Raw genomic sequence first — 115,343 nt, forward strand, 5'->3', positions numbered from 1 at the left:
ACCCCTATCCGATTGATTAAGCCGGTCACAATGATGACCAGCAATGCAAAACACATGGATTTGATCAGTCCGATTACGCCGGTTCTTAAAAACATGGGCAAACTAATTCCTAACATGGTAATGATGGCATACCAGACGTAAGGCACCAGGTAACAGGTCAATGTAGAAGTCCCCGCAGGTTTGATCACCTCCGCCCACCATTTTATTTTTTTCAAATCGACCAGCCAAAAAAGAAACGCAAAAGCAATGAAGCTGATCCCGCTGCAAATGCCTACCCAAGCTGGCGTAGCGCGGATTTTGGAGATACCCCAGTAAGGCCGCGTCCCGAAACCGTACAACAATGACAGCACGCCGAGTACCAATAAAATCAGGAGATACACATTCCCCGCGCCGGTTCGCCGGATATATTGCCGGTAAATAACCGACGCCGTGACGCCGCCCATCGCAAAAGCGGGCATCGATCCGCTGCCTACAATCCACACATATTTCCTGATCGGATCCACAATGCCGAGCATATGCGAAAATTCCGCCAGATTGAAAATAACCAGAAACAACCAGCCCCCGACGACTCCAAACAGGTTATCACCTGCAAAGAAATAGATCATGGCGCTAATGAGGTACGACCAGCCGATCAGCCCCAGGATACCATACCAATGTGTACCCATGCTCACCGGATGCGCCGGATCGCCGCCTTTGTAAGCCACCGCCAGCCCCGCAAGGATGACATAACCGATCAATTTGTAGCTGGCGTATTTCAGCTCGCCTTTTGACGGGTAAGAATTCCAGATTAGAAAAAAGGCTAGTACCATGAGCAGCGACCATACGGACTTGCTGATCACCATACCACTGACGGCAGTTTCGAGATTAACAAGGTAGATACCCATCACCAGCAGCGCAAATGTGCGTTCCAGAATATGGTAAATGACTATAATCGGCGTGTCCCCTTTTGCCTTGCGGTTGGAAATCGCAAACGGGATCGAGAGCCCGACGATAAAGAGAAACCCGGGAAAAACAACATCGGAAACACCCATCGCATCATCTGCACCTTTGCTGTGTTCCAGCCACCACGGCACGCCTTCCAGCGTCCAAAGGTCATTTACAAAAATCATCAGGAACATCGTCAACGCTCTGAAAACGTCAATCGAATCCAGGCGCAGGGAGGGTACTTTCAAGTCCATGTTAAAGAGAGAGCGGTTTAGGATTCCTAATATAATACCAAAACACCTAATCTTACTCCAATACCAGCCACGTATAGCCTTTACCAGGGATTTTTACAGTAAGATTCACCTCGTAATTCCTGTCAACTTTTACAATTTTTGCAGCGCCCTCTTTCTCCCGGATTTTGATGGCTTCATGCTCGCCGGTATAGTAGGTAGGCAGTGTAACAGCTCTTTCAATTTCCTCAGCAAGAGGATTGTAGAGCATGACCAGTGCTTTTTCTTTCAACGTGGGATTGATGTGCATGATGCCGTCCCAGTCGCGCCCGTCGGCCCGGCGCAGGTGGATAATGTCAGAATTAAGAATGTTGCGGTATTTTTTGTACCAGGTGATTACCTCGGCGACTTTTTTGCGGGTTGTTTCGGTGTCGTACAATCTTGGGCCGCGATAGCAAGCCTGGATTCCCGCGCCGAAATATTGCATCATCAGCTGCTCATAAGCATCAAGATGTTCGGATAATGGTTCAAGGATTGCGTCATCGGAGCCGCCCTGGTATTTGGTGAGCGGCACAAATCCCCAGACCATCGAGGGCGTTTCATTCCAGGTTGCGTCGAAAATGTTCTGCCGGTTTAGGATCTTTTGCTGGTCGCGGGAAAGGGAAAAATTTACTTCGCGGTAGCCCAGCCCAACTTTATGCGTGCCATCCAGGAAATACCAGTCCGGCGCATTCACATATATGCCATTTTCATTGCACCAATGATACAACCTTTTTTGCAGCTCCATCTGCCGCCACTGCGAATCTTCCAGTCCTGTGTGACCAGGGTGCGTCTTCGAAGCGCAAACATCGCCCGGATACGGGCCGTCGTTTTCGAAAATGTTAAAACCGGTGTAACCCATAAACTTTTTGAGCTTTTCGAGGTAAGTCAGTCCCCACTTACTGCCCAGGCACGGTGCATTGCCAAAGAACGCACCGCCCGGTTTGCCGGTTTTTGGGTCGATCACATCGGTTTCGTCGTCGATTTTTCTGGAACTGAAAAGGGAATAGCTTCCGATGAATATGTGCTTACTATGCGCGTAATCGGCCAATTCTTTCCATTTATTTAAATTATTGGCCGAAGTATCTTCCATATCACAATGACTTCCAAAACTTAAAATCAATGCCTCATAACCCGTGGCGGCACATTGATCGATCGCCGTACGCACTTCCTGATCATTCTTGCTGACCAAATGCATGAAAATTGGGTTACTGGTTGTCCAGGGAACAATCGTGCGATACATTCTCCTGATTGCCAGGCCTTTTCTTTCCCGGTCATAACTGTCCTGCAAAAGCTCGTAAGTCCGTACCGATTCCAATGTTTCACCTTTTTTCAAAGTCATCCCCATATTCCGGGCAGGATGCACTTCCAGTAGGCAAGGTGTTTTGAAATCATAATTGACCTGCGAAGTATAGCTTGGATCAGTGACCCAGTTCGTCGCCTGATCGCTCAGGTTATAGCGCATCGAATTGTTGAACGCGAAGTTATTCTCCACATAAATACCGTTGGGCTTGGCCATCTTTTCAAGAGAACCCACTACCGCACTTTCCTCTTCTACCAACGCAAGTATCTCATTCACAACTTGGTCAACCGTCACAGCACCTGACGAATTGTTTTGCACAGTCACCCATTTGCTGATCAGCGGAATGCCGTCGAACAAAGAATAATGTACCGAAACGTTCACGCCTGCCAGCGCCGGGAATGTTGATTTGTAGCGAAATGTGATGGTTTTTCCCTTTGCCTGATTTTTATTGCCGGTCCACATTTCGGTTTTCCAGTTTAGATAAGGCTTAATTTCCGAAACAGTAAAACCGACATAGTGAAAAGAACTGTCCGCAGATTTCAGGTTTTCGACCCACTCTGGCAGCAGGTAGCCATTTTCTTTTTGACCAAATAAGCCACCCAAGTTGTAAGAGATACCATTGATGGTAACCCGCGCCTCCGGTTTTACGGCTCGCAGTAATTGTTGCCCGGTTGTCAGATTGGTAAAATCGGTGCAAGCCAAATCCGGCGTCAATCGAAATGTCCTTTTAATTAGACCGTTATCGAGAATAATGTTTTTGCCATCGGCCGATTTGAAGATGCCGGCCTTTTGAGTTTCAGGTTTAAGCAGCCAGTCGGTCGCTGGTTTTGGGGAGGGTTTCCAGACGGGAAGGTTTTGCGCCAGCGACGCAGAAAATGCGATTAGCAGCGTAAAAAGTAAGGTTGAGAGTCGTTTCATCAGGTTAGGAATAAAGCCGGAAGTTAACGTAATGCGGCTTCGCTAACCAATTTCGGACGAAACAATCCTTTATAAAGCGGCGCAAAATTCGAGCGTCCTGATCAGGTCCGGCTCTTTGTCTAGATTAATGCTGTTGTCCTTCATAAAATCAGCGATCGCGCGTTTCTTTGAAGGAAAATATTTCAGGATATTATTGCGGTTTGCCGGGGCTACCCTTCTGTTTTTATCAACTAAAAAATAAGATGATACTCTTTTCAGCAGCACCCTCACCTGACCTTCCAGATATTGCTGCCGCCCGTCCTGATTGGTAAAAGACGAAAAGCTGGAAATCGCGGAAGTCTCTGAATATTGACCGTAGGCAGCAGGTTTCTCATTACCCATCGAAGCGAAATTTTGCTTGCGTCCAAGCTGCACATTTCCGTAATCGCCGGTAATTTCAATGTGTCCATGACCGCGCTGGTAGTAATAAACACTGTTCCCAATGACAATCCGGTCTACCAGATCCGGTTCTGTCAAAAGTAAGGTATCCCGCTGCGGCCCGATGAACATTACCTGGCTCTGGACCAGATTATAATTGAACTTGCCTTTGGAAATCCGCCCGCCGCGCAAATACGCCTGCCCGTCCAGGAATTGGTCAAATTGAAACTGCTCGCGATATGGAATGATGTGATTAATGTTGGAGCCGCTTTTGATACGGTACAAATTCGGTTTGTCCTGCGCGTACGCCGCATGCAGTCCTACGCAAACAATAATTATAGTACTGATCAGCTTCATAGGGCTCTGGCTAGGATTGAAACATTTAAATATTCCTTTTTAAATTTAAACAAATCCAGCAAAAAATATCTTTTTCTGTCTTTTTAAATTCTTCTTACTCTTTAACTTTTATAGAGATTATTCTTCCCAACTTCCGGAATGTGATCCTTCTTCGGTCTTTGTTGAATTTTCTACGGCGCAGTTGATTGCCTCCATTTCGCGCTCGGTCAGGTTTCGCCACATTCCTACCGGCAAATCTTTTAGCGATACATTCATGATCCGTACCCTTTTTAATTTCGTCACATTATAACCCAGATACTCGCACATTCGGCGGATCTGGCGGTTCAGGCCCTGTGTCAGGATGATTGTAAAAACGTAGCTGCTTTCTTTTTTTACAAAACATTTACGGGTAACCGTGTCCAAAATCGGCACGCCGGATGACATTCTATTCACAAACTCAGGCGTGATCGGCTTATCGACCGTCACGACATACTCTTTTTCATGATTATTTCCGGCGCGAAGGATTTTATTAACGATATCCCCGTCGCTGGTCAGAAAAATGAGGCCTTCGGAAGGTTTATCGAGCCGACCGATCGGAAAAATGCGCTGCGGGTGGCGGATGAAGTCAATAATGTTGCCCTTGATGTTCCGCTCAGTCGTGCAGGTTATCCCCACCGGTTTGTTGAATGCAATGTATACGGCCGCTTTTTTCTCACGCAGCGGTTTTCCGTCGACGCGCACATCGTCGGCGTCCGAAGCTTTATCACCCAAAACCGCCTTCTTGCCATTCAAGGTGACGCGGCCCTGCTCCACCAGCTTGTCGGCTTCCCTGCGCGAGCAAAAACCGGTTTCGCTGATGAATTTATTAATGCGTATCATAAAAATTATCTTGTCAAAATCAAAGATTCCGGCCTTTCACCTCTTTAACTGTCGGTAACAAATTTTAAATAAAAATAAGATAGAACCACTGCATCTATATGAAAAATCGTATTCTGCTAAGTCAGTTCCTGCTTTGGATTGCTGTGATATCACTTCAAGCACAGCCTCCAAGGCGTCCTGTGGAAGTTATTGTCAGCGCCGACCATGAAGACTGGACTTACAAGCCCGGTGAAAAAGTACAATTTACCGTCCAGGTGCTGCGCAACGGCTACCCGGTGAAAAATGCCCAGGTCCGCTACGAAATCGGACTTGAAAAACTGGACCCTACTATTAAAGAAACAAAAACCGCCGCCGATGGTAAGCTGACGATCGACGGGGGAACATTAAAAACACCTGGCTTTTTGCGCTGCATTGCATGGGCCAATGTGGATGGCGGCGAATTCCGCGGGCTGGCTACGGCCGGTTTCGATCCGTTGAAAATTCAGCCAACCGTCTCAAATCCCGACGATTTTGATAAATTCTGGGAAGATGCAAAAAAGGAACTCGCTAGTGTGCCGATGGATGCTAAAATGACTTTGCTGCCTGAGCGCTGCACGGAAAGAACCAATGTCTATCACTTGAGTTTGCAAAACCACAAACAAAACCTGCGGGTTTACGGTATTCTCAGTATTCCTAAAAAAGAAGGAAAATATCCGGCATTATTAAAAGTGCCAGGCGCAGGTGTGCGGGCTTACTATGGCGATCCTGCCACGGCTGACAAAGGAATTATCACTTTGGAAATTGGTATCCACGGGATTCCGGTGACGATGGATCCGAGTGTTTATCTGGATCTGGGAAATGGCGCTTTGAATGGCTATCCTGCTTATAATCTGGACGATAGGGATAAGTTTTATTACAAAAAAGTATATCTCGGCTGTGTCAGGGCAAACGATTTTCTGGTAAGCCTGCCGCAGTTTGATGGTACCAATCTGGCGGTAACCGGCGGAAGCCAGGGCGGCGCATTATCGATCGTCACAGCCGGTCTAGACCCGCGTGTAAAATGGCTGGGCGCATTCTACCCCGCATTAAGCGACGTGACCGGCTACCTCAACGGACGCGCAGGCGGCTGGCCACATTACTTTGATAAAAACGGCATTAAACAAAACAACACCAAGGAAAAGCTGGCCACGATCGGCTATTATGATGTCGTGAATTTTGCAAGAAGGGTAAAAGTGCCTGGCTTTTACATTTGGGGTTTCAATGACGAAACCTGCCCGCCTACTTCCATGTACTCGGCCTATAATGTTACCACCGCGCCGAAAGAACTGAAATTATTCCAGGATACCGGTCACTGGACTTACCAGGAAGAGCGTGATGTGATGAATAACTGGCTGGTAGAGAAGCTGAAAGCGAAATAATCGATACAATCCTTAAACCACTTTTATGGACCGTAGATCATTCATTGAAAAATCGGCATTGGCCGGTGCGGCATTTTCATCATTACCTTTATTAACTTCTTTAAAACGCGCTGCACCTTACAAAACCGCGCTCGTCGGCGCCGGCTGGTGGGGTACCAACATTCTGCGCTGCGCACTGCAAGCCGGTGAATCCAAGCTGGTTGCACTTTGTGACGTAGACGAAAACCAGCTGAAAATCTGCTCGGACGTTGTCTCGAAACTGACGCCCGACAAGCCAAAACTTTACCGCGATTACCGCGAAATGCTGGCCAAAGAAAAGCCGGAAATCGTGATCGTAGCCACACCGGACCACTGGCATCCGCTTTGCTGCATTGCCGCCATCGAGGCAGGGGCGCATGTTTACGTCGAGAAACCGATTTCGCATACCATAAAAGAAGGCCGGGCGATGGTGAATGCCACGCGTAAGCATGGTAAAATCGTGCAGGTGGGGACGCACAGACGGGTTTCGCCGCATAACATTTCCGGGCAGGAATTTCTGAAATCGGGTAAGGTTGGAAAAATCGGGATGGCGCGGGCATTTGTGCATTACGGTGGCGGAGCGGGACAGAAAACGCCTGATAGCGAGGTACCAAAAGGTTTGGACTGGGATTTCTATTGCGGTCCGGCGCAGCTGGTACCTTACAATAAAACCATTCACCCGAAAGGTTTCCGCAACTACCTCAACTTCGCAAACGGAACATTAGGCGACTGGGGTATCCACTGGCTCGACCAGGTTTTATGGTGGTCGGAGCAAAAATATCCAAAGAAAATTTACTCCACCGGCGGCCGCGCCATCAAACAAGACAACACGGATGCGCCTGACCATCAGGTAGCTGTCTATGATTTCGACGGATTTACATTGGAATGGGAGCACCGGACATTCGCTGCCAACAATGCGGAGAAAACGCATCCTCAACAGGCAGTAGGCGTATATTTTTATGGTACCGAAGGCACATTTCACATGGGCTGGCTTGACGGCTGGACATTTTACCCGAGCGACCCGAAAAAGCCCGTCGTCCATCAGGACCCGCAGCTCAACAAGCCTGACGATCAGAACATTCAGCAGCTTTGGGCCAATTTCCTGGAATCAATTAAAACGAACAAACCGCCAATCTGCGAAATCGAAGTTGGGCAAAAATCAACCAATGTGGCTTTGCTGGGAATGCTATCCTACAAACTCGGAAGAAGCATCGTGTGGGACGGAGAAAAAGAAGTAATCGTGGGAGATCCCGAGGCGAATAAATTATTGAGCCGGGAGTATCGAGGGGAGTGGAAGTATCCGGAAGTCTAAAAAAAAGAGGCGTTGGAAATTTCCAACGCCTCTTTTTTTTAATCAATTTTCACCACCTCAGCAGGAATATTATACTGATCCACGACTTCACGGATGAAGCGGACGTGGCCTCTTGGTGCCATGAGGTATAGTTTTGCGCCTTTCATGCCGGCAAGTTCGCTGAGCAGTTTCCATTTGGAAATGCTGCCGCGCAACTGATCGGTTTTCATGGAAACTTCCAGATAATGTCTGTTGAACATATTTACGCCCGTCACATCCGGGGTAAATTTCAGGTTATCAGCCGCCCTTTCATAGGACTTAGGCACTTCGTAACCTTCCATATTCGCCTGTATATCTTTAAAGCCATGAGCTTTTGCCCACTTTACTACAAGCGGGATAAATGATTCCCTTTCCATATATAATTGAAATAATTTTTTCTACCTCCGTCAAAAGGAACTTACACCAAAAATCAAGCTAAACTGAGCAGAGGATTAAAGTTTTGCCTGAAACAGGCCGGCAAGTCAAACAAATATGTCCGAAAGGTAGGCTTTTTTGGACAAAACAGCAAATTTGAGGCATAAATCCCTAATCGTCCAGTTCGTCGAGGAAAGCATTATACGCTCGGGTCAGCTCCTGCTGCGCCTTCACGTTTTTCTGGCTGCGCGCCAGGTCTACACCTTTCTGATAAATCTCTTCCGCTTTTTGAATATTTTCTTCTCCTGCAAAAAATGCCCCGGCGTGATAGTAAGTGGGCAGATAGTCAGGATGTTCTGTCAATAAGATATTAAAAAAGTGTTTTGCCTTGCCCGGATCAAACTTCGCGTATTCAATAGCCAGGGCGTAAATGTTGAAAGGATCGCCGGGATCTTCCTCGTAAAAACCAATCAGAGAGGACAGAATGTTGCTGCTCATAGGTAAGTTATTATGCTTGCATACTATTTGGATTTGCCTTAATTTGCCCGTACAAAGTTATTCCCATAATCGACAAAACAGACAACCAAGAAATCATGAAAATACTGGTTTGTATAACGAATGTCCCCGATACTACCGCCAAGATAACCTTCACCGATAACGATACAAAACTCAATAAAAACGGCGTACAATACATTATTGGGCCTTACGACGACTACGCGCTCGCCCGCGGCGTAGAATTGAAAGAGCAGCTCGGTGCGACACTGACCGTACTTCACATAGGCGAGGCGGATACCGATCCGCAGATCAGAAAAGCGCTGGCAATCGGTGCGGATGATGCGATCCGGGTGAACATTGAGCCGCAGGATTCCTATTACGCCGCTGCGCAGATCGCCCACATTGCCAGCCAGAATAATTACGATCTGATCCTGATGGGCCGCGAATCCATCGACTATAACAGTGGCGTGGTGCACGGTTTGGTCGGCGAAATGTTGGGTATTCCCTCCTACTCGCCCGTCATGAGACTGGACATTGCCGACGGTACTGCCACAATCACCCGCGAAATCGACGGCGGAAAAGAAATTCTGAAAGCCTCTCTTCCGCTCGTACTGGGCTGCCAGGAACCGATTGCCGAGTGGAAAATCCCGAATATGCGGGGAATTATGACTGCCCGGACAAAACCTTTAAATGTGGTGGAGCCGGTGGACATTGATAAAATGACTTCGCCGGAAAAATACACTTTGCCCGCTCCAAAAGGTGCCTGCAAAATGATCCCGGCCAGCGAAGCCGAAACATTGATCCGGCTTTTGCAGACCGAAGCGAAAGTGCTTTAACATTCATTCCAAACCTAGAACTTAGCAAAATGTCAGTCCTGATATATATTGAACTGGATAACGGTTCCATCAAAAAAACTTCACTGGAAACGATTGCTTACGGCGCAAAAGTCGCTGAGCAAACAGGCGGCGCTGCTACGGTGATCGCGATCGGAAAAGCGGAAGAGGGCGAGCTCCAAAAGGCCGGACAATATGGCGCAGCGAAAGTGCTGCACGCTTCTGATGAAAAACTGTCGCATGAAAACAGTCTGGCGTATGCCGATGTGTTGGCGCAGGCTACGCAGCAAGAAGGCAGTAAGGTGATCATTCTTTCCAAATCCGGGTTGGGCGATGCGATAGCGGCGCGGTTGGCTGCAAAATTGAAAGCCGGGATTGTTTCGGGCGTGACTTCTCTTCCTGAGATTGGTGTTACATTTAAAGTAACCCGCAGCATTTTCACTGGAAAAGCATTTGCCGTCACTGAAATCAGCTCGGATATTAAAATCCTTGTTGTCAAAAAAAATGTAATTGAAATCGACGAGTCGGCACTGCCTACCCTGCAAGCGACGATTGAAGTATTTAATCCGACATTAGACGACGCAGATTTTAAAGCCGAAGTGGTGGAAGTGGAAAAAGCCAGCTCCGAGCTATCATTGACCGAAGCCCAGATCATCGTTTCCGGAGGTCGTGGTATGAAGGGACCGGAACATTGGCAGCCGCTGCTGGATCTGGCCAAAGCTTTGGGCGCCGCGACCGGTTGTTCCAAACCCGTTTCCGATCTCGACTGGCGGCCGCATCATGAGCACATCGGACAAACCGGGATCAAAGTCGCACCAAACTTATACATTGCCTGCGGCATCTCGGGGGCGATCCAGCATTTGGCGGGCGTGAATGGTTCCAAATGCATTGTGGTAATCAATAAAGATCCGGAAGCGCCGTTTTTCAAAGCAGCGGACTATGGTATTGTGGGCGATGTTTTTGAAATTCTTCCAAAACTCACCGAGGCAGCAAAAAGCCTGAAATAATATTATTAAAGCTGATTTTAAGCGGCGCAGATTATTTAATAAACTGTATCACCGCAAAAATCGCCTTAAAATCAATTGTTTAACCCGAATTATCGGGAGTGCGCCAAATCTGGCGTGATTCTTAACCCGTACAGCATTTTTTTATGCAGTACGGGTTATTTATTTTTGCAACTTCAATTGGGAAGCCGGGTTACAGAAACCCGGAACGGTTTGATAAACTAGCTTGTTAATGCCTTGAAAATCAACCAGAATTAACAAAAAATATTCCTTCCGAAAATCAGTTTCTTTAAGAAAGAATTTCACCACAGCTGTTCATCGTACTTGCGCATTTAGTATAACGTGAAAAAAATAAAGTTAGAAATCCTGGGACTTTCACCCAGCCAATCACAGGCCGGTTCTTTTGCATTGGTATTGGGAGAAGAGTTGGGCAATCGCCGCTTGCCGATCATTATCGGTGTGTTTGAAGCGCAGGCGATCGCCGTCCAGATCGAGAACATTGTCCCCAACAGGCCCATGACCCACGACTTGTTCAAGTCTTTTGCCGACGGGATGAATTATACATTAAAGGAAATCGTCATTTCTGACTTGAAAGAAGGCATTTTCTACGCCAAGATCGTTTGCACCGACGGTTTGAGAGAAGTAGAAATTGACGCCCGGCCTTCCGACGCCATCGCCATCGGCCTGCGTTTTGCCATCCCTATCTATACTTACGAAGCCATTTTATCAGAAGCAGGTATTATTTCAAGTTCTTTGTCGGAAGATGAAGACGAGGATGATGAGACTGTGCGTGAGACGGTTAAGCCATCCGGCTCGAAAGACCAGCTCCGCGACCTGCCTTTTGACGAATTGCAAAAAATGCTGGATGACGCGCTTTCAAAAGAGGATTACGAAAAAGCCGCCAAGATCCGCGACGAAATGGGCAGAAGAAACTAATCTGACATTGCATTAAGTTAAAAATAGTTAAGGATTAGCCCGAAAAGGCCTTTTTGAAATATTAATCCTTATTTTTGCCTCACTTCATTCCCCGAAACATCAGCGAAATTTTAAGCTCTTATGGCTAAAAAAAAGAAGATTGGAAGTTATCCCAACGCAATGATCGTGATGAGCCTGACGGCCGCCCTGTTCTTGATCGGTTTTTGCGGATTGCTTGTAATCCAATCCAAAAAGCTGGTTTCCATTATTCGCCAGAACATTGAGGTAAGAGTATTTTTAGATAAAGAAGGCACGCGCGCCGGCCAGGATTCCATCCTCAATATCATTAAAGCAAAGCCTTTCGTGCTGAGCTCCACGGAAGTGAAACCCATCACTTTTGTCTCCAAAGAAGAAGCTGCCAAAGAATTTATTGAAGGTACGAAGGAAGATTTCGTCAATTTCCTGGGTGAAAATCCACTCCGCGATAGCTATCGTGTGAAAATTGGGGAAGATTATTTTGAAGAAGCCAAACTAGCGCAGATCAAGAAAGACATTGAGCAGATCAAAGGCGTTTACGAGGTGGTTTATCAGGAAGACCTGGCGGATAACATTAACAGAAACGTGACCAAGATTTACATTGTGCTCGCCAGTTTTGCGCTGGTCATGCTGATTATCATAGTGTTACTGGTTAACAATACCATCAAGCTCGCCATTTATTCCCAGCGTTTCCTCATCAGAAGTATGCAGCTTGTGGGCGCTACCAATGGTTTTATCCAGCGTCCGTATGTAATGCGCGGCGCAATCCAGGGATTGGTTGGCGGCGTGCTGGCGGGTTTGTTACTCATTGGCTTGCAGCAACTTGCCGTCCGGAATGTGGAAGGACTGGCGCTTTTGCAGGAGTACGATAAAATTGTCATTCTGATCGCCTCGGTACTTACGCTGGGTTTACTGATCGGAATTTCAAGCACTTACCAATCGCTTGCCCGCTATTTGAGAATGTCCCTCGACGACCTTTATTAATCTTTCAGTATATCAGATTTACAAAGCTATGAGCAGCAAAAAAGAAGAACTTCCCTTCGCATCTTCCAACTATACCATGATGCTGATCGGGATTGCCGTGATCCTCGGCGGATTTTTGATCATGACCTTCGACAGCACCGAATTCGGTTTTGGATTCCTGGGGCTGACATTAGGTCCTTTAATCACAGTCCTGGGTTTTATCATCGAGTTTTGGGCGATCCTACGTAAACCCGCTAAATCATGAGTATCTGGCAGGCGATTATTTTAGCGATTGTTGAAGGGATTACCGAATTTTTGCCCATTTCTTCTACCGGCCACATGATTATCGCATCCTCGTTCATGGGGATCAGTCATCTGGAATTTACCAAAATGTTTACCGTCAACATTCAGTTTGGGGCGATACTTTCCGTGCTGGTGCTATACTGGAAGCGTTTTTTCCAATCTACCGACTTTTATTTCAAGCTTTTCGTCGCATTTCTTCCTGCGGCAGTCATTGGTTTTTTACTCAATGATTTTATAGATGCTTTACTGGAAAACGTGGTTGTTGTAGCGGTTTCACTGCTTGTCGGCGGTATCATTCTTGTTTTTATTGATAAGATAACAAACGATCCTACCGAGCGCGAGATTACTTACTGGACGGCTTTAAAAATCGGCTTTTTTCAATGTATCGCCATGATTCCGGGTGTTTCAAGATCCGCTTCCACCATTATCGGGGGAATGTTACAGGGATTGTCCAGAAAACAAGCTGCCGAATTTTCTTTCTTTTTGGCGGTACCAACCATGGCCGCTGCGGGTGGTTACAAGCTGCTGAAAACGTACGACACCATTAAACCGGAAGACATTCAAACATTGCTGATCGGAAACCTGATCGCTTTTGTGGTGGCGATGGCGGCTATCAAATTCTTTATCAGCTTTTTGACCAAATACGGTTTCAAAGTTTTTGGTTACTACCGCATTATCCTCGGGCTGATCCTGCTCGGTTTGCTTGCATCAGGCTACAAGCTGGACATTGTTTAATGTTCCAACAGCCTTTTTACTACATTCAAATTTGAACCACGACACCAACATACCAGACGAAGGCGAGGTCATTTTAATTGACAAGCCTTTGACCTGGACTTCTTTTGACGTTGCCAACAAGCTGAAAAGAGCCTGCAAGTTTAAGAAAATCGGGCATGCCGGTACTCTTGACCCACTGGCTACCGGCTTGCTGATCCTTTGCACCGGCAAGAAAACGAAGCAGATCGACACTTACCAGGCGCAGGAAAAAGAGTACACCGGCACTTTTGTTTTGGGAAAAACCACACCTTCGGTGGACCTGGAAACCGAATTCGATGCCGGTTACCCTACCGAACACATTACCCAGGAAGTGCTTGAAAATGCGCGCCTAAAACTGACCGGGCCGATCGAGCAGGTACCGCCGATTTATTCTGCGGTACGTGTTGACGGTGAGCGCCTTTACAAAAAAGCGCGGCGTGGCGAAGTGGCTGAAATTAAAAAAAGGAATGTGGAAGTTTCGCTTTTTGAAATTGACACAACGCACTTTCCCTCCATCGATTTTAGGATCATTTGCTCAAAAGGTACTTATATTCGCAGTATGGTTCGGGATTTCGGCGAGCTTGTGGGCAGCGGCGCTTATCTGAGCGTACTTTGCAGGACCCGCATCGGCGCTTTCGAACTCAAAAATGCGTGGAATCTCACCGATTTCATTCATCAGAAACGCGTAGCATTGCAGTTAGAAGTCGACGAATGAATATATACCATAGCCTGGATTCCTTTCAAAAATTGGAAAACGGCGTCGTAACCAGTGGCACTTTTGACGGTGTGCATCTGGGACATCAAAAAATACTTTCCCGGCTGACGGAGATCAGCCAGCAATCGGGCGGCGAGTCGGTGGTGCTCACCTTTTGGCCGCATCCACGCACGGTGGTTTCGGAAGACAGCCAGGCTTTGCAGCTGCTTTCCACAGTTGAAGAGAAGATCGCGCTTTTTGCCAAACTCGGCATTCAACATTTGGCGATCGTACCATTTACCCGCGCATTTTCCGAATTAACTTCGGAAGAATTTATCCAGCAGATCCTGATCGACAAGATCGGCACCAAAAAACTGGTGATCGGTTATGATCACCGGTTTGGGCGAAACCGGGAAGGCAGCTTTGAATTTTTGCAAAAAAACTGCTCGGAGTACGGTTTTGAAGTAGAGGAAATTCCCCGCGCCGACATTGAAGACATGGCGATCAGCTCGTCCAGGATCCGTAAGTCACTGGTAACCGGGCACATTCAGGAGGCAAATGATTTGCTGGGCCGGCCTTATAACTTGTCCGGAACGGTTGTGAAAGGCAAGCAGCTGGGGCGCACGATCGGCTTCCCGACTGCGAATGTGCATTTGCATGAATCTTACAAACTCGTCCCGATGAATGGTGTTTACATCATTTACGCGCTGCATAATGGTAACCGCTACCAAGGAATGCTGAACATTGGCGTCCGCCCAACCGTGGACGGAACGATGCGGACCATCGAAGCACATTTGTTTGATTTCGACCAGGAAATTTACGGTGAAGACATTGAGCTAGAGTTGCTTCACTACCTGCGACCAGAGCAAAAATTTGATGGACTGGATAATTTGGTCAAACAAATTCAGGTAGATAAGCAGCACAGCCTGTCTTATTTCTCTTAGGAAAATTCCGCTAAAAAGCTTCAAAGCGTGTCTTAACCGGCACGCTTTTATTGTTTTCAGTCCAAACTCAAATTCATGAAACACTACGACGCAATTGTAATAGGAGCCGGTCAGGCGGGGACGCCGCTGGCAAAAAAATTAGCGGGCGCAGGCCTGAAAACAGCATTAATCGAAAAAAGATGGCTTGGCGGCACATGCGTCAACGACGGCTGCTCCCCTACCAAAACCATGATCGCCTCCGCAAAAGCAGCGTGGTCAGTCGAGCATAATAAAAGCCTGGGCGTGGATTCCGGCAGTGCTAAAATTGATTTTGAGAAAATCATCGCGCGAAAAAATAAGATTGTCCAAACCATGCGCTCCAACCTGGAAAAAGGCGTTTCCGAAACCGAAAACCTGGAATGGATTGAAGGTGAAGCAACATTTTCCGGCGAAAAAGAAATCACCGTAACATTAAAAGATGGCGGCAGTTCAACATTGACCGCCGACCAAATCTTTATCAATACCGGCGAAAAACCGATGATTCCTAAGATTAATGGAATCGACAGCATCGATTATCTGACTAGCACAACCATCATGGAGCTGGCCGAGATTCCGGAACATTTACTGGTACTCGGCAGCGGCTACATTGGTTTGGAATTCGGGCAAATGTTCAGCCGGTTTGGCAGCAAGGTGACGATTATAGAACCTTCGGAGCGCATTTTAAAACATGAAGACGAAGATATTGCGGCCGAGATTACGAAGGTTCTGGAATTGGAAAATATGGAAATCAGGACGCAGGCCAAAGTTGTTGCTTTTGAAAAACAGGGAAATAACATTGTAGCCACCATAGAAAATGAGGGTGCAAAAAGTACGGTTGAATGCTCGCATGTACTGGTGGCCGCGGGAAGAAAACCGCAATCGGAAGCGCTGAATCCAAAAATTGCAGGAATTGAAGTGGACGAAAAAGGTTATATTAAAGTAAATGATAAGCTGGAAACCACCGCGAGCGGCATTTTTGCACTGGGCGATGTGAAAGGCGGTCCGGCTTTTACGCACATTTCCTACGACGATTACCGGATCATTACCACCAATGTAATTGACAAAAAAGAGGCGTCGATTAAGGACCGGATGGTGCCTTACTGCATGTTTATCGACCCGCAACTTGGAAGGATCGGCATTACAGAGCAGGAAGCGAAGAAAAAAGGGCTGGACTATAAAGTGGCTTCCATGAAAAATGAAAGTGTAGCGCGGGCCATCGAAACCGGGGATGAGCGGGGTATGATGAAAGCGATCGTCGATGCAAAAACCGGCAAAATCCTGGGTGCGGCGGTGCTGGCGGAGCAGGGCGGCGAGGTCGTGACGATTTTGCAGGTGGCCATGATGGGCGGCCTTTCTTATGAAGAATTGCTGAACGGAACATTTGCCCACCCGACTTATGCCGAATCGCTGAACAACCTTTTTATGAAGCTGGAAAAATAAGATGATCGTAGCCGAGCAAATCAGCAAACATTTTAATGGTATCAGGGCGGTCGACGACATTTCTTTTGAGGTAAAAGAAGGTGAAACGCTGGTTTTGCTGGGCACGAGCGGCTGCGGGAAAACCACGACATTAAAAATGGTGAACCGGCTGATCGAGGCTTCGGCAGGCAGCATTTCTATCAACGGACAAAATATTTTTGAGCAGCAACCCGAAAAGCTCAGACGTACAATCGGATACGTTTCTCAGAACAATGGTCTCTTCCCACATTTCACAGTCGCCGAGAACATTGCGGTGGTACCAAAGCTGCTGGGCTGGGATAAAAATAAAATACTGGAACGTACGAAAGTGTTGCTTCAACAGCTAAAACTGCCTGTCGAAACTTTTGGCGATAAGTACCCGGACGAGCTGAGCGGCGGACAGAAACAGCGTGTCACAGTGGCCAGGGCACTGATTTCGGACCCGCCCGTTCTGCTGATGGACGAACCTTTCGGCGCGCTGGACCCGGTTACCCGGGCAGGTATACGTAAGGAATTTGCGAACCTGCCGGAGCTGCAACAAAAAACGATTATGCTGGTGACCCACGACGTGCAGGAAGCATTTGAAATGGGTGATCAGATTTGTTTGATGGATAAAGGAAAAATCGTACAGTCGGGCAGTGCGAAGGATTTGCTTTTTCGACCGGCCAATGATTTTGTCAGCTCATTTTTCGAAAATCAGCGGTTATATCTGGAATTGACTGCATTGAAATTCAGCGATGTCTGGCAGTGGTTGCCGCAACATCAGGAGGTATCTGATCAAAAACTGGATAGCAAAACAAGTCTTTGGGAAGGCATGGAGCAGCTTTCTGGCTTCGCTGACAAAGCATTATCAATCATTGATTCTCCAACCGGCGAGCGCAGGAGCATTTCTCAGCAGGACATTCAAAATGCCTTCAACCAATTTAAAGCCAACATTTGATGGAACCGAGCCAGAGCTTGTGGGATTTCATGGCGCAGCAGTCGGATAAGCTGTGGAGCCAGACGGTCGCGCACATTGGGCTGACCTGCATTTCGCTGCTGATTGCGGTGGTGATCGGACTTCCGCTGGGGATCTGGATCGCCCAACGAAAAAAAGCGGCCTGGTTTGTGCTGGGTTTTGCGGGGATTTTGCAGACGATTCCCAGCATTGCATTGCTCGGTTTTATGATACCGCTGCTGGGAATCGGGCCGCTGCCTGCGATTACAGCGCTTTTTATGTATGCGCTGCTGCCGATTATACGCAATACTTACACCGGCATTTCGGGTGTTGACGCGGCGATTACCGAGTCGGCTCGGGCTATGGGAATGAATCCCTGGCAGGTTTTATTTCGCGTGGAGTTGCCGCTGGCGATGCCGGTGATCCTGGCGGGCATCCGTACGGCTACGGTGATCAATGTCGGCGTAGCTACCCTGGCGGCATACATTGCGGCCGGCGGTTTGGGTGAATTTATCTTTGGCGGCATCGCGCTGAACAACACCAATATGATACTGGCAGGCGCAATTCCGGCGGCGCTGCTGGCGATCTTTTTTGATTTTTTACTTTTCCGAATTCAGAAAATCAATTTGAAACGCATGCGGAAAGTTTCGATAGCATTGCCCGTGCTTCTTCTGCTTTTGTCTTCATTTTACATTATTCCAAAAACACAAAACCAAATGCTGGCCGGCTTCACGCCCGAATTTATGGGACGTGAAGACGGGTATCTTGGCCTAAAATCGGAATATAAGCTGGACATGCCGACGGTGGTGATCAGCGATGCGGTGATGTACAAAGCCGCATTTGAAAAAAAGCTGGACGTGATCAGCGGGTATAGTACCGACGGCCGGCTGAAAGCATTCAAACTCCTAACATTGGAAGATGACAAACACATTTTCCCGCCCTACTACGCCTCGCCGCTGGTCCGCAAGGATGTTTTGGTAAAATATCCCGAGCTGCAACCTGCATTGGAACTTCTGACGGGCAAGATTAATGACTCGATCATGACGGATTTGAATTATCGGGTCGATTATTTAAAACAAAATCCCGAGAAAGTAGCGCACGATTTCCTGGTGTCCGCGGGGCTCTATAAAAAACCTTCGAATGGAAATAAGGGCACGATCCGGCTGGGTTCCAAGATTTTTGCGGAACAATACATACTTATTCAAATGTACAAGGAACTGATCGAGGGGAATACACAGTTGAAGACTCTGAGCCGGACTGGTTTGGGCGGGACGAAAATTTGTTTCGACGCACTGACGAATAACGAAATCGACCTGTACCCGGAATATACCGGAACCGGCCTGCTGGTGATTTTGAAACCATCGAAAAAGGACTTGAAAAACCTGGGCGGCGATCGTGAAAAGGTTTTTGAATTTGTTAAAAAAGAATTTTTAAACCAGTACCAGTTGCAGTGGCTGAAACCGATCGGCTTTAATAATGCTTACGCGCTGATGATGCGTCAGGAGCAGGCACAATCCTTGAACATTAAAACCATATCCGACCTAAAAATTCATTCATCTAATGAGAACCACCAGCATTAGGGAAGCTTATAACAATGTTAGAAAATATACCGAACATATTTGCGAGCCTCTTGAAACCGAAGATTACGTTCCGCAGCCAATCGATTTTGTAAGTCCCCCAAAGTGGCACCTGGCACATTCAACCTGGTTTTTTGAAACATTTATCCTCAAAAATTTCCTCCCCGGCTACCAGGTTTACGATCCTGATTTTAACTATTTGTTCAACAGTTACTACAACAATGTGGGCGAGCGAACCCTGCGTACCGACAGGGGAAATGTTACACGGCCGACGACCAAAGCTGTGTACGCTTACCGGCAACATGTGGATCGCTGCATGGATGAGTTGCTGGAAACACTATCGGACGAAAATGCCCTGAAACTGGTGGAACTGGGCTTACACCACGAGCAGCAGCACCAGGAATTGATGGTGACCGACATTAAGTATATTCTCGGCCATAACCCACTTTTTCCGGTCTACAAAGCCGGTCATAACCTCATCGATTCTGCGAATACCGAAACGGGTTTTGTAAAAATCCAGGAAGGTGTTTATGACATCGGGCACTTAGGGGATGGGTTTTGTTTTGATAATGAGCTGGGACGACATAAGGTGTATCTCCACGAATTTGAGATCACTAAATCGTTAGTTACCAATGGCGAATTCCTGGAATTTATGGAAAGCGGCGGCTATGAAGATTTCAATCTCTGGCTGGATGAAGGCTGGTCTTGGGTGAATTCAAACCGTGTTAACTCGCCCATGTACTGGCACAAGATCGGTGGAGAATGGCATTATTATACACTCGCCGGTTTGCAGAAGGTGAACCCCAATGCGATTCTGAGCCACATCAGTTTTTTTGAAGCTTCGGCTTTTGCCCAGTGGAAAGGGATGCGGATTCCGACCGAATTTGAGTGGGAAGTGGCGGCCGTGAACCTCGACTGGGGTAAACGCTGGGAGTGGACCAACAGTGCCTACCTGCCCTACCCTGGATTTACGAAAGCGCCAGGTGCCGTGGGCGAATACAATGGCAAATTTATGATCAACCAGATGGTGCTGCGCGGCGCGTCGGTGGGTACCTCGCCGGAACACAGCCGAAAAACGTACCGCAACTTTTTCCATGCGCAGGAGCGCTGGCAGTATACAGGTATCAGGCTGGTTAAGTAATTGATTTTTATTGATTTATGTCAGACACTACATTCGCCGCAGACATTCATAAAGGCCTCACCGCCCCTCTGAAACACATTTCCTCCAAATATTTTTACGACGATATCGGCAGCGGCATTTTTCAGGATATTATGAAAATGCCGGAATATTATCCCACACCCTGCGAATTTGAGATCCTTTCTTTGCAAGGTGAGCAGATCATTCAAAAGCTTGATTTTCAGGGAGCTTTCAACATTGTAGAGTTTGGCGCTGGTGACGGGATCAAAACGCGGCAGCTTCTCAAAAAGCTGACTGAGCAAGGCGCAGATTTCTCGTACGTTCCCATCGACATTTCAAGCAAAGCCCTTGAAGAGCTGGAAATCGGGATGCGTGAACATTTGCCGGGTTTGAAGTTTGAACCGATGGTCGGGAATTATTTTTCCATGATGGAAGAACTGGCCGGTTCGACGGTACCCTGCCTGTTTTTATTCCTGGGCGGGAACATTGGAAACTACGAGATCAATGAGGTAAATGCTTTGCTGAGCGGATTTGGAAAAAACATGAAACCCGGCGATAAGCTGCTGACTGGCTTTGATTTGCAAAAAAATCCGGCTACGATCCGCTGCGCTTACGACGATCCGAAGGGCATTACGAAAGCATTCAACATTAATTTGTTACATCGCATTAACCGCGAGCTGGGCGGAAATTTCAATACAAATCAATTTGATTTTTACTCGCATTATAACCCGATCAATGGTGAAGTGAGAAGCTATCTGATCAGTCTGGCACCTCAGAAAGTCTTTATCAAAGAAAACGACCATACTTATTCTTTTGAAAGAAACGAGGTCATTTGGACAGAGCTTTCGAAGAAATATACCTTGTCAGAAATAGAAAAAACCGCTGAAAACAATGGTTTCAAAGTCGTGGAGCACTTTCTGGATTGCAAGCATTATTTTACGGATAGCCTTTGGGAAAAGTAATAGATTGAATAAAATAAAGAGGGTTAATAAGTTAAAGAACCAGGAGCTAAACGCCCATTTACTTTAACCTATTAACCGTTTTCTAATTACACACTTGCAAATAAATCCGGTCTCTATTTCGAGACAAACTTACTAAACCGGCTTTCCTTTCCGTCGCTGGTTTTTTCCTGATACAGGAATTGCAACCCGCTTTCGTCGAATTTGTCGAAGAACTCTTCCCAGGTAATTTCTTCCAGCGAGTCTTCGCCGCTGTACCCTGGAAAATCGATTCTTAAAATTCCGGTATGGTCACTTTTTTTGCCGGTCCCTTTTACAGTCGCGGGCTTTCCTCCTCTTTTCTCAACCCAGGCACGGATCTCTTCGTGATCGGTTGTGCTACTGGTACTGCTTGTTGATGTAGCCATGATTTTGGTTTTTTGGTTTTGATGATGTTTTGTAAAAAATTGTGCCGTTTAAAAAATTTTACCACCCCAAAAACCTGCTGACATACTGCTGTCACTGCGGAGTATTTAGTTTGTGATGTTATCAAACTCAAACAATATCACGACATGGAAACTAAAAGCATTCAGACCGAAGAAATGGAAACAGTTGCACCGATTATCACGCCCGAAACATTGCTTGCACACTGGCAGGGACATCGCAAACTTACACGCAAAACAATTGAAGCATTTCCTGAGGATCAGTTCTATGCTTTCTCGATTGGTGGTATGCGCACTTTCGCGCAGCTTACGATGGAGATCATCGGCTTGTCGGCGCCGGGTATCCGCGGCGTTGCGTTTGGCGACTGGACTTTCTCTGACCCGGAACTTAACCACAGTACACCAGCCCCCGCAACCAAAGAGGAAGTTTTGAAATTGTGGGACCTGGTAACCGAATACATTGACTTGTTATGGCCGCAAATTCCGGCGAAAAGATTCCACGAGCAGGAAGCCGCATTTGGCCAGTGGGACAATACCATCATCGATACCATCCTGTATTTCATCGACAACGAAATCCACCACCGCGCACAGGGATTTGTGTACCTACGCGCCCTGGGCGTTGAGCCGCCGGCATTCTGGGACAGATATTAATTAGCCTTGAAGAACATTCCCCAACCGGGCAATTTGTACCGATTCGGCACAGATTCCGGCTGGGGAAACTGTTTTCAGAATGCTATTTATTGATGGAATAATTTTAGTGCTACCTTCGTATATGGTATGGTTATACCGCCTGAAACTAAAATTGTCACACCAATATGAAACCTGTTCTGATTGCCGCAGCTGTTTTGATGATTTCCGCATTTGAAGTCGATGCCCAGATCCGGCGTCCTGCACCGACCGGCCAGATTGCCCCGGCAGGACAAGTACCAAGTGCCAGCACCGGGCAAGCAGCCAGGCCATATTCACAATATCAGCCCAAACCGACCGGCCAGATTGCCCCGGCAACAGGCACACAACCTGCCGCCGGGACAGCCGCAGCAGGTACGACAAGCCCTGTAAATGTTACGCAGTCTGCCATTATGAACCAGGCTGGCCAGGTGCCTAAAGTGAATACCAACCAGGACCAGGCGACATTCCCTGAGCGTTATGCGCCTAACCAAACCACACAAACTGAGCGTGTTATTACCATTGAAGATTTGCAGCAGCAAAGCCAGCCGGTACAGCAAACTCAGCCTGTTAACACGTATCCAGCGACCCAGCCTGATGCAAACGGCAATGTTACCACGCAGCCTGCAACTACTTCGGGGCAAACGCAAATTATTACCACGCAGCCAACAACGACAACACAAACACAGACCAGTGGCCAGCCACGTACCGCTACTCAGCCAAGATCTACCACAGCGCCGCAGGTTAACCCTGCCGCTGCCTCTTCGCCACGCACGCAGCCGTAATTCCGGCCGGGCGCGAGCCTCCTGGCACATATACACCCTTGAATTGTCGCATACTACCACCTTAAACGTGTGGGGTATGCGATATTTTTGTATTGGCTAAAAAAGAAAACATGAAAACGTTTTACGCCGTACTGATCAACTCCCTCGCAGCGTCGCTGACCAACACTTTTGTATGGTTCGCTGTCACTTTCTGGGTTTATCTTGAAACAAAATCGGTCATCGCTACTTCAATGATGGCCGGGATCTACTTTGCTACCGTGGCGGTTTCGGGCTTTTTCCTGGGTTCTATCGTAGACAGGTACAAGAAAAAAACCTCCATGATGCTTTCGGGCATTTTTACCCTGATATTCTACGGACTGTCGCTGCTGATTTACCTGACTACACCTGCCGAAAATTTCAAGCACGATGACAGTCTTAGTTTATGGGTTTTCATTGTCCTCACGCTGTTTGGCGCGATCACCGGAAACATCCGCAGCATTGCACTATCCACAGTCGTGACAATTTTGGTTGAAGAAGAGGGCCGTGATAAAGCAAATGGTCTTGTAGGAACCGCAAATGGCGTTTCTTTCTTGGTTGCGTCAATTTTCAGCGGTTTGGTGATCGGCTTTATGGGTATGCTGTGGATGATCATCCTGGCATTGATCTGCACGGTGCTCGTAATCCTTCATTTAACTACCATTCACATTCACGAGAAAGGGATTGTCCATACAGATTCACACCTGGAAAGCATCGACATTCCGGGCACGATCAAGGTAGTGAGGCTGGTACCAGGGCTTTTCGGGCTTATTTTCTTCAATACTTTTAACAACTTTCTCGGCGGTGTATTTATGTCGCTCATGGATGCTTACGGACTTTCGATGGTGTCGGTGCAAACGTGGGGTATACTCTGGGGCGTGCTGAGCCTGGGTTTTATCATGGGCGGGCTGGCGGTGGCCAAAGTAGGTTTAGGAAAGCAGCCAATGAAGACGCTTTTCGTTTCCAATATCGTGATGTGGGTGATCACAATCATCTTTCCGGTGCAGTCGTCGATCGTGCTGCTGGCCGTCGGAATGTTTGTCTATCTCTGCCTGATACCCGTCGTAGAAGCGACTGAGCAGACTATCTTGCAAAAAGTAATTCCACACGAAAGGCAGGGACGTGTTTTTGGTTTTGCCCAAAGCATTGAGCAGGCCGCCTCTCCCATCACCGCATTCATGATCGGTCCCATCGCGAAGTTCGTTTTTATTCCTTTTATGACAACCGGCGCCGGAGTGAAACTGATCGGCTCCTGGTTTGGCATTGGCTCTGACCGCGGACTGGCATTTTTATTTATCGTAACCGGGTTACTGGGCCTGATTGTCACATTGATCGCCATGCAATCTCCTGCCTACAAAGCACTATCCAGGATTTATCAAAAACCGGAGACGTCCGAAATGGCGCCAACCGTTTAAGAATTGATCATCAAGCATTTTTTTCAACAACTAAACCAAAATGACCATGTTAACAAACGCAAAAGCATTCAACGGGTTTTCAGTAGGTGACTTGCAGGAAGCCAAACAATTTTACGGAGAAACGCTTGGCCTAAATGTGACCGAAGAAATGGAAGGTATGGTGCTGGGACTTCACCTGGCAGGCGGGCAGGAAGTAATGATTTACGCAAAACCCGATCACGAACCCGCAACCTACACGACATTAAACTTCAAAGTCGATGACATTGAAACGACGGTTAAGGAGTTGAAGGAGAAAGGGGTAACATTTGAAAGCTACGATTCACCGGATCTAAAAACGGACGAAGATAATATTTCAAGAGGCGAAGGACCGGTCATCGCATGGTTTACCGACCCGGCCGGTAACATTCTTTCGGTGATTCAGGAATAAGCGTTTTTAACCAAATGAAAATTTTCCAGCAAAGCATTCAGCTACGCGAAAAAAGGAGGGGATTTCACCTGATCACGGGTGAAATCCTCCACGTGATGCCCGAAATCTCCGAGATCAAAACAGGGATGTGCCAGGTTTTTATCCAGCATACTTCCGCCTCGCTCACCATCAATGAAAATGCCGATCCGACGGTCCGGAAGGATTTTGAAATGTATTTTAACAAAACGGTGAAAGAAGACGATCCTGATTATCAGCACGATTATGAAGGGTCCGACGACATGCCGGCACATTTGAAAGCATCTTTGCTGGGCAGCTCGGTAATGATACCAATTAAAAACGGCCGCCTCGCGCTGGGTACCTGGCAGGGCATTTATCTCTGCGAGCACCGCGACCATGGCGGGCCGAGAAGTTTTGTTGTGACGGCCTGGGGGATCTGAGCGTGCGCTGATCCTAATGTCACAATTCCCCCCTTAGAATGTCGCAAACAACATCCATTTCGCAGCTTATTAAGTAGTTAGTTTGTATTGCAGAAAAAGCAGTATACCAGCCAGTTCAGGCAGGGAATGCGCGACTGATCCATGTGGTGGTCGGGAGAATTGACCTTTGACAAACCTAAAATGCACGCGGGAATGGTAGAAATTTTCAAGACCAATGTTGAGAAGCCAAATCAGGCCAGGATTCTGATCAATCTCATCCAGCTGACATTCAACGGCTACGCTGCCACGTTCGACCTGGAAGACTGTGACAAGGTTTTGCGCATTAAGTCGGCCGATTGCGAAATCTGCGCGAAAAGTGTCATTCGTGTCATCAGACAATCGGGGTTTCAAGCGGAGATCCTGGAAGACGAAAACCAGACAACCACGCTATATTCAACTAAACTATCTTCCTTATTCCAATGAACAAGACAAAAATCATTTATTGGGTTGTCAACATTGTTTTTGCTTTGATGACGGGTGTGGCCGCGATTTTCGGCGCGATTTTCGCACCGGAGGCGATTAAGAATCTTACCGAACTTGGCTTTCTCATTAAACATTAAAACCCTTTCTCCAAATGCAAGTCATTAAAATCATCGTTCTGATTATCGTTGCCATCATTGTTTTGTTTTTGGTGATCGCGCTTTTTGTTAAAAAAGAATATGTCATTAAAAGAGAAATTGTCATCAACAAACCCAAACAGGCAGTTTTTGACTACATCAAATTCGTAAAAAACCAGGATCACTATAATACCTGGATTATGGCCGATCCAAATCTTTCCAAAACCTTTACCGGGACGGACGGCACCGTAGGATTTGTCTATGCGTGGGATAGTAAGATAGATAAAGTCGGCAAGGGGGAAGAACAGATCACCGGCATTACAGAAGGTCAGAAAATCGATCTTGAAATCCGTTTTATCAAACCCTTTGAGGGAATCGGCATAACAGAAATGACGACGGAAAATGTCGGGACCGGACAAACGAAAGTGACTTGGCAAATGGCTGGCAGCAGTAAATATCCGATGAACATTACCAATTTATTCATCGACAAGCTTCTAGGCACCGACCTGGAAACGAGCTTGAAAACGCTGAAAGGTGTTTTGGAAAAGTAATTGTTAAACTTCACAAAAGACTTTGACCGGCGCCGAAGAAAGTGTAAATCAGCCCGCAACATTTTGCAAAAAGTTGCGGGCTGACATTTCAAAAGGTCATATCTTGCAGCAATTAAAATTCAGATATTTCCCTGTTATGGCCCGCAAATTTCTAGTACTAGCACTGCTGCTTGCTGCATTTTCCAACGCTTTTTCCCAGGGTGCCGCGAGCACCAAAAAAATAGCCCCATTTTCGATGAGGCTTACAAACGGACAACTTTACAATTACTCCCAGCTGGCAGCCGGGCCGGTTGTGTTAATCTACTTTTCACCGGACTGCGAACATTGTCAGGCATTTACAAAAGATCTGGTAAAAAATTACAGTGTCGTAGCCAACAAGCAAGTGGTGATGGTAACATTCCAGGCGATGGATATGCTCAAACCTTTCGTCACCCAATACGGCCTGAATACATATTCCAATTTCAAAGTAGGCACCGAAGGCACTTCTTACGTTGTACAGAAGTACTATCAGATCCGCTCCTTCCCGTACATCGCGATCTACGACAAAAAGGGTAACCTGGTTAAGACTTTCGAAGGAGAACAACCGCACGAAGAAATTTTCAAGACATTGAAAGGGATTTAATCACCCCTTAAACATCCCCTCGTAATGTTTCGAGGGGAGCAGTATTGCGCCACTGGTCGAGTAGAACGATTGATCGGTCAGGTAAACGCCCTTTTGAGTTTTCACCCAGCTGCCGTCTGGCATCGGGAGGTAAGTCATGAGGCGGTCCCAGTTTTTGTAATATTGATGTCCGTTGGTTTCCTGCAAACCGATGGAAACGCCCGGGAAAGGCTGCAAACGGGCAGCGATGTTTTTATTCCAATCAACTAAAATCGGGTTGACAGTGAGGTCGGCGCAGAAGCAAGGGATTTTTTTCTCGTAGGCCAGCTGTGTGATTTTCATGGTCATACTCAGCGTTTTGGCGATGGCTTTTACCGCGATGGCCGAGTAGCCGAGCTCGATCCGGTGGGCGGCATCCTCAACGGTATGTGCACTTTCATCCGCTGCTACGCGCACGCCCAGATCTCCCACAAAAGCCTCGTTACTTTCTTCAAAAGGCTCTTCAATCACTGCGATCTGGTCAAATGCGCCGATCTTTTTGGCATGATCCAGAAAACGCAGCAACGTTTCCTTTTTCTCATAGCGGCCATTCATATCAAAATAATACGGAATTTTTCCACTCTGCGTGTAAGGCGTTTCGTAGTGCCCGATCGTTTTGTGCAGCGCCGTGAGGAACGCAATGTCCTTTTCGATCATTTCCTGCTGGGTACCTGCCGCGCCTGTTTTTAATTTTAAGATAAAATAACCTTCATCCGCTGCCTGCTGGATCCGCTCCGGCGTAGTACCTACTGCAAATGAGGGGATACTCGCCACCTTCTCATGCCGGTATGACAACCCCGGCTTATAAGCCGCGGGGATCAGATCATCAAACTGCGTAATGTTGTTTTCGCCCGCATACAGCAACCACGCAGCATTGTCTACACACACCAACGCATTCAGCGCGAAGGTTTTACGTAAATCGGCGTTGCCTGTGATTTTCTTCCCATAAGCCAGCACTTCCGGCAGCATATCGTCCAGCAGCTGCACAGGATTGGTGAACGTTGTGTCTCTCAACATTTGCAAAGCCCGCTCGCTCATGGCATACATCAACGCATTTCCCGCACTTTCGGAATGCGCCGCAAACACTTTTGAATCCGACCAAAGTACACCCTGCGTTCCCAAACCAACTTTCCGCATACCGGATTCCGATTCAAGCATCGCAATGCTCTGCCAGCTGTCGGTGATCGCGCTGCCTTTGAAACGGTACGGGTTCAGCGGCTCCCTTTCAAAATTCGAGTCGACATTTCTTATTTTGATCTTTTTCATAGTTGGTTCAAAAGGGTTGGGCAGTTTCGTAGCAGCACCGGCCATGGCGGCCAGGCTGGCTTGTTGCAAAAAAGTGCGGCGATCGAGGTTTGAATCCAGCATTATAAAGCAGTTTTTATCCTAGTATCAAAGACTCCCGCACCGTCTTGTTACCCTGTAAATAAAAATCAGCTGACGCTAAACGAGCCAACTGATCGATTAAAATTTAATTTCCCAAAAGACATCCTACGCGGTCTTTTTCAAGAAAAGCTTTTACAAATTGGTCATCAACCAAATGCGGATAAGCCTCGATTACCCGCGTAATCTCCTCGAATTGCCCGGGCGAAAGTGTTTCCTTTGGATTCAATGTCCAGATTCCCTGCATCAGGCCCTGTCTCCGCAAAACTTCGTGCACGCCGGTAATACAGCCGTGAAACTGATGAGCCGGGTCGAAGATTGCCGCATTCATATCAGTCACTTCAGCGTTGATACTCAGCATTTCAGAGAGGTTTTTGTCACCCTCGACACTTTCTTTGGTAAAATTGAGCAGCCGCACCGCCCGCTCCGTCCATACCGCCCAATGTCCGAGTAAACCACCCACAAAGCGCTTTTCAACGGTTTTTTCATCAATATGAAAACGGAATGTTGTCAGCAGATCGGCGATAATGTTGTCGTCGTTGCCGGTGTAAAGCGCAATCTCGTTTTTCCTGGATGAGCTGCAAACCGCACGTACCACGTCCAGGGTTTGGTACCGGTTGAACGCCGCCACTTTGATGGCGTACACATTGGGTATCTCTGCGAATTTTTGCCAGAAATCGTACGTGTAAACCCGCCCGCCAATCGCAGATTGCAAGTAAAAACCGAAGACGGGAATTACTTCCGAAACGGATTTAACGTGTGCAATAATCTCATCTTCTGAATGTTGCTTCCACGCAGCCATACTTACCAAGCCAAGATTATAACCATATTTCACGGCAATTTTCGCCTCTTGCAAAGCCTGGTCAGTCAGTCCGACGATACCGGCTACTTTGATAAAGGGTCGGTTGAGATTTGCTTTTTCAATTTCCTCAGCCGTAATCGCCAGCAGTTTCTCATACAAATTCACCTCCGGATCGCGGATTTCGAATTGGGTGGTATGCACGCCGATCGCAACACCTCCTGCGCCACTGGCAATATAATATCTGGTCAGCCGGCGCTGGCTGGGTTCGTCCAGTTGCAGATTTTCATTCAATGCAAGCGGGTGCGCCGGAATTGATGTGCCTTCGAGCAGCAGCTTTTTTATATCTTCTTTTAACATGTTTTTTGAAATTAAAACTGACCTTTCCGCTCCTGAAAATGCGTCGGTTTGTTAATCGTTTTCCCGCCTTCCAGCAACCACCGCGCCGTGATACCGATCATTTCCTTCAATGTGGTACGCGGGTAACCGAAAAGCCGGAAAGATTCGGCAGCATTACTTAACAAGGCGGTAGGTTGCTCCTCCCCTATAAATTGGGGTTCGATCTGAAAAATCTGACCGAATTCCTTCGCCAGCCACCGCAGGGACACCGTTTCAGGGCCGGTAATGTTAAGCAATTTCGCTGGTGCTTCGCAATGCAGCAGCGAGCGGATCGCCATTTCGTTGGCATCGCCCTGCCAGATCACATTCACGTGGCCCATATTCACATTGATCGGCTTGCTGTTCAGAACCGATTTGGCGATTTCCAGCAGCACGCCATATTTGAAATCGATCGCATAATTGAGCCTGTAAATCAGCAGCGGCGTGCCATAAACCGACGAAAAATACTGGAACATCCGCTCTCTGCCCAGGCACGACTGCCCATACTCACCTACCGGGTCCGGCCGGGTTTCCTCGGTGGCGCCGCCAGAATGTACCGGTGTGAACGGATAAACATTGCCGGTAGAATAAACCACAATATTTGATTTCCTGAATTTCTCCGCTACCCGACCCGGCAGATACGCATTCATCGCCCAAGTGTAAGGCTCATTATTGGAAGTGCCAAACTTGGTACCGGCGAGGTACAGCACATTCTCAACTTCCGGCAAATCCTGTAATTGACTATCATCCAGAATGTTGGCTGTGATTGTTTCGATTCCGTCAGCATTCAGTTCCGCGGTAATTCCTTCTTCACTAAATCTTGAAACTGCAATTACGCGCTTGCCCAGTCCTGCGCGGTCGATCGCCTGCTTGGCCAGCCTGCAAATGCTTGGACCGATTTTCCCGCCAGCGCCGAGCACCATGATATCGCCCTCGATCCGCTTCATATCTTCGATCAGCGCGTCGGACGGTTTCAGCCATTTTTCTTCCAAAGTTTCCGATATGTCCATTATTTGAAAAGTGGATTATTGAAGAATATTTCTTTTGAGTTGACGACGGCGAGTGAGAAAATAATGATCAGGCCTAGCCCAGCCGCAATTTTGACGAACGTACTATTCACTTTGTCACCCATGATCTTTTTATCATTCGCCACGAGGTACATGACCGTTCCAATAAATGGCACCACGAAAATGGTCACGCTCTGAGCAAAAACGATTAGTTCCAGGGGCAATTTCCCGAACCTTACCGCAATTGACGCACCTATCACCATCACCAATGCTACGAGATAGCGAACCTGTTTGGACGAAAAATTGCTTCCTAAACCCAGCGCATCCCCCAGCAAAGTGCCGCCAACCGATGCATTACCGATCACCGAAGAAAATGCCGCTCCGAAAAGCCCGATCAGAAAAACGGCCGAAGCATTACTTCCGAACAAAGGTTCCAGTGCCTTGGCCATATCCGATGCCGAGTTCACCTGGATACCTTTTGGTTTGAGGATCGCGGCGGCGCAAACAATGACAATGAAACACATGACGCCAAGCAGGATAATGCCGGTGGTACTGTCGTTCTTTTCATATTTCAGCGCCGGGTTTACCCTGATCCGCTCCTGAATGAGATAAGCCTGGTAGAGCGCGCCCACGATGGAAAAACAGGATGCCGTAAATGCGATGATCAGACCGGTAGAGCCAGCCGGTATTTGCGGCGTGACGACACCTTTCACCATTTCAGCGGCATCGGGGCTGGCGTTGAAAAATGTGGTAATAAATGAAAAGAGCATGATGACGATCAGAAAAATCATCGTCTTTTCGAGTACCGGATAAAAGCTTCTGAAAAAAAGCAGGCAGATGGCGAGCAGGTTGAAAAATATGATCCAGGGAATATTGGATGTATGAAAAAGCTCTCCGGCCGCTACGCCTACACCTACTGAGTTACCTGCCTGAAATGAGGTAGCCACCAGGAAAACACCGATTCCCATCGCCACGCCAGCCCAATTCCCCCACTTTCCTCTGACCGTGGCAAGTAATGATTGCTCGGTTGCGCCGCCAATCCGCGTGGCCATCCCAGTGAAAATCGCCATGAAGAAAATGGCCGCGACCACCAGCCAGAGCAGCGAGTAACCGTAAAGCGCGCCCATTTTTGACGTAATGGTGAGCTTACTTGGTCCGAAAACCAGTGCTGCCGTGATCATTCCCGGCCCCAGCGACCGCAGCCAGCGGAGCACGCCTGATGTAGATTTTTCCAAAGTAAAAGTGATGGGTTTAGGATAGACAAGAATGCAATTTCGGGCGACGTGCACGTACACGTAAATATATTGTTCATTTTTCAAATCTCGCAATACCCATATCATTGTTGTTTAAAAATGTAAGAAAACCAGCAGATATTTGGTTAGAATCTTTCCTGACCGCTACTTTATGGAGATATGAAAACATTCTTTCTCTCTGCATTTTTGCTGGCAGCAAGCCTCACGTCTTTTTCTCAAACCAAAGCGCCCCGCCTGATCGTCCGCGGCGATGATATGGGTTACTCGCATTCGGGGAATCTGGCTTTGATCAAATGTTCAAAAGAAGGTTTTCAAACGTCCATCGAGATCATTGTGCCGTCGCCCTGGTTTCCGGAAGCGGTAAAAATGCTGAATGAAAACCCGCAGATTGATGTCGGGATACATTTGGCAATCACCAGTGAGTGGGATAATGTGAAGTGGCGGCCGGTTTCGGAATGTCCTAGTCTGCGCGATGAGGATGGCTATTTTTACCCGATGATCCACCCCAATAAAAACTATCCGAAGCGGGCGATTAAAGACAATGACTGGAAAATCGCTGATGTGGAAAAGGAATTCCGGGCGCAGATTGAACTGGCGTTGAAAAAATTACCGCGCATCAGTCACGTTTCGGCGCACATGGGCTGTACAGGTATCTCGCCGGAAGTAAAAGCTCTAACCAAAAAATTGGCGCAGGAATATAAAATCCCGATCGACGCCGAACCGGCAGTGAGCTACGCCGGCTATGACGGGCCGCACAAAACGCCGGAGCAAAAAGTGGCGAGTTTCATCAAAATGCTGGATAAGCTGGAACCCGGTAAAAGTTACCTTTTCGTAGATCATCCTGGCCTCGACGATGCAGAGTTACAGGCAATTCACCACATTGGATACGAAGACGTGGCGCAGGACCGGCAGGGCGTGACGGATCTTTTTACCAGTAAAAAAGTGAAAGACGCCATACAGAAGAAAGGTGTTGTTTTAATCACCTATAAAGACTTGGCCGGTCAATAGGCACATCCATCCCCGTTATTTACGCCTTTGTCATAAAAAGCTTTCCGGGAAATAAGTATTGGGACAAATTTGTGGTATCAATAACAAACCATGAAAATGTCAAAATTTCTGCTCACTGCTATTATTGTTCTTGCGACCCTCCTTACACCTGCTTTTGCCCAGTTTCCTGGCGGCGGCGGTGCGTCGCAGCCCAAAGCGCTTCCTGGCACGGCGGGTGATCAAACCCCGAAAGGTACTTCTAAAATTTCCGGCTCCATTGTAGATTCAGCCTCGACCAAAGGCATTGAATTTGTGAGCGTTGCGCTTTACAGCAAAACGAGCGGCCAGGCCGTGGACGGTACTGTGGCCGACGAAAAAGGAAAATTTACATTGACCAAACTGCCAGCCGGCGACTACAAAGTGCTGGTATCTTTTATTGGTTATGCCAACAAAACCATCGATAACATCAGCCTTGGAAAAGGTCAGGAGCTGGACCTGGGCGTAGTTACGCTTGCTTCCAACACCAAAACATTAAATGAGGTAACGGTTACCGGCCAAGCTGCTTTGATCGAAGAAAAAGTGGACCGACTGGTTTACAATGCTGAAAAAGACATTACCGCAAAAGGTGGCGACGCGACGGACATTCTGCGTAAAGTACCGCTTTTGACGGTCGATCTGGATGGAAATGTCTCCCTCCGAGGCAGCCAGAATATCCGGGTGTTGATCAATAATAAGCCTAGTACGATCATCGCAAACAGTGTTGCCGATGCTTTGAAGCAGATTCCTGCGGACCAGATCAAATCGGTGGAAGTGATTACAAGCCCGTCGGCCAAATACGATGCGGAAGGTTCGGGCGGTATCATTAATATTATTACCAAGAAAAACAGCTTGCAGGGCCTGAACCTGAATGTGGATGCGGGTGTGGGTAACAGAGGTTCGATGCTATCTTTAAATGGCGGTTACCGCAAAGGAAAAGCGGGTGTTACGCTCGGCGGATTTGGTCGCGGGATTTATAATACCATAACCAAAACTTCATTGGAACAAACCAGTACCGTAAACAATATGACTACGAAAACAATCCAGACCGGCGACGGCAGCAGCCATGGACTTTTCGGAAATTATAACCTGGGTTTTGATTACGATCTGGCTAAAAACCAAAGTCTTACGGCGGGTGTGAAATATGGCGTGCGGAATTTCAGCAACCAGCAGGATCTGATGACGCGGCTCATGAAAACCGGCTCGACGGATTTTACCAGCACCCGTAATGTGGATGCGAAAAATAACTCTGGAACCGTGGACGTGAATATCGATTACCTGCATACTTTCAAACCGCAGCAGGAATGGAGCATTTCAACATTGTACAGTCGCAACGATTTGACAAACGATTTTGACGCAGACCTGCTCAACGGCAGCCGCGAACTGACCGGACGCCAGCGTAACCTGAACAAAAGCGTAAACCAGGAATACACTTTACAAACAGATTACCAGACGCCTATCAAGAAAAACCAACTGCTGGAATTTGGTGGAAAAGCGATTTTCCGTGAAGTAAAAAGTGCTTACAGCTTCCTCATCGCGGAACCTACCGGCGACTTCCGTCCTGAAACCGACCAGCCAGCCGGTGACCTGACTTATCACCAAAACATTGCAGCGGGTTACTCCTCTTACACTTATACGACCAAAAAACGCTACACATTAAAAGGCGGCTTGCGTTATGAGCATACGTTTATTGATGCAAGTACAAACGAAGGAACCGTGGGTGTAGGAAATTACGGCGTGCTGGTACCGAGTGTGAATGCTTCTAAAACATTCAAAGGTACTACCCTGAAACTGGGTTATAACCGCCGAATCCAGCGTCCGGGCTTGCAGCAGCTTAACCCGAACTTCAATTCGGCCAACCCGCAGAACATTACCATCGGTAACCCCGAGCTGAGACCTGAGTTGACCAATAACTTTGAGCTGGGATTGAGCAAAAACATCAAGAAAACGTTTGTAAATGCGACCTTCTTCGGCCGGGTGACAAATAACGCGATCAGCCAGGTACGTCAACCTTCGGATACTTTGGCGGGTGCTATCGTGACCACTTACCAAAACATTGGAAAGCAGCACGCTTATGGTACCAACCTTTTTGCAAATGTGGCTGTGACTACCAAGATCAATGTCGGGATCTTTGCAAATGCATTTTATACTACGCTGACGGGACTTTCTCTCGGATCAGACGGTAAGTCGGAAGAGATCAAAAACGACGGTTTCAATGTCAGCGGTGGGGTTTTCTCGCAGGCTACTTTCGGAAACGGCTGGGGCGCGCAGGCTTTCGGGTTTATGCAGGGTAACCAGGTGCAGTTGCAGGGGATGCAGGGTGGTTTCGGATTTTATACCGTAGGTGTGAAAAAGGAATTCAACAACAAAAAAGGAAGCGTTGGTCTTGCAGCTGAAAACTTCCTGAGCAAACGATACAACATTCACACGAGCCTGAACTCGGCACAGTTTAATCAGGTCAACGATGTATACCTTTATAATAGAGGCGTCAGGCTGACCTTCACTTATAAAATCGGAAAAATGACGATGGATGCGCCGAAGAAAAGAGCTAAGTCTGTCAGCAATGACGACGTGAAGAGCGATGGCCAACAGTCTGGCGGTGGCGGAGGTGGCGGCCAGGGCGGCGGCGGCAACGCACCCCGGTAGTTAATTGACCAACATTACTTTGATACTCACAAAACTACATTTTAACGCATATCTGACTTATTTATGAAAACCAACAAGCTTTTTCTGGCATTCGCCGCGGTCATTCTCTCGACAGCCGCTAATGCGCAAACCGTCGACGAACTCGTTGAAAAACACGTCGCTGCTCTTGGCGGCATGGACAAAATCAAGGCGGTGAATACGATGATCACCGAACGTTCACTGGCCGTACAGGGAATGGAAATCCCGACCAAAACGATTTTGGTCGTTAACAAATCGGTTCGTACAGAGTCTACCGTCATGGGGAATCAGATGGTACAGGTGGTGAGCGATGGCAAAGGCTGGATGATCCGTCCCACGATGATGGGCGGTACCGGCGAGCCTGAGGACATGCCGGCCGATCAGCTGAAACAACAATTGAGCAGCCTTGATCCTTTCGGCGGATTAGTGAGTTATAAAGAAAAAGGAAACCAGGTAGAACTGGTGGGGAAAGAGAAAATGGATAAGAAAGACGTATATCACCTGAAAGTGACTGACAAAGGCGGCCAGGTGATCGACGAATTTATGGACGCAAATACTTATCTTATCAGTAAGGTGAAAGTGAATATGAACGGACAGGATGGAGAGATCGAACTGTCTGATTACAAAGAGATTGACGGAATTAAAATGCCTAATAATATGGATATCTCCAATCCGCAAATGGGCACATTAACCTTCATCACCAGCAAAACTTTGATTAACCCGACCGTAGATGAAGCGGTTTTCAAACGTCCGGTGAAATAGTTTTTTTCCAACTGAATTAAAAAGCGTTGCCCGGCGGCAGCGCTTTTTTTATTGTTTACATATTAATAATTTAGAGAATAAATGGCACTTTTCTGAGTGACTTGTACAACTATTTTGATAAATATTACAATTGAAAGTAATAATTTCTACATAAACACGAATTATCTGGTTTAATATTATACTTTTGGCAAAGTCGTGAAAACAAAAAACAGGCCATAAATCTGGCCTCGTCAAAATGAAAAACATCTTACTGGTAGAAGACCACGCCATAGTCAGGCTTGCAACAAAGTACCTGATTACCGACTTGGTTCAGCCATGCGCTATTTATGAGGCCACAAGTTTTGGGCAAACATTAGCGAAGGTTGCCGCACACACATTGGATTTGATCCTGCTAGACATCAGCATTCCTGATGGCGAGGGGTTTAACATGATCCCCAAGATCCGCGAAATACAGCCCAAAGTCCTCATACTGGTTTTTACCAGCCTGGAAGAACAGATTTACGCCCTGCATTATATCAAGGCTGGCGCGAATGGTTTTCTTTCCAAAAATTCTTCTCAAACCGAGATCAAGAAAGCGATTCTTTCCATGCTCAACTCCGGCAATTACCTGAGCCTGGCCATCCAGCAGCAGCTTCTCCGCAACACGCTGGACAGCAAAGCGAATGTTGAAAATCCGCTGGAAAGCCTCTCGCAAAGAGAACTGGAAGTAATGGATATGCTCCTCGATGGCCTTTGGACAAAGGAAATTGCCATTTTCCTCAACCTCACCGAAAGTTCTGTGAGTACTTACAAAGCGCGCATTTTTGAAAAGCTGCAAGTTTCGACGCTGATCGAAATGTTCAAGAAAGTGCAGTTTTATAAAGGATTCAACGAAGAAGTCTGAATTACTGAAATCTCCTCTTGCATCATTACGAAAGTTTCGTAGATTTACGAAAACGTCGTAAATATGGAGAAGCTAACGCAGCAGGAAGAAGAAGCCATGCAGGCGATCTGGAAAACCGGGGAAGGCAGCATCAAGTCTTTTATGGCCGAAATGTCTGCGCCAGGCCCCTACACCACCCTCGCATCTACCGTCAAAAATCTTGAAAAAAAGGGTTTTGTCACGAGCCGGCTCATCGGTAATGTGAATGTGTACACCCCCGCGCTCACCGAGGAAGCCTATAAGCAAACCTTTATGGGCAATGTTGTTAAAGACTACTTTGAGAATTCTTATAAGGCGCTCGTGAGCTTTTTTGTAGAGAAAAACGAGATTTCCGCTGATGAGCTCAAAGACATTATCCGCTTGATTGAGAAGAAAAAGTAGGTCACCTAAAACCGCATTTCTATGTCACCTTTCATAGAATATCTCATCAAATTATCTGTTAGCCTGGCAGCCGTCAGTCTTTTTTATCAATTGATTTTACGACGCTTAACATTCTATGACTGGAACCGCTGGTTCTTTATCGGCGGTACCTTCGTATCCTTCCTGATCCCGCTAATTAACGTTAATCAAACCATTCCGGACTTTCCGGTAAAAACCGGCGGGACCTGGGTGAGTAACATTCCGAGCATTCATCACATTAATCCGGCCGCAACATTGCATGTTGCACAAACTCAAAGCCATACATTCAGTTATGAGACTTGGGTTTTAATGCTTGTTTGGGTGGGCGTTGCGGTGATGCTTGGACGGTTTCTGCTGCAAGTTGTCTTCTATGTGCGCGTCCGCAAACATGCGCGGCTGGTTTCCAGCGAGGGAGTGAACATTTACCATCTTGAAAAAAATGTAAATCCTTTTTCTTTTGGCAACTCCATTTTTTTCAATCCCGATCTGCACCAACCGGAAGATTTGAAAAACATTATACTCCACGAATATGTGCATGTGCGTCAAAAGCACAGTTTCGACATTATATGGAGCGAGCTGCTTTGCATTGTCTGCTGGTTCAACCCGTTTGTTTGGCTGATCCGCTATGCGATGCGGCAAAACCTGGAATTTATCGCTGACCGGAAAGTGCTGGAAAACCATGTAGACGCGCGCCAGTACCAGTATTTGTTGCTGAAAGTAGCTGGTGTACCTGCATACCGGATCGCAAACCAGTTCAGTTTTTCGTCCTTGAAACAGCGGATCATTATGATGAACAAAGGAAAAACGCCGCAGATTTTTCTTGCATGGTTTCTGTTTTCGCTCCCGCTGATTGTGTTGCTGGTGGTGATGTTCAGAAAGGAAATCGGTGAGCTGACCGGGCAACAAATAGCGCAGCTAACCACCACGAAATCACTACCAAAGGATAAAAAGCTGGTGCACATTGCGGGGATGATCATGAATGCGGAAACCAACAAACCGGTGCCGGGCATGACTTTGAAGATGACTTACAATGATCAGTTTGTCAAAACCATCACGACGGACGAGCGCGGATTTTATTATCAAAAACTGGTTGTTCCGAAAATTGACAGTACGCATGGAATGAAGATTGGTCGGGATAAGAAAGTGAGCATCAGCTCGCATAGCTTGTCGCTTTCTTACGATGGCAGCGCTTTCGCCAGCTTTTCATTCGGAGACCTGCGCACCTGGGATGCACTACATGAAGGCGCTTTTCCAGTAATTTTTGCCGTGCAAGGCCCGATGCCGAACTACCGCACCGAATTTTACGGCATTGAAAAAAATGTGTTTTTTGACTCTTTCACCGGGGACAATGTAAGAGAAGCCATTTATGAATCACTTTCAAAAAAATTACCCAATTATTTGACCGAGCATACCCTTAAATCTGATTTTAGAAAAGCCTACCCTTTTCCGAAAGAAGTGATCACGAAATTCAGAAATGGCTATTTTGACCGAAAAAAAGAACTTGTGGCTTATGAGGGACAGATCAATTTTATATTGAATGGAAAAACGGCGACTTACCAGCAAGTCAATGAGGCATTCCAGGACTATCCTTATGAACTGAATGCAAAAAATGAATTCAGGTCGATGCGCAAAGACGGATTTTACTCGCAAATCGCTTACATGACCTTACCACTTTACAAAGATGCTGCGCCGGCCTATGTAGTCAACGGTAATGTCGGGTGGAAAAATGTGCAGGATTTTGACCTGGAAATTTTGCAAAAAGAGCCTTACTTTCTGGATGGTTTCAGGCAGATTTATGGCGTTGAAAGCAATATGATGCCGGTTAAAGGTGAAATCCGGAAGGTGGCGCTTTTCACCGGAAAACTGGCGCGGTACTATGATCCCGAAAGTGACAGAATCTGGTGGATCGAAACCAGGCCGGAACCCGAAGTGTTCGAACGGCCTGATATCGCAGCGAAATAACCGCTATTTTTTCTGGTTCAACTCAATCAGGTAACCGTCGGGATCCGCAAAATAAATCTGCGTGACGCCATCGAAACGTACCTGCTTGTGGAATTTGATTTTCTTGCTCAGCAGAAATTTCTCAGCACCTGCAATCGAGCTGACGAACATGGCGAAATGTCCGCCATTCCGGTCATTTACTACTTCAAAATTGCGTCCGGCCAGCAAGTGGATCATTTGTCCGTCGCCGGTATCAAACCAGGCGCGGATCGCTTTGAGGCTGTCGGGCACTTCCACGGGTTTCAGCCCAACCACATCACGGTAAAAATCACGGCTCGCAGGAATGTCTTTCACTTGCAGCGCCAGGTGGTTTAAACGCACAAAACCCAGGCTGCTGCCATCCGCTACCTGGGCCATAACATTCTGGCAAGACCAGAATAACATTACACAAAGAAGAATCTTTTTCATAAAAATGGGGAATAATTCTTGTGCAATTTAGGGAATGTTTTTGTTGCTACGAATGCACCGCGTGGCAACAAAAACCGCTTATCTTGCGCCCATGAATGATCCTTTTTTAAAAAGATACTTTCCCTGGCTGCTTCTTTCCGGGATCGTACTGAACATTCCCGGCCTTTTTCTCGACATACTTGAACCCGACGGCGCGCTGTACGCCACACTCGCCCGGCACATTGCTGAACACAATGATTGGGTTAACCTTTTTGGCGATGGTCACGACTGGCTCGACAAGCCGCATTTTCCCTTCTGGATGGCTGCACTGAGTTATAAGATTCTCGGTATCAACAGTTTCGCCTACAAACTTCCTGCATTTATCTTCTGGTTGATCAGTTTGCGCTACACCTATTTATTAGGCCGCGACCTTTACGATACCGATACTGCCCGCATGGCAACATTAATCTACGCCGTCGCATTTCATAGTACGCTCAACAATTTCGACGTCCGCGCCGAGCCTTATCTAACCGCCTGCATCATCGCTTCCACCTGGCACATGCTGGTAGTTTATAAAAAGAAAAATAACCTTCACATCATTTGGGCGGCACTTTTTGCAGCATGCGCCATCACGACCAAAGGCATTTTCGTATTGCTGACGATCGCGGGCGGCTGGGTGATCTTCTGGATTTTGACCCGGCAGTTCAAAGAATTCCTAAACTACCGCTGGTGGCTGATGCTGGTCCTCACTTTCCTTTTTATTCTGCCTGAACTTTACACCCTGTATGTGCAGTTTGACCTGCATCCCGAGAAAGTTGTTTTTGGTAAAACCAATGTTTCCGGACTTCGTTTTTTCTTCTGGGACAGCCAGTTCGGGCGGTTTTTCAATACCGGGCCAATTAAGGGAAGAGGCAGCATTACTTTCTTTTTACACACAACACTCTGGGCGTTTTTACCCTGGTCGCTGGGGCTGGTTGGCGGGTTGTTTTATCTGATCCGTTTTGATAAAAACAAACAACCGATCCGCTGGGTGATTTACGGAAGTACCCTGCTTACTTTCCTGCTGTTTTCACTTTCCAAATTTCAGTTACCACATTATCTCGTCATCCTTTTTCCCTACTTCGCGTTAATTACGGCTTATTTTTTCAGTCAAATTGCGAACCGGCCGGTGTTGAAAACCTTGTCGAACATTCATACGGTTTTGGCCATCATTGCACTGGCTCTGGTAGGTTGGCTGCAATTTGTTATGGATATCGAAAACGGCTTTTGGGTTGTCGGAGCGGGTGCTTTGGTTGTGATTGCAAGTTTTTTTATTCCTTACAAAAACCAGTTGCAGCAGCTTTTGTTTAAATGTTACACCATGGCTGCCGTGTTGTACTTGTATCTTTTTGTTTCCTTTTATCCCTTTTTGCTCACATTTCAATCGGGTCGACAAGCTGCGAGAGCGATTCCCGAGCAGGATAAAAACCTGCCCGTGGCGGCTTATGGTGAATTCTCTTACACCTTCGAGTTTTATTCTCCCAGCGAGGTACGTCTGATCTGCGATGAACCAACTTTGCAGTCGTTTATCAGCAAAGCACCCTGCTATCTCTACACCACGGAAGCAGTCGCAAAAAGCTTGCTGCAATCCGGTCTGAAAGCCAACATCAAAGCCAAGCCAAAACATTTCCACATTACCCGGCTGAAATATCCTTTTTTAAACAAAAAAACCCGGTCTCAAACGTTGGAAACCAGGTATTTGCTTTTTATCAATTAATGCATTTTCCGGCTATACCATCCCCGGTAACTTTAATCCTGAACCTTTCAGGCCGTTCATGATCTTTTCCTGGATATCCATTTTGGTGTCCACATAACCATGTGAATCCAGCCAGACATTCACCATCACTTTGTAGCCGTCCGATTCGATGGATGATATCCCGATGCGCCATTCGGGTACTTTCAGGGCATTTTGAGCATTGTTGAGGACATTGTCGATGGTACTTTTTAGTACATTGAAATCAATCGCATTGCTGAATTTCAGCTCAATATCCAGCCGGCGACTGCCCAGCCCGCTCAGGTTGATGATGACTTCGTTGGACAACTTACTGTTGGGGATCACCACCAGCCGGTTATCAAACGTATTCACGATGGTATAAAAAATCTTGATCGCCTGCACGGTCCCCTCCTGCCCCTGCGCCACAATGTTATCGCCTACTTCAAAAGGTTTGAGGATCAAAATGAGTACGCCGCTCGTAAAATTCTGCAATGTTCCCGACAGCGCCAGGCCGGCTGCAACGCCGATAGCGCCCACCAGAGCGGCAAAAACGGTCATTTGGATGCCCACAATCTGCATCACCGAAATGATCAGCAGCACCCGCAATGTGGTGATAGTTACACTTAGAAGAAACGGCGTGAGTGACGGGTCGATCTTTTTCCGGAACATGTGACCATTCAGCCAGCGGGACAAAATTCTGATAAGCCAGAAACCGATGATCAATACACCGATGCCCAGTAAGAGAGACGGCCCGGTGCGAAGAATCCACGCATAGGCCTGGTTGTAAAATTGGGTAAGCTTCATTTTTTAAAGGGTAAAATTCAAAAAAACCTGCGCTGAAAAATCCATTCCAAAATCTGGCCGCATTGTCAGATTAGCAAGGGTGATTGGCTTTTGGCACGTTTTTTGACCATTACAACTTGATTTCGCAGCATTTTAGCACCGCTGCAAAACGCATTTCAGGTTAACAAAACGAATTCGAAAAAACTATAAAAGACCATGGAAACAGAACACAAAAAAGGAAGAGTTGGCAATATCATCATGATCCTGCTGCTTGTTGCAGCGGTGGTTGGTTTGGGGATGCATTTTATGAAACCCAAGAAAATTGATACGGCGGCCAACGAAAACATGACCCTCTTTATCAATAACAAGATCAGTGACATTGATCAGAAACTGGCGAAAGATGACAAGATCCCGGATATCGCGACGGAGCTTTCGTGGCACAAATCGAATACCGCGCTTTATAATGAAGTAAAAGCCAACAAAGACAAGGCTATCAAAGAAAAAAGGAAAGTGCTGGAAGATAAAATGGTGAAAATCCAGAAAAAGGAATTTCCGGAACTGAGAGACGCTTATGTAAGCTCAAAAAAGGAAATCCTTGGTCAGGAGAAAATCGAGGTATCACTCTCCGGGGATAACAAAGAAATCCTGACATTCAGCGGCGATCGTTTTGCTCCTGAAAAAGCCCAGAAAAGTTTTACAAAAAGTATCGAGGAAATTGTGAGCGATTTGCGGTTTAAAAAGATTGTCTACAAATCGTCCGATAAACAGAAAGATTTTGCTGATTACAAAATTGACTCAAAAACGGATACAGAAATTTAAAAAAAAGCCGGACTTAGATCCGGCTTTTTTGTTGTTGCGTCATATTGAAAACAATTCTCTACATCAAGATTCTGGCTCCGTAACGAATTCGCTTTTGTAAACACGGTACATGACCAGCAGCAAGCTGATCAGCAGCGGACCGAAGATAAATCCCCAAAAACCAAAAAGCTTTAAGCCCGCGATCAGACCAAGAATGGTCGTGACCGGATGTACATCTCCTACCTTTTTCAGGAAGGTAATCCGCGCGAGGTAATCAATGTTGCCAATGATGATGACGCTATAAGCTAGCAAGCCGATCGCCTTACCGCTCTCGCCGGTGGAAAACAGGAAAATGACCAGCGGGATCCAGATCAGCGCAGTTCCGATGACCGGAAAAAACGCAAAGATACCAGTCACCATTCCGAGCAGGAGAAAGTCTTTGATCCCAAACGCCCAATAGCCGACCACCGCAACAATGCCCTGAATCACGGAAATCAGCGGTATCCCGAGCGCATTTGCCCGTACCATCCCAATGATTTCATCAGCAAAGAGGTCAATGTTACGACGTTTGAGGGGAATATTTTTTTTCAGATTGTCTTCGATATCATGCCCGTTCTGGAACATGAAAAATGCCAGGAACAAAATCATCAGCAAGTTTCCGAGCATAGTCGCCGAGCTGTTGAGGATGATGGGAATGAATCCGGTAACTCTTTTTTTCAAATCCGCAGTCGCTTCTTTTGTCAACAAATCCTGCCCGGTCCACTGTTTGATCTGATTGGAAATAGCATTGATCGCATGGTTGACCTGCTCCGGTTCTTTGATGATCACATTGATCTTATTGTAAACCATTTGCAGGGAAAGATAGATGGGCGCTACAATGCACGCCAGGAACGCTACCATGAACAAAATAGCGGTCAGACTTTTGTTCCACTTCTTTTTTAATGTCAAATAAAAATACCATCTGCGGCACAGAATGTATAAAGTCAGTGCCCCGAGGAAGCCAGGAAAAAAGGTATATAATTGTTTGAAAACGGTGACTGACAGCGCGATGACCAGCACTAAAAAGAAAATCTGCCTGAGTCTGTTGTTAAAATCTGGATTCATGTGGGGGAGATTTAATGCATCAAACCGTTCCACAATTACTATACCAGCTGTTTTGTAGAATTAGCTATTGTAGCAAGACAGAATTTCAAAGGTTTTGTCAACTTTTTTCAAACCTTGGCCAACGAAAACAATATTATTTTTGTCCTGATAAAAATCAGATAGATTCAAAATCACCCTATGAAAAGTTTACAGAAACTGTTGCTGCTTGTTATCATCACGGCCGGTTGCAGCAAAGACGATGTACCAAAAGGTACGCCCGATTGTATACAGGATAAGATCAAGGAAATCCTCGCGGAAGGTGTCTGGAACCCGCCGGCGAAAATTTACAGGTATACCTTCAAGGGTGAGACGGTGTACTATATACCGCAGCGGTGCTGCGACATTCCGAGCGTTTTGCTGGACGAAAATTGTGCGGTAATCTGTTCGCCGGACGGCGGTTTTGGAGGCTCGGGAGACGGCAAGTGCCCTGAATTTTTCAAGGAAAGATCAAATGAAAAGCTCATCTGGGAAGACGATCGCCACCCCTGATGAGCTTCACTATGAGGCTTTTACCTAAATTACAAATCAGAATAGTCCGCAGGATAAAGGAATGTCGTCACATTTTTGGAAACATTGTTCTGGTACTGCGGATCGGCTTTCAGCTTCGTCCACTCGGGCGAAGCGAAGAATGCCTTCCAATGTTCTTCCCGCGAATTTTTATCCGAAAAAGTAGTCATATACATCAGGTTAGGCATGGTACTGCCAGCAATAACCTCTCCATAAAATACCGAGTTAAATTCCAGTCGGCTGAAAAGTGGCACCTCGCCACCCGCATTGAACATTTTGACCTTGTTCGCATGGATCTTTTCGGTGTGGCCTTCATAGCTTCTCAATTCATAGATCCGCTCGCTTTTTGGTACAGTCAGCTTTGACTGCGTAATCATCGGCGCATCCTCGAAAGCCTGCAAAACGATGGTTTCAAACCTTGTGTAAGGCGGATTTTTGTATTCCGCATCGATATAATCCTTGCCGCTCGAAAGGTAGCTGGCATCTTTTTTCAGTTTCTCGGGCAAAGTCAGCAGCTGGTCCAGCGATTTCATCGGCGTAAGCACATACACCTTTTTGCCATATAAAGCCGTATCTGCATTAGTAGGCTTAAAAACCCCGATCGTTTTCACACCCATCCGGTGCAGTGCCGGAATGTAAGCGTCTTTCAGGTAGCCATCGAGCCGTGCTTCCTGGTCTTTATTTTTGATGGTATATACCTTGATCTGGTAAAAATCACGCTTGGGCGGGGCTGCAAAAATGCCTGCCGAAGTGGAGAAAGTGAGCAGCATGCAAAACAGAATAAGCCTGCCGGTAAAAATGGTTTTCATAGGTTAAGAAATTTGCGATAGATAGTAAAACTCTCCTACCAAAGTCTCGGGTCGGGCAACTTTACCTAGTCCGTTTCCCGCAAATTTCAACCTTATATCTTGAATCCAACCGTCAGGAAGCCCGTGCGGCCGTCGCTGGGAATGATACCCGGCCCTGGAAAACCCAAAGCGCGGCGGGTGAAATATTTTTCGTTCAGCAAGTTGTTGACACTCAGGCTGAAATTAAATTTGTTCATCTGATAGTTCGCTGTCCAGTCCACCAGCTTGTACGCCGGAATTTCCCCCACAAGTCCGTCGGCCGTATGGGAAGAATTGTAGGCGTCGGAAAATTGCTGGCTTGTGTAAGCAAGCTGGACCGTCGTGCTGAAACGCGATTTTTTAAATGTAACACCCGTACGCAGGATCATTTTCGGTGCAAATTCTACTTGTTTCCCGACAATCAGGGCGGTCAGCAACGGGTTAATTGCCTTGGTATAAGCAGCGTCGGTATAGGCAATGCTGGCAAAAAGCGACAAATCTCCCGCATTTTCAGATTTTGAAAACATTCTCAGGAGATTCACTTCTCCAAATGCTTCCACGCCGCGGCTCCGGGAGCGGCCCACATTCGTACGGTACCGGATCACTTCCAGCCCATCGTCGCTGGCTTTGCGGATGATGCCAATCCGATTGTTATAGTCTAAATAATAAGCACTTAGGTCAAAATTCAGCCAATCTTTCAGCTGTCCCCGAAAGCCGAGGTCCGCATTGAAACCGGTCACATCTTTCAAGTTCGGGTCGACCTGAAAATTGGGCGTACGCACCTGAATGTCAGAGTAATTGACCGGACTATAATTTTGTGAAATGTTGAAATAAACCTCCGAACCCTCCGAAACCGCATAATTCAGCCCGATCCCAAACAAAGGAAATGAACGCGTCTTTTGCTGATTTCCGGGCACTACCTCATTCGTTTTATCCTCGATACTGAATCCGCGCGCATTGGTATTGATATATTCCATCCTGAAACCGGGCGTAACGCTCCATTTATCCGTCAGCCAAAGTACATTTTCAACAAAAAACGCCGCATTGTGGGACGGAAAAAGGTAATCAAATTCATCGATGCTGGACTTGTCAGAAAACTGGAAATCAGCACCTTTACCGCCTGCGCCGGTACCTTGCGCCTTGGAAGTCCGTCCGTGGAAATACCTCGCTCCGAGCAGTAGGGAGGAAGTTTTTTTAAAGATTTCGTAGCGGTGCAAAAACCGCAGCTCGGTTCCCCAGTTGCGGTAATGATCGTAGGAAAGCTGCCGCCGGGCTGTGGTATCGGTTTTATCCCGCAAAGGATTGATAATGTTGCCAATAGATCCCCGCTCGGCGATCAAACCATATGTGCGCAGATTAAATTTCGTCTTTTCGGTAAAAGCATAATCCACGTGCGCGGCGGGAATGTACCACTTGGCTTTAAACCAGTTTCCGTTTCGGTAGCTGGCGCGCGTGTTCTCGGCAAACTGCGCGTCGGTCAACCCGCCCGGCTGCTGCATCAGGTAATCCATCAACGTAATGTCACCTCCGATTTTCAGCTTTTCCGATACATCCCAATTCAGCGATCCGTAGCCGGTATTGACATTAAATTGGGTGTTATCGCGCCAGCCATCGCCTTGTTTGTGCTGATAAAAAGCATAATAATTTACCTTCCCGATTTGCCCGCCGAGTGCATTAAAAGAAGTAAAAACACCGTAAGTGCCGATTGTCTGGCGGGTTTCAAATTCTACTTTCTTATCAACATTGCCTTTTTTAAACTGAAAATTTAGCAGGCCGCCAAACTGCGTACCATATTGCAGCGAAGCAGCCCCGCGCACGATCTCAATGCGGCTGATGGCCTCGGCTGGCGGGGTATAGTAGCTTTCAGGGTATCCGATCGGGTCCGCAGAAATATCGTAACCGTTTTGGCGGGAATTGAATTCAGTGGTACGATTGGGGTTCAAGCCCCGCGTCGCGACGCCCAGCTGGATGCCATAAGAATCGTTTTCTACAATGTTCACACCGGGGACGCGGGCATAAATCTGCCGCGCATTGTTGGTGGAAAGATTGGCATTAACACCCTGTAAAACAATGACTTCATTTTTCTTCCCGGCGTAAATCCCCATATTTTCCACGTCCGCCAGGCGGCGCAGGCCGTTCACATTCTGCTTCTTTTCAATGACGCGCAGCTCGTCGAGATTTTTGGTTTTTTCAGTTTGCGCCAAACAAGCTGGCAGCACAAACAGGCAAAGAAGACTAGTAGAAATCGCGGCTTTTTTTAACACTTTTATTTTGGGTCAAACCCTTATTTTTCACTTCAAAATTTGTCAGTTCCGCCAGTCCGTGATCCATTTTTTTGGACGAAAACTGTCATGTACCAACGCCAGGTCGGTTTTAGGGTCGATCAGCAGATTACTCGGGTGGCCATTGACCGAGGCATAACATACTGCGTGGATCTCGGTATCGCCGAGACCCGTTTCCTGATAATAATTGTGCAGATAATGAGCGAATTGCAAGATCATATCCGGCTGAAAACTGCATTGCCTGGCCTGGATCCGGGTTAAAAATTTTTCCGGTTTCACCACAAAACTTTTCCCACTGCTTTTCACCTTTACCTCATATTCCAGCGACGCGTTTTTTTCCATCAGCATAATGTTCCAGGAAAACCGGTAACCCTGCTCGTGCCACAGTACATTGCCGCCGTAAAAATAGCTGCGAAATGGCATGAAGAACTGGAAAAGGAAGAAAATCGCCAGAAAAGGAATTGCAAATCGGTACTTTCGGAATGATACCTCGCTAAGCATGTAGAGTCCTTTGGTCTGACCCAAAATCGTACGAAGAAACGTCTGGTGAAAACCGGACGGAAAGAAAATCAGCGCGGTGCAGATCATCATCCACGGGAACATGCCGATGTAGAAAAGCAGGTGGGTGAGCACGTGAAAGACCACGATCACGACATACATATAAATACGCGTCTGCCTCATACTCAGCAGAAAAGGTGCGCTGAGATCAAAAAGCATCGCAAACCAGCTTAGTACAAAAGCTACCCAAACCTGAGTCAGCAGCGGCCCGATGACCGGAAAGTCCTGGTTGGCAGCTAACCATATCCGCAACGGCTGCGCCTCGAAAAGCCAGTCGTAGCGCAGCTTCGCCACCCCTCCGAAAAAGTACACCAGTCCTACCTGCGCACGTAAAGCGCCGAGCATCCACGCAGGGATTTTCAGGATTTTTGTTTGGCTAAATAAAACATTATCAAGAGAGTAGCTGCTATTCATGGGCAAAAAACACATGAGCAGCGCCAGCAAACTTACCTGATAATAATGGTTGAGATAAACACTTTTGTCGAGCAGCTCGACGTAGGTGAAAAGGAAGAAAAAGATAACGATCGCAAACCTGTAAAACAGCCCCAGCGCAATCAGCAGCGCCAGTACTGCCAGTGCGTAAAATACCCCGTGCATGTAAGGAGCAGGCAGCGGGCGTACCCACTCGAAACCGTAAAATGGGAAGAAGAAACCGGGTTTGACGTAAAAATCGTCCACCCAGCCGCGGGCAATAAAACGGATCTCGGACACAAAAAGCAGCAGGCCAAAAACGATCCTGAAAAAGGCAAGCGACTCGCTGCCAATCAGTTCCTGTCCCTGACGTATCCACTTTCTGATCATTTAGTCACCGTCATTATCGCTGAATGTCAGCAGTACACCCAGGTTGTTGATCATATCCACTTCCATCAGCACCTGCAATTTTTTCACTTCGTCGTAGGCCGCGCTCACCGCAGCAGTTTGCCCGGTTATCGCGGTACTCAGCGGATCACCGATCGCGTCGATTTTCGCTTTCACCGCCGCAAACTGTGCTTTGATTTTTTCGCTCAGCAGCTGGTCGCCGGATTTTGCGCCCGCTTCGTCAAGAATGTCGTCGATACCAATGTTGTTGCCTGCGCCCGTTCCGCTGAATGTATTTTCCAGCGTGCGCAGCTCGGCTTTTAATAAGGTCAGCGAAGCATTGCTGAACTTCGCGTCGACCATTCCAGGCTGTGGGGTACCATTATTACGTTTACCCAGCGGCGCGCCAAGTCGCTCATCTTTAATCGTATACACGAGGTCGATCATTTTGTTGGACAACATACCGAGCGAAGAGTTAATATCCCGGCCATCGGCTTCCTTGAATGTTTTCAGGTAATTTCCACCATCAGGTTTCCATTTGGAATAAACCAATGTGGCCTGATTTTGCAGATTTGCACTCAATGCTTTCAGGTACTCGCCCCTTTTTCCACCATTAATCCCGGCAAAATTCCCGATCACCGCATTATTCCCGGAAGTACTGAAAAGCAGGTATTCGATCGCAGGCAGGCCCTTCAATGTTGCACCCAGGCTTTCGATATAAGCATTATCAATGGTCACTCCGGTTTTTGTGATCGCGCTTTCGATGCCGGTGTAGTTGGTGCTGGGAAAATAAATTGCAGAAGAAAGAAATTCCGTTTCCACGGGCCCCTGACTAAAAAGTGACGCCACTTTCCAGCTTTCGGCGGCACTTACCCAGGCCTTTTGCGCAGCAGTTAGTTTTTGTGCATTTTTCAAATCGGCTGCATACGCAGTGGTGGCTTCGGTCAGGGCTGTTGCGGAAGTTTCAAAACTGGCGAAAGCCGGCAAGATTACATTCGTCCCCACATTGTCCAGCATGGCGGTGCGCTTTTGTCCGTCTACCGGATCCGGGTTATCATTCGAAGAGCAGGCAATTATTAAAGCACTGACAATCAATATGCAGCTTATTTTTTTCAGCATTATTTCAAATATCTTTTTATAAAGAATCAATAAATCTCAAAAGTGCTTCGCGGTCGGTTTTGCTATAAGTCATAAAAGCTTGCTTCGACTTTTCCGCCTCGCCGCCATGCCATAAAATGGCCTCCTCCACATTCCGCGCGCGACCGTCGTGCAGGAAATTGGTATGCTTGTTTACGGTTTTTACCAGACCAATTCCCCAAAGTGGTGGCGTGCGCCATTCTGTACCCGTAGCTTCATAATCGGGACGGTTGTCTGCCAGGCCGGTGCCCATATCGTGCAGCAAAAGGTCGGTGTAAGGTCTGATCGTTTGTGCTGAAAGATAATCCGGTGATTCCGAGCGGCCGGTCAACATTTTAGCTACGTGGCAGCCGGTGCAGTTGGCCCGGGTAAACAATGCTTTGCCGGTCAAAACCTGCTGGTCTTGCCAGCCTCTTCGTGCAGGTACAGCTAATGCTTTAATATAAAAAACAACATCTTCGAAAAGGTTGTCGGTAATTTCTGGTGCCCCGCCATTTGGCAGTGCGCCGTATTTTGCTTTTTGTGCGGCAGTAAGTCCCTCCGTCATAAACATGGAAGAAGTGACCCCCAAATCCCCGTTGAATGCGCCCGCAGTTTGCTGTTCTACGGTTGGCTGATTGGCCTTCCAGCCGAATCTTCCGAGTGCCTTTTTCCCTTTTCTAAAATCCCAGACGTAATTCGGCCGGCCCGAAATACCATCATTGTTGCGGTCATCGGGGTCGGATAATGCTAAAATGGTCTCCTCAGCCACCACTTCCAGAAGCCCCACGCCCGACATTTGCGGCGAAATTCTGGGTGAAACTAATGTGCCGGTCATAGGCCCGTATTTCAGATTGGAGAAGGTGTAAGTCGGTTTTTGCAACGAAAAAGCAGTTCCGTCAGGATAAGTGCCCGGCATTTCCTGGTAACTTACAGATACATCGCCCTCCGCTTCCACGCCAATAACCGCCCGAGGATTGAACTGCTCGCCGTAATTCGGATCAAAAATCGGCTCGCCGTGCTCGCCCTTTCCTGGGATGGAGAGGCGGAAAAGTAAGGATTGTGTGATTTTTTGGTCGGTTAGAGAAACCGGCGCCCCGCGTCCGTCCTGAAAATGGCAGGCCGAGCAGGAGCTAGCATTGAAAAATGGCCCGAGGCCGTCGCGCGCCGTAGTAGAAGAAGGCGCCGTCACCCAATTATTCCGGTTAAAAGAGTTGCCGATCACAAATCGATCAACTTCGCTGGAAGTGAGGCTGATTAAAGAATTTCCGAAGGCATTGGCGGATTTGTCTGAGACAGTGCCTTCCCTGCCACCCGAAAATTCTTCGTCGGTTTCGGCAACAGGCTCCCTGATCAATTCCGGTTTGCTGCATTGGCTGAAAATCGCCAAACCCAATAACCAGATAGTCCTGAAAACCTGTTGCCTGATCCCGTTTTTCAATTTGAAATGAATTAAAACCCGCTCCGCAGCGTCTTAGCGTAGCAAAAAAACTTAGTTACTTTCTGGAATGGTCACATTGAGGCCAATTGCATTTGCCGCAACCGTCAGCTGATCAGCCTGGACACGCAAAGCATTTATAGCCGTTTTGAAAGCATCCTGATTTTTCTTTACAGCCTGATCGATTGGCGGCGGAATCGCCTTGATAGCCGCAGTCGCAGCATCCAGTTTTGCGATCATATCAGTGTTGGCAGCAGCATTTTTGGCTTTTACCAGATCATCTACACCCGGCCCGTCAACCACAGTTCCGTCTGTGCGCGTGTATTTTCCGATATATACATTATAAATACCGACTTCGTCGTAGATGTAGTCATTATGCGTGTTGTCCGAAAAGCAAGAATGTTCATCCTCTTGCTCTTTCGACTCCATGATCACGGTCATGCGCTCACCGGAAAGTTCGCCTTTGGTCAGCTTGCCTATTCCCATAATGAGGCTCGCCAGAGACTTATCTACATTGGCAGCAGCAGTAAAATCCTTGCGGTAAGTGCCGGTGGTTTCCCACTGCGCTTTCACGGATTCAAGGTCTTTTACTAAAAGATCGGTGACAATTTTAAGGTAGGTACCGCGACGCGCCTGATTTTTGGCAGTTCCGCCGGTAGTAAGATAGTCGGTGTAGGGACGCTTTCCGGGACTGTCAGCGTAAAAATCCTGGCCCCAAAGCAAGAATTCGATGGCATGATAACCTACTCTCACGTCGGTATCGCCCTCTTTTCCATTATCTGCCAGAATTGTCGCTTCTGTGATAGTCGGATAACCTGTCAGATCATTAATCACACCCACATTTTGAAGAGGGGTTATCTTGGCGGAGTCAACCACATAATCAATGTACGCCTCATCAAGCGGCCAGGCGTTGATCAGACCTTCGAAATTATCGTCGGTCCCGTCTATCGGGCCGTCATAGAAACGGAAAGCTTCTGTTTGGAGGTAAGGCACCCGGGCGGCGAGCCAGGCATTTTTACAGTCTGTCAGGCCCTGCGCCGATGGTGCGGCTACAAATGCATTGACTTTGGTTTGAAGATCTTTGGCTGTTTTTATTGCGTCGTCGTAGTTGGCGAGGACGATATCTGCATAATTATTTACAACTGCCTGATTTGTGATTGTCTCAACTGTCGGCTCTTCGTCATCGGAATCGCAGGCAGCCAGAAATCCCAGCAAAGCGAATGGTAAAATATATTTTTTCATGCCCAAAATTTTTAGTGAAAAATGGTTCGGGCACAAAAGTAAGAATTATTGCAATTTAGACTGATTTCAATTAGTAATTAATCAAAATTTAATTGGCGCTCACGGTCAAACTACCACCAAACTATTTTTGAATTGTACCGGACTTACCCCTACTTCTTTTTTAAACAACCTGGAAAAATAAGGCGGATTTTCAAAACCGAGCTGATACGCGGTTTCCGCCACAGTCTGGTCAGAACCCATGAGCATATTTTTGGCTTCTGAGATCAAAAAAATATGGATAAGCTCCATCGCCGTTTTTCCGGTTTCCTGTTTCAAAAGGTCACTCAGGTAGCGCGGTGACGTATTGAGCTGGTCTGCCATCATGGTGACGGTGGGTAATCCTTTTTTCTGGAACATCCCGCTTTCGAAGTAGGTTACCAGGCTTTCATTGAACCGGGAAACCATTTTCCCCGAAATTTCGGTGCGGTGGATAAACTGCCTTTTGTAGAACCGCTGCGAGTATTTGAGGATCGAATCCAGGTGCGTGAGCATAATGTCGCGGCTGTATTCATCGGTATTATTGAGATATTCCGTTTCGATTTTGCGGTACAAATCCCATATAATTTCCTCTTCGCGGGGCGAAAGGTGCAGCGCTTCCCGCGTTTCATACTCGAAAAAACTGTATTTCCGTATCTCCGAATGCAGCGGGTGACCATTCAGAAAATCCTCATGGATGTAAATGATAAACCCTTTTTCATTCAATTCAACATCCCGGATCTCGGTAACCTGCCGCGGCTTGGCAAACATCAGCGAACCATTGTCATGGTCATATTTCGTCCGTCCGTACAGGAAATTCCCCGACTTGATCTTTTTGAATGTGATCATGTAAAAATCGGTCGTGAATTCACTGTTGTAAATGCTGCATGCAGCTAGTTCCCTGCAAGTCAGCAGACTTATTTGCGGATGGGCAGAAGGTGTCAGGTTATTTAAGCGGTACAGGTCACTGATACGCCGGAAATGTTTCATTGTCGAAATGGATTGAGGTTTACAAAACCTTCGCGCCGCCGTGTGCCGCTTCCGAAACTTCCCTCCACGCCTCCCACGTAGCCAAACGGTCGGTATATACCTGGTTTACCCAAGGTAACCCTACTTTCCCGAAGAAAATTCTCAACGGTGGATTTTCTTCGTCCACTACTTTCAGGATTGCCTCGGACGTTGCCTCCGGGTCGCCGACGAAATCCTCTGTAAGACCTTCGGCAAGTTTTGCGCGTACTGCATCGTACTGCGGCAGCGCCTTACTGTGAACCGCCGATGGTCCGCCCCAATCCGTCGAAAATCCGTTCGGTTCTACCAGCGTTACTTTTATCCCAAAGTCACTCACCTCACTCGCCAAGGTTTCGCTGATCGCCTCGACAGCAAATTTGGAAGCATTATACAAGCCCAAATTCGGCAAAGTAACCAAGCCTAAAACGCTGGTAACCTGAATAATATGTCCGAATCCCTGCTCCCGCATCACTGGCAGCGCAGCCTGGGTGATCCACAATGTTCCGAAAACGTTTGTTTCAATCTGATCTCGGGCTTCCTGTTCGCTGGTTTCCTCGATGGTACCAAACAAACCGTAACCCGCGTTGTTGATCACCACATCCAATGTTCCGAAATGTGCCTTCGCCTGCTGGATTGCGGCAAAACCCTTTTCGCGGTCATTTACATTGAGCTGGATCGGTAAAATCGCATCGCCGTATTTGTCGACCAGGTCGCTGAGTGCGTCCGTATTTCTGGCGGTAGCCACTACACGATCCCCTCTTTTCAAAAATGCCTCAGCCCATAACCGGCCAAAACCCTTGGAAGCGCCGGTAATAAAAATTGTCTTTGTCATCACGATAAACGTCTGTTTGAATAATGAGACAAAGCTACCGGGCAGCCAGGAGGAACATTTATACAAAAATCCGGAACTCTGATACGGAATGCCGGAAGCTTTGGCAGGACGAGGTTATGCTGCATAAAAAGCCCTGCAAAAATTTTACAGGGCTTCTTCTAAAATTAGAACGGCCGCCTGGGCAGCAGATCTTTCTATTTTTTAAACGCTTCTTTAAACTGCTCAGCCGCAAAATCCTGCGCTTCTTTTGCTTCAGGTACAATGATCGCCGTGCCGAAAAACTCGTGTGTTGTGCCTGGATACATTTTACGGGTTGCTTTTACACCCGCAGCATTGAGCCTGTCTGCCAGGATACTGCCTTCGGTTTCCAGCGGGTCAATTTCTGCATTGATAATCGTGGTTGAAGGCAAATTTATAAGGTTAGCATTTACCAGGTCAATGCGTTTGTCTTTTGATTCAACAGACACATTGGTCAGGTAATGCATTAAAAACCAGTCGATAGACGGTTTGTCCAGAGGCTTTGCATCGTGATATTTCTTGTATGATTCGGTCGTGGTATCCGAGCCGGCAACCGGGTATACCAGCAGCTGGTGCTTCGGCATCATGATTCCGTTATCCCTTGCTTTGATACTGACATTAACTGCAAGGTTTCCACCCGCGCTCTCGCCCGCTACACCCATGCGCATCGGATCGCCGTGCATGGATGCGGCATGGTTCAGCACCCACTCATAAGCCTGAAATGCATCATTATGTGCTGTTGGGAACTTGAATTCGGGACCTTTGCGGTATTCGACGGAGACTACCATCGCGCCCACCTTTTCAGCCAAAGCCCTTGCAGAAGCATCATACACGTCGATTGAGGCAATCACCCAGCCGCCGCCATGGTAATAAACAATGACGGGAAATGGCGCCGTGCCGGTTTTCGGCGTATAAACACGAGCATGAATGTTGCCGCCTACCACAGGAATTTCCACGCCCATCGTATCGACCATCGGGATTTGAAATGGCACATTAAACTCGCCGATCAAATCATTCACCGCATCTTTCACAGTATGGTTCATGCGTGCCTCCTGTGGTGTAGACTTCGGAATCGGCTTGTCGCCGTAGCTCAATAATTTTTCAACAACCGCCCACATCTCGTCGTGAATGTTAGGCGCCCAGGCTGGCTTCGGACCTTTCGGTTTTACCGAAGCCGGTAGCGGGTGATCGGCCAGGCTGCAAGAAATGATCGTGGTAACCATCGCTATCATCGCAAGTGAAACCAGGGCAGTGCACATGCTGCCAATGCGGTAATTAGTTTTCATAGTTGTATTTAAATGGTTTTGAAAATGGACGCCACCATTTTTGAAATATCATACCAACTATGCACATAACTGCCTTTAACACCAGAAATTGAATGTTTTAGAGCTAGGAGGAGTAGGGTGTTCTTTAAAATGTTAAAAAATTAGAATGAATGTTTTACTGTGCCGAGAAAATGCTACAACAAGTCGTTCAGGTGGATCGGCAGGTGGTTAATTCTTTTCCCTGTGGCATGAAAAATCGCATTCGCAATCGCAGGCGGCATCGCTACCAGGCCAATTTCCCCTACTCCTTTCGTCCCCAGCGCGTTGACGATGTCATCATTTTCCTCCACAAAAATCACGTCCAGTTCATGAATGTCGGCGTGTACCGGAATATGATATTCGCCCAAATTCTGGTTCATGTATTTTCCAAGCCGGTGATCGGTGATCGTTTCTTCACGGATCGCCTTGCTGATTCCCCACACCATCCCACCGAGAATCTGGCTGCGGGCAGTTTTAGGGTTGATAATCTTCCCGGCCGCCACTGCAGTAACTGCACGTGTAACATTGATCACGCCCAGTTCTTCATCCACTTCCACTTCCACAAATGCCGCGGAATGTGTGGCGCGAGAGTATTTTTTCAGTTTGAGCACATTTGGCACCGAAAATTTGAGTGCCTTGATCGGCTCGTTATTATTTTCCGCAATAATATCCTGGTAAGTGACAAAGGTCAGCGGGTCCGTCTTCAATTCGATCCGCCCATTTTTGAAAACCACATCTTCCAGCTCCAAGCCTTTCAGCATCCCATTTTTCATGGAAGCTGCTTTTTTAAAAAGCTTTTTCCGCAATGATCCGGCTGCCGCTTTAATCGCCGAGCCGATTGTTGAAACTGTAAACGAACCGCCCTGGATTGGCGCAAAGGGCTTTTTACTATCACCGTAAGAAAATATAACATCCTCCATCGGAAGCCCTAGCTCATCCGCAGCGACCTGCGTCATGACGGTCAATGTACCTGTACCGATGTCAGTGACAGCGCTGTTAACCTGTAATTTTCCTTCTTTGGTCAAAATCATCTCAGCGCGCGCAGGCAGGGAATTCGCTTCCCAGATCCCCGTCGCCATTCCGTATCCGACCAGCTTGTTTCCGTGGCGCATGCTCCTTGGTTCCGGGTCTCTTTTGTCCCAGCCAAACTTTTCAGCTCCCTGCAAATAGCACTGCATCAGCTCTTTGCTACTGTAAGGCCGGTTCAGACTTGCGTCGTTTTCGGAATAATTGATAAGCCTTAGATGCAGCGGGTCGATTTTCAATTTGTAGGCCAAATCATCCATCGTCGTCTCAATCGGGTGCATGCCGGTAGCTCCGCCCGGTGCCCGCATATCCAGCGGACTAAACACATCCAGCTCCACGAGTTTATACTGCATCAAGGTATTTTCGGCCGGATAAATCATGTGCGCCCAGTTGACAACCACCTCGGTATAATCTTCAAACCGGGAAGTTTCGCCAATCGCGGCGTGGTGCAAGGCATTTACTTTTCCATCCGCATCCGCACCAAATTGGGTTGTCTGGATGGTTTGCGGACGATGCCCAAATGTGAACATCTGGCTTCTGTCCAGCGTCACCACCACGGATCTTTTCAACTCCAAAGCCGCCATCACCGACATAAAAAGCTGGTACTGCGGCCGCAAAGCAGAACCGAAAGCGCCCCCCACGTAAGGTGCGATCACGCGTACATTTTTATATTTTAAACCAAAAATATTGGCAACATACAGCTGACTGTTGACCGTACCCTGGGTTTTATCATAAATCGTCAGCTTGCCGTCGCCTTCATAAATCGTTGTTGTGGCGAACAGTTCAAGCGGGTTATGGTGCTCGGTACTATGGTAAAATTCCCCTTCCGATTTTGCGAAAGAAGCATCATAAGCTTTCTGAAAATCACCTTTTGGCTTCGGCGGCGGCGGTTTCAACATGGTCGCCATCCCGATTTTGGGTGACCGCGCACTATTCACATTCGGGCGGATATCGGTTTGGAAAAATTCCGTAGCGTATTCAACCTCCACAAGCGTCGCAGCATATCGCGCCAACTCAAAAGTCTCCGCCACCACCAGCCCGATCGGCTGACCATTATAAATGATCTCGTCATCCTGCAAAGGCCGGAAAGGTGATCCCGGAGGCGCATCCATATCCGCATATTGCAGGCTGAACTTGCCCACCGAAGGCCGGTTCAAATGTGAAAATACTTCAACTACGCCCGGCAGGGACATTGCTTTGGCCGTGTCGAAACGTGTTATTTTTCCTTTCGTGACGGTACTGTTGACGACATAGCCGTATAACATTCCGGGTGCTTTATACTCCCCCGCATATTTGGCTGCGCCGGTCACTTTCTGGTATCCTTCCAGCCTGCTTACAGGCTGCCCGATTGATGGTATCAATGTCATAGTTGTGATGAATTTAAAGAGAAGGACCTGCGCCAGGCACCTGCGTTTCCGGGTTAAGCGCCATCATACAATTTCTTACAATGGCGCGTTTTGCCAGTTCTATCTTGAATGCATTGTGCTCATAACCAACTGCTCCGGCCAACATTATTTCCGCTGCTTCCCGAAAAACCGGTACCGATGGCTCTTTCTCTTTCAGAAAATTTTCAGCCGCCTCATCCCGCCATGGCTTGTGCGCCACACCGCCCAGCGCAATGCGCGCCGATTGAATATGCCCATCTTCCAGCTTCAAACCGGTAGCCACGGACACCAGCGCGAAAGCATAGGAATTACGGTCCCGGATTTTCAGATAGGAATAATTTTGTGCGTAACCGTTGGCTGGCAGGTCAATGCCGGTGATGATCTCACCCTCTTGCAGATTGTTATCCAGTTGCGGCGTATTGCCCGGCAACCTGTGAAAATCGGCAAACGGAATGCTGCGCGCACCCTGCGGCCCTTCCACATTCACCACCGCGTCCAGCGCCGCCAGCGCTACACACATATCCGACGGAAAAACAGCAATGCAATGTTCATTCGTACCCAAAATCGCCATAATCCGATTATAGCCGCCGATCGCCGAGCAGCCCGAACCCGGTTCGCGCTTGTTGCAGGGTACATTGGCATCATAAAAATAATAGCAGCGGGTTTTTTGCAGCAGGTTACCACCATTGGTCGCCATGTTGCGGATCTGGGCCGTGGCGCCGGCGAGTATTGCCCTGGATAACAGCGGGTAACGTCCCTCTACCAGCGGATGCCAGGCCGTTTTAGCATTGGTTTCAAATGCACCTAGACGCAAACCTCCGTCCGGTAATTCCTGGATTTCGTGATGGTCGCGTATCTTGGTAAGATCTACCAAAGTGTGGGCATCGGTCAGGTTGTATTTCATCAGATCGATGAGATTCGTCCCCCCGGCAATGTATTTTGCATCGTCTTCCTCTACCGAAAGTCCGATCGCCTCCTGCACGCTCGCAGCTCTGAAATAATCGAAGTTATTCATGTGCTGAGAGGTTTTTGACGTCCATAATCGCATCGATAATGTTGGTGTTAGCACCGCATCGGCAGAGATTTCCGCTCATCAGTTCCTTCACCTCGTCGCGGGTTTCCGCCTTTCCTTCACGCAGCAAGCCGATGGCGCTGCAAATCTGCCCCGGCGTACAGTAGCCGCATTGAAATGCGTCGTGCTCGATGAATGCCTTTTGCAGCGGATGCAGCTCGCCATCTTGCGCAACTCCCTCAATAGTAGTGATTTCCGAACCTTCTTTCATAACTGCCAATGTCAGGCAGCTCAGGATCCGTTCGCCATCGCAGAGCACGGTACACGCGCCGCACTGGCCGTGGTCGCAACCTTTTTTGGTGCCGGTCAGCCCCGCATATTCCCGGAGCGCATCGAGCAGGCTTACCCAGGGAAGCACATTCAGCTCGACTGGGTTACCATTAATTCGCAGCGTCACTGGCCTGGCGCTGAATGTCGTTTTAGGACTGGCAGGTATATCGGGAAAATTTGTATTCACGTTCCTGGTGAGTTTGGTAAATGCGCATGATAGTCATAAGAACTATGCCAAATCAGGACTTCCCAAAACCGGGAATCATTTATTTCCTGCCAATCACCGGAAATTGCGAAACACGCAGTTTGGTACAACCATAAGGCACCAGAATCACTTCCTCCTCTTCCTTCGAAACTTCCATATTATAAATCTGGCTGAAAGGTACCGGACCGGCCGTTTCGTTATATAATTTCCATGATGGTACGCGCCGCGCTTTTGTCTTCATCAGGATCGGCGCATTTTCAAGGTTCCAGGGAAAATTCGAAACTGATTTGGCAGGTTCTACACAAAAAAATGTCGGCAGTTTATTTTCCGGTATTTCAAAAAGGGCGTAATTCCAGGGCGTCGTCGGATGTACTTCATAATAATATCTACCATAATCGATTGGGTCAACATCATTTGTCACCTTCTTCATTTCCTGCCCGATCCGCAAGGCATAAAGGAGTGGTCCGCGCTCCACTGACATGGAATTTTCATACCATTTATTTTTAAAAATATGCATCGGTAAAATCAATTCCACCACATCCCCGGATTTCCAGCCACGATTGATCTTCACAATGTTGCCGCCTTTTTCACGCTTCACTTTCTCACCATTAACCCGCACTTCCCCTTCTTTACACCAAGCCGGAATTCTTAAATGAAATGGAAATGCGACGGTTTTTTCTTTTTCATCAAAGGCTAATTTAAACCGTATATTTTCTTCAAACGGATAATTGGTTTCTTCCACAATATGCACTTTCGTACCATTTCCAATAGTTGTATTCACCTCACTAGCCGAATAAATCAGCGCGGCAATTCCTTTATCTGCGGTTTTGTACCAAAGGTTTTGTGTAAACTTCGGCCAACCCTGGTGCATATTGGAAGTGCAGCAGGGATACCCCGATAGCAGTCCGTAACACACATCGGTACCGCCGTGATTATCCGCAAAATTCCGCACCTGCCGCGTCGCCATCACCTGGTTTGCCTGCTGGAAATACTGCCGCTCCATGTAATTATCGGTTGTTTGCGAAGGCAGAGCATTGAATGCAATTTTTTCCAGACGATCTGCGAAGTCCACGTCACCGGTAATTTCCAGGGCACTTTCCAAACTAAACATCATTTCCACCGCACTGCATAATTCCGAACCCTGCGTCGGGTTGGCACCATGCAGCGCCTCATCGCCACCATACATCCCGTGCGCCATACCATTGTATTTGTCCAGATCTTTCAAACCTTTTTTCACCGATTCAAGATATTTTGGATCGGAATGATGTCGCGAATAAATCACCGGCTCTTTCATCCCCTGCGCCAGATTTACACAATGAATGCTGCCTTGCTTTGAAAGCAAATCAGTATTTAAAAAGGAGTCAGTATAATCAAATGTTTGCTTGTGCAGCAGCTCGCCTAAATCGAGCAGGAATTTTTCACCGGTAATATCATAAAGCCAATACACCACCATTAAATTATCCCCTGCCCTGAATTTCGCCCAGTAAGTCCAATGATCGAGCGGTGTATTAGGCAATTCTTTTAATTGATACCAGAAATAATGGGTCATCAACTTAATTACCCGCTGATCATTGGTGGCTGAATAATATTGTTTCAAAATTTTCAGCATGACCATCTTCGGCCACCAGTCACGACTATTATCTCTTTGCAAACCTTTTTCGCCTGGATAATCTTTGGACGGACCAAAGTACCCGTCGGGCTGCTGGCTGTTGATCGCCCATTCCACCCAGGGTTTGGCTTTATTAATTAAATTATCGTCCTGCAAAATATAAGCGAGCGGCAGCAGCCCATCGATCCAGTAGGGACCCCGCTCCCACTGATCGCCATCGCCGCCCAGCCAGCCGTTGCGGTTATTCATTACCAGCGGATATAATTCATCCAGTTTTCCGGTCGCACCGTTTTTCTGCCGGATCAGCATTTCCCTCAGCCAGCCCTGCGGCTTTATCGCACCCAGCGGCAATTCCTGGTAACTATTCCGATTTGTTGTAAGCGTTTTGTCAGGTTGCTTCCTGACTTTGCCGGGTGTTTGCGCGAGCAAATTCGGAGAAAGAAGGGTAATGCAAAAAAACAGGACGGTGTTTTTCATGATGAAATAAAATGCGGGGAAGTTCGGTTAAACGGAAGCCCAATTAAAACAAAAAAACCAATCCGACCGTCCTGGTCAAATTGGTTTTCTTCAACGAAAATCGTCTGTACTTTTCTGCGACTACTCGGCAGCAACTGCATTTTTTGGTTTGCGGCCACGAGGCTTTCCTGTGTAAGCAGGCTTAGGCTCAGCGCTTCCAAGTTCCAGTTCATATCCTACAACACCTTCTTCGTAGTTAAATGGAGAAATGGTAAATGTGAATTTGGTTTGTTCAAAATCCACACCATTTTTTTTCAGGATCACATCCAGCGGAATAGAAAATCCACGGCCGCTTTTTGATAATGCAAATGTTCCTGACTCATCAGAACTCGGGATAAGGTAAAGATATTTCAAAGTTCTTTTGCCCTGCTGCGTACCGATTTTGAAACGTGTAGTCAACGGCTCAATGGCCAATTCTTCTAGTGTTTTCGGAGGGAGGACCAACTTGCCGGTGCCAGAAACATATCCGGTCAGCTTAGGTTGTTCTTTGGTTTTCTTTGTGACAATGACATTTTCTTCCGGAGAAAAAAACTTAATCGCGCTTGCTTTCATCGTAAATAATGGGTTACTGTGATTATTATTTGCAAAAATAGCAAGGAACTTAACTTATAAAAACTTTTCCGTTATTTAGACGGATTTGCAATTACTGGAAAAAGCAGTTTCAATTATGAATTTACATTGAATCTGAATTAATAAAAAGCGAAGAAAACATTGATGTACCGGAAATTAAATAGCGCTACAACGTTAATTTAATACGTTTATTTCCAGACAAATTAATTTAATTTAGACATTACGTTTATAGTTCTCCATTTGAATATAAAGCGGTTACAAAAACAACCTGAATCTTACTAATCCAATAACTTTTCGAGCTCATCCACGAATGCGACCTGCCTTTCATTTAATTTTTTTCGGGCTATCTCAAATGTAAACCAATCAGCGCGGTCCACTTCCGGAAATGTCTGCCGCTTCCCCGATCGCGGTGGCCACTCGGTATCAAATGTATTGCTCACCAATTTTTGCGTATCAAAATCGCCCTCAACTGCCCAGGCCAGTACAATCTTCCCGCTTTTCAATTTCACCGGAGATAATGGGATAAAATTCCCCTCCACATTAGCACCGGTCTCCTCTTCAAATTCCCTGATCGCCGCCGCCAGCGGCTCTTCCGGCGCCAGGTACAACCCTTTCGGAATCGACCAGCTCCCCTCATCCTTCCTGACAAAAAACGGCCCGCCCGGATGCACCAGAAGCACCTCCACCTCTTTCCCGCGACGATACATCAAAATTCCAGCGCTTTTTTCGGGCATAGTTGGTTTTAGGTTTAAATATTAAACAAGTATATAAACAGAAATAGCTCCGGCCAAAACTGTACCGGAGCTATTGTTATTGAGCTGAAATCAAAGTCACAGCCTATTTATCTCTTCTTAAACTCGGATACTTCTTCAAAGCCTCCTCCATTTGATTCAGCTTTCGCATAATGGTCAAATCTTTGTAGTCCTCAACCTTCTTTTCCGTACGAACATTTACATTTTTCTCTTTCATCGCGATCGTAGCCATATTGTAATCATTTAAATATACAACTCATTTCTTTGTCAGCAAAAAGCCTGAAAAATTAGTCCCTTTGCAAAATTCAATAACATCCGGTTCCCCACCTTCAATCGCTCCCAAAATTTTTAGATCTGGTGGTAGGTAATCGATGACTTTACTGATTTCTCTTTGATAAAGCCTTGTCCTGCTGGTTGTGCTTCCCTGGGCATAAAGTCCTGCGTTCGGATTTTCCTGAAGAAATTTTAAAGCTTGCGTGCCAACTGTGGCAAGAATAACGTCCGAATCGCCATTTTTGATCTCGATCATATCATCCAGATCCTGACATTCTTCATCCCAAACCCCGAAAGCTAAATTATAACTATCAAGCTCTTCACTATGCTTATGCCTTGAAATCAACACCCTCATTTCAAACCTACCATTTTTACCTTCACTAAAAAACTTACAGGCGTGGGCGATATGGATAAAATGACGATACCTGATAAAATCATCCGCTCCAAGCGGGAATGTCGGATAGTGTGTGCTCTTCATCCCGCAAAACTAGCAAAACCCTCCAAAACAAAAACCCCGCAAAAAACTGCGGGGCCAGTGTCGAAAAAGTAATGTCGTAGCTGGATTGCTGCCCTCAATAACTCGCGGCGAGTGCGCGGAATTTTGCGGAGGATGAGTGGCTGAGAATGCCGCCCAGGGTTGGTTCGAAGAAGGCGCCGGAGAGTGAGCCTCTGATGGGTTTGCCAGGACCATTATACTCAGTGATCGTAATCTTGCCACCGCCTGAGATCCATTTGGCCTGGTCATTATAGTAGCTGTCGAGGTAGGGCACCTTGCTGCCGCTTCTTGGATTGATACTTACCGTATGGCCCTTGTTGATTTCATAAGTGCCTTTTCCGCTAAAATGATCAATGTTAAAAACCACCATCATTTGCGTAAATGTCTTATCCTGAATGATCCCCGACAATTTGCTGCCATGCAGTGTAAGCCCCACTACCGGATTGCTGTCCGATTGTCCATCGATTTTCAGAGAGGAGGGCGACTCGATTCTTTCGGTGTGAATGAGCATCAAATGCCCGAATTCCTTCACGTTCAGCTCCACTGCCACGGCAACCGGATTCACGTCAGGCTCGCGCGGCGGCGCGTCGTATTTTGTAAGCGCCCAGGTTTGGTCTTCCGTCAGCTGGCCAACATTCGCGTAATCCCCATCCACATCGTCCCCCGCTTTGTTACCATTCAGCGTCCATTTTACGACCATACTTTTCCGGACTACCTTATGTCCGGTCAGCGGAACAACCAAATCTTGATCATTATAACCTTCAATATATCTGGCGGTTAGCTCACAATTGTCCCCCGGCGCAAGCCGGTCTTTATCCGAGATCAGGCTGAACTGCGCATAAAAAGACCAGTGCGCCAGATGCGAAACCGGTGCGGTAACAGTCTTCGCAGTTTTATCAACGGTAATGTCCTTACTGCCCTGCCAAACACCTTTTTCATCCTGGAAAGCCGCGCCTAAAACATCCGTATTCGTTCCGTTCAAATCTTCATCGGTGTAATTCCAGGTTACCTGCGCATTTCCCGTCAGCTTTACATCTTTCGGCGTGATTTCCAGGCTGGTACCCATGCCCAGCGGCGTCGTATTTTCAACTGGCTGGATTGTGATCGGCGTTTCTTTTGAAATGACACCCGCCGGAAATTTGAAAACCATCCGGCTTTCGGGAATTTCGATGGTACCTCCGGCTGGCCCGATCACTTTGGTAACCGGTGCGCCGATGGGCTTGCCGACGGGCATCGGATCGCCGGTGGAAGAAGCGGGTGGATCAGTGTCAACAGGATCAACATTTGGCTGCGGTTCCTGGCAGGCAAGGTGTCCTAAAAAGAGGAGTGGTAAGATTTTTGTGGTTGATTTCATTAAATTTTGCATGGCTGAGAGTGCCGGTGCTAGCGGCTTTTTTTGTTTCGATGCTCAAATGTAAAACCGCCTCTCATCCTACTCCGTAGTGCTTTCGCTTCAAATGAAGCATTCATGTGGTCAATTGCAAAAACGTCCGGGTGAATTGGAAAAAAGAAACTGGCTGCATTCCTTTATTGATTCCGGTTGGCTAATTTTGAGTAAACCGCGCTAAAACCTGCCCCGCTTTTTTACCGATGAAACCTGCCTTTTTTTCCAAATACGAATGGTGGTACCACCTGGCCATGATGCCGGTACTTTTCGCGGTGGGCAACTATTATTTTATCGGCACTGAGTATTTTACAAACCCCGAAACTTTCCTCATCGCCACGCCGATCGTCTTTCTGCTCTACTGGTTTTCGGTGATCCTGCTCACCATTCTGATCCGGGGTATTATTAACCGCTATCCCAGGATCGACCAGACTACGAAACGACTGGTGGTGATGTTGCTCACTGTCGGTGCGGTTACTGTGGCGCTGGCGGTTTTTGATGTCTGGATTTACAGCATTACGCCGGGACTGGAAGTGGCATTTACCTGGCAAAATATCTGGCCTATCATTATCCTCGGCGAGTTTTTTGACCTTTTTCTCTGCGCCATGCTCGGCCTTTTTTATTCTTTGGAACAGTGGCGAAAAAATGAGGCGGAGACCGAAAAGTTGCAGCGTTTATCCCTGCAAAGTCAGTTTGATGCATTGAAGGGGCAGGTTAACCCACACTTTTTATTTAACAGCCTCAACACATTATCGTCACTGATCGGGGAAGATCAGGAAGTGGCTGAACAATTCGTGGAAGATTTGGCAAAAGTGTACCGCTATATCCTGCAAGCCGGTAAAATCGAGCTGATACCGTTACGTTCCGAAGTACATTTTATGCAAACATACAAGCGGCTTCTCGACGTCCGCTATGGTGAAAGCCTGCAAATTTCCCTCCCCGAATCCGTGCCTGCGGAGCTGCATGTACCGCCGCTTTCTTTACAGGTCTTGGTCGATAATGCCATCAAGCACAATGCTATGTCAGGAGCTAAACCTTTGACCATCAACATTGAAACCGCTTTCAGTCAGCGGATCAGCATTTCCAATAATGTGCATCCCAAGATCAGGGCCATCGGTACCACCCGCGCGGGACTAGCCAGTGTGAAAGCGAAATACCGGGAGCTCGGCAACCGAGAAGTGCGCGTGGAGCAGACCGACGAAAATTTTAAGGTAAGCCTGCCTTTACTCCCCGAACCCGTCCGTGTATAGACGAGGGTTTACAGTTCATGTTTCGAATTTTACAGTTGATGCAACAAGTAATGCTACATTCGAAAGGTTTGCAATACATTTGATTTAACTAAAATCAGAAATTGCGCAGCAGGCAGTTTGCCTTTTTGAAAAATGAGAAATGTTGTGGCTGGAAATATTGCAGGAGCATTAAGCCCCAAAAGCCGCTGGTCGTACGCGCTGACCATGCCGGCTTTCCTGACATTTTTTAGCTACCTGATGATCGGCGACGGCTTTTTCAATCACTGGAAAATATTTATCGGCAGTATCCTCCTCAACGGCTGCATTCTCACAATTACATTTATCATCCAGTCGCAGGTCAATGACAACATTGCGCGGCGGTATGCCGGTCTGGATGAGACGGTTAAAAGAATTTTCGTTTCGGCCTGCGCACATGCAATTCTGTCAGCCATTTTTCTCTCTTTGTGTGCGTGGCTTTACATTCATTTCCGGTTTTTCGGGTCAACATTAACCCTGCATCAAATCATTACCATATATGTAGTGAACCTTGGCGCGATTGTCCTCGTGATGGGAATCCAGGAATCTTTTCACGCGATCGGCCGGTGGCGGCAGCATGAAGTAATCAAGGAAAAACTCATGAAAGAGCATGTAAACGGGCAGCTGGAAAGTTTGAAAGCGCAGGTAAGTCCGCATTTTTTGTTCAACACTTTAAATTCACTTTCCACATTGATCGCCGAAGATCCGGGCAAGGCGGAGCAGTTTGTGGATGAAATGGCGCGGGTGTACCGGTATTTATTGCAAACCAATCATTCGACGATCGAGGAAAATGATTTCAGTCAACTGACGACTTTGCAAAAGGAATTGTCGTTCATCGAATCCTACGGACATTTGCTCAAAACGCGCTACGGCGAAGGCATGAAACTCTACATTCACGTTGAGCCGATTTACTTGACAAGAAGAATCCCGCCGCTGACATTGCAGCTTTTGGTAGAAAACGCGGTGAAACACAATGTGATACGAAACAGTCGCCCGCTGACGATTTTTATACTAAGTACCCAGGAAGGCCAGCTCATGGTGCGGAACAATCTGCAAAGAAAAACCACGACTGCCGGGGCTGAAAACCTGGAATCGACCAAAGTCGGCCTCTCGAACATCATTACCAAATACCAGCTGCTCACCGAATACCAGCCGGGGCTTGCGCAGCCGGTTGTTGACAGTGACCACGAATTTTTTACCGTGATACTTCCACTCATTTTTTGAATGCTGACTCTATGAATGCCCTGATAGTTGAAGATGAAGATTTGTCTGTCCGCCGATTAAAAAAGCTGATCAATGAAACTGCGCCTGCGCTGAACATTGTGGGCGTGACCGACAGCATTGAGGAGACAGTAGACTGGCTCGAAAAAAACAAGAAATCCAAAAATGCCGATCCCGATCTGATTTTCCTGGACATTGAATTGTCTGACGGTCAGAGCTTTGAGATATTCAACCGGGTACAGGTGAGCAGCACCATCATTTTTACCACTTCTTATGATGAATATGCGCTCCAAGCTTTCCGGCTCAACAGCATTGATTATTTGCTCAAACCGGTTCACCGTGAGGATTTGCAGCGCAGCTTGCAGAAATACGAAAACATGCGCGCCCAACCCGCGACGGATTCGCTGGAAGGGATCCGGAAATTGCTCGAAGGTTTCAAACAAGCCGCGCCGGTGGAGTATCGGCAGCGCTTTCTGGTGAAACAGGGCCAGAAAATGCTCTCAGTAGAAGTAGGTGAAATCGCGTATTTCTTTACCGACGACCGTTACAGTTTTTTCATGACGGAAACCAATCAAAAACTGCTGGTGGACTACACGCTGGACGAGCTCGCCGAGGTGCTGGATCCTTCGAGGTTCTTTCGGATTAATCGTGGTATGATGGTGACACACAGGGCTGTGGACAAGATTGACCCGTATTTTGGAAACCGTTTATCCCTGACATTGCGGCCGGTACATAATAAGGAAGCACTCGTAAGCCGGGAGAAAGTCGGGGACTTTAAACAGTGGATGGGAAAATAAGACGGTACCAATTTTTTCTTAAAATATGACTAAATTACCAGGGCACTCAATTTACTACCCATGGCAAACCTGTACCCCGCTCAATCCGGCATTTTCCGGTTTTTAAAAATTCCCACGCAAATTGCCAGCTTTCTTTTCCTGGCTGCATTCACCATCCAGGACGATCCTGGAAAACCCGATGAAAGTCGCTTTACCCCTATCGTCGTGTCGGATAACCTCGACGAGCCGATGGTTTTTGAAGTCCTCACCGACGGGTCCGTTTTCATCGCAGAGCGGAAAGGTGCTTTGAAAAAATACAATCCGTCCACCAAAACCACCGACCTGATCGCGACGATCCCGGTCAACACCAAATACACCAGCGCCGAGGGAGTTTCCAGGGAAGCCGAAGAAGGTTTGATGGGCCTGACGATGGACCCGAATTATGCCAAAAATCACTGGATATATTTGTATTACGCCCATCCTACCGAGAAAAAGCACATTCTGGCACGCTGGGAAGTGAAGGATGACCAACTTGTTGAAAGTAGCAAGAAAACAGTTTTGGAAGTGGAAACGCAACGTGAAGTTTGCTGCCACACCGGCGGCGGAATGACTTGGGACAAATCCGGAAACCTTTATCTTACAGTCGGTAACAACACCGGAAACCAGAAAGCCGCTCAAACAGACGAGCGTCCGGGACGTGCCAGCTGGGACGACCAGGGCCACGCCGGAAATACGAATGATCTCCGCGGTAAAATCCTCAAAATCCATCCCGAAGCTGACGGAACATACACCATTCCCGAAGGAAATTTATATCCGAAAGGCACGCCCAAAACGCGTCCGGAAATTTATTCCATGGGCCATAGAAACCCATGGCGGATTTCGGTGGATAGCAAAACCGGTTATTTGTATTGGGGTGAAGTCGGGCCGGATGCGACGGAAGATTCAGAAATCGGGCCGCGTGGTTATGATGAACTGAACCAGGCACGCAAGCCCGGATTTTTCGGTTGGCCGTGGTTTGTGGGTGATAACCAGGCATTTCCGGTATTTGACTATGCGACCAACAAGCCACTGGCGAAGAAAGACCCGAACAAGCCGGTGAATACTTCACCAAACAACACAGGCTTGCAGGAGCTTTTTCCTACTTCGCCGAACTTCATTTATTATCCTTACGGCGTTTCCGAAAAATTCCCGGCGGTAGGCTCCGGCTCCCGCAGTGCTACCGGCGGCCCGGTTTATCATCGATCTGATTTCAAGTCGCCTGCGCGTCCGTGGCCGGCTTATTATGAAAACAAATGGATCGCCGCTGATTTCTCCCGCGGCTGGATTATGGCCATCAGTATGCAGGAAAATGGCGACTATAAATCCATGGAGCGTGTGATGCCAAATTATCACCCGGTACAGCCGATCGACATTAAATTCGGCCCGTCGGGCGACTTATATGTGCTGGAATACGGCAGTAACTGGTTCAGAAAGAGCGAGAACTCTCGATTAGTGCGGATCGAATACAATGGTGGGAACCGCAAGCCGATTGTTCAGGCGAGCATTGATAAAAAAGGCGGAACTGTACCTTTTCAGGCGAAACTCTCGGCCGATGGCACAAAGGATTATGACGGTGACGCATTGAAATACAGCTGGAAAGTGACCAGCGCAGGCGGCGCGCCCAAGACATTCAATGTGGCGAATCCATCCATAACATTTGATAAGCCAGGCATTTACACCGCCAGCCTTACCGTTACCGACGCAAAAGGTGCGTCGAACAGCCAGTCACTGAAAATCATTGCAGGCAACGAGCCGCCGAAAGTGGCCGTGAACATTGATGGTAACCAGAGTTTCTTTTTTACCGGCAAGCCGATCAAATATGCGATCGATGTCACGGATAAGGAAGACGGCAGCCTCGCCGACGGAAAGATCAAACCAGACCAGGTTGCGATCAGCATCGATTATGCTTCCGAAGGTTTCGATTACGCCGAAGTGATTCAAAGTCAGCGCAGTGTGGATGCGTCGACGCAGTTTGCTGTCGCGCAGGTTTTGATCAACAAAAGTGATTGCAAAGTCTGCCACCAGCCAAATGCAAAATCCGTCGGACCATCATTTGCCGACATTTCAAACAAATACAAAGGTCAGAATGCCAATGAAATATTGGTGAAAAAGGTATTGCAGGGCGGCTCCGGCGTGTGGGGAGAAGTAGCGATGCCCGGCCACCCGGCCTTACCCGTGGCCGATGCGGATGTGATCGTAAAATACATACTCGCCAGCACCGAAAAAACATTGAGCACATTGCCGGTAAAAGGCGAATACACGCCAAAAATTCCTGAGAAAGACAACGGAAAAGGCACTGTACTCATTCGCGCTGCATTTACCGATCGCGCCGTGAGTGGTGCCAAGGCAGTGCCATCGCAGACGTCCGAGGAAATGATCGTGTTGCGCAGCCCTGAGCTGAATGCCGCGGAGGCGAATGTTGTAAAAGGCGCCGAAATGAAAGCATTGGGCACGGCCGGTTTGGGTTTTGCCGTGGTGCCTTTCGCCAATAGTTTACTGGCTTTCAACGAAATAGATTTGACCGGCATCAAAAAATTGGAGTTAAATGCGGTATCTCAAAAACGGGAAGGAGCGGCTGGCGGGACCATCGAAGTCCACCTGGATTCTCCGACGGGGACATTATTAGGGCAGCATAAAGTGGAAATGGCGCCGGAAGTGGATATGGCCAAGGTGATGGCTGAACTGGAAAGTCAGAACAAAAATCTGAAACCGGGTGAGGCACCCAAAACATTCAGACGCCCACAGAATCCGCCTGTGGCAATAGAAATCCAGCCGACGAAAGGCAAACATGACCTGTATTTCGTTTTCAAAAATGACTCCGCGACACCGATACAGCCGCTAATGTCATTCTCTAAAATCAAGTTTGTTCAATAGTGCTGCGACCCTGGCTGGCTATCTTACTTCAACCGTAAAATGGTCAGCCAGTTCTGCTTTCATACCCGGCGTAATACGGGTTTCGTGGGGCAAGGTGTAAAATTCGACATGAATGTTGACGCCCCCGCCTATTTTTTCAAGAAATACTTTCAAGAATCCGTGCTTTTTATCACAAAAATTTTCGAGCTGCACGTGATTGAATAAGGCATTATTGGCTGTAAACCGGCTGTCGTACGTGGAAGCTACGGGATGCAGCTCATCATATCCCCCGCCACCTGCTACCACAAAAGGCAGGATTTTGCCACCCGGATAAGTTTTTGAAAAGCGTTGGTAATTGTGGACGTGGCCGCTGAAAACCACATCCGGCCGCACGCCGGTTTGCTCGAAAACCCCTTCCAGAAATTTGATCATCGGAATACTTGACCCGTGGTTGACGTCCGCAGAATACGGTGCATGGTGCATGCAAAGTAAAATCGCCTTGCCCGGGCGCTGGCTGCCCGCATTTCTCAACTCTTCCAAAAACCACTGCCGCTGCTCAGGCGTAATGGTCCCGAATTTGGTCACATTACAATACAAGCCGATGATGTTCGCAACCGGCGTTTCGAGCGTCCAGAACACATTGGGCTGGATCATACTCTTGCGCGCAGCATTGCCGCTGAATGTTACGGTCTGCGGATGCGTATCACAAAAAACCGCTCTAAAGGCATCCAAACTCTGATATCGTACCCGGCTGTCGGGATTGACATCGCTATCGTGGTTGCCGGGGATGGCAAAGATTGGTCCTGGATATTTTTCGTACGGCTCAAAAAACTGCCGCTTGTACTGGCTCGCCTCGCCATAATTGTACACCACATCGCCCAAATGATACATAAACTGCGGCTCCGCGCCGGTACCCTCCGCTTTTTCATATTGCCTGACCATTTCCGAGACCACCAGCTTTTGAAACTCCGGACTCCGGATGCCGCCGGTATCACCCAGCATGTGAAATGCCAGTTTATTCTGATCAGGAACTGACAGAATTTTTTCTAATGCTAAGTGATAAGGATAAGAACCCGTCGCAGGGGGCACTGGCTGGGCCTTGTAACTATCGTCGGGCTGGTTTTTCTTGAAAACAGGAGTGGTGTATTTGGGACCGAAAAAGGACATTGAAGTATGGTGTTATTCTAATCAGGGTGCTGATTAGTCAACCGTGAAAGATACGTATAGGTTTCCAGAAATGTTATTTAAAAACCGACTTCACCGGCTCGCCGACGGGATGGTTAGCAGTAAATTTGAAACCCAGGAGCTGCGCCATCGTCTGCGCAAACTGGTCCTGGTAAAGCTGGCCGGCCGTTTTCATCTCACCACCGGCAGGCGTATCCGGCCCGATCACCGCCAGCCAGGTATCATTGGAATTCGGTGCCGAACTTCCGTGGCTCGTCCACTTATCGCCATCGCCGCGGCCGTGGTCCGGGTAGATCATAAATGTTGTGTTATCCTTATAAAACGGGTCCTGCTGCATCATTTCCCATAATTTGCCAATCATCGCATCCAGATAATGTGCCGCATCGAGGTAAGAATCGTACTGTCCGGCGTGGCCCAACTCGTCGGTATCGCCGAAATCAATGTAAAGTACTTTCGGGTGGTTGGCGGCGACATAAGCTTTCGTCATCGCATAAGTCGTCATGTCAAACCGGATCTCTTTTCCAAAATATTCTGGCAGGTAAAATTGCAGTTCGTTCGCGGTTTTCTGCGCCTCTGTGAGGTTATTCCCTTTTACAATTTCACCGGGAATGTTCACCAGCATGCCATTCCGGTTGCGGTTGACGATCCTTGACACCGCATCCCAGGAGGAAAATGTCACGACTTTTCCTTCGTAGCCTTTTTGTTTATTGATAAACTCTAAAACATTCTCATTCGGATTGTCGGGATACTCGTTGCTGTTGACTTTCGGGTCATAAAAACCGCACAATGTTTCACTGCGGCCAGGATAAGAAAACCAGTATTTATTCCTCACATTCACCAGGTTACCTTTTTTCCGGCTGCCATAAAGCTGTCCTTTGGAAGCAATGGTATTCCAGAAAAACGGCATTAGTTTCGACCGCCGCTCGTCCGCCGTTTTTGCCCAGTATTTTTCAAAAAGTTTAGTAGAATCCTGCTTCCTGAATTTTTTGGGATAAATCAAAAGCGAATCAGCGCCCTGGAAGATTTCCTGCCAGCGATAACCGTCGAGCGAGATCAGCACTAGATTTTTGGTTTTAGTATTTTGGGCGGAGCTGCCGAATGTAACAGCGAGGAGAAGTAGTAGCGTGATTCTGAGTTTCATAGGATCGGCGAGTAATGTTCTGCGACGAAAGTACGGCACCCAAAAGTTAAACCATTTAAGCGAATGTTAACAAATATTTAACCAGCCGTAAAAATCCACTGCACGGCATACCGGTCTTTTAATGTAGCCCACTGACCGCGTGAAGCATTTTTGGAAAGCGGCGCAGTAACCTCCCCTTTTTTAGAAAGTTTGGAAAAAACACTTTTCAACTGGTCATTTTGCGCCATGTTGATCAGCAAAGAGATACTATTCCCTTTGGACAAACCGTCATCACCTGGCATATCGGAGGCAAAAAGCCGGACATGCTCGGAAACCAGGCTGGCGTGTAAAACAAGTTCCTTCATCTCCTGCGGCAGATCGCGCCCGTAAGGAGCCTCACCCAGATACCTGAAATGAAGCTCCCCGCCAAAGCACGACTGGTAAAAACGCATCGCCTCCTTGCAATTTCCGTTGAAAGTCAAAAAAGGATAGATCGACATAATATGTCTGTGTCACACTGAGCGGAGTCGAAGTGTGACAACTTTAATTAACTATTATAAGCAGCTTCCAGCGCCGCCACATCCATCTTTTTCATTTGCATCATCGCCTGGAACATTTTACCGGTACGCTGCGGATTGCCGGCTGCCGATTTTTCGCCGAGAATGGTTGGTACAATCTGCCACGAAAGGCCGAACTTATCTTTCAGCCAGCCGCACATACTTTCCTGCCCGCCGTCGGCTGTGAGTGAATTCCAGTAGTGATCCACTTCCGCCTGGTCTTTGCAGGAAACAAAAAAGGAAGTCGCTTCGGTAAACTTAAACATCGGTCCCGCATCAAACATGTGCATGGTGAGACCATTCAGCGTAACCGAGCCCTGCATCACCTGACCGGCGGGAAAAGGTCCGCCCTCGGCCCACCTGTTAAGCATATTGATCTGAGAATCGGGAAAGACAGATGTATAGAAATTCATCGCTTCCTCGCACCTGCCGTCGAACCACAGAAATGGGATAATACCTTGTTTACTTGAAATGCTCATTTTTCCGGTTGTTAAAGGTTGGAGTTTGTTTTTAGATAAATAATCAGGCGTGTGCCGGTTTCCATATTTGTTGACCATACAAAATTGAGAGATTTCTGTCAAAAGAAGCGGGTGCAAAAACGCCTTTCGCAGGGGGTAAAAATGCCAATCTAAATCTTTTATATTTGAGTTTCCAAATCCTTTCAAACATGAAGCACATTTCTGTTTACGTTCCGCAAAAAGCTTTTATGGAGGCGATTACACCTGCCTATCGCCTGTTTCGGGCGGCCAATGATTTCGCGGCGGCGGCGGGTCAGGGCCCCATGTTCGAAGTGGAGTTTGTGGGGTTGAACAAGCACATTAAAGCGCAGGAAGGCGAGTATACCGTGCACATCGACAAGCTGGTAAGTGAGGTGGAAGATACCGATTTAATCGTGATCCCGGCATTGTGCGGCACCCTGGCCGAATCCGTGGAGCTGAACCGAGCCGCAATACCCTGGATGCACCGGATGCACAACCGGGGTTCAGAAATCGCTTCGCTTTGCCTCGGTGCATTTTTGCTGGGCGCGACTGGCTTGCTGGACGGAAAAAAATGTTCGACCCACTGGGCTTATTACGACGAATTCCGCACGATGTACCCCAACATTGAAGTCGTGGACGGCACCATCATTACCGACGAGGGGAAAATTTATTCCAGCGGCGGCGCCAATTCGATCTGGAACCTGCTCATTTACCTTCTGGAAAAATACACCGACCGCGACATGGCCATCCTCGCCGCCAAGTTTTTCGCGATCGACATTGACCGGGATAACCAGCGCGCATTCACCATTTTCCGGGGACAAAAAGGCCACGCCGACAACGAAATCCGCAGCATTCAAGATTACATTGAAAATAACTACGCTGAAAAACTGAGCATTCTGGACCTGGCCGACATCGCGAATGTAAGCCGCAGAAGTTTTGAAAGACGGTTTAAAACTGCTACCAACAATACTATTAATGAGTATGTCCGCCGGGTGCGGATCGAGGCCGCGAAACGGAGCTTCGAGGCGTCGCGGAAGAATGTAACGGAGGTCATGTTCGATGTCGGCTACACGGATACCAAGGCTTTCCGGGACGTTTTCAAAAAGGTAACCGGCCTCACGCCCATCGAATACCGGAACAAATATGCGAAGGAAGCATAGGCGGATCCCCTGATAGTAATTTTTTCTGCCGCTGGATAATTTGCCGACAACAAATCTGCGTCCTCTGGTCAATTTTGAAAATTCAAGCAAACATATCCCAGCACAAAAAATGTTTAAACTATCATTCATCATCCTCGCTTTCTTAATGTCCGCCTCCGCATTTGCCATTGAAGAAAAAACTTACTCAGAAACCGTAGACTGCGGCAGTGTTTCGCAGCTTGAATTGTTCAGAAGGGTCCGCCTCGCGATCACACAAATCGGTCCCGACAATAAAATTTTGCTGGCAGACAAAGAAACCGGCGATTTTGCAAGCCAGGGGCCAGTAAACATTACACTCCCACGGTCGGAAGGTTCGCCGGGCGGTTATTATCAATTTCTGTATGTGCTTTCGGTGGAATGTGTAAACCGCAAATACCGCGCAACCATCAGCCACGTCGAGTATTTGGATCACGGAAAGTTTGTTCCTGCTGAAAGACTCGAACTTTCGTCTCAAAGTGATGTACAAAAAGTAAAAGCCGATCTGGACACAAAAATGCAAAAGGTCCTGGCTGATTTACAGCAGAATGTGAAGGATTACAAGCCTTTTTAAAATTCGGTCAAACATTAAAAAGCCTGCAAGATGAAGTTCAGATTCATTTTGCAGGCTTCTTATTTTATAACAAATCAAGCCAAAATTGGCTTCACTACTTTGCCGTGCACGTCGGTCAGCCGGTACCTTCTTCCCTGGTGTTTGAAGATCAGCTGCTCGTGATCGATGCCCATCAAATGCATGACAGTCGCCTGAAAATCATGCACATGCACCGGATCTTTGATTACATTATAGCCAAATTCATCGGTTTGCCCGTACACAAAACCTTTCTTAACACCGGCGCCTGCCATCCAAATCGTGAAGCTTCTCGGGTGGTGATCGCGGCCGTAATTATCGCGCGTCAGTTTTCCCTGCGAGTAAGCGCCGCGGCCAAATTCTCCACCCCACACTACCAATGTTTCATCAAGTAATCCTCTCTGCTTCAAATCGGTAATCAATGCCGCCGAAGCCTGGTCTACGCTTTTCGCCATCGTTTTAATGTCATTTGGCAAGTTACCGTGCTGGTCCCAGCCCTGGTGGTAAAGCTGCACAAACTTCACATCTTTTTCGATCAGCTTCCTGGCAAGCAGACAGTTAGCGGCAAAACTGCCCGGCTTACGGGATTCTTCCCCGTACAGATCGAAAATGTAATCCGGCTCTTTCGAAATATCCATCGTCTCCGGCACGGCGGTTTGCATGCGGTAGGCCATTTCGTATTGCGCCATCCGGTAGTTAATTTCCGGATCGAGGATTTTTTCAAATTGTCCCTGCTGTAATTTCGCGAGGGAATTTAACATTCGTCTCCGGCTGGTGCGGTCGATGCCCTCTGGATTATTTAAGTAAAAAACCGGGTCGGGCCCCGAGCGAAAAACTACGCCCTGGTGGATGGAAGGCAAAAAACCGTTGCTCCACAACTTGGCGTAAAGCGGCTGATCACCTCCCCGGCCTTTGGATAGCAAAACCACAAAAGAGGGCATATTCTGGTTGTCCGAACCGAGTCCATAACTGATCCACGAACCCCACGAAGGCCGCCCGCCTTGCTGGCTGCCGGTCTGGAAAAATGTCACGGCCGGATCGTGGTTGATCGCCTCGGTATACATCGACCGGATGAACGTCACATCATTGACAATGCTCGAAGTGTAGGGCAGCAACTCGCTGATCATCATATCATTATCACCATGATGCGCGAATTTGTATTTTGAAGCCGCCAGGGGGAAACTGCTTTGTCCCGCCGTCATTCCCGTCAGCCGCTGACCTTTCCGGACAGATTCCGGCAGGTCTTTGCCCCACATTTCTTCCAGTTTTGGCTTGTAATCAAAGAGTTCAAGCTGCGACGGTGCGCCGCTTTGAAATAGATAGATGATACGCTTGGCTTTGGGCGCAAAATGCGGGTGACCGAGCGGTAACCCGGCCGCTTCCGTGCCTGGCTGGATGACTTTTTTCGCCATCGAACTGTCGGTGTTCAGCAGCGAAGCCATCGCCGCGGCCCCCAATCCAAGACTGGTTTTGGAAAGAAAATTCCGCCGGCTTAACTGCTCGTGGACGTGATTTTCAAGTTCTTTATAAAAGCTCATGGTTATCGCTTGATCAAAAATTCATCAAAATTCATCACCGTACTCGCCACAATCGTCCCCGCTGCCAGCTGCACCGGGTTCAGCGACTTATCGACCGGATATTCGCCAGCCGCCAAAATCGATTTCACCCGTTTTGGGTTACGACTGAAATCCGCATATTCTTCGTCATACAATTCCTTCAAAACCGCCCGCTCCTTCGCGTCTGGCTGGCGGCTAGTCAAGGCGGTAAAGGCGTAAGTGATCTGATCGTCAAGGGTTTTGCCATGCTGCAACATGCGCTGCGCCAGCACCCGCGATGCTTCCACAAACTGCGGGTCATTCATCACCACCAAAGCCTGCAAAGGCGTGCTGGTCTTCTGTCTTTTCGTCACGCAAAAATGTCTTTCCGCAGCATCAAAATTGAGCATCATCGGCGGCGGCGAGCTTCTTTTCCAGATGGTGTAAAGGCTGCGGCGGTACAAAGTATCCCCGTGCTGCTGCTTGTAAGTCACTTCGTTACGCGTCGCCAGCGCTTCCCAAAGTCCGGCTGGCTGGTAGGGACGCGTGCTTTGTCCGCCGATGGTTTGTGTTAACAAACCACTCGAAGCCAGCGCATTATCACGGATTTGCTCCGCGCTCATCCGGTAACTCGGGCCGCGGGCATAAAGCCGGTTGTCCGGATCCACATCTTTCAATTTAGGATCAAGGTTGGACGACTGCCGGTACGTCGCCGAAGTGACGATCAGTTTCTGCATCTTTTTCACATTCCAGCCTGATTCCCTGAATGTTGCGGCCAGATAATCCATCAGGGCAGGATGCGTCGGCAGCTCGCCCTGGTTACCAAAATCATCACTGGAAACAACCAGCCCTTTTCCAAAATACATCATCCAGAAACGGTTGACTGTGACGCGGGTAAAAAGCGGGTGGTCTTCGTGTGTCAGCCATTTGGCCAGTCCAAGCCGGTTTTTCGGGAAATCTTTTGGTATTTTGAAAAAACTATCCGGCGTATCCGTGGTCACCGGCTTGCCCGGCGCATCGTAAGCGCCGCGATTGAGGATGAATGTTTTGCGCGGATATTTTCTTTCCCGCATTACCATTACGTCAATTTGTTTGTCTAATATCTCCGTCTCCTCCCCGATCAGCTTGCGGCTTTCGGCAATGGTTTTGGTAAAATCGGCGTCAAAATTGGTAAGATAATATTCCTTTAAAGCCAGCATTTGCTCGGGCTTGACTTGTGCCGCTGGTGTTTTCAAAACATTCAAAAGCTCATTTTTGAAACTATATAAACCCTGCATTTCCAGCGGGGTCAAGGCTTTTTCGTAGATCCTGAATTCGTCTACTTCGAAATTTTTGGTCCGCTGATCGGATAACCGCCCAATGTTGAGTCGATCGACATACCAGTTAGATTTATTTTTACCGTGCAGAATGCTTTCCGTCAGCTGATCATTGTAAACCTGCACTTTGGCCGGTTTACCATTGATATACAACCTCAACCCGGCGGCTTTGCTCAGCCCGTCATAAGAAAACCCGATCTGCGTCCACTTATCCATCGGAAACCGCTCCACCGTCCGCAGCTCGATCGCATTTTCCGGCCATACGTGACTCATGATCAGCTTAATACGCCCGTCTTTTTCACGGAACACATTCCAGCCGCGGTACCCATTAAACACACCATTGGATTTATGAAAAAGCGAGCCGCTTACTTTCGGATCGTGCAAATTGAGCCAGATACTCACGCTGAATGCCTGGTTGCGCTCAAAAAACGCAAAGGTATCCGGGAAGGCTACCGAGTTCTCACCATAAATAAACCGCGCTTTTCCCAACCGGCCGCGACGTGAGGCCACATTGGACAGACTGTCGTCGCCCTCCGCTTTTGCATTGTATTTGGAATCTGCCAGGTTTTTAAAATCTTTCCCGGAAGGCTCGTCAAAATTAAAGTAGCCGACCATTTCCTGTTTGGTGGGTGCCAGCGCTTTCTCCGGATTGGAGCGCGCATCCGCCAGCCACGTCTGGAAATTTTGCTCGGCAACCTTCGCCCTCGCGCTCATTTCGGCCTTTTCCTTATCCAGATTCTGGTGAATAAATTTCAGTTTGGCGTCCGCCTCGGGCGTCGGCAAGGTGATTGACGGGCTGGCCTCACCATTGTAAGGTATCTGCCCGTTTTCATTGTTATTATTAAAAAACGCGTAGAGCGAGTAATAATCCTTGTGGCTGATCGGGTCGTATTTGTGGTCGTGGCAGCGGGCACATTCCACGGTAATACCCAGGAATGTTTTGCCAAACGTGTCCACCCGGTCGGAAACATAAGCCGTGCGATACTCTTCGGGAATGATACCACCTTCCTGACTTTGCTGGTGCATGCGATTGAAACCCGTCGCAACAAGCTGGTCGCGGGTAGGATTCGGGAGTAAATCACCTGCAAGCTGCCAGGTCACAAACTGATCGTAAGGCTGGTTTTGGTTAAAAGATTTGATCACCCAATCGCGGAAAGGCCAGGCCGTGCGCAGGCCGTCGTCCTGATAACCATGGGTATCCGCATACCTCGAAGCATCCAGCCAGGGCACCGCCATGTGCTCGCCGTAATGCGGGGACGCCAGCAATTTGTCCACCACTTTTTCATACGCATTGGGCGAAGCATCGGAGAGATAGCTCTGTACTTCCTCCGGCGTAGGCGGCAAACCGGTCAAGTCCAGGTAAACGCGGCGAAGCAATGTGGTTTTGTCTGCTTCTTTGGACGGCTTGATGCCTTTATCTTCCAGTTTTTGCAGGATAAATTTATCAATGTCATTCTTTACCCACTTCTCATTTTTGACTTTGGGAAGTTCCGGCTTGGACACCTTATTAAATGCCCAATGTGGCTTGTACTCCGCTCCTTCCTCGATCCAGCGGATCAGGATTGCCTTTTCGCGGGCGGTTAATGATAAATGCGATTCGGGCGTCGGCATCACAATCTCCGGATCTTCCGCCAAAATCCGGTACACCAGCTCACTGTTGCCGGGACTTCCGGGTTTGATGGCTTTCAAGCCACTTTCGGCTTCTTTTTTGTAAGCTACTTTTTGTACATCCAGCCGCAGATTGGCCTTCTGATGATTGGCATCCGGACCGTGGCATGCAAAGCAGCGGTCGGACAGGATCGGTTTGACGTCGTACGTGTAATCGACGGGCGCTACCAATGTTGACATTTCTCTCTCCACGTCTTCGGGCAGGTCAACTTTTTTCTCGCAGGAAGCTAAAATAAAAGGGGCGAGCGGCAGCCAGAGGCAGTATTTCAACCAGGGTTTCAGCATTAACGGGTCTAGGAATTTACTATTAAAAATAGCGGATTATAACCAGTCTGCAAAGGATTATTCCTTTACAAGAATCTGCAATCAACTGATAACCGGCATTTTACCGGGATCGTTCCCGGGCTACTTTTTGAGGAACTGCCCCACATTCTCTTTCGTGATGCGGATCAGCCCTGTATTGACTGTGGTGGGCAAACTGGTGATGCCAGCCTCGGCATCATTGGAGGATAATTTATTGGTTTTGTGAACCATATCATGTAAAAACTGTGCGCCGTACCAGGTGAATAATTCACGCTTCTGACCTGCCAGCAACTGGATCACGCCTTCGTTAACCAGGTTTAAATGTTCCGGCTCCCAATCGACCGTCGTGATTTTGATTTTGCCTGCCTTCCCGGCTTCCTTTACCGACAGTGCCATTCCCGGCCCGGAATTCGAGTCAAAACCACAAAGTCCGGCTAAGTCAGGATGTGCGGAAATGAGGTCCGCCGTAATTTTCGCGGCTTCTTCCACATTCGCTTTGTCGTCGAATTTTCCTACCACTTCAATGTTCGGGTACTTTTTCACAACGTCCAGCAAGCCTCGAAAACCATCTTCCATGTTAGCCAGGCCCAAAATACCCATATAGGCAATTTTACCTTTTCCATTGATCAGCTTCACCATTTCCTTGCCCTGCATCTGCCCGATCTCATACCAGTCTGTACCCAAAAAGGCATGACGTTTTGAGCCGGGAATGTCTGAATCATAGACGACCGTGGGGATGCCAGCATCGACTGCTTTATTAATCGCTTTCGCAATCGCAGGATCGGTACCATTGATCAGCAAACCCGTCGGCCGGGTACCGATCACTTCTTCAATGGTATTGATCTGCGCCGGCACATCCCAATCTGCCGGGCCGAGAATTGACACTTTCACCTTATTTTCTTTCCCCCACCGGATAAATGCCGCCTGGTCGTGATTCACATACATCGGCATGGAAACCGCCGTCGTCACCATCACATATTCTTCATTTTCAATGTTTTTGTTTAAGTCAAAAGCAATTTCTTTGGCAGTAGCACGCTCGTTTCTAGGCGGCAACTCACAACCAATGACAACAAATGACCCAATGACCACAAACGACCAAAAGAACATTTTCCCAAACATCCCTCCTTTAAAACTGCCCCGCTGCAAAAGCCTGTCAATCCAGACCGCGAGAATCAAAATGATCCCTAAAATAATTTCCTGCCAATAGCCCGACACCCGCACGATGACCATAATGTTGGCGATCAGGCCCATCAGCAATGCGCCCAGCAACGCGCCCTGGATTTTCCCGGTACCGCCCTGCAAGCTCGCGCCGCCTAAAATTACCGCCGTGATCACCCGAAGCTCCAAGCCGCGACCGGAAGTTGGCAATGCTGCTCCGAGCCTGGATGCCAGCAAGATACCTGCAAACCCAGCCAGCAGCGACACCAGCATGAAGGAAAATAACTTCATTTTTTTCACATCAATACCCGACAATTCCGCCGCCTTTTCATTGCCGCCGATGAAGTAGTATCTTTTCAAAAAAGTGGTGTTGGTCATCAAAAAAGCCACGATCGCGACGATCAGCAGCATATACCAGATTGGCATCTGAATACCCAGCAGCTTGGATTGTGAAATGGCATTGAACCAGTAGGGCAAGCCCTGAATCCCTGCTCCGCTCACCAGCAACGCCAGCCCACGCACAATCCCCATCATCGCCAAGCTCTGGATCATCGGATTAATACCCTGGTAAGCAATCAGATAACCATTTACCGAACCCACAGCGAGCGACGCCGCCAGACTGATCAGCAGCGCGACCGGCACCGGCACTTGCATAAAAAACATAAGGTATGCCGCCAGACAGCCCGAAAAAGCGACGACCGACCCGACCGACAAATCGAACGCGCCGGAAATGAGCAGCAGCATCATGCCGACGGCCACGATGGTATCGATGGATAAATTGAGGAAGATCTGGCTGAAATTCTGGAATGTGGGAAATTGGCCGGGGAAGGTAATTCCGGCGACGATGGCAATGACGATGATGGTCAATCCGAGGGTGTAGATCCGGTCGGCAAAAAGTTTTTTCATAATGTTTTGATCACATAGCCCACTGCAAAATTTCCCCTTCGCTGGTCTCTCCGGTTTTTAATTCTTGGACGATCGCGCCATTTTTCACTACCAAAATACGATCTGAAATCGCCAGCACTTCCTGTAATTCGCTGGATATTAATAAAATAGCTTTACCCTTTTGCGCCAGATTTTGCAGCAGCTCATAAATTTCAAATTTCGCCCCGATGTCAATGCCGTGCGTCGGCTCGTCGATCATCAGCAAATCGGGGTCCGTGGAAAGCCACTTTGCCAGCACCACTTTTTGCTGGTTACCACCGCTCAGATCGGCTACGGGTTGTGTCGCGGAATGACTGACAATCCGCAGTCGCTGACGAAAATCCTCCGCCCGTCCCAAGGCCATTTTTGAGTCCGACCAAAATGCATTGTCCGATGTATAGTTGATAGAATCAATGTTCTCGCTAAGCGACATCGCGGCAAAAAGTCCCAGCGACTTGCGTTCCTCCGGCACATAGGCGATCTTAAAATGTACCGCATCAGCCGGGCTTTGAATGTTTATTTTTTGACCATTTAAATATATTTCCCCTGCATCAAGCGGCATCGCGCCAAAAATACTTTTGGCAATTTCGGTACGCCCGGCACCAATCAACCCAGCCAGCGCGACGATTTCACCTTTACAAATTTTAAAAGAAACTTCATGCAATTTTTTATTAGACAAACCTTTCACTTCCAGCACAGTGTCGCCGGATAATGTCTGCCGTCTTTCCAATTTCTGAATGTCGCGACCGACCATTTTGTTGATCAAAATCTCACGCGTCAATGTACTTGTCTGCGCGACGCCCACCATTTGTCCATCCTTCAAAACCGTCACGCGATCGGAAATTTCAAAAATTTCCTCCATGCGGTGAGAAATGTAAATGATCGAGGTACCCTTATTTTTCAGGTCGCGGATAATGTTAAAAAGCGTCTGCGTGTCGCTGCCGGAAATGGAGGCCGTCGGTTCGTCGAGAATAAGTACCGACGGATTTTTAGCCAAAGCTTTGGCGATTTCCACCATTTGTTTTTGTCCTGCGGAAAGTTCGGAAACCTGTGTATCAGGACTTAAAATGGGGTCGATGCAGAGCTGCTGCAAAAGTTGGGCAGTCCCGGAATACGCCGCTTTGTAGTCGATCAGTCCTGATTTTGTTTTGGGAAACCGGTTTACAAAAATGTTCTCTGCCACATTCTGGTTATCGAACAAACTCAAATGTTGGTACACAATTGCGATGCCTAAGTCATTGGCATGCAGCTGATTTTTAGGTTTAATCACATTCCCGTCGAGCAAAATCTCCCCCGCATCCGGCGCCAGGTTACCCGACAAAATGTTCATCAAAGTACTCTTCCCGGCGCCATTTTCGCCGCAAATCGCATGCACCTCCCCCACTGCCAGGTCAAAGCTGATGTTTTGAACCGCTTTCACTGGGCCGAAAGATTTGGAGATGCCTTTTACTTCGAGACGCATTTAATGATTCGTTATCGCCTTCACCTGTTCTTTAATGTCTTCCAACTCAAAAATTTGCTCCCAACCTTCCTTGAAAATCAGCGGCTTGGCGCGTTTTGAAATTTTATAAGCCGCGTCCGAGAAAGTACCGTTTACTTCTTTAAACAAAACCGCGATCTGGATGCGCAAATGTCCCAGCACAAAATCCCGCGCAGCATCCGCCGGGACGCCTTTTTCGACAATCCGATCATAACCTTCTTTCACGACTTCCATGCAGGTTTGCGCCAATGTTTCCACCATTGCGGGTTCGAGCGTCGCCATTTGTTCGAGGGTGATTCGATACACCTTATCGATGGGCTGGTACATATCGGTTGCTACCTTTTGCCCCAGTTCAAAATGCGCCTCTTCGCCGTGCATTAATGCGACCACGATGGATTGCTTGGCCGAGATACCGCCGTAAAAATCGCGGAAAGCCTCTTCGGTCGGCTCCCAGTTGAATACCGACGGGTGGCACGGATGGGCGATCACATAACCCAGGTCGTCACGGTGAAAAACGACACCATCGAGTGGGGCGGCGGGGTCCAAAGTAAGTACCGTGGCGCCGGATTTCATTAAAGGTATGATGTCGGCAGATAGTTTTCCCAGGATAATGTCGGGTAATGCCAGGATCACAACATCCGCATCGGCCACGCCCTCGCCTGGCGCACTGACTGTCACACCTCTTTTGGCCAGATTTGCCAAACCCAATTCACTTACTTCCAGGTATGAAACCTGGTATTCAGGCAGTTTCAGAAAATTATCGGTCAACCGGCAGCCCATTTTACCCCCTGCACCCACTAATGCGATCTTTGTCATGCTATATAATTTTTGAGATTTTTACTGAATTTTTAAATGGTGGGGACAAGGCTTTTCAGGTAAGCTGCCCCGATTTCCGCCCATTCTTTTTCCTTGCGGCAGGTATCTTCGATAGTCGCTGCTGGCGGTACCCACTGCTCCAAAATTGCGCTCTGGCAACGTCCGTATTTTCCGATTTTTTCCAAAAGCCAGGGTAAGTCTGTCATGCCTTTTCCAGCGATTGCACCTTCTGTAATGAACCCCATTTTATGCGGTAACCTTCTGGTGATGAAATCCTTGACATGCAAATTCACGGTATAAGGCGCGAGAATATCTGCTACATAAGTCAGCCCCTCTCCTGCCCCGACGGAGTTGACACAATCCAGACAAATCCCCACATTGTTACTGCCAATGTTGTCCATCAATTCCGCCAATTCTTTGGCTTTGAAACGGTCATGGTTTTCAATGCCGAGCGTAATGTTGTGGCGGCTTAATGTTGGTAATGCGTGTATAATGATATGGGCAACTTCTTTTAAATCAGGCTCATAGTCTTCGCCATCGATCACGAAGCGCAAAAGCGGGGAGCCGAAAAAATGGCAGAGATCCATGTATTCTTGTAAATGTTCCGGCGTCAGTTTTCGAGCGCCCAGTTCCAGCCGGATTTCATTTTTATTGATCAAATCCTTTAAAACCTGCTGCCGCGATGGATCAAAAGTGTGCACCGGCAGGTTATCGCCGAGCTGCAAACATTTCATCCCGAAAGCCAGAGTCTGCGCTACCAGATCAAGCTCGTTCATTGGATTTTCCGGCATTGCGCCTTCAATCCCGACATTCCAGCCGTAGGTGTAGCTACTGATTCCGGGTAGCATAATCGTGGATCACTTCAAAAACCGGATACGCATTTCCCTCTTCATCCATCAAACCCAGCGCACCAACACCCTGGAACATGGTTACTGATCTTACCTCCGTTTTTTCAAGCTCTTTAAAAATCATCTTGACCCACTCAGCCAGAAATTCCGTTTTCTGCCTGGCATCCAGCTGTTTTTGCAGCGGCAACACCACTTCGTTTTTGTCGGTAGCGTAAGGATTGAAGCGCCTTTTGAGCATGATCGGAGAGAAATGTACGGGTTTGCCGAAAAGCTCCCGGATGCTTTCGGCCATATATTTTAATGTTGCCGCATTTTCCAGAATAGTCAGATCGTCTGAAGCATGTTCCTGAGGGTCAAAGGATAATGCTATAAAGTCCGCCTCGCCGGCATCGAACCGGTTCCGGTTGATTTCTGTAAAATTGTAGGCGGTACCGATCCCGATTTCGACCTCGTTGAAATAATATCGGAGCTTAGGAATATAGTCGATTACGGGTTGGCTTGTCACGAGCGCATCTTTGCTCAGCAAGATCAACGAGCTGACGAGCATTGCATTCACATTTACCAGCTCTGCCAGTTCCTGTAATTCATTTTTAAATTCTGCGCCGAGTTGCACGGAAATTTCCAGCGATGTTCCCAGCATTCTGGCCTGGTTCGCAGCGATCAGAAAATCCTGCTCCCACGCCGGGCTGGCAAAATCCACTTCCACGCGGTAATGGTCCCAGCGGACTGCGGCAAGACTGGTTGCGCAAGCAGCGGGAATTTTTCCCGCACAGATCCCGACTTTTACACGGTTGCTCCGGCTACTAGCATTTTCTTCCGTGATCACTGGCTGGGTTTCAACCAGACTTGCCTTGAATGTTACTTTCTGAAAAATTTTATCGCCTGCTTTTATCGTCTTCGGAAAAGGAATGCTGAGCGGCGTGCAATAAGTTTTGTATGACGCGTCGCCCCAGTTGCGCTGGTCTTCGATCTCGAAAATATCGCCCTGCATTTCCAGCCTGAATTCACTTTCGCCCACTTTCCACTGCATGGAATTGATGTCAATAAAAGGCTGGTGCGGTGCGATTTGATTTGGGAAGTGATAAGTTTTCTCTTCATTATCAGAATGTAGCACGGTTACCGGAAAGCCTGCAATGTGCTCGATCGGGTGCAGGATACAGAAACCCGCGCGGTTAGTCTGAAAATCCTTCAAAGTCTGACCTACTATTTCGAACTGTATCTCATTGTATTCTAAGCCCTGAATGCGGATTTGAAATTGAAAAAACAGCTCGCCTTGCTCGTAATACGAAGCGGTGCAAGTCACTTTAAATGTATTCACATTCTTCATCACCACCTCGTCGGTGATCACCGGCTCCCAGTTTTCCCAGTGTGCATTACGCACAGCGAAGTAAATCATCCGCAGCACCTCGGTGTCGGCCGCTTTGAAATACCGCAAAAAACCGTTCTGATAACCTACTTCAATGTTGCCCGCTCGTAATTCCTGCATATCAGAGTTTCGGATAATTTTTAGACGCGTCGTCGATCACCAGCACCCAGTCGTGGCCGTAGCCGGAGGTAGGCGGGGTAAATTGGGCAGCTGTTTTATTGTCAAATTGGCCGGCATCCTTGATTTTGCCACTCCGCGGATCGTACCAGAATGCGGTCAGCTGGCTGCCTGAAATTTTACCGGGATTGACTGAAAATGCCTTTCCCGCGGTGGAATACACGAAAATGTAATCTTTACCCCTGCTCGCCTGCACCCTTTGTGCCGCTGGCAAATCAGCATTTGCAGCATCGATTACCGACTGATCCGGCACACGATCGAGCATAGGGCGGGATTCGATGAGCCGGCGAACATACTTCATTTCCAAAGCACCGGGTAAGTCCAGTGCCTGTTGCCAGAAAATATGCGGAGCATTCACAGCCTCGCGGTTCGGAGAGTACATTTGCCAGATATCATGGCAGCCGTAAGTGTGGCCGAAAGCACCGGCGAGCAAATCGAGGTAAGCCGATTTACGGACGTCGTAAGCGCTGGACGTACCATTTTCTTTTGCATTGAAACAAACCGGGTGGTCTTCATAAATTGGCTCGCCATCGATGACCGGCTTGATCAGCTGGCGGTCGTAAGAACCTTTGATATTGTCGTAAATGGGAGAATCGCGGCAATGTCCGGTCTGGAACATGTTGAAATCGAACCAGCTTTCATTGTAAAACCACTCGGCCGAACCTTCCTTGTTGGGCTGCGGGTGATATGTGATCAATGCTTTATCCGCCCCGCCGACGCCGGCCTCAATGCCCGTCGCCATCGCCCGCCAGATTTCAATGTCACGCGTCCCGGCCCTCGGGTTGCGGTCGCCGCCCATTACCCAAATGATATTTTTCTTGTTTTTATAGCGGGTACCCAGCCATTTTCCATAAGTCGCGGCATTGGCCTCGTTGAAAACCTCCGGCCCTTTTCCCCAGGTCGATTTAAAAACCTTATCACCCCAGGTTGGCAGGAATGCAATGTTGAGACCGTACTCGGCAGCTTTATCTATAATATAGTCTACGTGTTTGAAATAAGCTTCATTCGGCTTGGTGGGATCGTTGTCTGTCAGCGGCTTATCACCATAAAGGTTCGGTACTTCCAGCCCGTCGAACTCCGCCAGGGCTACGGCCTGGATGACTGTGAAGCCTTGCGCGGCCCTTTTTTTCAGGTAATAGTCGGCATCTTCGCGGTCGAGGCGATGGAACAATTCCCAAGCGGTATCGCCCAGCCAGAAAAACGGTTTTCCCTCTTTCTGGATAAACCGCTTGTTGCTACTCACTGTAAATGTTTGGGCAAAAGCGCCGACACTGGCCAGTAACAAGAGAATGGCTGAGCAGATCCTGGTGAACCTCATGGTTTTTTCAAATTATTTATTTTTATAATCACAAATGTAAGCATGCGAAATGTGCGCGTCTCTCACCTAACTTGCCCACTATTGATGCTATATTCGCAAAAACTATATTTTTTGACTCGATAAAAGGGAAAATAGCACATGGCGAAACCGCGCAAACCGCACCTGCTGAAAATCATTCCGCCGGTGGACGCCTCCTTTATATTAAAAGGTGACCCGATTCCGTGGGATAATCCGTGGCATTACCACCCCGAGCTGGAACTGATCTGCTGCATCAAAGGCAAGGGTACCAACTTTGTCGGTAATGATATCAGAAGCATAGAAGAAGGCGAAATACTGCTCCTGGGCAGTAATTTGCCACATACCCGCCAGCGCGACCGCAAGTTTTACGAGCAAAATCCGGAAGAAACGCCCGAGTCGATCATTATCCAGTTCAATGAAGATTTTCTGGGAAAAGATTTTTTCGATACGCTGGAATTTCAGCATGTCAGGGAATTGAAAAGCAGGGCTTCACGGGGAATCAAGTTTACCGGAAATGTGGCGCAGATGGTCATTGAAAAGCTATTCACGATGCTCCGCGCCGATAAGACACAGCGGATGATCAGCCTTTTAATGGTACTAGACATTCTTGCCCGGGCCGAACATTATGAGTTCCTAAACGGTACCGGTTATGTGAGCGACGCACATTTAAAGAATGCGCAGAAGATTAACCTGGTGTACGAATACACGATCACCAATTTCAGAAAACCCATCGAGCTGCCCGAAATCGCTGCTTTGACCAGCCTTTCGGTTTCCGCATTTTGCCGGTATTTCAAAACCCGCACCCGCAAAAGTTATTTCCAGTACCTCACCGAAGTTCGCATCGGGTACGCCTGCCGCCTGCTCAGCGAGGGACGTTTTGACATTGGCCAGGTCGCCTATGAAAGCGGGTTTAACAATCTGTCCAATTTCAATAAACAGTTCAGGAAAATTATGCAGTCGAGTCCCAGTGAATATTACCGCCGTACGGTCGGGAAATAGCGGATTATATGTTGGGTAAAAAGCTAATCGGCAAGGCTTATCCCATGCAAACCGGACATTCAATCCCAGCATTTTATGAGGCGTTTTTCCAAACCTGCATTTCTTTTCGCACCCGCGCTTTTGCTCGCGCTGCTCACATTGACTTGTACTATTAGTACTGCACAGCAAAATAAGATTATCCCGCTCTGGGAAAAGGGCGCGCCGGGATTTGAGAGCCGCCGCACGGAGCCTGAATCCGCTAAAGACTATTGGGTTAAGAATATAAATAATCCGTCGCTCGAAGTGATCTTGCCAGCGGCGGGTACGGCCAATGGTACCGCGGTGGTAGTTTGTCCGGGCGGCGGGTTCCGGCTGCTGGTTTACAATGCCGAAGGCCGCGAGCCGGGAGAATATCTGGCCAAGTTGGGCATCACGGTTTTTGTTTTGAAATACCGCCTGCCCCGCGAAGACGGCTCACCTTACTCCCTGGAAAAAACGCCGCGGGAAGATGCTTTGCGTGCCATGCGCCAGGTACGTAGCCTTGCAAAAGAATACAACATTGATCCTGCGCGTGTAGGAATGCTGGGCTTTTCAGCTGGTGGTGAGGTAGTTGCAGCCGTGGCGTACGCGTCGGGCAAAGGTGACGCGGCGGCAAAAGATCCGATTGACCAGCTCGACGGCAAGCCGGATTTTCAAATGCTGATCTACCCCGGCCCGCTGGGAATTCCCGAAACAGTACCGCAGGATGCGCCGCCGGCGTTCCTCCTCGCTGCCAATGATGACCCCTGCTGCGGCGTGACGACGGCCGATCTGCTCATGAAATACCGGGCGGCAAAACGTCCTGTGGAAGCACATATGTTCACCAAAGGCGACCACGGCTTCAACATGGGCAACCGCTCAAAATTGCAAAGTATCAAGTCCTGGCCGCAGCGGATGGCGGACTGGCTGGCGGACAACGGGTACCTTGACAAGAAGCACTGAGATTGCATTTTTCTCAGCGCTTACCCCGTAATCCGGGCGGGTCGTCCCAAAAATATCGATGTATTTCGATTCTTGATTTATGTTTGAATGTGATTAGACTGGCAAAGTGCCCTGATCACTCCTCGGTTGTTTAAGGCAAACATAAAAGGGACTCCTCGTTACTTAACGTTATAAAGATGACTCCGCAGTTTACAACAATTAAAATTCCGGATAACAAGAGCAAAAACAGCAATTGGGCCGGGATATTAAAAAAGTATCTGTACCACTGGCCGCTCTTTCTTGTCGGTTTTGCTTTTTCATTTACCTGCCTTTATTTTTATCTCAAAAAGGTTGTCCCGGTATACGAAGTAAAGGCTTCACTGCTGATCCAGGACGAAAAAAAGATCCCCAACCAATCGGCGCCGCTCCGGGAAATTGACCAGATCAACCCGGCAAAGCTTATTGAGAACGAAATAGAAATTTTCAAATCCAAGCAGCTGATCGACCGCGTGGTTTCCGATCTGCATCTGGCGACGGATTACCACCTGATCCAGGACGGCAAGCCGAAGAATATTTATTCCGAAAGTCCTTTCAAACTTATTTTGCTCAATGCTTCGGGCAATTATGAAAATGCGCAGGTCCAGATCCGTACCGGCGATGCGACTACTTTTTATGTAAAAATGCCGAGCGGCGAGTACCGCGGGTTTAAGTATGGTACGAAGCTGCACAATGGTTTTGGTACCTGGCAGCTGATGCCTACCAACAAATTGGGGCAATATCACAATGCTGAAATACAGGTAACCGTCAATGATCCTGACAAGCTGGCACTGATGTACCAGAAAACCATCGGCATTTCCCTGCCTAATAAGTTGTCGACTACATTGGTTTTATCGGTCAATGATGACAATGCGCAGCGCGGCAAGGATATCCTGAATTCTTTGATCCTCAATTATAATTTACTGGCGTCGTCGGTTAAAAACAGGCAGACCAAAAATACCCTCGACTTCCTCGACCAGCGCATTGCGTCGCTGGTGATTGAATTGAATGCTGCTGAGAAAGGAATTGAAAGGTACAAAAGCAGCCAGGGCCTGACGGACATTGCGGCGGGTTCGAAAATCAATCTTGAAAACAACCAGTTTAACGACATTCAGCTGAACGAAACCAATGTGCAGCTGAGCGTGATCGAAGGAATTGAGCGTTATCTGCGTTCCAACGGTTCATCTTCGGCCAGCCTGCCTACTTCATTTGGTATCAAAGATGAAAGGCTGAGTAACCTGATCGAAAAGCTGACGGAACTGACCTTGCTCCGCGAAAAGCAGCTGGCCACCACGCCGGAACATAACCCGGCTTTTGAGCCTATCAACCGGCAGATCACTTCCACGAAAGCGGCGATTGCCGATAATGTGGTGACGATCAAAAGCACTTTGTTAAATACCAAAAACAAGCTGGAATCGATCCGGTCGAACTTTTCCTCCTCAATCCGCAACATTCCGGTGCAGGAACGCGAGCTGATCAGCATTAAAAGGCAGCAGGCGACAAAGGAAAATTTGTACACTTACTTGCTGCAAAAACGCGAGGAGATGTCGGTCAGCTACGCTTCCGGTTTTGCCGATGAACGCGTGGTGGATTCGGCTTACATTGCCTCTGCCAAAAATGGATTTAAAACATTCGCGATCGCGGTGGCTTTGCTGATGGCTTTTGCGCTGCCGGCTATTTTCATTTTTATCCGTGACCTGATCAAAAACCGGATCGCTACCCCTCAGGAAATCAAGGAAAACCTCGAACTCAATATGATTTCGGAGTTACCTTACGAACATTTAAGTCAATCGGGAACATTGCCGAAACTGGCCAACGGAATGATCAGCGAGCAGCTTCGCGCGCTGCGGATCAGGATGTACCAGCTGCATAATTATAAAGAAAGAGGCAGGGTAACCCTGGTCACTTCGACGATTTCCGGCGAGGGAAAAAGTTTTGTCAGCAGCAATCTGGCGATGACATTGACCAATGCGGGAAGAAAAACGATCGTCGTGGAGCTTGACCTTCGCAGGCCGCAGCTGGCGAAAATTTTCGGCATCAACCCGGACCGGCCTGGTATCAGTGATTATTTAAATGGTCATGCATCTTTCGAACAAATCGTTCAGCTATCCGATACGCAACCCGAAGTGGAAGTGATCGGCGCCGGTTCTCCGGCAGAGCTGCCTTCCGAACTACTCGAAACTTCCACACTCGCTGAGCTGATCGAAGATTTGAAATTCAAATACGACGACATCATTCTGGACAGCCCACCGGTGAAGCTGGTGCCCGATGCCATCATTCTCGGCCGCATTGCGGATGTGACATTATATGTGCTCCGCCAGGGTGTCACGCGGAAATCAGAACTCGAATTTGTGAAAGAGCTGGTTGCACAAAATCATTTTAAATCAGTGAATTTTGTCTTCAATGGCGTAAAAAATAACAAGTATGGTTACGGTTATACTTACGACAAGAACTATTACGGGCAATCGAAACCCCGGAGCCTCAGTTCTACCATTCACGATTTTGTTGACCGCTTTTAACTGACACCCAACCACAAGACGTTTATCAAACTTGTACAACCGGCCCGGTTTAAGGGGAGCATCATGCGCACCGGCCTTTATTTTATTCAGTAAGTGGAAACAATTCAAGCGAAAAGCAAACTGGCAAAAAATGTATTTCTCCTGACGGTCGTGCAGGTTGCCATTTATGTCCTGCCGCTCATTTCGGTGCCGGTGGTGTCGCGGATCATCGGGCCCGGCAACTACGGGATCATTAATTTCGCCGCTGCATTCATTTCCTACTTTACCCTCATCATCAGTTACAGCTTCGAATTCAGCGCTTCGCGGAGGATTATCAAGGACTTAGACAACCGCGATCACCGGAATACGGTTTTTACGGAAGTATTTTACACGCAATGTTTTCTGTTTCTGGTTTCCACGATTGCATTTGCCGTGCTGCTCGTTTCGATCCCGGAGTTCAGGAAGAATTACATGGTGTTCTTGTTTTCCTACCTCTTGTGTTTCAGCACATTGTTTACGCAAAACTGGCTTTTTCAGGCCATGCAGGACCTTTCCAAAGTGGCGCTGCTGAATTTTGTGAGCCGGCTGCTTTTCACCATCGCGATCCTGATCGCCGTCCGCAAGCCGGAGGATTACATCTGGCAGCCGCTGCTGATCGGGGTTATCCAGGGGGCGATTGCGCTCTGTTCTTTCTTCTGGGCCAAAAACAAATATGGCCTTACTTTGAAGCGACTCAACATTTCGCGGATTTTCCAGGTACTTTCGGAGGACAAAACCATCTTTATTTCGCTCGTTTTCGTCAATCTCTACTCGGGTACGAACACCGTGATTTTGGGCTTATATGCCAACTCCGAGCAGGTCGGCTATTTCACCGCCGGGCAGCGGTTGATCATCATTGCACAGTCTGTGCTGACGATGCCGCTGGCGCAGGCGCTGTATCCTTTTGTGGCTAAGGCATTTAAGGAAGGAAAAGAGCATGGGATCGAGGTGGCGCAGAAGATCATTCCACTTATTGCGCTGTTTTTGGGCGGGGCATTTTTAATTATGGTAACGCTTGGGCCGTGGATGATTGTCATTTTTTACGGCGCGAAATTCGAACCTTCGGCACTGGTTTTCCAGCTGCTGGCGCTGGTGCCGCTGCTGTTTTCGCTTAACAATGTGCTGGGAATCCAGATCATGGTGAACCTGCAGATGGATAAACAATTCCTGAAAGTGACAGCCGCTGCGGCAATTTTCAGTGTGACAACCAATTTAATTCTTATCAGATACTGGGGTTACCTGGGCACGGCTGTGAATATGCTTTGCACGGAAATGTTCATTTTCATTTGCATGTACCTGGTGCTCAGAAAAAGCGGGATCAACCCGATCAATTTTAAATATTTCAATACCTCACTGCTGCGTGAATACGCGACGCCGATGGTGAATACAATTTTGAAAAAGACCCGCAAACGCGGATAATGTCAGGATGCTAACAACCGAAAAACGCAACGACTTATTTGTCTTCTTTTTAGTGATCTTTTCGCTAAACTTTTTCTCTGCGGCCTTCGCGCACCAGGGAATTGCGAAGAATTTGAGCTACGCTTTTTTGCTCGGCGCGGTGGTCATTTCGGTTCCCTATATTTTTCAAAAGAATTTCGGATTTACCTTACCTATCAAGCTGATCGGCATTGCGATCATATTCTCCAATGTGACCTGCTATCTTTTCTGGGACCAGTCGCTAGTTAATAGCGTCAGCATTATCCCTTACATTACCTGGTTTGTATTTCTGTACCTGGATCACATTGAATATGATCTGGAAAAAATTGAGAAGATCGTCATCATTTACGGCTTCCTTTATCTGGTTTTATTCTTCTACCAGTTTTATAGAAACGATACTGTTTTGTTTGGTTTCAAAGAAGAATTCAAGGAAGATCGCGGCGTGATCCGGATCGACTTTCCCGGCGGCGGCATTTTTTACCTCGCCTATTTTATTGCATTGACGAAAATCACCGGGCAAGCCGCGCGCAAGTGGCTATATGTTCTGTTCATGCTGCTGGGTATCACGGCGGTGATTTTGCAGGTAACACGCCAAAGTATCCTGGCCATTTTAATCATTACCTTATTTCACTTTTTAAAAGACGCTTCGATTGGAAAAAAGCTGGCGGTGGTCGGCTTATTTGGATTAGCAGTACTTGCTTTTTTCAACATTGAAAATCCAATCGCTACGGGTCTGGCGGATAAATCGGCTGAAACGGCTTCGGAGGGCGGACAGTATATCCGGCTGCTGGCAGCGGAATATTTTGTGGGCGATTTTTCGCCTAATATTTTCTGTACCATTTTTGGAAATGGGTTCCCAAACAATTCCAGCAACTACGGACAATTCCATTTAAACCTCGGCTACAAATACGGCTATTTTCTTTCCGATCTGGGTATCATTGCCTTTTTCGTCATGTTCGGGATCTTGCCGGTAATTGCTTACGCTTATATTTTTATCAAAAGCATTTTTATCAAAGTGCCGCCGGAATTTATTTACCTGCGCTACTATACATTCCTGATCCTGCTGACGAGCTTCACCTCCGACTATTTATATTCTTTAAACTTTCTGATCGCCAACATTTTCGTCATTTATGGTTACCAGGTAATGATGAAATATGCGAATTATCAGACCGTACAAATCTCCTATTCATGAAATTTTCCATCGGCATACCGGCATACAAAGCGTCCTTTCTGCGTGAATGTATCGACAGCATTCTGGGCCAGACCGAACAGGATTTTGAGCTGATCATTGTGAATGACGCCTCACCGCAAAACATTGAAGAAATTGTTTTGGGCTACAACTCACCGAAGATCCGGTATTATAAAAACGACAAGAATTTTGGCGCACTGAATGTGGTGGATAACTGGAATAAATGTTTATCGTATGCAACCGGCGAATATTTTATTCTGATGGGCGACGATGATAAAATGTGCCCCGATTATCTGGAAGAATTCAGTAAGCTGATTACTAAATTTCCCGCCTGCAATATTTATCATTGTCGCACACTGGTCATTAACGAAAGTTCTGAACCACAGTGGCTTACCGAGCCACGACCGGAGTTTGAATCTGTTTATGATTCAGTGCTGGAAAGAATGAAAGCCAATCGGATATTCTTTATCTCGGATTATGTATACCGCACCGAAACATTGAACCGGAATGGTGGTTTTTTCAAGCTGCCGCTTGCCTGGGCTTCGGACGATATTTCGGCTTATATCGGCGCGATGGAAAATGGAATCGCACATACCAATAAGCCGGTTTTCATGTATCGCCAAAGCCGGCAGACAATTTCCACCAGTGGCAGCGTCGACCTGAAAATGAATGCGATCATGGAGGAACATCAGTGGCTGATGAAATTCACTGAACGTAATCCCGAGAATCCGACGGATCAGATCCTTTTAAAAAACATCAAAAAAGAGCTGCGGAAATTTATCCAGAAAAAGAAAATCCGGACGATTTATACATCCCCCGAAAGCCTTTTCAGCTCTGCACCAAAATGGTTTGGATTAAGGAAAAAATATAACCTGAAAATTGACGAACTGTTGTACGCATTCCTTTTGAGTTTCAGGGAAAAAAGAAAATACAAATATGAGCAATAAGCCAGCCCTGCATTCGAAAAAACCAAGGATTACCTGGGTTACCGCCGATTATTTTATCGACTGTGATAATAACTACGGGATCATTCAACAGTTGCTGCAATATTTTGACATTCACTGGATCCTGGTATTGCCGGCCAATCGCGCGCGGTTTTCTGAAAATGATTTCTCCAAGTTCCGTCAACTTTCCGGACTTAACATGGAATTTCTCTACTGGAAATGGCGAGCAAGGAACATTAAAATGCTTTATTTCTACGACGAGGTTTTGCAGAAAATAAAAAAATCGAAGCCTGATGTTACCTACATTAATGATGCGCCGACCAGTCCATTTTCGCTGGCATTGTATCTTCGGTTGAACAAGAAAAAAGTGATCGCTACGGCGCATGACGGAGACGTAAAGCCGAGTTTCAGAATGCCGTTTATATCTAAAATGGTTTTCAAACTGGCATACGATCACTTGAAATACATTAATATGTTCTCCAAATCCCAGGCGACGGTTTTCAAAAATGCCTATCCGGATAAGAATGTATTTACGATCCCGCTGGCACTGAAAGATTTTGGAGATAGCGAAGCGCAGAAACCAAAAGATCACGTCGTGTTTCTATTTTTCGGAACGATTAACAGTAACAAAAACCTGGAATTACTGATCGACGCCGCCGATAATCTTTACGAAAAAGGTTACCGGAATTTTAAAGTTTCGATCAATGGCTCCTGCACGAACTGGGAATTTTATCAGGAAAGAATGCGGCATCCCGAAATTTTTGAATCGGACATCCGGCTCCTGAATAATTCCGAAATTCCAGATCTTTTGGCCAAAAGTCACTACATGGTGTTCCCGTATAAAGAAGTTTCGCAAAGCGGCGCGATCAAGGTAGCATTTCAATATTGCGTCCCGGCAATTGTTTCTGATCTGAAAGGATTCACGGATGAAGTGTATGAGGGAAAGAATGCTTTTGTATTTCAGTCCGAAAATGTAGAAGATCTGGAAAGAGTGATGATAGCGCGACTCGAAAATCATGAAGATGATTACGACCGAATCCGGAACAGTATGGCGAAAATCAATGACACCTGCTATTCCGACCGCGCGATTGCAAATAATTATATTCAAATGTTTAACCAGGTAATGCAAACGAATAGCGCCGTGAAATGAAAAACGGAAGTAAAAATATTCTCTTCCTGCAACATTCGATTCTTCCGGAAGATGGCGGCGTACCACGTGTAACCGATCTCATCTCGAAAGAATTGACACGTCGCGGACATCAGTGTTTTTATCTTTTTTACCTGACTGACAATCCTGATTACAGCAAACGGCAGAAATTGAAAGTCTCGCTGAACGAGCCTTACGAGCAGTTTGAGGATCAGGTATTTCAATTTGTCAGGAAAAATAACATTGACGTTTTTATTGCCCAGCACACAATCCTGCCCCATTTTCTGCAACTTTTTGAATCGCTGAAAGAAGCTTATCCAAAATCGCCCATATTATTTTTCCTGCACTCAAATCCTGACTATTGGAAGATCCAAAATCCGACCCACATTCGCCTGTCTGATCCGGGGTTTTATTTGCACTTAGCGAAGAATGCGGTCAAGGCGGCGGTGTATCCTTTTCACAATCCGTATAAAATTCGCTTCCGTCGGGTATACAATTCGGTTGATCAGTTTGTTTTGCTTTCCAACAATTACCGCGAGCAGTTTATTAGCCTATACGACATTCAAGATGAGGGCGCTAAGCTGCTGAGCATTCCCAATCCGCTGACATTCTACCCGGGCCAGGTGGAGGTGAATTTAAGCAAAAAGAAGAACATTGTGCTGATCGTGAGCCGGTTGCTGGAAGATCACAAACAGATTTCGCTTTCTTTGAAAGTCTGGAAAGCATTGCAGGAAACAATCGGAAATTCGTGGGAGCTGTTTATCGTTGGCCAGGGACCGGACGAAAAAGCTTACAAAGAATTTGTGAAGCAGCACGGGCTGCGAAACGTGCATTTTCTGGGGAAACAGAAAAATGTGCTGCAATTTTACCAGCAGGCCAGGATTTTCATGATGAGCTCGATTTGGGAAGGTTTGCCGATGACCATCCTGGAAGCGCAGCAAAACGGTGTTGTCCCAGTCGTTTGCAACAATTTTTCCGCCGCACGGGATATGATTTCTGATGGCCGCGACGGGTTTATCATTGAAAATAACGATGTTACGGAGTTCACAGGCCGGATGCTGACACTTATGCGCGACGCCCATATCCGCAACAAAATGGCCGAATCCTGCCTTGAAACGAGTAAAAAATATGAGATCGGGCGCATCGCAGACAAGTGGGAGGCGCTTTTCCAAATCAAGGAAGTAATTGAACAGTAATCCAATGAAAGTCTTATACATTACGAATATGTACCCGGTCCCCGATTATATCTATTTCGGGATCCACGTACGCGAGCAAATTGATGCGATCCAAAGCCAGTTTCCGGTTGAAAACGAGGTTTATTTTATCAATGGACGATTAAGCAAATGGAACTACTTCAAAAGTATTAGCGAGATCAGGAGTCTGGTGAATACGAAAAAGTTTGACGTAATACATGTTCATTATGGCCTGTCTGCGCTTTTTCTGATGTTTTACAAACCGCAGGTCCCGGTTGTGGTTACCTTGCACAGCGGCGAATTGTTTCAGAAAAAGGGGTATATCAATCATTTGCTGCAAAAGAACATTACGCTTTCGGTGATCCGGAATGTGGAGAAAGTGATCGTTTTAAATGACGATATGATCCGGATGCTGGCCGAGCATGAAGAGAAACTGGTGAAAATTCCTTGTGGGACAGATCTGGATTATTTCAAGGAGACGCCTGTAAAAACGGTCAATAAAAAATTCACGATCGGCTTCCCCGGAAACAAGGCGCGGCCGGAAAAAAACTACAAGCTGTTCCAGGAAATCGTGGACCGGTTGAGGACCTATTGCGAGGTGGAGGTGATTGAATTTCACAATATGAAGCGCGACGACGTGGTTGCCAACCTGAACAAAATCGACCTGCTGCTGATGACCTCGACCATCGAAGGCTCGCCGCAAATCGTAAAAGAGGGACTGGCGTGCAACAAGGCGATTATTTCAACTGCCGTAGGCGATGTAAAGGATTTGCTGCGTAATGTGGTGAATTGCTACGTGATCGATTCTTTTGATCCTGAAGAGTTTGTTTTGCCTGCCAAGAGGATTGCCAGCCTGCCGCCGGAAAACCGGAAATCGGATGGCCGCGAACATCTTGTGAAAATCGGGCTCGATGCGCAGAATGTTTCCAAAACGGTATACAAACTCTACGAACAATTGGTATGAGGAAGCTACTGCTGATCATTTATTATTTCATTATCAAGAACTTACCTTCCAGCTACTTTCCTTTGGGCAGCATTTTCAATGCACTCAGGGTCGGGATTTTGAGAAAAATAATTGTGGTAGGAAAAAACACGACCATCCAAACCGGCTTCCGGTTCGGCATGCGCGACATCCTGACAATCGGCGATCACTGCCAGATTAACGAAGACGTATATATCCAATCGGCACGTATCGGAAACTATGTGCTGATCGCCCAGAATGTGTCGATGATGGCCGTGACCCATCATTTTGAGTCAACCGATATTCCGATAATTAAACAGGGATCGACCAAGGCTGATCCTGTGATTATTGAGGACGATGTCTGGATCGGGCGCAATGTGATCGTGATGCCGGGCATTACTATCGGAAAAGGCGCAATTGTGGGCGCTGGCGCGGTTGTCACAAAAAATGTCCCTTCTTACGCGATTGTCGGAGGAGTTCCTGCAAAAGTGATCAGATACCGCAAGCAGGAAGCGGAGCAATTAAATGGATTTGTATGAGCATTTACAAGCATATTACCCAGGATTGGGAAAGAAACCGCGGTTACACCAAAGGTAAAATCCTGACTTTCACATTCAGGCTGGCCAGTCTGGCAACCCGCAACAAAGCCGCTAAAATCATTTTAACGCCCTATCTGGGATTGTACAAGTTCTGGATCGAGTGGGTTTTTGGTATCGAAATCCCGTATGATACGGTGGTGGGACGCGGATTGAAGGTTTTTCATGGTGCCGGTCTGGTAATCAACAAGCATACGGTGATCGGTAAAAATGTCCTGCTGAGGCATACGACGACGCTGGGCAACAAAGGGGATGTGAAATCCGACTGCCCGATTATCGGTGATAATGTGGAGATTGGCGCGCAGGTTTGCATTCTTGGCAAGATCCGGATCGGCGATAATGCCATCATCGGCGCAGGGAGTGTAGTTACGAAAGAAGTACCTGCCAATGCGATTGTTGTAGGTAACCCGGCAAGAATTGTAAAATACCGCTCGTAGATAAACGAGCGGTACTTTCTTTATTTACGACCCGGTTTTACTTTATCAAAACTGGCATTTTCTTTTCCAATCGTGACCTCATCAATGTATACGACGCGCTCGCTGATGAGTGGGCTTATGGTTGTTGAAGCAGTAGCCCAATCCCATTTTCCTACACCAATCTTGACATAAGGAAATTTTACATCATTATAAGTATTAGGGTGGTGAAGCCTGCTGACAATCGGTACACCGTTTTTCCAGACTTCCAGGACACCGGTTTCGTCATAGGCCCATTTGATGTGGAATACCCAGTCGAGCCAGCTATCTTTATCCAGTTTACCCAGGGTGATGCGGGTAAATGTGCCATCACCTTGTTTGGTAACTTGCTTAGGATCAGTTCTGATTTCCAGCACGAGGCTGTCGCGGAGCACGCCGAGCAGCAAAGGTGGGCTTCTCCACTCCTCGCCCATCGCAAAATCGGGCAGGGACTGCCAGTGGACAATGCCTTCTTCGAGGGAGTCAGGGGTAAATGTGGAGGGAAAGTATAACGAAAAGCCAAACCAGCCTTCCTTGTTTTTGTTCGGAGCCCGGGCGAGCTGCGCCTGGTACTCGTACATGGAATCTTTTCTTCTGAGTTCAAAACGGGCGGAATGATTGCCGGCCCTTTTGATTTCGGTGGTAGTCGCGGCGGACCAGCTGCAGCAAGTGCTTGACTCGAACCAGTTTCCCAGTCCCGACTCAAAACTATGGTAAGCCAGCAAAAAGCTGTCTGCTTCAATCAGATCGGGGTCCACGGGCTCCTTTACTTCCACGTCAGGGTTTTTACAGGAGTTGATGGCTGCGATCAAACCAATCAGGAGAGCTATGCCATTTGCTTTTCTTACCATTCTCAGCATGCGTATTGTATTAAATTTTCCTTGTTAAGTTCAAACTACACTGAAATAAAGCTCTGCAGGGAGTTGATCAGCTCCGAAGAAGCATATTTTCCAACTTTGTGAAGCGGGCTCAATCCGCCGTCGAGAACGGAGTGGATCTTGTCGCGCAATTCTGCGGGGGTATAGGCAACGTGGATGTAGTTGAGGCTGCCCAGTTTTCTGGCGGTAGCCAGCTGGTGATCGTTCCGGTGCTCTCCCAAACTATGGAATTTCGGGAAAATCACGATCGGCTTGCTGCGTTCAAAGGCTGAAATGATGGTTCCCATGCCTGCGTGGCTGACAATCAGTTTTGCGGAAGAGAAATATTCATCGAATTCTGCCGGACTAATAAATTCGAAGCAGGTCATATTTTTGACTTTGTAGCGGCCTTTTGAAACCTGTGCTACAAAGCGTACTTCGGGCATGGTGCCTGCTATCTCATCCATTGCCGAAATGAGCCTGTCGAATGGCCCCTGCGTACCAACTGTTACGAATATCATGATAATACGTTTCCGTTAAAAGTTACTTTTGAGTTTGATAAATCCGGCCACTGTGTGTAGCTCTTGTCTGCGATAGAAGTGGCGATCTGACCGCTCATCGAAAGGTTTTCGACGTTTGCGATACTGTCAATCCATATTGTTTTTGCCCCGATCACTTTTCCTGCAATAATGCCCATCAGCCCTGGCGCTGCGCCGGTTGTGATAATGATGTTGGGTTTGGAGCGAAAGACGATTTTAAATACACAAATCAGGGAGTATATTAATTTCAGTTTGTTCCACCGGCTGGCATCGGGAATACTATAAAACTTATGGCCTTTTACGGTTTCTTTAAAACTGGTTTTTGTAGAAACAAATATTAGTTCATGTCCTTCGAAAGCAGGTTTCAACCGTAGCAACTGCACCCAATGGCCCCCTGCTGAGGCAATAGCTAAAATTTTCATAGACGATGGTAAGTAAGTCATTTAACAGACCATTTGTAGATCGACAACAAAATGTCGGTTGGTAATACAATCGGTAATTCTCGGCAAGTTGTGTACAATGTTGGCTTTAAATAATCGGGCTGATTCGGCCGCGATCTTTACATTATATCAAAACTCCGGAATTGGACATTTCGATTGTACGCTGTTGTTTTGATTTCATTCTGGAAGCGGGTTAATGTTATAGAGTCGAGTATAATTTATTTCGGGATGTACTGCGGTAATCGTATGGCAATAATACGCTATTATATCTACGCGAGTTGCTTTTTTGTGGTGATCAGGTGATTTTTCAGGGTGTAACATTCATGTTTTGGGGGGCAAATTTTTTCAATTTTACACTTTTAAAAGAGATAAAAAAGTACTTCTACATTATTATCAAAATAGTACATACACTTGACAAAATATCTCGGAAATTGCGTGTTAAACCCTACCCTATGCCACTAATTCTTATCCACACAACATTATTAGAATTGTCACAGATCTTCATGGAACTTTTCTTTACGCACTGAAAATCAACCGTTTATAAATATACTTCGCAAGCCGAACACTAAACCTTGACATCCTCAATAGAAATATTTCTATAAAATATGAAAGATACTTTTGTCAATGATAAAATGTATTTCAATTGCGAACACAGCATTACTTAATGACGCAAAGAATAGAATTAAACTGAAAAAGTATTTCTATTTGAATTTAATATATGTAACCTAATTGGCGCAATTACATTCTTATTTATACGATGAAAAACAGCGGCTGGATTTAGGTAATATAAATTAATTTGAAACCCGCTGTTATATTCACCTTTACCCCAATCTTAATATACTTAACCCCAAAATGAATTATTGGATTTTATTCATATTATATCTTTGATTCCGAAATATAAACAGGCCGATCTCTTTACGTTTAGCAGACCTCTTTGCAAATCAAAATTTCCTTGTGATGCCAAAGTTGTTCTGAACTTATTACCCACCAGCTGTTAGTGAAAATTAGAATGAATACAAAAGCCTTTGACATCCCGGTACTTCTGATCACATTCAACCGGCCTGAAACGACTTGTCATGTATTTGAGCAAATCAGAAAAATAAAACCCGCTAAACTTTACATCTTTTCCGATGCGCCGCGCGCTGAAAAACCCGATGAAGCAGAACTCGTTGAGACTTGCAGAGTCATGATGGACGACTCGCAGATCAACTGGGACTGTGAAGTAGAACGCTGGTTTTCGGAAGTGAACATGGGTAAGGCTGTGGGCATTTCGTCCGCGATCACCTGGGCTTTCGAAACCACCGAGCAGCTGATCATCCTCGAAGACGACTGCCTTCCACATCCCACGTTTTTTACGTTTTGCAAGTTCATGCTGGAAAAGTATCAGTCTAATGATCGCATCATGCACGTGTCGGGCACGCACTGGGACAAGAAATTTAAGACCGAGCAGGCCGACCATTTTTTTAGTCGTATAGGACATATCTGGGGTTGGGCAACCTGGAAACGCGCCTGGAACAAATACGATTTCTGGATGGAACGCTTTCCGGAGATGCTCCACCAGCGCAAAATCCAGAAGATCTTCGGCGACGCCTCCATCGCCGATTACTGGAACGAGCGGTTCAACAAAGTGTACCAGGAAGAGAAAAAGGAGTCCTGGGATTACCAGTGGCAGTATACGTTGTTTCAGAACTACGGACTGGCCGCTGTACCGAATGTGAATCTCATCAGCAACATCGGGCTTCGGCCCAACCAGGAAGCCGGTGAGCAGCAGGAGTACCAGTTTTACGAAACGAAAGTCTGGAGAAACATGAAAACGGACGTAAAACTGACCATCGACGACGCGTACGAAAGGTTTCGCGCCAAAAGTATATTTATTAAAAACCTCCCGGTTGGATCGCGCATCCTGCACCGGGTCCGGAGTCTGATCAACAGTATCCTGTAAAACGGTGCTGACCACATATTAACCTATTTACTCAATGCTAACCATCCTTTATTATCATGAAAAATCATTTCCTGGGAAACCTGTCAAGGTTTCACTTGTGGGTCGATGTTTTCCTGCTTAATGTATCCTACCTCATCGCCGGTTCTGTTTTGTTCGAAAGTCTCGGGGCATTCCAGGATCATCAGTACCTCAATCTCCTGCTGCTGACCAATCTGGTGTGGATCGGTTGTTTTTCACTGTTCGGTCTTTACCAGTTTACGTCAGGCAGCTACAACAGTTTCAATCAGCTCGGCAAAATACTGATCACGTATGATGTCCACCTGATCGTCATGGAGTCGTACCTGTATTTCTCCGACACCCAGACTGGCCTTCGCGAAAACCTGGTGTTCCTTTCGTTTGAGATCTTTGCCGCCAGTTCGGTGGCCCTGCACATATTGATTACGTTATTAATCCGTCATTTCCGGACATCGGCACGGAGGGTTAATAAATATGCGATCGTGGGAAATGGGGAGCCGGCCAGCTGGTTTTCGGATTTCCGCGGTAAGCAGCACGAAATGGGCTATCATTTTTGCGGCGTGTTCCAGATGAACGAGCCGGATAACTACCTGCCGCGCCTGGAAAGTTTCATGGAGCAGGAAAAGCTTGACTTCCTTTATTGCAACCCATCAGGCCTGTCGAATGAACAAATGTCGGCGGTGCTGAAACTGGCGGAAAGAAAAAAGACGCAGATCCGTCTCATCCCTAACTTTTACGGTTTTCAGATGAACAAGGTCAACTTCGATCCCGCGGCAAGTTATCCTGCATATCACGTCAGCAGCAAACCCTCTGCCGCAACCAATGAGCGGGCGATGCAGAAAATGTTTGAAATCCCTTTCGCTTTATTTGTGGTGATCGTCGGGCTGCCATTATTCCTTCTGGTTAAATTAACGTCGCGCAGGCCGGTTTTCAGCCGGCAGATGCGGGCAGTCAAATGGGCCAAATCATTTCAAATGTTGCGGTTACGTACCCACCCTTATAGCTGGACCAAAAACCTGTATCTTATCTACCTGACGATCCATTTGGTACTGGTCGGAAGGGCTAAATAATATTTGTCAACGTTATTCTAAGCTGTAAAATTAGTTTCCCTTTAAAGCCGGACAATGTCCGGCTTTTTTTGTGCCAAAATTTATCCAGAAAATTCTACAAAGCTTTTTTCCCACACCTCATTTTTGGCAAAATTCCCTACATATCGGCCGTTAATACGAATGAATTTGTAGTAATATTGTCCGAATCACGTACTACTTCTATCAGATCTTCTATAACAGTTGCATTTTGGCATAACATTTAACAGAATTATTTTATTGCGTATAGTGATATTTATTTCGTAGTAATTATCTTAGCCCAATAAAATAAATTCTACATAGTTGTCAATATGTCAAAGTCCATGTTTACCAGACTCCTTTTACTCTCGTTCGTTTCAATTTGTCTTTTAAACTGTAAAAACCCTGATCTGGATGTAGCGCGAAACCCCGCAGAAGCTCAGGCTGAACCCGATCAGACGATCGCCAGATCTATCCCCTCCAAGGATACTTCGCTTGTTGCCTATTACGACTTTGAAAATGACATGGGCAACTGGTATGAGAAAAGCATGTGCTGCGACTGGGCCATTCAGCTGACAAAGCAGGTTAGAAGATCGGGCCTTGGCGCACTGAAATTTGAGATCCGCAGACAGGACGGGAATGTTTCCCGGTCAGAGCTGGGACAGAAACCCATTAATACCAATCAGGACGGCTGGTACGCTTTCTCTACTTACTTCCCGTCGTCATTCACACAGGAATCCAGCGAAGACTGCATTACACAGTGGCAGGCAAAACCCGACCTGGCGCTAGGCGAAGAGTGGAGAAGTCCACCGATGCTGCTCGGCATCCTGAATGACCACTTCGTACTGGAAGTGCGCACCGACGCCAACAAAATCACCAAGCAGGGCAACTATACATTCAACCGCATCGACCTTGGGCCTGTGGAGAAAGAAAACTGGCTCGACTGGGTATTTCACGTAAAATGGGCTTACGACAATACGGGTGTGATCGAGATTTGGAGAAACAAACAATTGGTACTGAGCAGGTTCAACCAGCCCAACTCTTATAATGATGACTTATACCCCTACTTTAAGATTGGTTTATACAAGTGGGACTGGGCAAGTCTGGCCAACAAATCGACGTCGTCTTCCCGCGTGATGTATGTGGACGAGGTAACCATCGGAACGCAGTTTTCTTCGCTGACCAATGTCTCGCCCGACCCGATCAATGCATTACCGGTTAAACTGGCATCATTCAAAGTAGCCAAAAGCGGCGGCGCGGCGCACCTTACCTGGGCCACCACCGAAGAAGCCAATACTGCCAGGTTCGAGATCGAGCGCAGCCTGAACGCCCGCGACTGGAAAACAATCGGTTCAAAAAGCGCAGTCGGACAAAGCCGGTCGCTCGTCAACTATAACTTCGCCGACTCCGCACCAAAAAAAGGGAACAATTATTACCGTCTCAAAATCATAGACAACGACCGGACCTACGCATACAGCAGCATTAAAAACGTTAACTTCTGACCTCGTTCAACCATCTCGATTTTCATTCCTTTACGCAAGAAACCTCCAATCGGGGGTTTCTTTTTTTGTATCGATCTAGTATGTTTAAACGAAATAGAAGCCAAATGGAGGTTTCTTAAAATTTTATATATGAAAACTACTTTTTTACTGGCTGTTTCGCTTTGTGTCGCTGCGTTTCGACCAACTTTTAGCGAACCTCAGCCAAAAGCTTTGCCTCGTATTGCGATTGCCGGTCTGGGCATCGAGTCGAGTACATTCTCGCCTGCTACCACCAGCGAAGAGGCATTTCACGCCAGGCAAGGCAAGCAGGTTTATACCGCCTACCCTTTTATGAATGCCGATTCGGGCATGCGTGCCAAAGCAACGTGGCTACCGGCACTGGTCGGAAAATCGCTGCCAGGCGGCGCTGTGACGCGGGAGGCTTATGAGTCTTTGGTAAAACAAACCTTGGAGTTACTGAAAAAGAACGGCCCGTACGACGGACTTTGGTTCGACATTCACGGCGCGATGAGCGTGGTGGGGCTGGAAGATCCGGAGGGAGATTTTATTGTCAGGATTAGGGAAGTAGTCGGCAAAAAAACGTTGATCTCTACTTCCATGGATTTGCACGGCAATGTGTCCTGGCGGCTCGCCCAAAATACAGACCTGATCACCTGCTACCGCATGGCGCCGCACGAGGATGCCATGCAAACCAAAAGAAGGGCGGTTGCAAACCTGGTTTCAAGACTGGAAAGCGGTAAAGGAAAACCAGCCTACAAGGCCTGGATACCCATACCAGTTCTTTTGCCAGGAGAAAAAACCAGTACCCGCATTGAACCAGCAAAAACCATTTACGCTGCCGTCGCGCCGGCTTCTATGCAAAAAGGCATTATCGATGCAGCCATGTGGGTAGGCTACGCGTGGGCCGACGAGCCACGTAACCATGCGGTGGTAATGGTTACTGGCGATGACAAACAGGCCGTCACCAGTACTGCCGAAAAATTGGCCGCCAGCTTTTGGAATGCGCGTAAAGGTTTCGCATTTGTAGCCCCAACCGCCAATCTGAAAGAAGCCCTCGACAAAGCCGTCGCGAGCGACAAACATCCATTTTTTATCAGTGATTCGGGCGACAACCCGACAGCCGGCGGCGCAGGCGATGTAACCTGGACAATCACCGAGATCTTGAAACGGCCTGAATTTCAGAAAGAAAATGGTAAATCGCTCATTTACGCCTCCATCCCCGGCCCAGAGCTGGTAGAAAAAGCCGTAGCGGCAGGAGTTGGTGGAAAAATTGATGCCGTGGCTGGCGCAAAAGTGGATTCCCGCTTTGCCCCTCCCATCCGGCTGGTTGGAACCGTGACCGCGATCCATCATGGCGACATCAATGCTGAAACCGAAGTGGTGGTAAAAGTAGGCAGCGTGTCGGTGATCGTAACCAAAAAACGGAAACCTTACCATAAAGAAGCAGATTTCACCAGGCTCGGCCTCGAACCGCGCAAAAGCGACATTGTAGTCGTAAAAATCGGATATCTTGAACCGGAACTGTACAACATGCGTGCCGACTGGATTTTGTCTTTAACGCCCGGCGGCGTGGACCAGAACCTGGAACGTCTTGATTATAAACATATCAAAAGGCCGATGTTCCCTCTGGACAAGGATATGAAAGATCCGGATTTGAAGGCGCAGCTGGTACCATCTTCTGATAGCAAATAAAAGGTTAAGTGAGCCTGGCGGCGAAAGTCCGTCAGGCTATTTTATTCTACTTTATATAAATCCCCAAGCTTCTTTGGCGCGACTTCCCGGTACGCACTTGTCAGCGCGTCGCGAAGCATATCTTCCCGCACCTGATTTAATTCCACCAAAGTCCAGCCCTGCTTGCCCCATTTATTGGGTACCGGATAAATGACCGATTTATCGTGCAAACCAAAAACCTCCTGGTCGATCGGACTTAATTTCAGCGAAGCCCGGGCAGCTTTTTCATCCAGGGTGGCGAAGATCTTCTTTCCAACGCGAAAAGCAGCTTTGTCGAAATGCGGCGCTTCGGTGGTTTCCTGAAAAGAAAGCGCAATGTTCCTGAATTCTTCGATTGAAACCATGTGAGGTGGTGGTTGGAGTTTGTCGGTAAGTGGCTGTGGGAATGTTCAAATTTACCCAAATAAAAGTCAGGCTCGGGATTAATCTTTAAGTTTGCGGGCTAAAATGATTTTTAAAAATGCAGTTTTTCAAAACAGTTGCCCCGATCACCATTACCTGCCACAACCGCCTCGCACCAAGCCTCGAAAAGGAAGTGACAGAACTTGGTTTTACCATTCTAGACAAATTTATCACAGGCGTCCGGGTCAGGGGCACGATGAATGACTGCATCCGACTTAATCTTAACTTATTCTGCGCCAGCCAGGTATTATATAGCCTGGGTAGTTTCAAAGCGAAGAACCCCGACGATGTTTACAAACACTTACTGGGCATTTCCTGGGAGGACATCATTCCCGATAACGGTTACTTCTCCGTCACCAGCGGCGTTCAGACTCCCACCGTCAACAACAATATGTATGTGAATGTGAAGGTGAAAGACGCAATCGTCGATCGGATCAGGGAGAAAAAAGGCGAGCGTCCATCCTCGGGGCCCGACTTGTCGGCTACCGTGATACATTTATATTGGAAAGATGAAAATGCCGAAATTTTCATAGATACCTCCGGCGATTCACTGGCGCGCCATGGTTACCGCAAGATTCCCGGAAAAGCGCCGATGCTGGAAGGTTTGGCCGCAGCCACGATCCTTTCAAGCAACTGGGACAGGCAATCAACATTCATCAATCCGATGTGCGGCTCGGGAACATTAGCCATCGAAGCAGCATTGATTGCCAGCAAAAGTCGTCCCGGTTTGTTCCGCAACAATTTTTCATTCATGCATTTACAGGGCTACGACGAAGAATTTTATTACGCCGAAACCGATAAGCTCGATGAGCAGATCATTGAGGTACCCAACCTCCGCATCATCGCCACCGACCACAGCCAGGAGGCTGTCGCGAATGCGAAAAAGAATGCGATTGCGGCTGGCGTGGCCGATATGATCGAGTTTAATGTTTGTGATTTTGCCGAAACCGAAGTGCCGCAGGAACATAAAGGGGTGTTTTTTGTGAACCCGGAATACGGCGAGCGTCTTGGAGAAGTAAAAGAACTCGAAGAAACTTATGGACGAATTGGTGATTTTATGAAACAAAAGTGTGGAGGATATTCCGGATATGTGTTTACCGGTAACATGGAGCTGGCCAAGAAAATTGGGTTGAAAGCAAGGCGCAGAATTGAGTTTTATTCGGGTAAAATCGACTGTCGCTTGCTGGAATACGAGCTTTATGAGGGTACGCGCCGGGAAAGTGTGTCCTAAAAAAGGCTGGTTTTCACTATTGCGTGCCAGAAACTGGCATAATATTTAAACCATTCTGAGCATAATCAAACAACAATTTGTCATGAGACAAGCACAGAATTCGGGTACCATGCATCAGATGCAAAGCTCCCGGGCAAAGGCCGAAAACAAGGACAATTTGGACAGTAGGCACAGAGAAGAAGAGATGGTAAAAGGTAATCATCTCACGAACAATGAGAAGGATCATCATAGCCTCGGCAAAAACCAACGGCAACATCAATAAAGATTCTTTGTGTTTATTGTGATTAGATTGAGTTAGCCGGCCCCGATTTTCGGGTCCGGCTTTTTTTTAGCAGACGACGATCGTTTCGATACCCAGTAACTGACCCAGCTTTTTGATCTTGGAAGAAATATGTCCCACACCGACGGCACAATGGTGCGCCGGGCCATGACTATTCCAGCCTTCCACAAACTTCCGCGCACCGCACGAAAACCGGTAGCGGCTATTCGTATTCCCGATTTCCAGGATCGGCCCTTCTACCGACTCGCCCTCGGCAACCAGCAAATTCACTTTTCCATCCCAGGTTTCCACCACCGAAAGCAAGGTTACCGGCCCATGTTTCACACACATTTCCACCGAAAGACCATTGCCCACTTTTCCATGATATACATACAGCGGCCGCACTTTGGTTTTACCTTCGGCGATTGCAATATGCCCCGGTCCGTCGTGGCCCATCAGCACGATGTCGTCATTGAAATCCATCGCATAATATTCTGTAAATGAGCCGCCCGCGCCGAAGCTGTCCATGATTTTCATGGCCTGCGCATTTTTGATTTCATACTCTCCCGCCACCGGAATTCCGCGTGAAGTCAGCAGGGAATTTCCAAGAATGACCGAGCTCATCGCATCCTCATTCATCGGGTTTCCCGTGCCTTTGTGGTAGTAAGCCATGGAACCCAGCTGATGTTTTTCCACGAGTTTGTCCAGCGCCACCGCAGTACGCGCGGCACGTTTGATCTCCGGTTCGGAGCAATCAGGCTGGATGTCAAAATTCGTATCGAAACGGGCGCACATTGCGTCGATCTCCGTTTCAGAAACTTCCTGCCGTAGGGCTGAAAGTTCATCCACTTCGATCACCTCAATATGTCCGCCGAATGTGGCGGACTGACGTGTCAGATCGGTATAAATATCAAGCATGCCGCCATAATAATTTCCCATGATACCCAGCCGGTTATGCGCCATAATGTTGGCTACATTAGCGGCTGTAATCCACTCGGCTACCTCGTCCCAGGCTTGGGGATCATTGTGCAGCATGCCCGTGATCTGATAAAAAGGGATTTGCGAGCGGTTGAAAACATTGGCGATCTCGGGCACCGGGCAGGCCGAGCAGTAAGCCAGCCACTCCCCCGTCATCTTGGTTCGGTCATTCAGGCTGTTAAACCATTTGTAGTCGATCGCCGGCTCGGGCACCAGGTTCAGGACGATCACCGGCACTTTGGCGCGCCTCACCACAGGCAGCACCGTGGACGAAAGCGCATAAGTGGTCACATACAAAAAAATCAGGTCCACATCCTCCCGCCGAAAGGTATGCCCCGCCTCCATCGCATTTTCCGGCGTGTCGATCAGCCCGAGGTTAACGATTTCTGCACCGAAACCCGTCAGTTTTTCCTCCACCACATTCACGTAGCCGCGGAGCCGGTCTTCCAGTCCATCAAATTGTTCCCAATATGCTTTCAGCCCAATCCCGAAAAGCCCGGCTCTCAAATGATATTTTCCTTTTGTCAACATATCAAAAAATACAAATCAATCTAAAAGATCAAAATCAGAAAATTTGCGCATTCTAATTTTTTTTATTGAATTTTACAGTCCGGAAAGCGAATATTGGAAATAAGTTTGCAAAAATAGGATACGAATAAGATTTGCGACAATGAATAATCTGCCTCATTATTTGCACATATTGATATGGAACTCTACCGAAAATACTTTGACTCCGAGCAGCTCGCCAAACTGGCCGATGCCGAACCGAACTGGGGTGTCACGATCCTGAATGTCGGGCATAACATTCACCCTGCGCAAAAGCCCTATCCCGACGCCAATCACCCCGCTAGCTACCATTTCGACTGGGAAAAAGGGCGGGTGATCCAGGAATTTCAACTGGTGTACATTTCGAGCGGCAGCGGCATTTTTGAAACAGAAACCATTCCGCCGACGCTGGTGGAGGCGGGTACCGCTTTTCTGCTTTTCCCGAATGTCTGGCATCGGTACAAGCCCACGCTAGATACCGGCTGGGAGGAATTCTGGGTGGGGTTCGGCGGACATTATTCCGAGTACCTGATGCGGCAGGAATGTTTCAAACCGGAAAGCCCGCTGATTAAGATCGGTTTTAATTCGGAGCTTTTGAATGTGTTTTTAAGGCTGGTCCAAACATTGAAATTCGAAGGCGTCGCCTACCAGCAGATATCTTCCTGCCTGGTGATTCAGCTTTTGGGACTCATCTACGCCTCGGCGCTGATGACCGATCAGGCGCAATCGTATAAAGAAAAACTGGTGCACCGGATGCGGTACCAAATCCACGAAAACTGCACAGGCGTGATCGATATGGAAAAACTGGCGACGCAAAACGGCGTGAGCTACGGGTGGTTCAGGAAATCTTTCAAAGAAGTGACGGGTACGTCGCCGGGTCAGTATCATTTGAATTTGAAGATTGAAAAAGCTTGCGAAATGTTACGTGAAACCTCTTTTTCCATTTCAGAAATTGCCTACAAAGCCGGGTTCGAATCGGAATTTTATTTTTCAAGGATTTTCAGGAAAAAGATGACCGTAACACCCTCTGCGTACCGGGAAGGCTAGAAATCGGTTCAAAAGCATTCAATTTTCGTCCGGAACATTCGTTGATAGGCTACCATGAAGCACTACATT

General features: G+C 47.5%; 105 protein-coding genes and 1 pseudogene (2 of these 106 running past the window's edge). 57 read left to right on the forward strand and 49 right to left on the reverse strand.

The window, feature by feature from the left end; all coding sequences use genetic code 11:
- The 4 genes from FEN17_RS05895 to rluF all read right to left on the reverse strand — a co-directional run.
- A protein-coding gene (locus tag FEN17_RS05895; RefSeq protein ID WP_138364351.1) for a DUF5009 domain-containing protein crosses the window boundary here: on the reverse strand, positions 1-1,178 show its 5' portion. The gene continues 16 nt to the left of window position 1, outside the view; the window shows 1,178 of its 1,194 coding nt (coding positions 1-1,178); the start codon lies at positions 1,176-1,178; the stop codon falls past the left edge of the window.
- 52 nt (positions 1,179-1,230) lie between these two features.
- On the reverse strand, positions 1,231-3,414 hold the full coding sequence (locus tag FEN17_RS05900; protein ID WP_138364352.1) for an alpha-galactosidase: 2,184 nt from the start codon (positions 3,412-3,414) through the stop codon (positions 1,231-1,233).
- A 69-nt stretch (positions 3,415-3,483) separates the two neighbouring features.
- A complete protein-coding gene (locus FEN17_RS05905; protein ID WP_138364353.1) occupies positions 3,484-4,188 on the reverse strand; it encodes a hypothetical protein in 705 nt (234 codons plus the stop codon).
- Positions 4,189-4,305: 117 nt separating this feature from the next.
- Positions 4,306-5,046, reverse strand: coding sequence for a 23S rRNA pseudouridine(2604) synthase RluF (gene rluF / locus FEN17_RS05910; protein WP_138364354.1), 741 nt, complete (start codon positions 5,044-5,046; stop codon positions 4,306-4,308).
- Between the two features lie 98 nt (positions 5,047-5,144).
- On the opposite strand from rluF, the gene FEN17_RS05915 reads away from it, so the two are divergent.
- Complete coding sequence (locus tag FEN17_RS05915) at positions 5,145-6,443, forward strand: acetylxylan esterase (protein ID WP_138364355.1); 1,299 nt, start codon at positions 5,145-5,147, stop codon at positions 6,441-6,443.
- 25 nt (positions 6,444-6,468) lie between these two features.
- On the forward strand, positions 6,469-7,773 hold the full coding sequence (locus tag FEN17_RS05920; RefSeq protein ID WP_138364356.1) for a Gfo/Idh/MocA family protein: 1,305 nt from the start codon (positions 6,469-6,471) through the stop codon (positions 7,771-7,773).
- Between the two features lie 38 nt (positions 7,774-7,811).
- Here the strand turns inward: FEN17_RS05920 and FEN17_RS05925 are convergent, their stop codons facing one another.
- Together FEN17_RS05925 and FEN17_RS05930 are read right to left on the reverse strand one after the other, a co-directional pair.
- Positions 7,812-8,168 (reverse strand): hypothetical protein, encoded by a 357-nt coding sequence (locus FEN17_RS05925; protein ID WP_138364357.1) that lies wholly within the window; start codon positions 8,166-8,168, stop codon positions 7,812-7,814.
- Between the two features lie 169 nt (positions 8,169-8,337).
- On the reverse strand, positions 8,338-8,664 hold the full coding sequence (locus FEN17_RS05930; protein ID WP_138364358.1) for a tetratricopeptide repeat protein: 327 nt from the start codon (positions 8,662-8,664) through the stop codon (positions 8,338-8,340).
- Between the two features lie 95 nt (positions 8,665-8,759).
- Between FEN17_RS05930 and FEN17_RS05935 the strand changes: the two genes are divergently transcribed.
- The 13 genes from FEN17_RS05935 (at position 8,760) to FEN17_RS05995 (ending at position 21,196) form a co-directional block, all read left to right on the forward strand.
- On the forward strand, positions 8,760-9,497 hold the full coding sequence (locus tag FEN17_RS05935; protein WP_138364359.1) for an electron transfer flavoprotein subunit beta/FixA family protein: 738 nt from the start codon (positions 8,760-8,762) through the stop codon (positions 9,495-9,497).
- A gap of 29 nt (positions 9,498-9,526) precedes the next feature.
- A complete protein-coding gene (locus FEN17_RS05940; RefSeq protein WP_138364360.1) occupies positions 9,527-10,501 on the forward strand; it encodes an electron transfer flavoprotein subunit alpha/FixB family protein in 975 nt (324 codons plus the stop codon).
- Positions 10,502-10,840: 339 nt separating this feature from the next.
- Complete coding sequence (locus FEN17_RS05945) at positions 10,841-11,434, forward strand: bifunctional nuclease family protein (RefSeq protein ID WP_138364361.1); 594 nt, start codon at positions 10,841-10,843, stop codon at positions 11,432-11,434.
- A 120-nt stretch (positions 11,435-11,554) separates the two neighbouring features.
- Complete coding sequence (locus FEN17_RS05950; RefSeq protein ID WP_138364362.1) at positions 11,555-12,433, forward strand: cell division protein FtsX; 879 nt, start codon at positions 11,555-11,557, stop codon at positions 12,431-12,433.
- 28 nt (positions 12,434-12,461) lie between these two features.
- On the forward strand, positions 12,462-12,677 hold the full coding sequence (locus FEN17_RS05955; RefSeq protein ID WP_138364363.1) for a DUF3098 domain-containing protein: 216 nt from the start codon (positions 12,462-12,464) through the stop codon (positions 12,675-12,677).
- Positions 12,674-13,450 (forward strand): undecaprenyl-diphosphate phosphatase, encoded by a 777-nt coding sequence (locus FEN17_RS05960; RefSeq protein WP_138364364.1) that lies wholly within the window; start codon positions 12,674-12,676, stop codon positions 13,448-13,450. Before FEN17_RS05955 ends, FEN17_RS05960 begins: the two co-directional genes overlap by 4 nt.
- Before the next feature lie 31 nt (positions 13,451-13,481).
- Positions 13,482-14,183 (forward strand): tRNA pseudouridine(55) synthase TruB, encoded by a 702-nt coding sequence (gene truB / locus FEN17_RS05965; RefSeq protein ID WP_138364365.1) that lies wholly within the window; start codon positions 13,482-13,484, stop codon positions 14,181-14,183.
- On the forward strand, positions 14,180-15,106 hold the full coding sequence (locus tag FEN17_RS05970; protein WP_138364366.1) for a bifunctional riboflavin kinase/FAD synthetase: 927 nt from the start codon (positions 14,180-14,182) through the stop codon (positions 15,104-15,106). Before truB ends, FEN17_RS05970 begins: the two co-directional genes overlap by 4 nt.
- Positions 15,107-15,181: 75 nt before the next feature.
- Positions 15,182-16,564: a mercuric reductase gene (locus FEN17_RS05975; RefSeq protein WP_138364367.1), complete on the forward strand. Its 1,383-nt coding sequence runs from the start codon at positions 15,182-15,184 to the stop codon at positions 16,562-16,564.
- A 1-nt stretch (position 16,565) separates the two neighbouring features.
- Positions 16,566-17,522 (forward strand): ABC transporter ATP-binding protein, encoded by a 957-nt coding sequence (locus FEN17_RS05980; RefSeq protein WP_138364368.1) that lies wholly within the window; start codon positions 16,566-16,568, stop codon positions 17,520-17,522.
- On the forward strand, positions 17,522-19,099 hold the full coding sequence (locus FEN17_RS05985) for an ABC transporter permease/substrate-binding protein (protein WP_138364369.1): 1,578 nt from the start codon (positions 17,522-17,524) through the stop codon (positions 19,097-19,099). Before FEN17_RS05980 ends, FEN17_RS05985 begins: the two co-directional genes overlap by 1 nt.
- Complete coding sequence (gene egtB / locus FEN17_RS05990) at positions 19,080-20,237, forward strand: ergothioneine biosynthesis protein EgtB (protein ID WP_138364370.1); 1,158 nt, start codon at positions 19,080-19,082, stop codon at positions 20,235-20,237. The genes FEN17_RS05985 and egtB overlap by 20 nt, the downstream gene beginning before the upstream one ends.
- A gap of 17 nt (positions 20,238-20,254) precedes the next feature.
- Positions 20,255-21,196 (forward strand): L-histidine N(alpha)-methyltransferase, encoded by a 942-nt coding sequence (locus tag FEN17_RS05995; protein WP_138364371.1) that lies wholly within the window; start codon positions 20,255-20,257, stop codon positions 21,194-21,196.
- Positions 21,197-21,309: 113 nt separating this feature from the next.
- Here the strand turns inward: FEN17_RS05995 and FEN17_RS06000 are convergent, their stop codons facing one another.
- The gene (locus FEN17_RS06000) at positions 21,310-21,600 is read right to left on the reverse strand and encodes a hypothetical protein (protein WP_138364372.1); all 291 of its coding nucleotides are present in this window, start codon (positions 21,598-21,600) and stop codon (positions 21,310-21,312) included.
- Between the two features lie 144 nt (positions 21,601-21,744).
- On the opposite strand from FEN17_RS06000, the gene FEN17_RS06005 reads away from it, so the two are divergent.
- The 9 genes from FEN17_RS06005 to FEN17_RS06040 all read left to right on the forward strand — a co-directional run bounded on the left by FEN17_RS06005 (position 21,745) and on the right by FEN17_RS06040 (position 27,129).
- Positions 21,745-22,266, forward strand: coding sequence for a DinB family protein (locus FEN17_RS06005; protein ID WP_138364373.1), 522 nt, complete (start codon positions 21,745-21,747; stop codon positions 22,264-22,266).
- 164 nt (positions 22,267-22,430) lie between these two features.
- Entirely contained in the window at positions 22,431-23,066 is a 636-nt protein-coding gene (locus FEN17_RS06010) for a hypothetical protein (RefSeq protein ID WP_138364374.1), read from the forward strand.
- A gap of 110 nt (positions 23,067-23,176) precedes the next feature.
- Positions 23,177-24,496, forward strand: coding sequence for an MFS transporter (locus FEN17_RS06015; protein ID WP_138364375.1), 1,320 nt, complete (start codon positions 23,177-23,179; stop codon positions 24,494-24,496).
- A 46-nt stretch (positions 24,497-24,542) separates the two neighbouring features.
- Entirely contained in the window at positions 24,543-24,923 is a 381-nt protein-coding gene (locus FEN17_RS06020; RefSeq protein WP_138364376.1) for a VOC family protein, read from the forward strand.
- Between the two features lie 14 nt (positions 24,924-24,937).
- On the forward strand, positions 24,938-25,360 hold the full coding sequence (locus FEN17_RS06025; protein WP_138364377.1) for a secondary thiamine-phosphate synthase enzyme YjbQ: 423 nt from the start codon (positions 24,938-24,940) through the stop codon (positions 25,358-25,360).
- Positions 25,361-25,552: 192 nt separating this feature from the next.
- Positions 25,553-25,822 carry a hypothetical protein gene (locus tag FEN17_RS06030; protein ID WP_138364378.1) on the forward strand — a complete coding sequence of 90 codons (270 nt, stop codon included), beginning with the start codon at positions 25,553-25,555 and terminating at the stop codon, positions 25,820-25,822.
- Positions 25,819-25,959 carry a hypothetical protein gene (locus FEN17_RS27225; protein ID WP_171037847.1) on the forward strand — a complete coding sequence of 47 codons (141 nt, stop codon included), beginning with the start codon at positions 25,819-25,821 and terminating at the stop codon, positions 25,957-25,959. The genes FEN17_RS06030 and FEN17_RS27225 overlap by 4 nt, the downstream gene beginning before the upstream one ends.
- A 14-nt stretch (positions 25,960-25,973) precedes the next feature.
- On the forward strand, positions 25,974-26,507 hold the full coding sequence (locus tag FEN17_RS06035; RefSeq protein ID WP_138364379.1) for an SRPBCC family protein: 534 nt from the start codon (positions 25,974-25,976) through the stop codon (positions 26,505-26,507).
- A 136-nt stretch (positions 26,508-26,643) separates the two neighbouring features.
- Entirely contained in the window at positions 26,644-27,129 is a 486-nt protein-coding gene (locus FEN17_RS06040; RefSeq protein ID WP_138364380.1) for a TlpA family protein disulfide reductase, read from the forward strand.
- On the opposite strand, the gene FEN17_RS06045 is transcribed toward FEN17_RS06040, so the two are convergent.
- The 4 genes from FEN17_RS06045 to FEN17_RS06060 all read right to left on the reverse strand — a co-directional run bounded on the left by FEN17_RS06045 (position 27,130) and on the right by FEN17_RS06060 (position 31,949).
- Positions 27,130-28,515 (reverse strand): mandelate racemase/muconate lactonizing enzyme family protein, encoded by a 1,386-nt coding sequence (locus FEN17_RS06045; protein WP_138364381.1) that lies wholly within the window; start codon positions 28,513-28,515, stop codon positions 27,130-27,132.
- 103 nt (positions 28,516-28,618) lie between these two features.
- The gene (locus tag FEN17_RS06050; protein ID WP_138364382.1) at positions 28,619-29,689 is read right to left on the reverse strand and encodes a dihydrodipicolinate synthase family protein; all 1,071 of its coding nucleotides are present in this window, start codon (positions 29,687-29,689) and stop codon (positions 28,619-28,621) included.
- 11 nt (positions 29,690-29,700) lie between these two features.
- Positions 29,701-30,717: an NAD-dependent epimerase/dehydratase family protein gene (locus tag FEN17_RS06055; protein WP_138364383.1), complete on the reverse strand. Its 1,017-nt coding sequence runs from the start codon at positions 30,715-30,717 to the stop codon at positions 29,701-29,703.
- Positions 30,717-31,949 carry an Nramp family divalent metal transporter gene (locus FEN17_RS06060; protein WP_229208702.1) on the reverse strand — a complete coding sequence of 411 codons (1,233 nt, stop codon included), beginning with the start codon at positions 31,947-31,949 and terminating at the stop codon, positions 30,717-30,719. The genes FEN17_RS06055 and FEN17_RS06060 overlap by 1 nt, the downstream gene beginning before the upstream one ends.
- Before the next feature lie 177 nt (positions 31,950-32,126).
- Here FEN17_RS06060 and FEN17_RS06065 point away from each other — a divergent pair, with 177 nt between their 5' ends.
- The 6 genes from FEN17_RS06065 to FEN17_RS06090 all read left to right on the forward strand — a co-directional run bounded on the left by FEN17_RS06065 (position 32,127) and on the right by FEN17_RS06090 (position 39,699).
- Positions 32,127-32,975: a polysaccharide deacetylase family protein gene (locus tag FEN17_RS06065; protein WP_138364385.1), complete on the forward strand. Its 849-nt coding sequence runs from the start codon at positions 32,127-32,129 to the stop codon at positions 32,973-32,975.
- Between the two features lie 90 nt (positions 32,976-33,065).
- Positions 33,066-35,636, forward strand: a complete 2,571-nt coding sequence (locus FEN17_RS06070; protein ID WP_138364386.1) for a TonB-dependent receptor — start codon at positions 33,066-33,068, stop codon at positions 35,634-35,636.
- 63 nt (positions 35,637-35,699) lie between these two features.
- Positions 35,700-36,416 carry a LolA-like protein gene (locus tag FEN17_RS06075; protein ID WP_138364387.1) on the forward strand — a complete coding sequence of 239 codons (717 nt, stop codon included), beginning with the start codon at positions 35,700-35,702 and terminating at the stop codon, positions 36,414-36,416.
- Between the two features lie 235 nt (positions 36,417-36,651).
- Positions 36,652-37,299, forward strand: a complete 648-nt coding sequence (locus tag FEN17_RS06080; protein WP_138364388.1) for a response regulator — start codon at positions 36,652-36,654, stop codon at positions 37,297-37,299.
- A gap of 63 nt (positions 37,300-37,362) precedes the next feature.
- On the forward strand, positions 37,363-37,719 hold the full coding sequence (locus tag FEN17_RS06085; protein WP_138364389.1) for a BlaI/MecI/CopY family transcriptional regulator: 357 nt from the start codon (positions 37,363-37,365) through the stop codon (positions 37,717-37,719).
- A gap of 21 nt (positions 37,720-37,740) precedes the next feature.
- Entirely contained in the window at positions 37,741-39,699 is a 1,959-nt protein-coding gene (locus tag FEN17_RS06090; protein WP_138364390.1) for a M56 family metallopeptidase, read from the forward strand.
- A 3-nt stretch (positions 39,700-39,702) separates the two neighbouring features.
- Here FEN17_RS06090 and FEN17_RS06095 read toward each other — a convergent pair whose 3' ends face one another.
- Positions 39,703-40,146, reverse strand: a complete 444-nt coding sequence (locus FEN17_RS06095; protein WP_229208703.1) for a VOC family protein — start codon at positions 40,144-40,146, stop codon at positions 39,703-39,705.
- A gap of 91 nt (positions 40,147-40,237) precedes the next feature.
- Here FEN17_RS06095 and FEN17_RS06100 point away from each other — a divergent pair, with 91 nt between their 5' ends.
- Entirely contained in the window at positions 40,238-41,881 is a 1,644-nt protein-coding gene (locus FEN17_RS06100) for an ArnT family glycosyltransferase (protein ID WP_138365282.1), read from the forward strand.
- Between the two features lie 12 nt (positions 41,882-41,893).
- Here FEN17_RS06100 and FEN17_RS06105 read toward each other — a convergent pair whose 3' ends face one another.
- Positions 41,894-42,682, reverse strand: a complete 789-nt coding sequence (locus tag FEN17_RS06105) for a mechanosensitive ion channel family protein (protein WP_138364391.1) — start codon at positions 42,680-42,682, stop codon at positions 41,894-41,896.
- Between the two features lie 195 nt (positions 42,683-42,877).
- On the opposite strand from FEN17_RS06105, the gene FEN17_RS06110 reads away from it, so the two are divergent.
- On the forward strand, positions 42,878-43,480 hold the full coding sequence (locus tag FEN17_RS06110; protein ID WP_138364392.1) for a hypothetical protein: 603 nt from the start codon (positions 42,878-42,880) through the stop codon (positions 43,478-43,480).
- Between the two features lie 63 nt (positions 43,481-43,543).
- Here the strand turns inward: FEN17_RS06110 and FEN17_RS06115 are convergent, their stop codons facing one another.
- On the reverse strand, positions 43,544-44,563 hold the full coding sequence (locus FEN17_RS06115) for an AI-2E family transporter (RefSeq protein ID WP_138364393.1): 1,020 nt from the start codon (positions 44,561-44,563) through the stop codon (positions 43,544-43,546).
- A 177-nt stretch (positions 44,564-44,740) separates the two neighbouring features.
- On the opposite strand from FEN17_RS06115, the gene FEN17_RS06120 reads away from it, so the two are divergent.
- Positions 44,741-45,091, forward strand: coding sequence for a DUF6970 domain-containing protein (locus FEN17_RS06120; protein WP_229208704.1), 351 nt, complete (start codon positions 44,741-44,743; stop codon positions 45,089-45,091).
- Between the two features lie 29 nt (positions 45,092-45,120).
- On the opposite strand, the gene FEN17_RS06125 is transcribed toward FEN17_RS06120, so the two are convergent.
- From FEN17_RS06125 to FEN17_RS06205, 18 genes are all read right to left on the reverse strand, one after another.
- Entirely contained in the window at positions 45,121-45,918 is a 798-nt protein-coding gene (locus tag FEN17_RS06125; RefSeq protein ID WP_138364394.1) for an NIPSNAP family protein, read from the reverse strand.
- Between the two features lie 92 nt (positions 45,919-46,010).
- Entirely contained in the window at positions 46,011-48,200 is a 2,190-nt protein-coding gene (locus FEN17_RS06130; RefSeq protein ID WP_138364395.1) for a TonB-dependent receptor family protein, read from the reverse strand.
- A gap of 42 nt (positions 48,201-48,242) precedes the next feature.
- Complete coding sequence (locus tag FEN17_RS06135; RefSeq protein ID WP_138364396.1) at positions 48,243-49,577, reverse strand: HTTM domain-containing protein; 1,335 nt, start codon at positions 49,575-49,577, stop codon at positions 48,243-48,245.
- On the reverse strand, positions 49,578-50,693 hold the full coding sequence (locus FEN17_RS06140; RefSeq protein WP_138364397.1) for an imelysin family protein: 1,116 nt from the start codon (positions 50,691-50,693) through the stop codon (positions 49,578-49,580). It lies immediately after the preceding gene.
- A gap of 16 nt (positions 50,694-50,709) precedes the next feature.
- Positions 50,710-52,131, reverse strand: a complete 1,422-nt coding sequence (locus tag FEN17_RS06145) for a di-heme oxidoreductase family protein (protein ID WP_229208705.1) — start codon at positions 52,129-52,131, stop codon at positions 50,710-50,712.
- 51 nt (positions 52,132-52,182) lie between these two features.
- Entirely contained in the window at positions 52,183-53,370 is a 1,188-nt protein-coding gene (locus tag FEN17_RS06150) for an imelysin family protein (protein WP_138364398.1), read from the reverse strand.
- A gap of 105 nt (positions 53,371-53,475) precedes the next feature.
- The gene (locus FEN17_RS06155; protein WP_138364399.1) at positions 53,476-54,375 is read right to left on the reverse strand and encodes a helix-turn-helix domain-containing protein; all 900 of its coding nucleotides are present in this window, start codon (positions 54,373-54,375) and stop codon (positions 53,476-53,478) included.
- A 19-nt stretch (positions 54,376-54,394) separates the two neighbouring features.
- Positions 54,395-55,225, reverse strand: coding sequence for an SDR family oxidoreductase (locus FEN17_RS06160; protein ID WP_138364400.1), 831 nt, complete (start codon positions 55,223-55,225; stop codon positions 54,395-54,397).
- 194 nt (positions 55,226-55,419) lie between these two features.
- The gene (locus FEN17_RS06165; protein ID WP_138364401.1) at positions 55,420-56,529 is read right to left on the reverse strand and encodes an alpha/beta hydrolase; all 1,110 of its coding nucleotides are present in this window, start codon (positions 56,527-56,529) and stop codon (positions 55,420-55,422) included.
- A 173-nt stretch (positions 56,530-56,702) separates the two neighbouring features.
- On the reverse strand, positions 56,703-58,940 hold the full coding sequence (locus FEN17_RS06170; protein WP_138364402.1) for a xanthine dehydrogenase family protein molybdopterin-binding subunit: 2,238 nt from the start codon (positions 58,938-58,940) through the stop codon (positions 56,703-56,705).
- Between the two features lie 13 nt (positions 58,941-58,953).
- Positions 58,954-59,973 carry an FAD binding domain-containing protein gene (locus FEN17_RS06175; protein WP_138364403.1) on the reverse strand — a complete coding sequence of 340 codons (1,020 nt, stop codon included), beginning with the start codon at positions 59,971-59,973 and terminating at the stop codon, positions 58,954-58,956.
- Positions 59,966-60,487, reverse strand: a complete 522-nt coding sequence (locus tag FEN17_RS06180; RefSeq protein ID WP_138364404.1) for a (2Fe-2S)-binding protein — start codon at positions 60,485-60,487, stop codon at positions 59,966-59,968. Before FEN17_RS06180 ends, FEN17_RS06175 begins: the two co-directional genes overlap by 8 nt.
- A 79-nt stretch (positions 60,488-60,566) precedes the next feature.
- A complete protein-coding gene (locus FEN17_RS06185) occupies positions 60,567-62,591 on the reverse strand; it encodes a beta-L-arabinofuranosidase domain-containing protein (protein ID WP_138364405.1) in 2,025 nt (674 codons plus the stop codon).
- A gap of 120 nt (positions 62,592-62,711) precedes the next feature.
- Positions 62,712-63,182 carry a hypothetical protein gene (locus FEN17_RS06190; RefSeq protein WP_138364406.1) on the reverse strand — a complete coding sequence of 157 codons (471 nt, stop codon included), beginning with the start codon at positions 63,180-63,182 and terminating at the stop codon, positions 62,712-62,714.
- A gap of 296 nt (positions 63,183-63,478) precedes the next feature.
- Positions 63,479-63,934 carry an NUDIX hydrolase gene (locus tag FEN17_RS06195; protein ID WP_138364407.1) on the reverse strand — a complete coding sequence of 152 codons (456 nt, stop codon included), beginning with the start codon at positions 63,932-63,934 and terminating at the stop codon, positions 63,479-63,481.
- A gap of 103 nt (positions 63,935-64,037) precedes the next feature.
- Entirely contained in the window at positions 64,038-64,184 is a 147-nt protein-coding gene (locus FEN17_RS27230) for a hypothetical protein (RefSeq protein WP_171037848.1), read from the reverse strand.
- Between the two features lie 24 nt (positions 64,185-64,208).
- Positions 64,209-64,703, reverse strand: coding sequence for a DUF6934 family protein (locus tag FEN17_RS06200; protein ID WP_138364408.1), 495 nt, complete (start codon positions 64,701-64,703; stop codon positions 64,209-64,211).
- Between the two features lie 94 nt (positions 64,704-64,797).
- Complete coding sequence (locus FEN17_RS06205) at positions 64,798-66,075, reverse strand: hypothetical protein (protein WP_138364409.1); 1,278 nt, start codon at positions 66,073-66,075, stop codon at positions 64,798-64,800.
- A 236-nt stretch (positions 66,076-66,311) separates the two neighbouring features.
- On the opposite strand from FEN17_RS06205, the gene FEN17_RS06210 reads away from it, so the two are divergent.
- The 4 genes from FEN17_RS06210 (at position 66,312) to FEN17_RS06225 (ending at position 72,280) form a co-directional block, all read left to right on the forward strand.
- Entirely contained in the window at positions 66,312-67,355 is a 1,044-nt protein-coding gene (locus FEN17_RS06210; RefSeq protein WP_229208706.1) for a sensor histidine kinase, read from the forward strand.
- 132 nt (positions 67,356-67,487) lie between these two features.
- The gene (locus FEN17_RS06215) at positions 67,488-68,594 is read left to right on the forward strand and encodes a sensor histidine kinase (protein WP_138364410.1); all 1,107 of its coding nucleotides are present in this window, start codon (positions 67,488-67,490) and stop codon (positions 68,592-68,594) included.
- An 11-nt stretch (positions 68,595-68,605) separates the two neighbouring features.
- Complete coding sequence (locus tag FEN17_RS06220; protein WP_138364411.1) at positions 68,606-69,388, forward strand: LytR/AlgR family response regulator transcription factor; 783 nt, start codon at positions 68,606-68,608, stop codon at positions 69,386-69,388.
- Positions 69,389-69,448: 60 nt separating this feature from the next.
- Positions 69,449-72,280 (forward strand): PQQ-dependent sugar dehydrogenase, encoded by a 2,832-nt coding sequence (locus tag FEN17_RS06225; RefSeq protein WP_138364412.1) that lies wholly within the window; start codon positions 69,449-69,451, stop codon positions 72,278-72,280.
- An 18-nt stretch (positions 72,281-72,298) separates the two neighbouring features.
- On the opposite strand, the gene FEN17_RS06230 is transcribed toward FEN17_RS06225, so the two are convergent.
- The 4 genes from FEN17_RS06230 to FEN17_RS06245 form a co-directional block, all read right to left on the reverse strand.
- Positions 72,299-73,426 carry a metallophosphoesterase family protein gene (locus FEN17_RS06230; protein ID WP_138364413.1) on the reverse strand — a complete coding sequence of 376 codons (1,128 nt, stop codon included), beginning with the start codon at positions 73,424-73,426 and terminating at the stop codon, positions 72,299-72,301.
- Positions 73,427-73,499: 73 nt separating this feature from the next.
- A complete protein-coding gene (locus FEN17_RS06235; RefSeq protein ID WP_138364414.1) occupies positions 73,500-74,585 on the reverse strand; it encodes an alkaline phosphatase family protein in 1,086 nt (361 codons plus the stop codon).
- 77 nt (positions 74,586-74,662) lie between these two features.
- Positions 74,663-75,064: a VOC family protein gene (locus FEN17_RS06240; RefSeq protein WP_138364415.1), complete on the reverse strand. Its 402-nt coding sequence runs from the start codon at positions 75,062-75,064 to the stop codon at positions 74,663-74,665.
- A 47-nt stretch (positions 75,065-75,111) separates the two neighbouring features.
- The gene (locus tag FEN17_RS06245) at positions 75,112-75,600 is read right to left on the reverse strand and encodes a VOC family protein (protein ID WP_138364416.1); all 489 of its coding nucleotides are present in this window, start codon (positions 75,598-75,600) and stop codon (positions 75,112-75,114) included.
- A gap of 188 nt (positions 75,601-75,788) precedes the next feature.
- Here FEN17_RS06245 and FEN17_RS06250 point away from each other — a divergent pair, with 188 nt between their 5' ends.
- Together FEN17_RS06250 and FEN17_RS06255 are read left to right on the forward strand one after the other, a co-directional pair.
- Positions 75,789-76,760: a GlxA family transcriptional regulator gene (locus FEN17_RS06250; protein WP_138364417.1), complete on the forward strand. Its 972-nt coding sequence runs from the start codon at positions 75,789-75,791 to the stop codon at positions 76,758-76,760.
- A 109-nt stretch (positions 76,761-76,869) separates the two neighbouring features.
- Positions 76,870-77,349, forward strand: a complete 480-nt coding sequence (locus FEN17_RS06255) for a DUF4468 domain-containing protein (protein WP_138364418.1) — start codon at positions 76,870-76,872, stop codon at positions 77,347-77,349.
- Positions 77,350-77,423: 74 nt separating this feature from the next.
- On the opposite strand, the gene FEN17_RS06260 is transcribed toward FEN17_RS06255, so the two are convergent.
- The 8 genes from FEN17_RS06260 to FEN17_RS06300 all read right to left on the reverse strand — a co-directional run bounded on the left by FEN17_RS06260 (position 77,424) and on the right by FEN17_RS06300 (position 90,273).
- Entirely contained in the window at positions 77,424-78,902 is a 1,479-nt protein-coding gene (locus FEN17_RS06260) for a DUF1501 domain-containing protein (RefSeq protein ID WP_138364419.1), read from the reverse strand.
- 2 nt (positions 78,903-78,904) lie between these two features.
- Entirely contained in the window at positions 78,905-82,168 is a 3,264-nt protein-coding gene (locus tag FEN17_RS06265) for a DUF1553 domain-containing protein (protein ID WP_138364420.1), read from the reverse strand.
- A 120-nt stretch (positions 82,169-82,288) separates the two neighbouring features.
- On the reverse strand, positions 82,289-84,250 hold the full coding sequence (locus tag FEN17_RS27635) for a substrate-binding domain-containing protein (RefSeq protein ID WP_229208707.1): 1,962 nt from the start codon (positions 84,248-84,250) through the stop codon (positions 82,289-82,291).
- A gap of 10 nt (positions 84,251-84,260) precedes the next feature.
- Positions 84,261-85,730, reverse strand: coding sequence for a sugar ABC transporter ATP-binding protein (locus FEN17_RS06280; protein WP_138364421.1), 1,470 nt, complete (start codon positions 85,728-85,730; stop codon positions 84,261-84,263).
- Positions 85,731-86,564 carry a phosphogluconate dehydrogenase C-terminal domain-containing protein gene (locus FEN17_RS06285; RefSeq protein WP_138364422.1) on the reverse strand — a complete coding sequence of 278 codons (834 nt, stop codon included), beginning with the start codon at positions 86,562-86,564 and terminating at the stop codon, positions 85,731-85,733.
- Positions 86,565-86,596: 32 nt separating this feature from the next.
- Entirely contained in the window at positions 86,597-87,412 is an 816-nt protein-coding gene (locus FEN17_RS06290) for a sugar phosphate isomerase/epimerase family protein (RefSeq protein WP_138364423.1), read from the reverse strand.
- Positions 87,393-88,898: a D-apionate lactonase family protein gene (locus tag FEN17_RS06295; protein ID WP_138364424.1), complete on the reverse strand. Its 1,506-nt coding sequence runs from the start codon at positions 88,896-88,898 to the stop codon at positions 87,393-87,395. Before FEN17_RS06295 ends, FEN17_RS06290 begins: the two co-directional genes overlap by 20 nt.
- Position 88,899: 1 nt before the next feature.
- Entirely contained in the window at positions 88,900-90,273 is a 1,374-nt protein-coding gene (locus FEN17_RS06300; RefSeq protein WP_138364425.1) for a glycoside hydrolase family 140 protein, read from the reverse strand.
- Positions 90,274-90,411: 138 nt separating this feature from the next.
- On the opposite strand from FEN17_RS06300, the gene FEN17_RS06305 reads away from it, so the two are divergent.
- The 11 genes and pseudogenes from FEN17_RS06305 (at position 90,412) to FEN17_RS06355 (ending at position 102,706) form a co-directional block, all read left to right on the forward strand.
- Positions 90,412-91,290 carry an AraC family transcriptional regulator gene (locus FEN17_RS06305; protein WP_138364426.1) on the forward strand — a complete coding sequence of 293 codons (879 nt, stop codon included), beginning with the start codon at positions 90,412-90,414 and terminating at the stop codon, positions 91,288-91,290.
- Between the two features lie 75 nt (positions 91,291-91,365).
- The gene (locus tag FEN17_RS06310) at positions 91,366-92,250 is read left to right on the forward strand and encodes an alpha/beta hydrolase (protein ID WP_138364427.1); all 885 of its coding nucleotides are present in this window, start codon (positions 91,366-91,368) and stop codon (positions 92,248-92,250) included.
- Positions 92,251-92,426: 176 nt separating this feature from the next.
- A complete protein-coding gene (locus FEN17_RS06315; protein WP_138364428.1) occupies positions 92,427-94,784 on the forward strand; it encodes a GumC family protein in 2,358 nt (785 codons plus the stop codon).
- A 93-nt stretch (positions 94,785-94,877) separates the two neighbouring features.
- Entirely contained in the window at positions 94,878-96,221 is a 1,344-nt protein-coding gene (locus FEN17_RS06320; protein WP_138364429.1) for a flippase, read from the forward strand.
- Positions 96,222-96,228: 7 nt separating this feature from the next.
- A complete protein-coding gene (locus tag FEN17_RS06325; RefSeq protein ID WP_138364430.1) occupies positions 96,229-97,431 on the forward strand; it encodes a hypothetical protein in 1,203 nt (400 codons plus the stop codon).
- Entirely contained in the window at positions 97,428-98,375 is a 948-nt protein-coding gene (locus FEN17_RS06330; RefSeq protein ID WP_138364431.1) for a glycosyltransferase family 2 protein, read from the forward strand. The genes FEN17_RS06325 and FEN17_RS06330 overlap by 4 nt, the downstream gene beginning before the upstream one ends.
- Positions 98,365-99,522 carry a glycosyltransferase gene (locus tag FEN17_RS06335; protein WP_138364432.1) on the forward strand — a complete coding sequence of 386 codons (1,158 nt, stop codon included), beginning with the start codon at positions 98,365-98,367 and terminating at the stop codon, positions 99,520-99,522. Before FEN17_RS06330 ends, FEN17_RS06335 begins: the two co-directional genes overlap by 11 nt.
- Positions 99,519-100,715: a glycosyltransferase gene (locus FEN17_RS06340; RefSeq protein ID WP_138364433.1), complete on the forward strand. Its 1,197-nt coding sequence runs from the start codon at positions 99,519-99,521 to the stop codon at positions 100,713-100,715. Before FEN17_RS06335 ends, FEN17_RS06340 begins: the two co-directional genes overlap by 4 nt.
- Positions 100,716-100,719: 4 nt before the next feature.
- The gene (locus tag FEN17_RS06345; RefSeq protein WP_138364434.1) at positions 100,720-101,676 is read left to right on the forward strand and encodes a glycosyltransferase family 4 protein; all 957 of its coding nucleotides are present in this window, start codon (positions 100,720-100,722) and stop codon (positions 101,674-101,676) included.
- 344 nt (positions 101,677-102,020) lie between these two features.
- Positions 102,021-102,176, forward strand: a pseudogene (locus tag FEN17_RS27965) (DapH/DapD/GlmU-related protein); the annotation flags it as partial.
- Between the two features lie 32 nt (positions 102,177-102,208).
- Positions 102,209-102,706, forward strand: a complete 498-nt coding sequence (locus tag FEN17_RS06355; protein ID WP_138364436.1) for a serine O-acetyltransferase — start codon at positions 102,209-102,211, stop codon at positions 102,704-102,706.
- A 20-nt stretch (positions 102,707-102,726) separates the two neighbouring features.
- Here FEN17_RS06355 and FEN17_RS06360 read toward each other — a convergent pair whose 3' ends face one another.
- From FEN17_RS06360 to FEN17_RS06370, 3 genes are read right to left on the reverse strand one after another with little or no spacing between them, the layout of a single operon-like run.
- On the reverse strand, positions 102,727-103,581 hold the full coding sequence (locus tag FEN17_RS06360; RefSeq protein ID WP_138364437.1) for a polysaccharide lyase family 20 protein: 855 nt from the start codon (positions 103,579-103,581) through the stop codon (positions 102,727-102,729).
- Positions 103,582-103,616: 35 nt separating this feature from the next.
- On the reverse strand, positions 103,617-104,099 hold the full coding sequence (locus tag FEN17_RS06365) for a glycosyltransferase (protein ID WP_138364438.1): 483 nt from the start codon (positions 104,097-104,099) through the stop codon (positions 103,617-103,619).
- Entirely contained in the window at positions 104,096-104,539 is a 444-nt protein-coding gene (locus FEN17_RS06370) for a glycosyltransferase family 28 protein (protein WP_138364439.1), read from the reverse strand. The genes FEN17_RS06365 and FEN17_RS06370 overlap by 4 nt, the downstream gene beginning before the upstream one ends.
- A gap of 1,027 nt (positions 104,540-105,566) precedes the next feature.
- Between FEN17_RS06370 and FEN17_RS06375 the strand changes: the two genes are divergently transcribed.
- The 4 genes from FEN17_RS06375 to FEN17_RS06390 all read left to right on the forward strand — a co-directional run bounded on the left by FEN17_RS06375 (position 105,567) and on the right by FEN17_RS06390 (position 110,772).
- Entirely contained in the window at positions 105,567-106,499 is a 933-nt protein-coding gene (locus FEN17_RS06375) for a hypothetical protein (protein ID WP_138364440.1), read from the forward strand.
- A 56-nt stretch (positions 106,500-106,555) separates the two neighbouring features.
- Positions 106,556-107,584 carry a nucleoside-diphosphate sugar epimerase/dehydratase gene (locus tag FEN17_RS06380; RefSeq protein WP_138364441.1) on the forward strand — a complete coding sequence of 343 codons (1,029 nt, stop codon included), beginning with the start codon at positions 106,556-106,558 and terminating at the stop codon, positions 107,582-107,584.
- A gap of 338 nt (positions 107,585-107,922) precedes the next feature.
- Complete coding sequence (locus tag FEN17_RS06385; protein WP_171037849.1) at positions 107,923-109,080, forward strand: polysaccharide lyase family 20 protein; 1,158 nt, start codon at positions 107,923-107,925, stop codon at positions 109,078-109,080.
- A gap of 129 nt (positions 109,081-109,209) precedes the next feature.
- Positions 109,210-110,772, forward strand: a complete 1,563-nt coding sequence (locus FEN17_RS06390) for a M81 family metallopeptidase (RefSeq protein ID WP_138364443.1) — start codon at positions 109,210-109,212, stop codon at positions 110,770-110,772.
- A 41-nt stretch (positions 110,773-110,813) separates the two neighbouring features.
- On the opposite strand, the gene FEN17_RS06395 is transcribed toward FEN17_RS06390, so the two are convergent.
- Complete coding sequence (locus FEN17_RS06395; RefSeq protein WP_138364444.1) at positions 110,814-111,155, reverse strand: MmcQ/YjbR family DNA-binding protein; 342 nt, start codon at positions 111,153-111,155, stop codon at positions 110,814-110,816.
- A gap of 116 nt (positions 111,156-111,271) precedes the next feature.
- Here FEN17_RS06395 and FEN17_RS06400 point away from each other — a divergent pair, with 116 nt between their 5' ends.
- Positions 111,272-112,444, forward strand: a complete 1,173-nt coding sequence (locus tag FEN17_RS06400; RefSeq protein WP_138364445.1) for a THUMP domain-containing class I SAM-dependent RNA methyltransferase — start codon at positions 111,272-111,274, stop codon at positions 112,442-112,444.
- A gap of 328 nt (positions 112,445-112,772) precedes the next feature.
- Here the strand turns inward: FEN17_RS06400 and FEN17_RS06410 are convergent, their stop codons facing one another.
- Positions 112,773-114,212, reverse strand: coding sequence for an arabinose isomerase (locus FEN17_RS06410; RefSeq protein ID WP_138364447.1), 1,440 nt, complete (start codon positions 114,210-114,212; stop codon positions 112,773-112,775).
- Positions 114,213-114,386: 174 nt separating this feature from the next.
- Here FEN17_RS06410 and FEN17_RS06415 point away from each other — a divergent pair, with 174 nt between their 5' ends.
- Positions 114,387-115,274, forward strand: a complete 888-nt coding sequence (locus FEN17_RS06415) for an AraC family transcriptional regulator (protein WP_138364448.1) — start codon at positions 114,387-114,389, stop codon at positions 115,272-115,274.
- A gap of 54 nt (positions 115,275-115,328) precedes the next feature.
- A protein-coding gene (locus tag FEN17_RS06420) for a hypothetical protein (RefSeq protein WP_138364449.1) crosses the window boundary here: on the forward strand, positions 115,329-115,343 show its 5' portion. 558 nt of this gene lie beyond the right edge of the window; 15 of the gene's 573 nt are visible here — the first part of the coding sequence; it begins with the start codon at positions 115,329-115,331; its stop codon lies off the right edge, out of view.

The organism is Dyadobacter luticola, assembly GCF_005860805.1.
In the GTDB taxonomy this organism is placed as follows: domain Bacteria; phylum Bacteroidota; class Bacteroidia; order Cytophagales; family Spirosomataceae; genus Dyadobacter; species Dyadobacter luticola.

What these genes read in the sequence shown, in the direction of transcription:
- FEN17_RS06010 (WP_138364374.1), top strand. Translation starts at nt 22,431, where the DNA reads ATGAAACCTGTTCTGATTGCCGCAGCTGTTTTGATGATTTCCGCATTT.
- FEN17_RS06260 (WP_138364419.1), bottom strand. Translation starts at nt 78,902, where the DNA reads ATGAGCTTTTATAAAGAACTTGAAAATCACGTCCACGAGCAGTTAAGC.
- FEN17_RS06345 (WP_138364434.1), top strand. Translation starts at nt 100,720, where the DNA reads ATGAAAGTCTTATACATTACGAATATGTACCCGGTCCCCGATTATATC.
- FEN17_RS06375 (WP_138364440.1), top strand. Translation starts at nt 105,567, where the DNA reads ATGAATACAAAAGCCTTTGACATCCCGGTACTTCTGATCACATTCAAC.
- FEN17_RS06295 (WP_138364424.1), bottom strand. Translation starts at nt 88,898, where the DNA reads ATGCAGGAATTACGAGCGGGCAACATTGAAGTAGGTTATCAGAACGGT.
- FEN17_RS06090 (WP_138364390.1), top strand. Translation starts at nt 37,741, where the DNA reads ATGTCACCTTTCATAGAATATCTCATCAAATTATCTGTTAGCCTGGCA.
- FEN17_RS06100 (WP_138365282.1), top strand. Translation starts at nt 40,238, where the DNA reads ATGAATGATCCTTTTTTAAAAAGATACTTTCCCTGGCTGCTTCTTTCC.
- FEN17_RS05940 (WP_138364360.1), top strand. Translation starts at nt 9,527, where the DNA reads ATGTCAGTCCTGATATATATTGAACTGGATAACGGTTCCATCAAAAAA.
- FEN17_RS06105 (WP_138364391.1), bottom strand. Translation starts at nt 42,682, where the DNA reads ATGAAGCTTACCCAATTTTACAACCAGGCCTATGCGTGGATTCTTCGC.
- FEN17_RS05915 (WP_138364355.1), top strand. Translation starts at nt 5,145, where the DNA reads ATGAAAAATCGTATTCTGCTAAGTCAGTTCCTGCTTTGGATTGCTGTG.
- FEN17_RS05950 (WP_138364362.1), top strand. Translation starts at nt 11,555, where the DNA reads ATGGCTAAAAAAAAGAAGATTGGAAGTTATCCCAACGCAATGATCGTG.
- FEN17_RS06080 (WP_138364388.1), top strand. Translation starts at nt 36,652, where the DNA reads ATGAAAAACATCTTACTGGTAGAAGACCACGCCATAGTCAGGCTTGCA.
- FEN17_RS05975 (WP_138364367.1), top strand. Translation starts at nt 15,182, where the DNA reads ATGAAACACTACGACGCAATTGTAATAGGAGCCGGTCAGGCGGGGACG.
- FEN17_RS06140 (WP_138364397.1), bottom strand. Translation starts at nt 50,693, where the DNA reads ATGCTGAAAAAAATAAGCTGCATATTGATTGTCAGTGCTTTAATAATT.
- FEN17_RS05985 (WP_138364369.1), top strand. Translation starts at nt 17,522, where the DNA reads ATGGAACCGAGCCAGAGCTTGTGGGATTTCATGGCGCAGCAGTCGGAT.
- FEN17_RS27635 (WP_229208707.1), bottom strand. Translation starts at nt 84,250, where the DNA reads ATGAAAAAACTTTTTGCCGACCGGATCTACACCCTCGGATTGACCATC.
- FEN17_RS06325 (WP_138364430.1), top strand. Translation starts at nt 96,229, where the DNA reads ATGCTAACAACCGAAAAACGCAACGACTTATTTGTCTTCTTTTTAGTG.
- FEN17_RS06385 (WP_171037849.1), top strand. Translation starts at nt 107,923, where the DNA reads ATGTTTACCAGACTCCTTTTACTCTCGTTCGTTTCAATTTGTCTTTTA.
- FEN17_RS06250 (WP_138364417.1), top strand. Translation starts at nt 75,789, where the DNA reads ATGAAGCACATTTCTGTTTACGTTCCGCAAAAAGCTTTTATGGAGGCG.
- FEN17_RS05955 (WP_138364363.1), top strand. Translation starts at nt 12,462, where the DNA reads ATGAGCAGCAAAAAAGAAGAACTTCCCTTCGCATCTTCCAACTATACC.
- FEN17_RS27230 (WP_171037848.1), bottom strand. Translation starts at nt 64,184, where the DNA reads ATGGCTACGATCGCGATGAAAGAGAAAAATGTAAATGTTCGTACGGAA.
- FEN17_RS06240 (WP_138364415.1), bottom strand. Translation starts at nt 75,064, where the DNA reads ATGTCGATCTATCCTTTTTTGACTTTCAACGGAAATTGCAAGGAGGCG.
- FEN17_RS06190 (WP_138364406.1), bottom strand. Translation starts at nt 63,182, where the DNA reads ATGAAAGCAAGCGCGATTAAGTTTTTTTCTCCGGAAGAAAATGTCATT.
- FEN17_RS06340 (WP_138364433.1), top strand. Translation starts at nt 99,519, where the DNA reads ATGAAAAACGGAAGTAAAAATATTCTCTTCCTGCAACATTCGATTCTT.
- FEN17_RS06230 (WP_138364413.1), bottom strand. Translation starts at nt 73,426, where the DNA reads ATGTCCTTTTTCGGTCCCAAATACACCACTCCTGTTTTCAAGAAAAAC.
- FEN17_RS06120 (WP_229208704.1), top strand. Translation starts at nt 44,741, where the DNA reads ATGAAAAGTTTACAGAAACTGTTGCTGCTTGTTATCATCACGGCCGGT.
- FEN17_RS05905 (WP_138364353.1), bottom strand. Translation starts at nt 4,188, where the DNA reads ATGAAGCTGATCAGTACTATAATTATTGTTTGCGTAGGACTGCATGCG.
- FEN17_RS06025 (WP_138364377.1), top strand. Translation starts at nt 24,938, where the DNA reads ATGAAAATTTTCCAGCAAAGCATTCAGCTACGCGAAAAAAGGAGGGGA.
- FEN17_RS06395 (WP_138364444.1), bottom strand. Translation starts at nt 111,155, where the DNA reads ATGGTTTCAATCGAAGAATTCAGGAACATTGCGCTTTCTTTTCAGGAA.
- FEN17_RS06360 (WP_138364437.1), bottom strand. Translation starts at nt 103,581, where the DNA reads ATGCTGAGAATGGTAAGAAAAGCAAATGGCATAGCTCTCCTGATTGGT.
- FEN17_RS06290 (WP_138364423.1), bottom strand. Translation starts at nt 87,412, where the DNA reads ATGCTACCCGGAATCAGTAGCTACACCTACGGCTGGAATGTCGGGATT.
- FEN17_RS06125 (WP_138364394.1), bottom strand. Translation starts at nt 45,918, where the DNA reads ATGAAAACCATTTTTACCGGCAGGCTTATTCTGTTTTGCATGCTGCTC.
- FEN17_RS06415 (WP_138364448.1), top strand. Translation starts at nt 114,387, where the DNA reads ATGGAACTCTACCGAAAATACTTTGACTCCGAGCAGCTCGCCAAACTG.
- FEN17_RS06245 (WP_138364416.1), bottom strand. Translation starts at nt 75,600, where the DNA reads ATGAGCATTTCAAGTAAACAAGGTATTATCCCATTTCTGTGGTTCGAC.
- FEN17_RS06365 (WP_138364438.1), bottom strand. Translation starts at nt 104,099, where the DNA reads ATGATATTCGTAACAGTTGGTACGCAGGGGCCATTCGACAGGCTCATT.
- FEN17_RS06315 (WP_138364428.1), top strand. Translation starts at nt 92,427, where the DNA reads ATGACTCCGCAGTTTACAACAATTAAAATTCCGGATAACAAGAGCAAA.
- FEN17_RS06115 (WP_138364393.1), bottom strand. Translation starts at nt 44,563, where the DNA reads ATGAATCCAGATTTTAACAACAGACTCAGGCAGATTTTCTTTTTAGTG.
- FEN17_RS06170 (WP_138364402.1), bottom strand. Translation starts at nt 58,940, where the DNA reads ATGACATTGATACCATCAATCGGGCAGCCTGTAAGCAGGCTGGAAGGA.
- FEN17_RS05960 (WP_138364364.1), top strand. Translation starts at nt 12,674, where the DNA reads ATGAGTATCTGGCAGGCGATTATTTTAGCGATTGTTGAAGGGATTACC.
- FEN17_RS06165 (WP_138364401.1), bottom strand. Translation starts at nt 56,529, where the DNA reads ATGAAAACTAATTACCGCATTGGCAGCATGTGCACTGCCCTGGTTTCA.
- FEN17_RS06135 (WP_138364396.1), bottom strand. Translation starts at nt 49,577, where the DNA reads ATGATCAGAAAGTGGATACGTCAGGGACAGGAACTGATTGGCAGCGAG.
- FEN17_RS06200 (WP_138364408.1), bottom strand. Translation starts at nt 64,703, where the DNA reads ATGAAGAGCACACACTATCCGACATTCCCGCTTGGAGCGGATGATTTT.
- FEN17_RS06235 (WP_138364414.1), bottom strand. Translation starts at nt 74,585, where the DNA reads ATGAAACTCAGAATCACGCTACTACTTCTCCTCGCTGTTACATTCGGC.
- FEN17_RS06265 (WP_138364420.1), bottom strand. Translation starts at nt 82,168, where the DNA reads ATGCTGAAACCCTGGTTGAAATACTGCCTCTGGCTGCCGCTCGCCCCT.
- FEN17_RS06065 (WP_138364385.1), top strand. Translation starts at nt 32,127, where the DNA reads ATGAAAACATTCTTTCTCTCTGCATTTTTGCTGGCAGCAAGCCTCACG.
- rluF (WP_138364354.1), bottom strand. Translation starts at nt 5,046, where the DNA reads ATGATACGCATTAATAAATTCATCAGCGAAACCGGTTTTTGCTCGCGC.
- FEN17_RS06000 (WP_138364372.1), bottom strand. Translation starts at nt 21,600, where the DNA reads ATGGCTACATCAACAAGCAGTACCAGTAGCACAACCGATCACGAAGAG.
- FEN17_RS06205 (WP_138364409.1), bottom strand. Translation starts at nt 66,075, where the DNA reads ATGAAATCAACCACAAAAATCTTACCACTCCTCTTTTTAGGACACCTT.
- FEN17_RS06255 (WP_138364418.1), top strand. Translation starts at nt 76,870, where the DNA reads ATGTTTAAACTATCATTCATCATCCTCGCTTTCTTAATGTCCGCCTCC.
- FEN17_RS05900 (WP_138364352.1), bottom strand. Translation starts at nt 3,414, where the DNA reads ATGAAACGACTCTCAACCTTACTTTTTACGCTGCTAATCGCATTTTCT.
- FEN17_RS06410 (WP_138364447.1), bottom strand. Translation starts at nt 114,212, where the DNA reads ATGTTGACAAAAGGAAAATATCATTTGAGAGCCGGGCTTTTCGGGATT.
- FEN17_RS06045 (WP_138364381.1), bottom strand. Translation starts at nt 28,515, where the DNA reads ATGCTGGATTCAAACCTCGATCGCCGCACTTTTTTGCAACAAGCCAGC.
- FEN17_RS06030 (WP_138364378.1), top strand. Translation starts at nt 25,553, where the DNA reads ATGGTAGAAATTTTCAAGACCAATGTTGAGAAGCCAAATCAGGCCAGG.
- FEN17_RS05920 (WP_138364356.1), top strand. Translation starts at nt 6,469, where the DNA reads ATGGACCGTAGATCATTCATTGAAAAATCGGCATTGGCCGGTGCGGCA.
- FEN17_RS06035 (WP_138364379.1), top strand. Translation starts at nt 25,974, where the DNA reads ATGCAAGTCATTAAAATCATCGTTCTGATTATCGTTGCCATCATTGTT.
- FEN17_RS05935 (WP_138364359.1), top strand. Translation starts at nt 8,760, where the DNA reads ATGAAAATACTGGTTTGTATAACGAATGTCCCCGATACTACCGCCAAG.
- FEN17_RS06095 (WP_229208703.1), bottom strand. Translation starts at nt 40,146, where the DNA reads ATGAAAAAGATTCTTCTTTGTGTAATGTTATTCTGGTCTTGCCAGAAT.
- FEN17_RS06310 (WP_138364427.1), top strand. Translation starts at nt 91,366, where the DNA reads ATGAGGCGTTTTTCCAAACCTGCATTTCTTTTCGCACCCGCGCTTTTG.
- FEN17_RS06400 (WP_138364445.1), top strand. Translation starts at nt 111,272, where the DNA reads ATGCAGTTTTTCAAAACAGTTGCCCCGATCACCATTACCTGCCACAAC.
- FEN17_RS05930 (WP_138364358.1), bottom strand. Translation starts at nt 8,664, where the DNA reads ATGAGCAGCAACATTCTGTCCTCTCTGATTGGTTTTTACGAGGAAGAT.
- FEN17_RS06040 (WP_138364380.1), top strand. Translation starts at nt 26,644, where the DNA reads ATGGCCCGCAAATTTCTAGTACTAGCACTGCTGCTTGCTGCATTTTCC.
- FEN17_RS06225 (WP_138364412.1), top strand. Translation starts at nt 69,449, where the DNA reads ATGGCAAACCTGTACCCCGCTCAATCCGGCATTTTCCGGTTTTTAAAA.
- FEN17_RS06220 (WP_138364411.1), top strand. Translation starts at nt 68,606, where the DNA reads ATGAATGCCCTGATAGTTGAAGATGAAGATTTGTCTGTCCGCCGATTA.
- FEN17_RS06070 (WP_138364386.1), top strand. Translation starts at nt 33,066, where the DNA reads ATGAAAATGTCAAAATTTCTGCTCACTGCTATTATTGTTCTTGCGACC.
- FEN17_RS06005 (WP_138364373.1), top strand. Translation starts at nt 21,745, where the DNA reads ATGGAAACTAAAAGCATTCAGACCGAAGAAATGGAAACAGTTGCACCG.
- FEN17_RS06085 (WP_138364389.1), top strand. Translation starts at nt 37,363, where the DNA reads ATGGAGAAGCTAACGCAGCAGGAAGAAGAAGCCATGCAGGCGATCTGG.
- FEN17_RS06390 (WP_138364443.1), top strand. Translation starts at nt 109,210, where the DNA reads ATGAAAACTACTTTTTTACTGGCTGTTTCGCTTTGTGTCGCTGCGTTT.
- FEN17_RS06150 (WP_138364398.1), bottom strand. Translation starts at nt 53,370, where the DNA reads ATGAAAAAATATATTTTACCATTCGCTTTGCTGGGATTTCTGGCTGCC.
- FEN17_RS05980 (WP_138364368.1), top strand. Translation starts at nt 16,566, where the DNA reads ATGATCGTAGCCGAGCAAATCAGCAAACATTTTAATGGTATCAGGGCG.
- FEN17_RS06285 (WP_138364422.1), bottom strand. Translation starts at nt 86,564, where the DNA reads ATGACAAAGATCGCATTAGTGGGTGCAGGGGGTAAAATGGGCTGCCGG.
- FEN17_RS06015 (WP_138364375.1), top strand. Translation starts at nt 23,177, where the DNA reads ATGAAAACGTTTTACGCCGTACTGATCAACTCCCTCGCAGCGTCGCTG.
- FEN17_RS06075 (WP_138364387.1), top strand. Translation starts at nt 35,700, where the DNA reads ATGAAAACCAACAAGCTTTTTCTGGCATTCGCCGCGGTCATTCTCTCG.
- FEN17_RS05995 (WP_138364371.1), top strand. Translation starts at nt 20,255, where the DNA reads ATGTCAGACACTACATTCGCCGCAGACATTCATAAAGGCCTCACCGCC.
- FEN17_RS06305 (WP_138364426.1), top strand. Translation starts at nt 90,412, where the DNA reads ATGGCGAAACCGCGCAAACCGCACCTGCTGAAAATCATTCCGCCGGTG.
- FEN17_RS05925 (WP_138364357.1), bottom strand. Translation starts at nt 8,168, where the DNA reads ATGGAAAGGGAATCATTTATCCCGCTTGTAGTAAAGTGGGCAAAAGCT.
- FEN17_RS06055 (WP_138364383.1), bottom strand. Translation starts at nt 30,717, where the DNA reads ATGGACATATCGGAAACTTTGGAAGAAAAATGGCTGAAACCGTCCGAC.
- FEN17_RS06280 (WP_138364421.1), bottom strand. Translation starts at nt 85,730, where the DNA reads ATGCGTCTCGAAGTAAAAGGCATCTCCAAATCTTTCGGCCCAGTGAAA.
- FEN17_RS06155 (WP_138364399.1), bottom strand. Translation starts at nt 54,375, where the DNA reads ATGAAACATTTCCGGCGTATCAGTGACCTGTACCGCTTAAATAACCTG.
- FEN17_RS06185 (WP_138364405.1), bottom strand. Translation starts at nt 62,591, where the DNA reads ATGAAAAACACCGTCCTGTTTTTTTGCATTACCCTTCTTTCTCCGAAT.
- FEN17_RS06175 (WP_138364403.1), bottom strand. Translation starts at nt 59,973, where the DNA reads ATGAATAACTTCGATTATTTCAGAGCTGCGAGCGTGCAGGAGGCGATC.
- FEN17_RS06110 (WP_138364392.1), top strand. Translation starts at nt 42,878, where the DNA reads ATGGAAACAGAACACAAAAAAGGAAGAGTTGGCAATATCATCATGATC.
- FEN17_RS06380 (WP_138364441.1), top strand. Translation starts at nt 106,556, where the DNA reads ATGAAAAATCATTTCCTGGGAAACCTGTCAAGGTTTCACTTGTGGGTC.
- FEN17_RS06355 (WP_138364436.1), top strand. Translation starts at nt 102,209, where the DNA reads ATGAGCATTTACAAGCATATTACCCAGGATTGGGAAAGAAACCGCGGT.
- FEN17_RS06215 (WP_138364410.1), top strand. Translation starts at nt 67,488, where the DNA reads ATGAGAAATGTTGTGGCTGGAAATATTGCAGGAGCATTAAGCCCCAAA.
- egtB (WP_138364370.1), top strand. Translation starts at nt 19,080, where the DNA reads ATGAGAACCACCAGCATTAGGGAAGCTTATAACAATGTTAGAAAATAT.
- FEN17_RS06300 (WP_138364425.1), bottom strand. Translation starts at nt 90,273, where the DNA reads ATGAGGTTCACCAGGATCTGCTCAGCCATTCTCTTGTTACTGGCCAGT.
- FEN17_RS05970 (WP_138364366.1), top strand. Translation starts at nt 14,180, where the DNA reads ATGAATATATACCATAGCCTGGATTCCTTTCAAAAATTGGAAAACGGC.
- FEN17_RS06050 (WP_138364382.1), bottom strand. Translation starts at nt 29,689, where the DNA reads ATGTTAAAAGAAGATATAAAAAAGCTGCTGCTCGAAGGCACATCAATT.
- FEN17_RS06210 (WP_229208706.1), top strand. Translation starts at nt 66,312, where the DNA reads ATGAAACCTGCCTTTTTTTCCAAATACGAATGGTGGTACCACCTGGCC.
- FEN17_RS06370 (WP_138364439.1), bottom strand. Translation starts at nt 104,539, where the DNA reads ATGAAAATTTTAGCTATTGCCTCAGCAGGGGGCCATTGGGTGCAGTTG.
- FEN17_RS06020 (WP_138364376.1), top strand. Translation starts at nt 24,543, where the DNA reads ATGTTAACAAACGCAAAAGCATTCAACGGGTTTTCAGTAGGTGACTTG.
- FEN17_RS06330 (WP_138364431.1), top strand. Translation starts at nt 97,428, where the DNA reads ATGAAATTTTCCATCGGCATACCGGCATACAAAGCGTCCTTTCTGCGT.
- FEN17_RS06335 (WP_138364432.1), top strand. Translation starts at nt 98,365, where the DNA reads ATGAGCAATAAGCCAGCCCTGCATTCGAAAAAACCAAGGATTACCTGG.
- FEN17_RS27225 (WP_171037847.1), top strand. Translation starts at nt 25,819, where the DNA reads ATGAACAAGACAAAAATCATTTATTGGGTTGTCAACATTGTTTTTGCT.
- FEN17_RS06160 (WP_138364400.1), bottom strand. Translation starts at nt 55,225, where the DNA reads ATGACAAAGACAATTTTTATTACCGGCGCTTCCAAGGGTTTTGGCCGG.
- FEN17_RS06195 (WP_138364407.1), bottom strand. Translation starts at nt 63,934, where the DNA reads ATGCCCGAAAAAAGCGCTGGAATTTTGATGTATCGTCGCGGGAAAGAG.